Raw genomic sequence first — 113,760 nt, forward strand, 5'->3', positions numbered from 1 at the left:
ATGGTGTCTTCAAGAGACCGCATTCGTCAGCGTCATTTGGTGAACCTAAAGTCCACCGCCAGAGCGCCGCCGCCTGCGTTTCTCTTTCCAAATCAACAATGTCAAAGACCCGAAACCCCTCCAGAAGCTCCGGAGGCCGTTCCGTCCGGCGGAGATGTCCGCGGCGGAGGCGGCTATTTAGACGACCCCTGAGATTAGTCAAACGCAATTTTCGGGGCCGGACGATTTTTCTCGAATTTTCTTCCCGGAAGGCAGCCGCCGCTAGCCCGTAAGGCCTTGGCGGGGCGCGCGTTCGGCGGCGTTTGCGCTGTTGGCCAGGAAGATCGCCAGGACCGTGGCCGCCTGCGCCAGGTCGCCTGGCGAGAGGCGCTCCAGCGTATCGAGGTTCGTGTGGTGCGCTCGGCTGTCGTAGTCGAGCGGGTCCTGCAGGAACGAGATCCCCGGCAGACCGATCTCGGTGAAGGTCGACTGGTCGGCAGGCCAGTGCGGACCATCATAGACCGCCAGCACGCCGAGATCCTTCAGCGGCGCGATCCAGTCGCGATAGAGCGCCGCCAGGACCGGATTGCCGCCGGTGAACACGCCCCGGATCCGACCCGAGCCGCCATCCAGGTTGAAGGCCGCCGAGAAGTCCTCGTACTCGAGCCCCTTGCGCAGCGGGCCGGCCTTGGCGCGACGCCCCTCGACCGGAAGGGCCAGCTGCTCGGGCGCGGTCGAGCGCGGGATATGGCCGAGGCGCTGGCGGGCATAGGCCTCGGAGCCGTACAGCCCCTGCTCCTCGCCGCCATAGAGCACGATGCGGATCGTGCGGCGGGGCGTAAAGTTCAGCGCGCGGAGGATGCGGACCGCTTCCAGCGTCGCGGCGACGCCGGCGCCGTTGTCGGCGGCGCCCGCACCGGCCGCCCAGCTGTCCAGATGGGCGCCGGCCAGCACGACCTGGGCCTTCAATCTCGGATCGGTCCCCGGGATCTCGGCCACGACGTTGTAGCCAGGCTCGGCGGGGTCGCCCTCTTCGGTGACGATCTCCATCTGCAGGCGGACGGCGCCGGCCTGAGACTGACGCCAGCAGCGGGCATAGCCCTCGCCCGACAGGTACAGCACCGGAAAGGCCGGACGCTCGGTCGCTAGCCAGGGCCGGCCGCCCAGTTCGCCGCCGTCGACGGTCATGACGCCGGGATGGGCGCCGCCGGAGACCACCGCCGCCAGCGCGCCCTCGGCGGCCAGGAACGCGTTGCGGCGCGCCTTGAACAGCCCTTCCCGCCCCTGGCGAACGCGGCGCTCGGCGACGGTGCGATAGTAGGCGCGCACCGCCTCGGCGGCGTCGCCCCGGATGACCTCTTCATCGGTGTAGCGGACGACGGCGCGCCCATCCGCGCCGGGGGCCGGCGGCGGGCCGAGCAGAACCACCTTGCCGGCCAGCTTGCCCTGGGCGCGTTGGAGATCCTCGTCGGTCGCCAACGGCAGGGCGATCACGTCGCCTTCGATCACCCCGTTCGTCGCCACCGACCAGGGGGCGGCCTGGACGACGAACGGGGCTCCGTCCGGCGCGGTCGTTCGAGCCCAAGCTCGGATCTGTCGCCAGGACAGTCCGAACGGGCCGATCGGCTCGAGCCTGGGGTCGCTCAACCCCAGTTCGCGCAACCGCGCCAGCGACCAGTCATAGGCCCGCCGCATGCCCGGCGAGCCCATCAGTCGAGATCCCACGCCATCGACGAGGCCGGCGGCGTAGGTCATCGCCTGGCCGCGCTTCAGTCCCTCGTCTCGGATGGCCTCATACAGCGCCAGGTCGGGTCCTGACCGCGCCCAGGCTGGACGGGCCAGCGCCAGAGCGCCGAGGCCGGCGAGCGCCTGTCGCCGCGCGAGCCTCATTCCGCCCCGACGCGGATCACGCCGACGTCGCCCTCGATGTCGATGCGCGTTCCGAACTGGACCGAGGCCGCCTGGATGCGCTTCAGCACGCGCTGCGCCTCCTCATGAGTCGGCGCGCGCGGCGTCCCGAGCAGGCGATCATCTTCAAGGTTCTGGACGAAGGGGTGGATGCGGATCGTCGCCGCCCGGCCGTCCCTGTACTCGCTGACCGCCACGGCCCCGTCGTACCAGGCCTCCGGCAGGGTGAAGCCGCGGAACTGGCGGTTCTTGTCGCCGACCTGGAACATCAGGCTGCCCATGCCGTAGAAGATCGGCCGGCCCCTGTAGATCTCGACGCCCAGCAGGGCGTGCGGCCCGTGGCGGACGATGGCGTCGGCGCCGGCGTCGATCAGTTCGTGGAACAGCGGCTGCATGTAGTCGGCAGGACGCACGTCCTCGGGATCGGACGAGGCCGTCTCGTGGGCGTGGATCGAGAACATCACCAGATCGGCCTTGCCGCGCGCCTCCTTGACGCTGGCCAGGGCCGCAGCGCGATCGGCGGCGTCGAGGTCGTAGGCGAGGCCCGCTTGCTTCGCGACACGGAAGGTCGTCTTGCCGATGGTCAGCTCTTCGCCCGTCCTGGCGGCGCTGAACACTTCAGGGTTCTTTGCAGCGTCGGGCGTCTCGGAACGGGCGGCGATGGCGCGCAGGGTCTGCATCTGCTCGGGCGTGACCCGTTGCAGCTCGCGGGAGCGGAGCGGAGCCAGGCCCGGCCGGGCGCGAAAGCCGCGGCCAGGATTGGCGTCGGCGGCGATCGAGAGGTCGGTATAGGTGCCGGCGAACGAAACCAGGCCCACCACGCCCTTCGCCGTGGCGGCATAGGCCGGCGCCTGCGCCGCGGTCAGGCTGTCGCCCGTCCCCGCATGGGCGATCCCGGCGGCGTTCAGCGATTTCTGGGTCTCGACCAAACCTTCGACGCCGAAGTCGGTGGCGTGGTTGTTGGCCAGGGACATCAATTTGAAGCCCATGGCCCTCAGGTCGAAGGCGACGACCGCGTCATTGATCGGCGTACCGCCGCCGTTCTGAGCCGCGGGCCAGCCGTCGAACTTGTCGAGGTCGAAGATCGAACCTTCCTGGTTGCCGAACGCGACGTCCGCGCCCGACAGCAGCGTCCGGATCCGCTGGGTTCCCGCATCGCCAAGGCCGGTGATCGGCTTCTCGGGGCCGATCAGGTCGCCGGTCACGGCCAGGGTGAAGCCGTTCCCGACGCGGGCCGGCGCCTGGGCGGCGGCGGAGGCGGCGACCGAGGTCGCCAGCAGGGCGGCGATCAGTAGACGCATTTCAGGCGCTCCGTCCCCGGCTTGCGCGCCCATTGATAGACCGAGGTCGCCTCGCCGCGCGGCAGGTAGGTCAGCGGGAAGGTCTTGCCATCGCGCGTCACCTTCAGAGTCAGGGTCTGGTCCGGATCGCCCTGCACGGCGTCCATCGCGACGGCGTAGGTGACGATATCGCCGTCCTTGAGACCGGCCTTGGCGGCTTCGGAGTCAACCATCAGCCCACGGATCGTCTTGGTCGTGCCGACCAGCGACTTGGGCTCGAAGCCCAGCTCGAAGCGGCGAACCTGGGCGGTCGTGCGGGTGAAGCAGGGCCCGAAATCGTCGGACTCGGGCAACATCAGCGCGCCGGCCATCATGCCTGCGTGCAGCTTGCGGCCATCCTCGCCAAGCTCGCGCACGACCAGCGCGATCCAGGCGGCGTCATCGGCCTTCTGGCCGGCGGCGAAGCGCTGATTCATCTCCAGCACCAGGTCGTCGACCGAGCGCTTGCCGCCCGTGGCCTTGCGGATGCGGCCGTCCAGAACCGCGAAATACAGGCCGCCACGGTCGTAGGGCAGCACGCGGATGCGGGTGTCTTCCCAGAAGCGCGGCGCGATCTCCGCGTCGGGCGTGTCGTTAAGGGGGTTGGCGTAGTAGCGGCGCGCCGTCTCGTTCAGGTCGTCCAGGAATTCCTGCGGCGACAGCAGGCCGGCGCGGAACGGCAGCAGGCCCTGATAGTGGACCGCCACGCCCTCGCCGTACCATTGGCCGGCGTCGGAGTCGGTCCAGGTATGGATCATCTCGTGGGCCAGGGTGCCCTTCAGGCTCTCGCCCTTGGTGTCGGCGCCGTACGTGGTGAGGAACGAGCGGGTCAGGGCCGTGCCGCCGCCAGCGTTGATCGGGTTATAGCGCAGGAAGACCCGATAGGGCGGGACGGTCTTGTCCTGGAAGAAGCCGCTCATCCAGCCGTGCAACCGGTTGGTCCAGGCCATCAGGGGGGCGGGATCGAACGGCGGCGTTCCCATCCAGGCCGACGAGAAGCCGGTCTCGGACACCAGGGCCGGTTCGCGCTTCATCGGTCCGGCCATGAACACGGTGGACGCCAGCTGGCTGGCCGGTCCGTCCGGCAGGGCGACGTCGCCCTCGCCGAAGCTGGAGGTAGCGGTCGAGCCCTTTGGCAAGTCGCGAAGATCCCAGCGCAGGGTGATCTTCCGTGCGGTCGTCTCGACCGGTTGCAGGACGAAGGTGTTGCCGACGCCGGAGACGCCGCCGCCCTCGGTGCGCAGGGCGTAGGGCGGGCCCGAGCCGCGCGTGGGCGGGGTGTTGTCGACCGGGGCCAGATAGCGGACCACGACCGGCCCCTGCGTCGCGCGACCAGCCAGCCAATGGCGCGACCAGACCAGGCCCGTGGCCGGATCGTCCTTGACCGTCAACGGGATCGGGCCTGCGTCGTCGGTGGCCGTCAGATCCGTCAGGGTGGAGGCCACCGTGGCGGTGTTGGCGATGACCATCGGCAAGGTCAGCAGCGGCGCCCCGGCGCTCGCGGGCAGCTCGGAGAAGCGCAGCTCGACCGCCAGGGCGCCCTGCCCCCTGGCCTCGTCCATGCGGCCGGGCTTGAGCGCCACCGCCAGAGATGGCTCGGCCAGGGCGGCCGCGCCTGGCGCGGTCAGGACGAACGCGACCGCCAGGCCGCCGAGGATCATGGGAAGGGTCATCGCAACTGCTCGTAGAGATAGGCCGCCGCCGCCAAGTCCTGCACGGCGTGGCCGATCGATTTGTACACGGTGATGTCGGAAGTCGCCTGCCGTCCAGGCCGGGTCCCGGCGAAAACCTCGCCGATCTCGGTAATGGCGTCATCGGGGTCGACAAGGCCGTCGGCGATGGCGCGCAGGAACTCGCCGGCGCCGGTTCGGGCCGACTCCCGGCTCTCGACGACGTAGCGGCCGACCGCAACGATCGCCGCGTCCGCTTCGGCGGCCGAAGCGAGGCTGGCGCCGACGAGGTTGACGTGCGCCCCCGGCGACAGCCAGTCGGCGAACAGCACCGGCTCGACCGCGCCCGTGAGCGTGCAGACGATCTGGGCGCTGGCCACCGCTTCCTGCGGATCGGCGACGGCCGTGACGGAGAGCCCCGCCTTCCGACTCATCATCGCGCCGAAGGCCTGGGCCCGCTCGAACGAACGCCCCCATACCCGAACCTCTCGCAGCGGCCGGACACGCGCCAGCGCCTCGATATGGGCGCCGGCCTGATGACCATAGCCGAGGATCGTCAGCCGTTCGGCGTCGGGCGCAGCCAGAACGTCGGTCGCCGCCGCGGTGGCGGCGGCGGTGCGGATCAGGGTGATGGCGCTGGCGTCCGCGACGCAGATCACCTGGCCGTCGCCGGCGTCGAACAGCACGACGACGCCCAGGTGAGCGCTGCGGCCAGGCTGGTCTGCGTCATCGAAGACACTGACCAGCTTGGCGCCGAAGTAGCCGTCCTGCAGCAGCGCGCCGGGCATCTGGCCGAACAGACGTCCCGCGCCGATCGGGATGATCGAGCGCGGGAGCTGCCTCGTCTCGCCGGCGGACAGGGCGATCATCGCCCGCCGCACCGCAGTCCTGCAGCCGTCCAGATCAAGACGTTGCAGAACCGCGGCTTCGTCGAGAACCACCATGCCTAGAAGCTGCGGGTCACATTGACGCCCATGGTGCGCGGCTGCAGGAAGATGGCCTGCGGCGCGCTGGTGGCGCCCCGGGTGGTGGCCTCCACGACGCCGCGCTTGTCGCCCACGTTCTTGATGTAGGCGGAGAAACGCCAGTCGTCGCTGTAGATCCCGGCCCGCAGGTCGACGGTCGTGTACGACGGCATCTTCAGACGGACGCCATAGGCCTTGTTGGCCACCGGGTCGGCGATCGGCAGGAGGTTGGAGAATTCGGCGTAGCGATTGCCGACATAGGCCAGACTGCTGCCGACATAGGCCGAATAGGTCTCGCCGATCGCCCAATTGTACTCGGCCGACAGGCTGCCCGACAGCTTGGCCGAGCCCGGCAGGCGGTCGCCCTTGGAACCGTAGATCCGCGCCGCGCCGACCGGCGGGTTCAGGCCGTCCGTCAGCTTGGCGTCCAGATAGGTCCCGGCCGCTTCGAGGGCCAGCCCCCGCACCGGCGCCCAGCGGGTCGACAGCTCGACGCCGCGGCTGCGAGCGGTCGAGCCGTTGGTGTAGTAGGTCAGTTGCGAGGTGGTGTCGGTGGTCAGCAGCTGGATATCGTCCCAGTCGATCTGGAACACCGCCGCTTCATAGGTCGCCTTCAGACCCGGCAGCGCGCCCTTCAGGCCGGCCTCGTAGCTGGTCACCGTATCGGACTTGAACGACAGCGGAATGCTGCCCAGGCCCGCGCTGTTGGGACCGCCCGGGCGATAGCCGGTGGCGATCCGCAGATAGGCCATGGTGTCGGGCGAGATCTTGTAGCGCGGGGTGACCAGCCAGGTGAAGGCATTGTCCGACGACTTGGTCAGCGGCTCCGACGACGGGGGGAACGCGAACCGGATCGGCTGGACCGACGTGGTCACGGCGCTGCTTTCCTGGTCGTTCGACGAGTAGCGCGCGCCGACCTGCACGTCGAACTGCGGCGTGAAGTGGTAGGTGGCGTCGGCGAAGATCGCCTTTTCCTCGAACTTGGCCGGCGCCAGGGAGGTGTAGGCCTCCAGCGAGGCCGGACGCAGGATCAGCCTCTGGTCCACCGAGATCGTCTCGCGGGTGTAGAAGCCGCCGACCAGCCATTCCAGCGCGCCGTCCGACTTGGAGGCCAGACGGACTTCCTGGCTGAATTTCTCGGTCTTGTCGGCGTTGATCAGCGAGATGGTGCTGCCCGCCGGAGCCGCGAGGGCCGAGAGCGCGAAGCCGAAGGTGTTGGTCTGGTCGAGGTCGGACGCGGACTCCACCTCATTCCAGGCGCTGACCGAGGTCAGGTCGGCGAAGCCCAGGTCCAGATTGACCCGGCCCTGATAGAGCTTGAAGTCCACCTCGCGCTTGCTGGGCGCGATGCTCAGCTTCAAGTCGCCGAAGAATGGCGTGAAGTTTGTCTCGCCCTGGAACGCGCCCGTGCCGCACGATTGGCAGATGCGGATCTGCGGGCTGCCGTAGAAGTTCGACTTCTGCCGCATGGCCGACAGGTCAATGCTGAGCGCGTCGATCGGCGTGATCAGCAGCGCGGCGCGGCCGCCCTTGACGCGGTTCTTGTTGACGTCGCCCCGCTCGGCGCCCGTCCGGATGTTGTCCAGGTAAGCCGGATCGCGGCGCTTGAAGCCGCTGACGCGCAGGGCGACCTTGTCGCGGAAGATCGGCACATTGACTGCACCGCGCACAGAATAGCCTTCGCCGCCCTCGGCGACGGTATTGCCGCCTACGTCGATGCGACCGCTGAAGTTGCGGGCGTCGGGCGCGACGGTCACGTACTTGACCAGGCCGCCCAGGCTGGACGCGCCGTACAACGTGCCCTGCGGGCCGCGCAGCACTTCGACGCGCTGCAGATCGGACGGATCGATGTCGATCAGCGGCGACTGGGCCGAGGAAGCGCCAGAGGTCAACGGCGTGTCGTCCAGAGTGAAGGCCACGGTTGCGGCGGTGCCGCCGCCAGTCGTGACGCCCCGAATGGCCACGCCGTTGGCGCGCTGCTCGGTGCCGCCGCCGCTGATCGAGACGCCGGGTACGCGGTTATAGAAATCGCGGAACTGGACCAGATTCTGCTGCACCAGGCTCTCGCTGGACACCGCGGCGACCGAGACCGGCACGTCCAGCAGCCGCTCGGACTTCTTCTGGGCGGTGACCACGATCTCGCTCATCACCGCGCCGTCGGCCTCTTGAGCGTGGACGACCGAGCCAGCCAGGAGGCATGCGCCGCCCGACCCCGCCAGCAGGAAAGCCTTCAAACCGTTACGCATCACAAACCCCCTGGGCGCGGCGGCGGCTTTTGCCGCTCACCGAGATCAATGTTCGCCGGAGCTTTGCTACAGATTGAAGACGACTTCAACAGTCTGTTGAAATTCGCAATGAAATGTTGAGATGCTTGAATTTTCGCATGAAATTCTGGCTCTTGCTGTCCAAATGGCGGGCAACTCACCCCGTGAGCGCTTGACAGCGAGACCGTATTTACCGCCGCCCATAGCCGCGATATCAACGTCTTGTTGAATTTTCTTCCGCTGAAAGACCGAACGCCCGTGCAAGACGAACAGGCCCTGCTGGGCGTCCTCCAGGCCGTGGCTAAGGCTCTGGAATGCACCGTCAACCAGCACACCGAGGTGGTGGTCCACGATCTGCGGCAGCCGGAGTCCTCGATCATCGAGATCGTCAACGGCCACGTCAGCGGCCGTCATGTCGGCTCGGCGATCATCGCCGGCCCCGCCGAGGACAAGGCCTTCGACACCCTGGTCGCCAGCAAGGCCGCCGCCGAGCCGAACGAGGTGCGCGTCGTGGCCAACTACACCTCCAAGGCCAGCGACGGTCGCGCGCTGCGCTCCTCCTCGGTGGTGCTGTTCGACGCCGAGGGGACGCCAGCCGCGGCGCTGTGCATGAACGTCGACATGGGCGCGATCGACCGCATTCAGCGCGAGATCCAGAGCGCCCTGATCCCGATGGCCTTGCCGCCCCTGCCCGCGCCGCGCGCCGAGACCAATATCGAGGACCTGATCGAGGAGATCATCGCTTCGGCCCTCGAGGGCGCCGGCGTGCCGGTCGAGCGCATGTCCAAGGCCGAGAAGAAGGACGCCGTCTCGATCATGCACGAGCGCGGCCTGTTCGTGATCCGCGGCTCGGTCGAGCGCGTCGCCGCCCGCCTGGGCGTGACCAAGTTCACGATCTACAACTATCTCGACGAGATCGGCGCCAAACGCTCTTAGGGCGACCGATCAGCCCTCGCCTTCGACCTCGGTCGCTTCCTGGATCAGCTCCATGACGTCGGCGATCAGCTCGCGCATCGTCGCCGCGGCGGTGACGTCGTCGCGGGCGATGATGGCGTCCATCACCGCCTTGTGCGCCGGCAAGCTGGCGCTGCGGCCGCGATAGCGGTTGGTGAACTGGATCGAGGTCTGCAGGGCCGTGGCCACCACGTCGCGGAACTGGGCGTAGAACGGATTGCCCGACGCCTCCAGGATCGAGACGTGGAAGGCGATGTCCGAGGTCAGCGGGTTGTCGGCGCCGGCCTCGGCGGCCTCCATCCGCGCGAAGCCGCGCTGGATCAGGGCGATGCCGGCCGGGCTGGCGGCTTGAGCGGCGAGCGCCGCGGCGCCGGGCTCGATGCTCAGGCGCAGCTCGGTGAACTGGCGCAGCAGGCTCAGCGAGAACTTGCGTTCCAGCAGCCAGCGCAGCACGTCGGTGTCGAACCAGTTCCAGGCCGACGGCGGAGTGATGATCGTGCCCTGGCGCGGACGCGCGGTCAGCAGGCCCTTGGCGGCCAACATCTTGACCGCCTCGCGCGTCACCGAACGGCTGACCGCGTGTTCCTTGGAAAGCTCGGCCTCGATTGGGAACGGCTTGTCGTCATAAGCGCCCGTGACGATCATGCGGCCCAGCACGTCCAGCAGCCCGAAGGTCAGGTTGCGTCCCAGCGCCGAACGGGAATCCAACGGATCGGTGGCTCTCATGAGTCACTGCTGTCAAATTTGCCTGCTGCCCGCAACAGATAGTTACTTCCGGCCAAGGACTTGCCCCATCAAGACCGATTTGCCGCGAACAGGCGCAGCCCCGCCAGGACGCAAGCCTCCCCGCTCAGGGTTTCGCTGACCACCGAGCCCGCGGCCAAGGCGGGCGAATAGCGCGCCGCCAGCGCGGCCGCGCCGATGACGGTCACAGCGCGCGTGTCGGCGCCGCGCAGGGCCTCGGCGACTTCCGATCCGATCAGCAGACCGGACAGATAGCCCTGCGCCCAGGCGCCGGAACGGCCCGCGCGAAGCTGGGCGCTGCGCGCCTCGAACAGCGCGGCGATCGGATGGCCCTCCTGAGCGCGCGCCAAGCCCTGATCGAAGCCGGCGGCGCTCTCGTCGGCGTTCTCGGCGCGATCCGCCCCCATCAGCAGGCTGGAGCGCTCGGTCAGCAGGGCGAAGAGCTCGCCGGTCAGGAAGGTCTGGAAGCCCAGCACCCGGCCGTCACGGACCCGGGCCCACTTGCTGTGGGTGCCGGGCAGGACGAACCAGCGCTCGCCTTGCGCCAAGTCGGGCCGCAGCGCCATAGCGCCGAAGATCTGGGCTTCCTCGCCGCGCATGACGTCGGGCGCGCCGTTTGCAGCCGTTCCCGCCAGGCCAGGCGCGACGCGGATGTCCAGACCATCCAGCGCCAGCTCGGCCGCCTGGACGAGCCAGGCCGCAGCGTCGGCGGGACATTCCGCATACGGCGCTTCGATCACGCCGCTGCGCGAGCCGGCCATGCCGCAAAGGATCACGCGCTTCAGATCGTGCTCGGCGCGCCACGGCGCCAGGGCCTGCAGCAGGGTCTCGGCGGGCGAGGCCGTCAGGGCGCCAATGCCCGGGCCGTCGGTCTCGGCCAGCTTGGCGTCGCCGTCGAACAGCGAGAGGCGCAAACGGCTGGTGCCCCAATCGCCGAAGACGATGAGATCGCCCATCAGGTCGAGGCCTTCCACGCCGCGACGAAGGCCTCGGCGGCTACGCCGACCTGGGCTGCGGTCTGGCCGGGCTTGTAGAGCGCCGAGCCCAGGCCGAAGCCGTTGGCCCCGGCCGCGCGCCAGGCCGCCAGGTTGCGCGGATCCACGCCGCCGACAGGAAACACCGGCACGGCGGGCGGCAGCACGGCCTTGATCGCCTTCAGCGTCGCAGGACCGGCGGTCTCGGCGGGGAACAGCTTCAGGGCGTCAGCCCCGGCGTCGATGGCCGCGAAGGCCTCGGTCGGCGTGAAGAAGGCCGGGAACGAGATCAGGCCGGCGGCCTTGGTCGCGGCGATCACGTCGGGATTGCTGTTGGGCGAGATGATGATCTGACCGCCGGCGTCGGCGACCTCCTGGACGGCGCGCGGCGACAGCACCGTGCCGGCCCCGACGATGGCGCGGTCGCCCAGGGCGTCGCGCAGGCGGCGAATGCTGTCCAGCGGCTGGGGCGAGTTCAGCGGCACCTCCAGGCAGCGGAAGCCGGCGGCGACCAGGGCTTCGCCGACCTCGACCGCCTCATCAGGCTTGAGGCCGCGCAGGATCGCCACCAGCGGCAGGGTCTCGAGCACCGAGGTCCAGGTCGTCATGGCGTCTTAAGTCTCCGAGTGGCGCGTTCGCCGCAAACTAACGTCGCTCGCGACCTTCTGTCCATATTGACCTATTAATATGATAAAAAGTTTGACGATGTCGCGCCTCCCGGCATAGCTAGGTCTGACGTCCGGCGCAGACCGGGCACAGCTATGATCGGGAGTTTTTCGATGCGGTTTCGTCCCCGCTGCGCCAGCAATTCGGCGGTTCGTCCATGACGGGGGCGCGTTTCGGAGACCTCGACGTCGGCGCCGGCCCGACCCGTATCGCCAAGATCGAGACCTTCCGGGTCCCGCCGCGCTGGCTGTTCGTCCGCGTCGAGACCCATGACGGCGCCATTGGCTGGGGCGAAGCCAGCCTGGAAGGCCATGCCGAGGCCGTGGACGGGGCGTTCGCCTCGCTGCGCGAACGCTTCATCGGCGCCGACGCCAACAATATCGAGGACGTCTGGCAGGTCGCCTATCGCGCCGGCTTCTACCGCGGCGGTCCGGTGCTGATGTCGGCCCTGTCGGGCCTGGACCAGGCGCTGTGGGACCTGAAGGGCAAGCGGCTGGGCGTGCCGGTCTGGCAACTGCTGGGCGGCCAGGTTCGCGACCGCGTGCCGGTCTATGCCTGGATCGGCGGCGACCGTCCCGACGAAGTGGGCGAGGCCGCCAAGGCGCGCCTGGCCCAGGGCTTCAAGGCCGTGAAGATGAACGCCACCAGCGACGTCTGCCGCCTGGAAGGCGCGCAGGTCTTCGCCGAGGCGCTGGAGCGGGTCGAGACGGTCAAGGCCCAGGGCCTGGACGTCGGCGTCGACTTCCACGGCCGCCTGCACAAGCCGATGGCCAAGCAACTGATCGCCGCCCTGGAGCCGCTGAACCCGCTGTTCATCGAGGAGCCGCTGCTCTCGGAACATGTCGAGGCCATCGTCCAGATCTCCAAGCTGACCCACCTGCCGATCGCCTTGGGCGAGCGCCTCTACAGCCGCTGGGACTTCAAGCCGTTCCTGGAAGCGGCCGCGGTCGACATCATCCAGCCGGACCTGTCACACGCGGGCGGCCTGTCGGAATGCCGGCGCATCGCCGCCATGGCCGAGGCCTATGACGTGGGCGTCGCACCGCACTGCCCGCTGGGTCCGATGGCCCTGGCGGCCTGCTTCCAGCTGGCCGTCTCGACGCCCAACTTCGTGATCCAGGAGATGTCGCTGGGCATCCACTACAACGTGGGTCACGACCTGCTGAGCTACATGACCAATCCGGAAGTCTTCGACGTGAAGGACGGCATGGTCGCGGCGCTGCAAGGCCCCGGCCTGGGCGTCGAGATCGACGAGGCCATGGTCCGTGAGGCCGCCAAGGATGCGCCGACCTGGCGCAATCCGGTCTGGCGCGGCCAGGACGGCAGCGTGCGCGAATGGTAGCGCCTGAGTTCAAGGATCGCGGCGTCGTCATCACCGGCGCCCTGGGGGGCATCGGCTTGGCGACGGCCCGCCGCTTCGCCGCCCAAGGCGCGCGCCTGACCCTGATCGACCTGCGCGAAGACGACGGGACGGTGCGGGACGAACTGCTGGCCCTCGGGGCCGGCGGCGTGCTGTCACTGGCCTGCGACATCGGCGACGAAGCCGCCGTCGACGCGGCGGTCGAGGCGTCGATGGCCGCGCACGGCGACCTGCGGGTGGTGGTCAACGTCGCCGGCATGATGATCTTCAAGCCGATCGCCGCGTTCACCGGCGCGGAGTGGCGGCGGCTGCTGGACGTCAATCTGCTGGGCGCGGCGTTCTTCACCGCTCAGGCGCTGCGGCGGATGGGGCCGGGCGGGGCGATCGTCAACATCGCCTCGATCCACGCCCGCCAGACCAGCCCCGACATCGCCCCCTATGCGGCGGCCAAGGCGGCCCTGCTCAGCCTGACCCGCACGACCTCGATCGAGGGCCGCGAGAAGGGGATCCGCGCCAACGCCATCCTGCCCGGCGCGATCAACACCCCGATGCTGTGGGACAGCCCCAACATCAAGTCTGGCGCCGAAGTGCTGTCTCCCGGCGACGTTGGTCAGCCCGATGACATCGCAGGCCCGGTGCTGTTCCTGGCCTCGAACGACGCCCGCTTTGTCAGCGGCGCGGCGCTTGAGGTCGACGGTGGGCGGCTCGCGAAGCTGTAACTCTTAATCCGAGCTTCCCCGCGAAGGCGGGGATCCAAACTGAATCCCAGGTCTGTCGAGGGCCGTAGATCCTCCCCAAACGCCGCTTGGATCCCCGCCTTCGCGGGGAAACTCGGGTTTTTGGGGTGGAGGGCCTAAACCTCCGCCATCGAGATCACCGCGGCCACGGCCCGGCGCCAACCCTGGATGCGGGTGGGGCCGATGGCGGCGTCGGGTTGGCGGGTGAAGGCGCGGTCGCGGCGCCAGAAGTCGTCGCCGGCCTCGCCGGTCAGTCCGCGCCGCGCCAGCCAGGCCGCGCCAAGCGCAGTGGCCTCACGCACTTCCGGACGATCGATGGTCTTGTCCAGCGTGTCGGCCAGGGTCTGCAGCATCCAGTCCGAGGCGCTCATGCCGCCGTCGACGCGCAGCTTGATCGACCACTCGGCGTCGGCGTCCTCGGCCGACATCGCCTCGATCAGGTCGCGGGTCTGGAAGCACACGCTCTCCAGCGCCGCCCGGACCAGCTCGTTGGGGCCGGTGGCGCGGGTCAGGCCGAAGATCGCCCCGCGCGCATCCGGCCGCCAGTCGGGCGCGGCCAGGCCCACGAAGGCCGGCACCATATAGAGCCCGGGGTCGGCCGCCGCCGCGCGCGCCATGGCGTCGGCGTTCTCGGCCCTGGCCAGCACCCCCAGCCCGTCGCGCAGCCATTGCAGGGCCGCCCCGGCGATGAAGATCGAGCCCTCCAGCGCGTAGGTCCGCTTTCCGTCCAGTTGATAGGCGACCGTGGTCAGCAGGCGATGACGCGAGGCCACCGGCTTGTCGCCGGTATTAAGCAGCACGAAGCAGCCGGTGCCGTAGGTGGCCTTGGCCATGCCGGGCGCGAAACAGGCCTGCCCCACCAAGGCCGCCTGCTGGTCGCCGGCCACCCCGCGGATCGGGATGATAGCGCCCAGCGCCTCGGGCGCGGTCTCGCCGAAGTCGCCCGCGCTGTCGCGAACGTCCGGCAGCAGGGCGGCGGGGACACCGAACAGGTCCAGCAGGGTCTCGTCCCACTGGCCGGTATGGATGTTCAGCAGCTGGGTGCGCGAGGCGTTGGTGGCGTCGGTCGCGTGGACCTTGCCGCCGGTCAGCCGCCACAGCAGGAAGCTGTCGACCGTGCCGCAAGCCAGCTCGCCGGCCTTGGCGCGGGCTCGCGCGCCGGGGACGTTGTCGAGGATCCAGGCGATCTTGGTGGCCGAGAAATAGGGGTCGATCAGCAGGCCGGTGCGCTCGGCGATCAGCGGCTCGTGGCCGGCTGCGCGCAGGCGGTCGCAGATGTCGGTCGTGCGGCGGTCCTGCCAGACGATGGCGTTGTGGATCGCCTTGCCCGTGGCGCGGTCCCAGACCACCACCGTCTCGCGCTGGTTGGCGACGCCGATAGCGGCCACGGCGTCAGGCGCGGTTCCAGTCTTGGCCAGCACCTCGCGGGCGACGTCCAGCGCCGAGGACCACAGGTCTTCGGGATCATGCTCGACCCAGCCGGAGGCGGGGAAGTGCTGGGGGAACTCGCGCTGAGCCACGCCCAGGATCTGCAGGTCCGGCGAGAACAGGATGGCGCGCGACGAAGTCGTGCCCTGGTCGATGACGAGGATCGGCTGGGTCATCGGCTCAAGCGGCCCGCATGAACTGGTCGAGGGCGGCGACCTGGGCGTCGTCCAGTCGCAAGCCCAGCTTGCTGCGCCGCCACAGCACGTCGTCGGCGGTCCGCGCCCATTCGACGGCCATCAGGTAGCGCACTTCGGCTTCGTAGAGGCCTGCGCCGAAGTGCTGGCCCCAATCCCCGTCCAGCACCCGGTCGATGCGGCTGCCATAGGCCTTGGCCAGGCGCCGCAAGGTCGCCGGGTCCAGAGCCGGATAGCGCGCGGACAGACCCGCGATGAAGGCGTCCAGGCCGCTCGGCAGGTCACCGCCCGGCAGGGTCGAGGCGTGGGTCCAGGCCGGGCTCAGAGAAACGCCCATATGCGGGCCGATCTCGTCCAGCGCCGCGGCGGCCAGCTTGCGATAGGTGGTGATCTTGCCGCCGAATACGCTGAGGCCCGGCGCGGCGCCGTGAGGCGCATCCAGGCTCAGCACGTAGTCGCGGGTCGCCTCCTGGGCGTCGGAGGCGCCGTCGTCCAGCAGCGGCCGCACGCCGGCATAGCGCCAGACGACCTCGGCCGGCGTCACCGGCTTGGCCAGGTATTCGCTGACGGCCTCGCAGAGGTAAGCGACCTCCTCGTCAGTGGCCGTGACCTGGCCGGGATCGCCATGGTGGTCGGCGTCGGTGGTGCCGATCAGGGTGAAATCGTCCTGATACGGAATGGCGAAGATGATCCGCCCATCGCCGTTCTGGAAGATGTAGGCGCGATCGTGGTCGAACAGCTTGCGCACGACGATGTGGCTGCCCCGCACCAGGCGGATGCCGGCGGGGGCCTTCAGGCCGGTGAGGCCGGTCAGCTTGTCGACCCAGGGGCCGGCGGCGTTGATCAGAGACCGGGCGCGGGTGACGACGGTTTCGCCCGTCTCGGCGGTCGCGGTGATCCGCCAGTGGTCAGCCAGGCGCTCGACGGCGGTGACCTTGGTGCGGACGTGGATGGCCGCCCCGCGCTCGGCCGCGTCCAGGGCGTTCAGCGCCACCAGGCGAGCGTCGTCCACGCGGCAGTCGGAATATTCGAAGGCCTTGGTGAAGCGCGGATCCAGCGGCGCACCGGCCGGATCGCGGCGCAGGTCCAGGCTCTTGGTCAGCGGCAGCTGATGGCGGCCGCCCAGGTGGTCGTAGAGGAAGAGGCCGATCCGCAGCATCCAGCGCGGCCGCAGGCCCTGGTGATGCGGCAGCACGAAGCGCAGCGGCTGCACCAGGTGAGGGGCCAAGGCCCACAGCACCTCGCGCTCCATCAGCGCCTCGCGGACCAGCCGGAACTCGTAGTGCTCCAGATAGCGCAGGCCGCCATGGATCAGCTTGGTCGAGGCCGACGACGTCGCGCCGGCCAGGTCACCCTGTTCGAACAGCACCACCGACGCGCCCCGTCCCACGGCGTCACGCGCGATGCCGCAACCGTTGACGCCGCCGCCGACGACGGCGAGGTCATGGAGGATGTCGGTGGTCATTCTACTCGTACTCTAGCTTCGGCCCCTTGGAACGCGCTTGCGTCCCAAAGGCTCAGACGGCGGCGACCTTGCGGGGCAGGATGAACTCGGCCTGCTTGCCGAAGACCCAGCGGTTCAGCAGCAGCGCGAACGCCACCGTCGTCCAGAGGGTGATGAACATCATGTGGATATAGTGCAGCGGCGCCCAGACGAAGCTGAAGACCGCATACAGCGCCACCCCGAACACCAGGCCGGCGATGGCCGCCCGAGCGTCGACATTGCGGAACAGCAGGCCGACGATGAACACCGAAAGCACCGGCATGCTGGTCAGGCCGTTCAGCTTCTGCACCAGGTTGATGATGCTCTCGGCCCCGTCATAGACCGGCACCAGCAACAGCGAGAGGACCACGAAAGCGATGCTGACCAGCATGCTCAGGCGCGGCACGTTCGGCTTGGGGTTCACGTACTTCTCGTGCAGGTCACAGACATAGAGAGCGGCCGACGAGTTCAGCACGCTGGCGAAGTGGGCCAGCACGGCCGAGGCGATGGCGGCGGCGAAGATGCCCGACATCCAGTTGGGCAGCACGTGCCAGACGATCTTGCCATAGGCTTGGTCGCCCAGGTGTCCGAACAGCTTGTAGGAGACGATGCCGGGGATCACGACCATCGGCGGCACGATCAGCAGGCGCACGACGGTGGCGGCGAAGACGCCCTTCTGGGCTTCCTTCAGATTGGGCGCAGCCATGGCCCGCTGGGTGATGGTCTGGTTGGTCGACCAGTAGAACATCTGGATGAAGATCATACCGGTCAGCAGCACGTGCCAGGGCAGCGGCGAGTCGTTGCCGCCGATCATGGTCAGGCGCTCGGGCGGAATGCCGCTGAAGTCGAAGCCGATCGCCTGCAGCGACAGGAACACCACCAGCATGCACATGCCCAGCAGCAGGATGCCGCTGTAGGTGTCGGTGACGGCGACGGCGCGCAGGCCCCCGAAGATCGCGTAGAGCGAGCCGGCGACGGCGAAGGCCAGGGCCAGCACCATGATCGGGATGTCCAGGCCAAACATCGACTTCATCATCAGCGCGCCGGTGTACAGCATGATCGGCTGGTAGATGACGACGTTGCCGATCAGGAAGATGGTGCCGATCGTCGAGCGCACCCCGACGTGCCCGTACTTCTTCTCCAGAAGCTCGGTCACCGTGGTGCAGTTGTGCTTGTAGTAGATCGGCAGGAACACCCAGGCCAGGATCGACAGGCCCACCACGCCCGACAGCTCCCACCAGGCCAGCAAGGCCATCTGGTTGCCGTTCATGCCGACCAGCTGGTCGGTGCTGAGATTGGTGATGGTGATCGAGCCGGCCACGAACATCCAGGACAGGCCGCCGCCCGCCAGGAAGAACTCCTTGTTGCCGCCCTCGGCCCCGCGGCCTTGCCCCCGGCACTTGAGGTAGGTGATCAGGCCGATCAGGGCGGTGAGGCCCAGCGCGATCCAGGCTTGCGTGGTCTGCAGATGCATGGCGTGGGCGTTTCCGGTGGTTCTTATTGGTTTTGGGTAGAAGCGGTGTCGTGGCGCAGTTGCAGGCCCAGGGCCCAGCGGCGCTGGAAGCCCGGCCAGTAGCCGGCGGTCGTCTTGTCGTCGGGACCCGCGAACTGACCGCCGACCGACGCGCCCTGGGCCAGCGGCCAGGCGCCGTCCGAGGCCTTCTGCGTGGGCGCGGCCAGATAGGCGCCGTGCGCCGCGTCGCCCTTCAGCTTGGCGTCGAGGAAGGCCGTCAGGAAGTGGCTGTTGATCGCCAGGATGCGGTCGCGCCGCCAGACCGGCTCTTCGTGGCGCTCGATGGCCTGGAAGTCATTGGCCTGCTCGGGCGTCACGCCGTTCAGCGCGATGTTGTGGCGGGCGTTCTCGTAGGTCAGCAGGTAGCGGTCGGCGCGGGTCAGGCCGGCATAGAGCCAGGAGACGCCCTGGTCGTAGCCGCTGACATCGTCCTGATCGCCGACGATCAGCAGGGACGGCGTGGTCACCGCCGCCAGGCCTTGCGCGCTCCAGGCCCGCAACGGCGGCGAGCCGCCCCACGGGGCGAAGGCGACCAGCGCCTTGACGCCCTTGGGCGCGCCGGCCGCGAAACTCGGATCCAGCGTGGTGAAGGGCTTGAGCAAGGCGTGCGGGACCAGGCCATACAGCGGGCCTTGCGGGTCCAGCCCCGCGCCCATCGTCGTCAGCGCGCCGAAGCCGCCCATCGAATAGCCGACCAGAGCCGCGTTGGCGGGATCGTAGACGTCCTTCAGCGGACCTTCGCCGGCCTGCTTTTGCAGCGCGTCGAGGACGAAGCGCTGGTCGGCGACGCGCGTGATCAGCACCGTGGCGAACGACAGCTGCGGGACCGGCAAGGCCGAGGGCTCCAGGTCGCGGTGCTCGATCGAGGCCACGACATAGCCCTTCGAGGCGAGGTTCTCCGCCAGGTCGCTGAAGCTGGTCGCCCAGTTGCGATAGCCATGAGACAGCACCACCAGCGGGAAATGCTGGCCGCGCACCGGCTTGGCGTCGGCATAGGCGGCGCCGGTCTTGTAGGGGACGTCGGGCGCGGCCGGCGTCGGGCCGGGGCGCCTGTATTCAGCCTTGGCCGCGTCGGCGGCGGGCTTGGCCGCCGGGTACCAGACCGTCACCGGCAGCACGCGATCGCGGCGAGCGATGGTTCCAGCCATAAGGTCGCTGGCCATCAGGTCGGGTTGACCCGGGTTCGTCAGGGTCAGGACCCGTACGCCGACGGGATAATCGCCTGCCCGCGATAGCAACGGCCCGTCGGCCAGAACCTCCCCGGCCTGGGCGGCGGACGCCAGCAGGGCGAGGCTCAGAGCCAGGGCGACGAGGCGGGTCACGCGGCGCTGGTCCAGACGGCCAGGTCACGCGGGGCGATGGTCTCGCCGCCGATCACGAACTTGGCGCCCTGCGGGGCCGGCGCGGCGACCGGCTCGGCCCCGTAGTTGAAAGCGAAGGTCAGGCCGCCGCGACGGCGGATCCGCACATCGGCCGCCAGCCGCTGGGTGGCGACGCCGGCCTCGGCGCACAGGCCTTCCAGAAAGTCGGTCAGGAAGCGGCGGTCGCTAAGGCTGGCGACATAGAGCGCCTTGCCGGCGCGCACGACGGCGGGATCACCCTCGTCGAAGCGGGCGATGACCTGGGCGTCGCCGGCGACTTCGATCTCCTCGCGCCAGGTCTTGCCGGGATAGACCTGACCGTTCCAGGCGAAGGCGGCCGGGCAGTCGGGACGCAGGGTCTCGACCGACAGCACGCGGATCGGCAGCAGTTCGCGCAGAGGTCCAGGCGGGAGGCCCTCGGGCAGGGTGACGTCATGGGTCTTGGCCCCCGAGCGCGGACCGAACACGACGATGGCCGACGAGGCCTTCAGGCGGGCGAGCGTCTCGGGCTGCGGGTTCATCAGGGCCGGCACGACGACCAGGGCGTAATCCGACACGTCGCCGTTCGGATCGACGAAGTCGACGTCCACGCCCAGGGCCCGCAAGGCGCGATAGTGGTCCAGCAGCACCTGGGTATAGTCGTAGCTCAGCGCCTGGCGTTCGATCTCGCCCAACCACTGGGCCTGGACGTCGACCATCAGGGCGACCTTGGCGCGGGCGGTCGGGTTCTGATCCAGATCCAGACCAGCCAGTTCGCGCACCACCGCCTCGACCTCGGGCCAGGCGGCCGCGTGCGTGCTGTCGGGACGCAGCAGGCCCGCGTGCATCTGCTCCTGGGCGAACGGGGCCTGGCGCCAGCGGAAGTAGCTGACGACGCCGGCGCCGTGGGCGAAGGCCTCCAGGGTCCACAGCCGCACCATGCCGGGCAGCGGGCGCGGATTGTGGTTGGCCCAGTTCACCGGACCCGGCTGCTGCTCCATGATCCAGAACGCGCCCGGAGCCAGGCCGCGGGTCTGGTCGAAGAAGAAGGTCCCGAAGTCCGGATGGCCGGTGCGCATGTAGGGCGCGAACACCTCGGCCGGCTCGTGCGCCATCAAGAGGTCGGTGCGGCCCAGCGGGTAGTTGTCGTAGGCGGCGAAATCGAGATCGGCAGCCACGGCGTAGTTGTCGACGCCCGTCTCGTTCATCGGGATGAAGTTGTGAGTCACGAAGCGGCCCGGCGAATGGGCGCGCAGGATCTTCACCTGGGCGTCGTGGAAGGCTGCCACCTGGTCCGACGAGAACCGGCGATAGGCCATGCGATGGGCCGGGCTGGTCTCGGTGACCGCGCCGACTGGCAGCTCGATCTCGTCGAAGCTGCGATACTCCATCGACCAGAAGACATTGCCCCAGGCCGTGTTCAGCGCCTGGATGTTCTCGTACTGCTTGGCGCACCAGGCCTGGAACGCCGTGCGGGCGGCCGGCGAGGCGCTGAGCGTTGTCTCGTGGCAGCTGAGCTCGTTGTCGGTCTGCCAGCCGACGACGCCGGGGTGCTGGCCATAGCGCTCGGCAAGGGCCAGGACGATGCGCTCGCTCTCGCGCAGATAGGTCTCGCTGGAGAAGTCGTAGTGGCGGCGCGAGCCGAAGCCGCGCGTACGGCCGGTGTCGGGATCAACCGGCAGGATCTCGGGATGAAGGTCGATCAGCCACTTGGGCGGCGTCGCCGTCGGCGTGCCGATGACCACCTTCAGGCCAGCCTCGGTCAGGATGTCGATGATCTGGTCGAACCAGGCGAAGTCGTAGGTCCCGGGCTGCGGCTCGAAGCGCGACCAAGCGAATTCGCCGATCCGGACATAGGTCAGGCCCAGGGCCTTCATCCGGCGCGCATCCTCGCGCCAGAGGCTGGTCGGCCATTGTTCCGGGTAGTAGCAAACGCCCAGCATGTCTCACTCCCGGCGCCTTTAAATGAGCGCCTTTTCTTCAGTCTTATTTATCCTATAAAAAGCGAGCGTCAACCTTCGCCACGTCGCTGACGCCCCCTCCCCATCTCTGCCTCGCAGGTCCGCCATGTCCAGTTCTCCGTCCTTCGTCCGGCTCGATGGCAAGGCCTCGACCCTGATCGTCGACTGCCGCGATGGCGCGCCAGCCATCCTGCACTGGGGGCCGAAACTGGCGGCTGATCTGGACCCGCTGTCGCTGGCGCTGATGGCCGCGCGTGAGGAAGCCCCCTGCTCGCCCGCCGTGGCCGCGCCGCTGTCGCTGACGCCGCTGGCGGGCCAGGGCTTTCCGGGCACGCCGGGGCTGCGGGCGCACCGCGACGGCCAGGGCTGGGCGACCTGGACCCGCATCGAGCGCGTGGACCCCATCGACGCCGCCACGGTCGAGATCGTGTCGCGCGACAACACGACCGGCGTCGTCCTGACCCACCGGCTGGAACTGCGTCCCGACCAGGACGTGCTGGTCGCCTCGACCCGGATCGCCAACGCCGGCGACACGGTCCTGACCGTGGACGCCTGCGCCGCCCCGACCATCCCCCTGCCCGCCAGCGCCAGCCACCTGATCAATTTCGACGGCCGCTGGGCCGGAGAGTTCCAGCTGCGCCGCACGCCGCTGGGCCAGGGCGCCACGGTGCGTGAGAACCGCCGCGGTCGCACCTCGCACGACGCCTTCCCAGGCCTGATCGTCGAATGCGCGCCCTGCGGAGAAGCCGCCGGCGAGGTCTATGGCTTCCACCTGGCCGCCAGCGGCAACCACCGCATCGTCGCCGAGACCCTGTCGGACGCCCGCGCTTTCGTGCAGATGGGCGAGCTGTTCATGCCCGGCGAACTGCGCCTGGCCCCCGGCGCCGAGTACGCCTCCCCGACGCTCTATGCAGCCTATTCGGACACCGGCCTCAGCGGCACGTCCCAGGCCTATCACGCCTGGGTGCGCGCCCGCCCGCAACACCAGCGCCTGCGGGCCAAGCCGCGTCCTGTGCACTACAACACCTGGGAAGCGGTCTATTTCGACCACGACCAGGAGCGCCTGGCGCAGCTGGTCGACGCCGCCGCCGCGATCGGGGCCGAGCGCTTCGTGCTGGACGACGGCTGGTTCAAGGGCCGCCGCAGCGACAACGCCGGCCTGGGCGACTGGACCGTCGACGAGGGCGTCTATCCGCAGGGCCTCAAGCCCCTGACCGATCGCGTGCTGGCCGCCGGCATGGAGTTTGGCCTGTGGGTCGAGCCGGAGATGGTCAATCCCGACAGCGACCTCTTCCGCGCCCATCCCGAGTGGGTGCTGGGCTGCCCGCCCGCGCCGCAACTGTCGTTCCGCAACCAGCTGGTGCTGGACTTCGGCCGGTCCGAGGTGCGCGAGCATCTCTATGGCCGCCTGGACGCGCTGCTGACCGAGCACCCGATCGCCTACCTCAAGTGGGACATGAACCGCGACATCAGCCACCAGGGCGGCGCGGACGGGGCCGGCGGCGTCCACGCCCACATCGCGGGCCTGTATGAGGTGCTGGATCGCCTGCGCGCCGCCCATCCCGCCGTCGAGATCGAGAGCTGCGCCTCGGGCGGCGGGCGCGCCGACTTCGCCATCCTGGAGCGCACCGACCGAGTCTGGACCTCGGACAGCAACGACGCGCTGGACCGCCTGTCGATCCAGAAGGGCCTGTCGATGTTCCTGCCCGCCGAGCTGATGGGCGCTCACGTCGGTCCGACCGACTGCCACATCACCGGGCGGCGGGTGTCGATGGCCACCCGCGTGCAGACGGCCCTGTTCGGCCACTTCGGCATCGAAGCCAACCTGCTGATCCTGACGCCGGAAGAGCGCGCCGAGCTGGCCAAGGGCGTGGCGCTGCACAAGCTGTTCCGCGAGCTGATCCACACCGGCGCGCTGCACCGCCTGGATCGTCCGGAGAACGAGAACGCCTTCGGCATCGTCGCTCAGGACGGCTCGGAAGCCCTGTTCGCCTACACGCTGATCCGCGAGCAGGACGCCTATTTCGCCGGCCGACTGAAGCTGACGGGCCTGGACCCGTCCGCAACTTACGTCGTGACCCTGGTCTGGCCGAAGGCCCCGCCGCTGCGTTCGCCCCTGATCGAGGCCCTGGTCGACGGCGTCGTGCTGGATGGCCGCGCGCTGATGGCCGTGGGCCTGCAACTGCCGCGCCTGCACCCGCAGTCGGGCTTCATCCTGCACCTGTCGCGTCAGGGCTGAGGTCCTTAACCCGAGTTTCCCCGCGAAGGCGGGGATCCAAGCCGCGTTTCAAGGTGATCCACCGCCTCGCCACACCCCGATCTTCAGCTTGGACCCCCGCCTTCGCGGGGGACTCGGGGAGGGGGGCGGGGTGAGATGTTCGCCCCACGGCAGAAGACAAAAAGAAGGGCGGTTCCGGGGAGGAGCCGCCCTTTTCGCAGGTAGTTGGGGAAGAAACGCGCGCCCGAAAGCGCGCTCTCGAGGTCGGCCGGGAGCGCGGGGCCCCCGGCCGGTCGATCAGAACTGAGCGCGCAGGCCGACCGCGTAGCGCGGGCCGGTGTCCACCAGGCTCAGGAATTGGTTCTCGTAGTTGCCGACGGTCCGGGTCTCGGCGCCGTTGAGGTTGGTGCCCTCCACGAAGACCGAGAAGTTGTCCGAGAAGGCGTAGCGGGCCTGGGCGTCGATCTGGCCTTGGGTCTTGGTGAAGATCGGCTCGCCGCCCGTGCCGTTGGCCGCGGTGCTGATGAAGCCGTCGCGGCGGTTATAGGCCACGCGCACCTCGATCGGACCCTTGGCGTAGAAGCCGACCAGGTTCTGGCTGTCGCCCAGGCCTTCCAGCGCGAAGGTCGAGGCGGCGGCGGTCAGGTTGGCCTTGCTGTCGACGATCGTGGCGTTGGCCGTGATCCCCAGGCCGTCGAACGGCGCGGGCAGGTAGCTGAAGGTGTGCTGGAAGCCCACTTCCAGGCCGTAGACGTCGGCGCTCTGGGCGTTGCGCGGACGCAGCACGTTGAACGTCGCCGAGCCGCCCGGGAAGTTGCCCGCCGAATTGGCGACGGTGAAGGTCTCCGCGCCCAGCGAGCTGACGATGAAGTCGTCGATGCGCTTGTAGAACACGCCCGCCGTCAGATAGCCGGCCTCCTGGTAGTACCACTCGGCCGAGGCGTCGAAGTTGGTCGACTTGAAGGGCTTCAGCTGCGGATTGCCGCCGCTGGCCGCCAGGTTGCCCGGACGCAGGCTGGTGAAGGTGATGCGCGGGGCCACGTCCGTCAGGTTGGCGCGCGACAGGGTCTTGGTCGCGGCCAGGCGAACCACGACGTCCGGCGTGACGTCGACCTTGACGTTCAGCGACGGCAGGAAGTCGTCATAGGACGTGCTCTGCGACACCGGCGCCGAGGTGGCGGCGAACACGGCCGTGTAGGCGGTGCTGTCGCCGAGGATCGGCAGCAGGTCCAGCAGGGTCTGCTGGGTGCCGTTCGAGGTCAGCTGGGTGTGGACGTAGCGCAGGCCGGCCGTGGCGCTCCAGGGCAGGCCGCCGATGGTGGCTTCGAAGTCGGCCTGGACATAGCCGCCGGCGATCTTCTCGCGGACGTCGTAGGCCGAGGGCTGGCGAGTGGCGGCATAGCCGTTCTTCGACGCGACGAAGGCGGCCGTGGCGCCGGCCGGGCGACCGGCGGCGACGTCCTGGGCGTTGCCGGCCGCGGCCGACTCCAGGAATTTGAAGTAGTCCTCGGCGTTGAACGACAGCCACTGGCGCGGGAACGTGCCGCTCTCGCCGCTCAGGAACGAGCCCGGATCGAACGGCTTCAACAGGCCGGCCGGCACCGGGATGCCATAGCCGCAATAGGCGCAGCCGACGTCGTTGTCCGAGCGGACCAGGGCGTTCTGCTTCTTGCGATCGGTGAAGATGCCGCCGAAGCGCAGCTTCTTGAACACGTCGTAGTCGGTGCGGAATTCGGTATCCAGGCGGGTCTCGTAGACCGACTCAGCCACATTGACGCCTTCGCGCGTGGCGAAGTGGGCGCGGCCGACGGCGGGGTTGGTGATGCTGCTGCCGGTCGTCAGGCTGGGCGCGTTGGAGCCGTTGCCGGTGAAGGTGGCCGGGTTGGTGAAACCGATGACCGCGAAGATCTCGTTGCCGCCGTTGTTGGACTCGGCCTTCGAGTAGGCGGTGTCGAACTTGACGGTGATCTGCTCGGTCGGGTTCCAGTCGGCGTTGAAGCCAACGGCCCGCAGCTTGGTCGGCCGGTTGAACGTACGGCTGACATAGTCGGTGTGCGAGTTGGTGTTCTGCGAGAACTTGGTGACCGTGCGGTTGGCGTCCAGCGTGATGGCGCTGGCGTCGGCCGGCGAGAAGAAGTGACCCACGCTGTTGGCCGTCGAGGCGACGGTGAACTTGTTGTACAGCGCGTCCACCGACAGGGTCAGGGTGTCCGTGGCCCGGAACTGGGCGGTGCCGGTCACGCCGATGCGCTCGCGGTCCTGCAGGTCCGAGATCTGGTCGTAGTTCGACGGGAACAGCACGTTGGTCAGGGCGCCGGCGCCCGAACCCGCCGTGGTGCGGAAGTAGCCGTTGGTGGCGGCCGTATCGACCCGCGCCTTGCGCTTCTGGTACGAGACCGAGCCCAGCAGGCCGATGCGATCGTCGGCCAGGCGCGTCGAGAACAGGCCGAACACTTCCGGCGCGGCCTTGCCCGACAGGTCCTCGTAATTGGCCTTGGCGCTGAGGATGCCCTTGGTGCCGCGGGTGTCGAACGGGCGCGCCGTCTTGACGTTGATGGTCGAGCCGATGCCGCCCTCTTGCAGGGTGGCGTTGTTGCTCTTGTAGACATCGGCGCCCGAGATCAGCTCGGCGGCCAGAAGGTCGAAGCTGAACTGGCGGCCGGCGTTTTCGGTGGCCAGGGTGCGGCCGTTGACCAGCACGTTGTTGAACGAGGGGCCAAAGCCGCGGACCGTCACGAAGCGGCCTTCGCCGCCGCTGCGGTCGATCGAGACGCCGGTGATGCGCTGCAGCGATTCGGCGACGTTGCTGTCGGGGAACTTGCCCAGGTCTTCCGAGGCGATCGAGTCGACGATGACCGATGAGTTGCGCTTGACGTCGATGGCGCGCGTCAGGCTGGCGCGCAGGCCGGTGACGACGATTTCGTCGACCGCATCCGGCTCCACGGCTTGAGCCCAGGCCGCCGTCGGCAGGATCGCCAGGCCCAGGACGCCCAGGCTGGCGCCGATCATCAGCTTATTGAGAGCCCGGCTCCGACCGCCGTCGCTGCTGCAAGTCATAGTTCCCTCCGAATGCAAGGGGTCGCCTCGGCGCGGCCGAGCGACCTCATTTTGTCGAAACGTCGTTGCGTCTCATTAAAATGATAAATCAGAATAATACGAGATCGTCAAACGCCGTCGTGCGCCATCGCGCCGTGCGCGGCGTTTTCGGGGAACCGCCGAAGGGCTGGGATCAGTCCCCGCGCAGGACCGGCGCGGGACGTTGGGACAGCGCCAGGGCCGCAGCGATCAAGCCGCCCAGGGTCGCCAGCGAGGTCGCGCCGCCCAGCAGGACCAGCACGCCGCCCCAGTCGACGCTCCAGCTGGCCTTGAACACCTTGACCACCACCGGCCAGGCGGCCGCGAAGCCGAACAGCACCCCGGCCGCGCCGGCGATCAGCCCCACCGCGCCATATTCTATGACGTAGGCCAGCAGGATCTGGCCGCGGGTGGCGCCCAGCACCTTCAGGGTCGCAGCCTCGCGGGCCCGGGCTCGCGCCCCGGCGGCGATGGCTCCGGCCAGCACCAGAAGACCGGCCAGGGCGGCGACGGCGGCCGCGCCGCGGACAGCCAGCGCCAGGCGGTCGAACAGCGCCGCCGCCGACTCCAGCTGCTCGCGGACGCTGATCACGTTCACGCCGGGAAAGGTCTGGCCCAGCACGCGAGTCAGGGCCGCCTCGTGGCCGCGGCTCAGGCGGGCGATGGCGACGCTGCGCAGCTCCGCCCCCTCCAGCATCGACGGGTTGAAGATCAGGGCGAAGTTGGGCCCGAAGCCGCCGAAGTCGACCTTCCGCAGCGCGGCGATCTTCGCCTCGATCTCACGGCCCAGCACCAGGACGGTGATGCTGTCGCCGACCTTCAGGCCGGCGGCTTCGGCGATCTCGATGTTCATCGCCACCTGCGGCGGACCAGCATAGTCCGCGCCCCACCAGCGCCCCTCCACCACGCCGGCGTTGTTCGGCTCTGTGGCGAACAGGGATAGGCTGATGTCGTTGTCGAACGCCCAGCGCTCGGACGGCTTGATGGCCTGAACGTCGACCGGCTTGCCCTTCAGGGCGACGATCCGGCCGGTGGCGAACGGCATGCGCAGATAGGCGTCGGGCTTCAGCGGGCCGGTCACGCCGGCGACCGTGGCGTCGAAGACGGTCGCGCGATCGCCGGGGATCTCGGTGAACACCATGGCCGGCGCCGTGCGAGGGGCCACGTCGCTGACCTGGGCCAGCAGGGCCGACTGGATCAGAACCACACAGGCCAGCAGCGCCACGCCCAGGCCGATGGCCGGGGTCGCCGTCCGCGCCGCCGAGCGCGGTCCGGCCAGATTGGCCAGGCCCAGCTTGGCCGGCCCACGGGTCAAGGCGCGCCCCTTGCCAGCGCCCCAGGCCGCGAGGCGTCCCAGCGCCGACAGCAGGCCGAAGGCGACCACGACGCCGGCGATCATGATCCCGGCCGCCATCGGCGTCGGGGCGGTGACCACGGCCAGGGCCGCCAGCCCGACGCCGGCGACGACCGCCGCGATGGTCTCCAGCCCGAAGGTCAGGCGCGCGCGGGGGGCGCGACGGAACAGGGCCGACGGCGGGGTGCTGCGCGCCCGGGCCAGCGGGATCAGCGAGAAGGCCGCCGCCGCCAGGATCCCAAACAGCCCGGCCTTGGCCAGCGGCCAGGGATAGACCTTGAACAGGGCCGGGATCGGCAGGTTGGAGCCGGCCAGCTGGCCAAGAATCAGGGGTGCGGCGGCGCCGATCGCCAAGCCGATCGTCACGCCCAGCAGGGCCAGGACGCCGATCTGGATCAGATGCAGGTCGCGGATCAGGCCGCTGCGCGCGCCGAGCGCCTTCAGGACCGCGATGGCCGGCTCGCGGGTCGACAGATAGGCCGAGACCGCGCCCGCCACGCCCAGGCCGCCGGCCACCAGCGACGCCAGGCCGATGAAGCCCAGGAAGTACTCCAGCTGGTCGATCAGCCGCCGCGCGCCCGGCGCGCTGTCCAGGCGGTCGCGCACCCGCAGATGCGCATCCGGGAACGCTGCCTGCACGGCCTTGCCCGCTGCCCGCGGGTCCTGGTCGGCAGGCATGGCGACCCGCACCGCGCGGTTCGAGAGACCGCCCGGCGCCAGCAGGCCCGAGCGCTCCAGAACGGCCTCGCGCACCAGCACGCGCGGCGCGATCGAGAAGCCCCGCGACAGGCCGTCGGGCTCGCTGATCAGCCGCGCCCGCACGACCAGGGTCAGCGACCCGGCTTCGAAGCGGTCGCCGATCTTCAGGTTCAGGCGGTCCAGCAGGGCCGGCTCGACCACCGCCCCGGGCAGGCCATCCCGGTCGGCGAGCGCCACGGCCAGGCTCGGCGCGCCCTCCAGCTGCACGGTTCCCGCCAGGGGGAAGCGGCCATCGACGCCGCGCAGGCTGACCAGGCGGCGCTCGCCGCCGGGAGCCTGGGCCATGGCCCGCGCGCCGGCGGCGTAGGTGGTCACGCCCAGCTTGTCGAAGGCCGCCCGCTCCTGAGCAGTGAAGTCGCGGTTCTCGACCGAGAACGACAGGTCCCCGCCCAGGATCTCGCGCGCCTGACTGGCCAGGCCGTGGCGGAAGGCGTCAGCCGTCGAGCCGGCGGCGGCGATGGCGGCGACGCCCAGCGCCAGACAGGCCAGGAAGATGCGAAAGCCCCGGACGCCGGAGCGCAGTTCACGGGCGGCCAGGCGGAAAGCGAGCGGGGCCTTGGAAAAGAAGAGGCTCACGCGACGATGCGCCCATCGGCCATGCGCACGATGCGGTCGGCGCGCGCAGCCAGGGCCGGATCGTGGGTGACCATGACCAGGGCCGCGCCCACCTCGGCGACGAGGTTGAACATCAGATCGGCCACCGAGACGGCGGTCGCGCCATCCAGATTGCCGGTCGGCTCGTCGGCGAACAGCAGGGCCGGACGCGCGGCCAGGGCGCGGGCCAGGGCGACGCGCTGCTGCTCGCCGCCCGACAGCTGGTGCGGATAGTGGGTCAGGCGTCCGGCCAGGCCGACACGGGCCAGCCAGTCGCGGGCGGTCGGCAGGGCGTCGCGGGCGCCGGCGATCTCCAGCGGCGTGGCGACGTTCTCCTCGGCCGTCATGTTCGGCAGCAGATGGAAGGACTGGAACACCAGCGCCGCACGGCCGCGCCGCAACCTCGCCCGTCCGTCCTCGTCCAGCTTGGCCAGGTCCTGGCCGAACAGCCGCACCGTCCCGGCGGTCGGCTCCTCCAGTCCGGCCCCGACCGCGATCATCGACGACTTGCCCGAGCCCGACGGGCCGATCACGGCGACGCGCTCGCCGGAATTCACGACCAGGTCGACGCCGCGCAGGATGTTCACGGGACCCGCCGCGGACGGCAGGGTCAGGGCGACGGCGTCGAGAACCAGGGGCTCGGTCATGGGCGTTCCTGCAAGACCGGTCCTTGTTCCGCCGGCAGCTGACCTACATAGGAAGGCATGAGCCCGACCGCACAGCGTTTTCCCAGCCGCCGCCATTTTTTGCTGGGCCTTGGCCTGCTGACGCAGATCGCCGCCGCGCCCAAGGCGCCGGTCGTCACCGTGCTGGGCGATTCCATCACCGCGGGCCTGGGCCTGCCGGCCAAGGACGCCATGCCGGCCCAACTGCAAGCGGCCTTGGCGCGCCTCGGCGCCTCGGCGCTCGTCCGGGCGGCCGGCGTCTCGGGCGACACCAGCGGCGGCGGCCTGGCGCGGGTCGGCTTCAGCGTCGCCAATGACACCAAGGTCTGCGTGGTGGCTCTGGGCGGCAACGATCTGCTGCAAGGCGTCGAGCCCAGCCAGACCAGGGCCAATCTGCGCGGCATCCTGCAGAAGCTGAAAGCTCGGGGCGTCAAGGTGGTGCTGGTCGGGGTCGGCGCGCCGCCGAGCATCGGCGCGACCTACGCCCGCGAGTTCAACACCGTCTATTCCAGCCTGGCCAAGGAGTTCGGCGTGCCGCTGTACGCCAACATCCTGGCGGGAGTGCGCGGCGACCGCGCCCTGATGCAGCGCGACGGCATCCACCCGAACGCCATGGGGGCCAGACGGATCGGCGAGGCCCTCGCTCCGATCGTGGCGCGCGCCCTCAAGTCCTGATGGCGATCGCTCTCTGAGGCTTCTGCACCGGCAGGATCAGGGCCAGGATGCTGCCCTGGCCGGACGGCTCCCAGCGGATGACGCCGCCGATCGCCTCGGCGCGGCGACGCTGGTTGGCCAGGCCGCGGCCGCCCGACGAGCGCGCCGGATCGAACCCGCGGCCGTCGTCCTGCACCCGCACCACCACCTGATCGCCCTCGACCCGCACCGCGACCGCGATCTCGCGCGCGCCGGCGTGCTTGAGGATGTTGGCGAAGGCCTCCTGCAGGATGCGCAGGATGTGCAGGGCGTGGCGCTGGTCCAGCCACTCCAGCGGCGGCGCCTCGCCCACGCTCCACAGCAGCTTGACGCCGGCCGCCTCCAGACGCGGCTGCAGCCGGAAGCGCAGGGTGGCCAGCAGCAGAAGCAGGTCGGTCTCGACCGGCTCCATCGAGTCGATCGTCAGCTTCAGATCGTCGATGCAGCCGCGCAGGATGTCGACCGCGTCCAGATTGGTGGCGCGGTCGTTCTCGAAGGCCCGCAGGGCGGTGACCAGGGTCGAGCCCAGGCCGTCGTGCATGTCCTGCATCAGCCGCTGACGCTCCTGGTGCAGCAGCTCGCGGTTCTCGATCTCGCGCAGGCGGGCGTGGCTGGCGGTCAGTTCGGCCTCGCGCTGGACCAGGCGCTGGGCGAGGTCCGCCTTCGCCTCCGTCGCCGTCGCCAGCGCCTCAATGTAGCGGCTGAGCATGATGTACCAGAACAGCAGCGTGAACCCGACGCCGGTAAAGTTGGTCAGATACACGCTCTCGATATCGACCATGTTCTGCTGCAGGGCCAGATCGTAGACACCGGCCACCACGGTGACGAGGCACCAGGTCGACAGCAGCAGCGCGAAGTGCGAACCGGCCCGCAGCGACTGGCGAATGCCGTTGAATGTCGCGCCCAGACCCAGGACCAGCATGTTCACGTAGATCGGCGCCGCGATCATCGTCGGATCCAGCAGGTTCGGCAGGGTGGCGATGCTCCAGCCGCCGCCGATGACCAGGATCACGCCCGTCAGCCGCGGCTGACGCACGCGATGCAGCTCGGCCACGAACAGATGCAGCGCCAGGATCATCCAGAACGTCGAGTTGACGGTCAGCCAACCGAACCAGGCGTCGGACACGATCAGCGGCTCGGTGCCGACGAAGGTGTGCAGCATCCTCAGGAAGCAGACCACCGAGGTCAGGAAGTACAGCAGGTAGATCCGCTCGGCGCGGCGGCTGAACCAGACGAACAGGGCGAAGACGCCGGTGGCCAGGAACGCCACCGTCGAGAAGGCCGGCAACCGCACCTGGAAGATGTCGCGCACGGAATAGCGCGGGGCCAGCTGCCGATAGTCGCCGATCCACACCGAAGAGAAGGCGCCGCCGATGCCACGCACGTGCTGCAATCGGATGTCCAGTGTGGTAGGCGGATGCGAGGTCGCCGTGCGCGGCAGGGCGATCCACAGCGGCTGGTTGGAGCCGTTCCATTGCAGGTTGGCGTGCGACTGGCGGATCAGCTTTCCGTCGGCGTAGATCGCCAGCACGCCGTCCGACTTCCAGCGCGGGATGTAGAGATAGAGCTGCTGACCACGGTTTGGCAGCGGCGGGACTTGCAGCGAGTACCAGGTGATCTGGGTGTCGAGAGCCTCGGGCGCGGCATGCGCGCGGGGCGCCCATAGCGGCGTCGGAGCGTGAGGCAGATGAACGTGCGCGCCGCCCTGCGGTCGCCCGGCGCTCGTCGCCGGCGGCGGCTGGTAGCCGACCGTGGCGACCGCCGTCATTTGCGCGTCCGTGATCCGTTCGCCGCCGCGCCCCTGGATCGCAAGCATACCGCCAAAGGCGACGATCGCGATGACGGCCCAGGCCGCCCAGGCGATCCAGCGCCGTCTAGACGAGGCCATAGGCCCGGGCTTCGAACACCGCCTCGGTCTTCGAGCGGACCTCCAGCTTGGCGTAGATGCGGCGCACGAAGGTCAGCACGGTGTTGCGCGACACGCCCATGAGCTCGGCGATCTCGTCGAACGAGAAGCCGCGGGTGATCAGTTGCAGGGTTTCCTTCTCGCGATCCGAAAGGCTGGGCGCGGACTTCCCTTCGGTCTCGCCCCCTTCCGCAGGCCGCTCGTCGGGGCGAAAACGCATCAGCACCTGGCGAGCGATGCGGGGGCTGATCGGACTGCCGCCGCCGTGCAGCACGCGAATGTCCTGCGCGATGGTCGGCAGCGGACTGTCTTTCAGCAGATAGCCGCTCGCCCCGGCCTCGATGGAGGCGATGACGTGGCGCTCGTCGGCGAAGGTGGTGGCGACCATGATCGCGCAGCCGGGCCAGCGCGTCGTGGCCTCGCCGATGATTTCGATGCCGGATCCATCGGGAAGGCCCAGGTCGACGACCAGCACGTCGGCGGGCGGCGCGCTCAGCATCACGCGCGCCTCGGCCGCCGTCGCGGCGACACCGATCATCGCCAGATCGGGCGCGCCGGCCAGGGCGGTTCGGAACGCCTCCTGGAAGGCGGTGTCATCCTCGACCAGGGCGACTTTCAGTGGTGTCGACGATGCGGCGTGGCTGCTCATTCCGCTTCCTCCGTCTCGCGACGAAACCCTTGCTCCGAAAGCCATCGCAGAACTCTGCGTCCGTCGGCGTCATCACATCTTGCGACAGAGCGGACATTGCTCCGTCAGCCCGCGCGCGGCAACTAGACAGCGTCAACGGCCGCCGTGAGCAGCGGTCAGCGAAGGGCTCGCGCAGGTGGGGCGCAAAGGAGAGGGGCATCGCGCACCAGGGCGAGCCCCTCTCAGCTCGAAGCAAGCTAGCCGCGTGGCAGGTCGGCCTTGGCGAAGACGATCCTCGACACGCCCTCGCTGGCGATGACCGCGCCCGCCGAGAAGTCCAGGCGCGTGGCCTTTCTGGCGCCAGAAGGCTTCTCGAAGACCAGGGCGTTCGTGCCGCTGCCCTCGACATAGGCGCGGGTCTCTCCGCTCTCGAAAGCCAGCTTCGGCGCGCCCTTTACGGTCACCAGGCGGTCGAAGGTCAGGCGCACGGTCTGGCCCTGCTGCGACACCCCGATGACGCGCGGACCATCGGTGCGGGCCGGGTCCCAGGTCCCCTTGAAGGTCCAGGCCGCGTCGACCTTGGCGGCCGTCGGCTTGCCCGCCGCGGTCGAGAGATTGTCGGCCATCCAGGCGTAGTCGCCGCCGTCGCGGTGGCTGTTGTGGAAGTAGTTGCGGTCGCCCCACAGGGTGTCGGCGGCCACCACCTTGTTGCGCTCGACATCGGCCGGGGTCGGCGGGCCGCCGTTCAGCGGGTACGAGACGGTGTAGGGGGCCTTGTCGCGCGTGCGCGCCGAGAAGCTGCAGTCGATGAAGTAGAACTGGGCGTCGCGGTGATGACGGCCCAGGAAGTAGTTCTCCGGGCCATCAAACCGGCAGTCCTTCATGACGAACTTCTTGTCCGGATCGCCCTTGCCGTCGTGCCAGATGGCGGCCTCGGCGCGAGGGTAGACCTGGACGATCTCGCTGTCCTCCATGAAGCACCAGCCGCGCGGGCAGACGAAGTCGACCGAGCCGATCACCCGCAGGCCGCTGTGATAGTAGCGCCCGCCATCCGCCGTCAGCGGCGTCGCGCCAGGTCCCTCGGACAGGCCGTTCTCGGCCGCGGTCTTGGCGGTGCGCCACAGCGACAGGGTGTCGGCGCCGAGGCTGAGGACGTCGGCGTCCTGGACGATCGTGCGGTCGGCGCGGCCCAGCACCGCGAAGGCGTGGGGACCCGCCTTAGTGACGGTGTTGTGCACCGTCATGGTCTCCAGCACGAAGTCGTGGGCCGTCGGGGCGATGTTTAGCACGCCCTGGCCAACGTCGCCGCTGATCCCCTCGGCCGGACGGTTGGATTGCAGCCGCACGCCCAGCCGGCTCTCGCCGCGCAGGGTCACGTAGGGCGCGTCGACCCGCACCACCTCGTCATAGAAGCCGTTGCGGACGAAGATCACCTTGCGCTCGCGATTGCTGGCCGGGATCGATTTCAGCGCTGCCTGGATCGAGTCGAACTGGCCCGAGCCGTCCTTGGCCACCACGATGTCGGGGACCAGGGCGTAGCGCGGCTCGGCGGCCTTGGGCGCGGCCATGGCCATGCCGGGAAGCGCCGAGATGCCGGCCAGCGCCGCGCGGCGCGTCATCGCGAAAGTCGTCATGCCTTTTGGGTCCGTAGATAGGCGATCAGGCGCGCCATGTTGTTGATGTAGGCGCCCGTCGAGATGCCCATCGGGCCTCGGGGCAAGGTGAAGGGCGAGGTATCCCACGAGTCGCCGACCTGGCCGGGATCGACGAAGCCCGCCGGCGGCTGGGCGGGGCCCGGGCCCGCGTAGGGATGGCTGGTCGTGCGCAGCTCCACGGGCCAATAGCCCTCGGCATTGAGGCTGGCGACCAGCTCGGCCACGGCGGCGGTCTTCTTGTCGTCGTAGACGGTGACGTTGAGATCCGAGCCGCCTACGTGGCTGACCACATAGGGCGGCAGCAGCGAGGGGCCGCGGCCCAGCAGCGCGGAGTCCTTGGTCGCCTGCTCGGGGCTCATGGCCGCCACGCGCTGGTAGCGGGCGCGCAGGGCGGCGACGTTGATGGACTTGGCCGGCGTCGCGTCGTCCTTGGCATACGCCGACCAGAAGCGGCCGTTCTGACTGTTGGAGCCGCTGCGGTGGCCGGTCAGCAGCTGCCCGGTTCCCGGCTCGTAGTCGCGATAGAAGTTGCGGCCGTCCGCGCCGCGCTTCTCGGCCGGGATCTCGACACTGGCGATCCAGTCGATCGCCTCGCCCACCCGAGCCAGGTACTTATCCTCGCCGGTCAGCTGGTAGTAGTCGAGCATCTGTCCCACCGCCGCGGCCGTGCCGTGCGGGGTGATCGAGGCCGGCTCATAGGTGCGGCCAGTCGCGGGCTTGAGGTCCATCGTGTACTGCATCGCCCAGCCCGGCGTCGGCTTGGGCTGCTGCAGGTCGACCATCAGCGACATGGCCCGCATCAGGGGCTCACGCACCCGCTCGTCCTTCAGCTGCTGCAAAACGAGCAGCAGGAAGTCGATGTTCTCCTGGGCGACCTCGTCGTTCAGGGTGATGAAGCCGGTGTAGTCGGGCCGTCCCTGCTTGGAGAACTCGCCCATCCGCGGCCAACGCTGGGGCCAGCCGCCGTTCGGATACTGGCTGTTGAGCACGAAGTCGACGCAACGGTCGACAGCCGCGCGGGACTTCGGATCGCCCTTCTCCAGGTGCAGACGCAGCAGGAAGCGACCGCACTCGATCGTGGCGTGATCGTCGAAGGTGGCGTTGCCGTAATAGTGCTGGAATTCCTCCAGCCGCCAGCCATTGGCGCCGATGGTCTCGTACCAGCGCTTCAGCGACGCCTCGCCGGCGAAATCGATGATGTAGTTCCAGCCGCCGGCCGGATGCTGGCCGGCGATCAGGGCCGAGGCCACCTGCTCGGCGGCGGCGTAATACTGAGCATCCCCGGTGGCCCGATAGGCGTCGAGGAAGATCTGGCCCACCTCCGGCGTCCCCGGCGCCTGGGTCCAGATCATGGTCGGATAGGCCTCCATCTCGCCCCAGCGGCGCGAGAAGTCGGAGAGGTAGGACCAGACATAGCCGCCCTTCACCGCCACCTTGTCGGTCATGAAGCGCGTGGCCCGAGCCATCGTCGCCTTAATTTCGGTAGCGGTAACATTTTTGGACAAAGCGGGACCCGCCCAGAGCGAGAGTCCGGCGGCCGAGACGAGCAGCTTGCGTCGCGAGAACATGTTTCCTCCCCCGTATTTCAACGGATTGGCCGCCAGACCACCGCGAAACCACTGGTATGACAAGCGCTATTTTCGGCTGAGCCGGACTTCCCGCACAACGTCCAGGAACGCCCGCAGGGCCGGCGGCACAGCGCGGTGGCCGGGATAGTAGAGGGCCAACCCTTCCGCGCCTTGCGTCCAGGGCGCCAGCACCTCGCGCAGCTGACCAGCGGCCAGCGCGGCCTCGGCTGCGGGGGCGACGACATAGGCGATCCCCAGCCCCCGGACGGCGGCGTCGACCATCAGCTCCTCGTCGTCCAGCACCACCGCGCCCGTCGTCTCGACCGTGGTCGCCTGCCCCGCCCGCTCGAACTCCCAGCGATAGAGCTTGCCGCCCGGCAGGCGGTGACCGATGCAGCGATGGCGCTTGAGGTCCTCAGGCGTCTCGGGCGCGCCGGCCCGATCCAGATAGGCCGGCGAGGCCACGCACTGGAACCGCACGCCATCGACCAGCGGCGCGGCGACCATGTCCCGAGGGATCGAGCCGACCAGGCGCACGCCGGCGTCGAAGCCCCCGGCCACGATGTCGACCAGCTGCCCCTCGACGACGATGTCGACCGTGACGTCCGGATAGCGCTCGGCCATCACCGGCAGGACGTCGCGCACCAGCATCGCGGCCGGGATCCGCGGGGTGTTGATGCGGACCGATCCGGCCACCCGACCCTGGGCGGCCATAGCCCCTTCCAGCGCTTCATCCAGCAGGCTCAACGCCGGCTGCAGGCGGTCCAGCAGCTGGAAGCCGGCCTCGGTGGGCGAGACGCTGCGGGTCGTGCGATTCAGCAGCCGCACGCCCAGCCGTTCCTCCAGTCCGCGCACCGCATGGCTGACGGTCGAGGGCGCCGCGCCCAGCTCGTCGGCGGCGCGCCGGAAACTGCGATGGGTGGCGACGGCCAGGAAGGCGGACAGGTCATTGAGGGACGGGCGGGACATTGCTGGTGATTTCACACTAGTTCATGCCGATTTCAAAGCCTAGTGCGCAGATCAAGCCGCCCATAGGTCATGCCGGTCAACCCCTGAGGAGACCCCCATGACCCACCGCCAAGCCGTCTTCCCCGCCGACCGCCACGCCCTCTACGACCTGCACCGGTATTCGGCGGCGATCCGCTCGGGCGACCTGCTGTTCGTTTCCGGCCAGGTCGGCAGCCGCGCGGACGGCTCCGCTGAACCGGTGTTCGAGGACCAGGTCCGCCGCGCCTTCGCCAATCTGCGCGCCGTGCTGGCCGCCGCCGGCTGCGGCCTGGAGGATGTCGTCGACGTCACCACCTTCCATACCGATCCGCAGAACCAGCTGGAGGCCGTGATGAAGGTCCGCGCCGAAGAGATCGGCCCGGCGCCCTACCCCAACTGGACGGCCGTGGGCGTGACCTGGCTGGCGGGCTTCGACTTCGAGATCAAGGTCGTGGCCCGCATCCCGACATCCTAGGCCGGCGTCTTGAGGTCGTGACCCGGTCGCGCGGACGCATTAGGAACGGGCGCGAACAGTTGGGAGCCTAAGCATGACCACCATCGCCCTGATCGGACCCGGCGCCATCGGCGGCACGCTCGCCACGTGGCTGGCCCAGCGCGCGGACATCGACCTGACCGTCTGCGTGCGCACGCCGTTCGAGACCCTGTCGGTCGAGACGCCGGAAGCGACGATCACGGCGACGCCCCGGATCGTGACCTCGCCAGAAGGCTTGACCCCCGTCGACTGGGTGCTTGTGGCGACCAAGACCTATGACGATGCAGCGGCTGCGGCCTGGCTGAAGCCGCTGCTGGGTCCTGACACCAAGGTGGCGGTGATCCGCAACGGCGTGGAGCATCGCGAAGCCTTTGCCGGTCGCGTGGCGGATGACAATCTCGTGCCGGTGATCGTCGACTTCCCGGCCGAACGTCCGGCGCCGGGCGTGTTCCGCCAGCGCCGCTTTGGCTGGATCCGGGTTCCGCAAGGCGATGCGGGCGAAGCCTTCGCCGCGCTGTTCGCCCACACCCCGATCGATGTCGCCACGACTGACGACTTCGTCTCGGTGGCCTGGCGCAAGCTGGCGCTGAACGCCGCCGGGGCGGTCAACGCCGCGACGCTGAGGCCCTCGGGCGTCTCCCACGACGACGGCGCGGCGGCGGTGATGAAGTCGCTGATCGCCGAGTGCGTAGCGGTGGGCCGGGCCGAGGGCGCGACCCTGGCCGACGATCTGGGCGACCAGGTCGTGAACGGCTATCGCGGCGGTCCGGCCGACCTGGTCAATTCGCTGCTGGCCGATCGTCAGGCCGGCCGGCCGATGGAGCTGGACGCCCGCAACGGCGTCATCGTCCGCAAGGGCGCGGCGCACGGCGTCCCCACGCCAGCCAACGCGATGATCGTGGCCCTGATCAACGCGGCGGCTGGCGCGTAGCGGGCCTTAAGGCTGGTACTTCTTCGGGATCGCCTTGATCTGCTCGGGCGTCAGCTTGGTGATGGTCTTGGCGCGGATCGGCATGGCGAAACCCATGCCGTCCGAGACCCGCAGATCCAGGTCCAGCGGCGAGCAGACGCTGTCGGTCCCGCGCACCACCGACACCAGGTGGTTGCCCGGCCAGGTCAGCTGGTTGGAGCCGTAGGCCAGGTCGACGCGGTAGACGTCACGGCCGCGCACCTTGAGATACAGGGTGTTCTTGTCCGGCGCGGTCCAGCCACGCCAGTCGGACAGATAGAAGCATTGGCGCGGCGGCTTGGCGGGCTTGGCCGCCGCCGCGGCGTCCTGGCTGGCGAAGGCCGCCGGAGCGCCCATGCCGGTGATGGCCAGGCTGATCAGCGCCGTACGCGCGATGTGAGCGATCCTGCTCATGACATTCGTCCTAAAAAATCCCTCTGAACAAGAGATTGGGCCTCGGGTGAGCGGAGTCAAGTTTTTACTGTACATTTGAAACTGTACACGAAAAAGCCCGCCGCTCCCCGAGCGCGTAGGCGCGCTCCGATCCTAATGGAAAAGAGCCAGTCAGGGGACCTGACTGGCTCTTGGAGGCGGCGGGCTTGTCGAGATCCGGTCTGGCGAAGCGCCTAGACCGTAGCGGCTTCGGCCTCGGGGTCGGGGTCGTCCAGCTCGCCCTCCCACTTGGCGACCACGGCGGCGGCGACGCTGTTGCCGACGACGTTGGTGGCGCTGCGGCCCATGTCCAGCAGGTGGTCGACGCCGAGCACCAGCGCGATCCAGGCGTCGGGCATGCCGAAGTGGGTCAGGGTGGCCATGATGACGACGAGCGAGGCGCGCGGAATGCCGGCGATGCCCTTGGAGGTCACCATCAGCAGGGCCAGCATGAAGATCTGCTGCTGGATCGACAGGTGCACGCCGTGCGCCTGCAGGATGAACATGGTGGCGAACGTGCAGTACAGCATCGAGCCGTCGAGATTGAACGAGTAGCCCAGCGGCAACACGAACGAGACGATGCGGCGGCGCACGCCGATCTTGGGCAGGCCGTCCAGGATGCGCGGATAGGCGGCTTCCGACGAGGCGGTCGAGAAGGCCAGCAGGGCCGGGTCGCGGATCACGCCGAACAGCGCGATGGCGCGCTTGCCCAGCACCGCGAAGGCGGCGGCGAACAGAAGCGCCCAGAGGACGCCCATGGTGGCGTAGAAGCCCAGCACGAACTTGCCGTAGACCACCAGCATCGAGATGCCCTGGGTGGCGATGGCTGAAGCCAGGGCGCAGAAGATGGCCAGCGGGGCCAGCTTCATCACGAAGCCGGTGACCTTCAGCATGATCTGCGCGCCCTGCTCGGCCAGCTCCATGATCTGCGGAGCCTTGTTGTCCAGCGAGGCCACGGCCGTGCCGACGAACAGCGAGAAGACGACGATCTGCAGGATCTCGTTCTTAGCCATGGCGTCGAAGATCGAGGTCGGCACCAGGTGGACGATGAAGGTCTGCAGGGTGAAGCCTTCGGTCGAGGCGGCGGGCGGCGCAGCGCCGCCGGTGACGGCGTCATTCAGCACCAGGCCCGCGCCCGGCTGCAGCAGGTGGACCATCAGCAGGCCCAGCAGCAGCGACACGGCCGAGGCGCTGATGAACCAGCCCATGGTCTTGACGCCGATGCGGCCGACCGAGGCGGCGTCTTCCATGTGGGCGATGCCGGCCACCAGGGTGGTGAAGACCAGCGGGGCGATGATCATCTTGATCAGGCGCAGGAAGAGATCGGTGCCCAGCTTGAACCACTTGGCGGCTTCGGCGGCCTGTTCGGGGCTGAGGAACTGGTTGCAGCCCCAGCCCACGGCGACGCCCAGCACCATGGATGCGATGATCAGGAAAGCGAAACGCTTGTTCATGAAGTCCCCTCGAGCGCCGACGGCGCGGACGTCCTTGTGTCGACGCGAGATGCCTATGACACGCCCCGATGCTTGGATGACGTACGAGACCCGGCTCGCCTCACCTGCAGCGTGGCATTTTTTGCTTCTTGTGGCCGACGAATGCGGGTTCGTCCATGCCCCATGACGTGAGCACGGGGTGCGTCTCGCCAATGTCGTGAAACATCGCTATAAGGCGCCATGTCAAACCAAGAAAAAGCAATCGCCGTCGTCGAACGGCTCAATGACGAATACGAGCGCGCCGTCGGCGCCCTTCGCGACGCCCTCCGGGCCTATCTGGACAATGGAACACGGCCCGACCCGCAGACGCGGTTCGACGGCACGTTCGCCTATCCCGAGCTGCGCCTGACCTACGATCCCGAGGCGCTGCCGCCCAAGCTGGCCCGCTCCTACGCCCGCGTCAGTCGCCCCGGCGTCTATGCCACCACGGTGACCAAGCCGGCCCAGTTCAAGGACTATCTGGTCGAGCAGCTGACTCTCTTGATGGACGACTTCGACGTCGAGATCGAGATCGACCGCTCGCGCCAGGAGATCCCCTATCCCTACGTGCTGGACGCCACGATCGACCTGAACCAGGCCGATGTCCGCAGCGAGGACATCGCCCGCTTCTTCCCGACCACGGACCTGGCCTTCATCGGCGACGAGATCGCCGACGGCGTCTGGGACCCGGCGCTGGAGGACAGCCGGCCGCTGTCGCTGTTCGACGGCCTGCGCACCGACTTCTCGCTGGCGCGCCTGAAGCACTACACCGGCGCCCCGTCCGAGGACGTGCAGCAGTTCATCCTGTTCACGAACTACAACCGCTATGTCGACGAGTTCGTGCGTTGGGGCATCGAGCAGCTGCAGCAGCCTGACAGCCCCTACACGGCCCTGTCGTGCGCCGGCGGCCTGACGATCACCGCCAATACCGCCAATCCCGAACTGGCGGTGGCCGAGTCGACCTGGCGCAAGCACCAGATGCCGGCCTACCACCTGATGGCCCCGGGCGGCGCGGGCGTGACCCTGGTCAATATCGGCGTCGGCCCGTCCAACGCCAAGACCATCTGCGACCACCTGGCCGTGCTGCGTCCCCAGGCCTGGCTGATGATCGGCCACTGCGGCGGCCTGCGCGACACCCAGACCATCGGCGACTACGTGCTGGCCCACGCCTATCTGCGCGACGACCACGTGCTGGACGCCGTGCTGCCGCCCGAGATCCCCGTGCCGTCGATCGCCGAGGTGCAGCGCGCCCTCTACGACGCCTCCAAGGCGATCAGCGGTGATTCCGGCGACCAGTTGAAGAAGCGCCTGCGCACCGGCACGGTCGTCACCACCGACGACCGCAACTGGGAACTGCGCCACAGCCTCTCGGCCCTGCGCTTCAACCAGAGCCGCGCCGTGGCCATCGACATGGAGTCGGCGACGATCTCGGCCCAGGGCTATCGCTTCCGGGTGCCGTACGGGACGCTGCTGTGCGTGTCGGACAAGCCGCTGCACGGCGAGATCAAGCTGCCGGGCCAGGCCAACGCCTTCTACGAGCGGGCGATCAGCCAGCACCTGCAGATCGGCATCCTGGCCTGCAAGCTGCTGCACGCCGAGGGCCCGAACCTGCATTCGCGCAAGCTGCGCGCGTTCGACGAGCCGCCGTTCCGTTAAGTCTGGCCGCTGATCGGCATTGGGGGCCGCCGCGAGATGAGAACCTACCTTCTGACCGCGGCGGCCCTGACCGTCGCCCTGACTGCGAGTACAACCATGGCCCAGAATAAAGCCCCCTGGGACGAAGCCTTCCTGCCGCCAGCCCCGCAGTGGCAGGGCGCCAGCCAGGCGCTGATCCGCGACAGGACCGATCCGTGGGTGACGGCGTTCGAAGCCGATCCGGCCCACGACTTCTCGCCGACCTATGTCGACACCCGCGCCTGGTTCGACCGCCTGGACAAGGCCAGCAAGCTGATCCGGGTCGAGGACTTCGGCGTCTCGCCGCAGGGCCGCGCCATCTTCGCGGTGATCGCTTCGAAGGACGGCGACAAGCTGGATCCGAAGAAGCCGCTGCTGCTGATCCAGGCCGGCATCCATCCCGGCGAGATCGACGGCAAGGACGCCGGCATGATGCTGCTGCGCGACATGGCGTTCCACGGAAAGGATGGCCTGCTGGACAAGGTCAACCTGGTCCTGATCCCGATCCTGTCGGTCGATGGTCACGAGCGTTCGGGCCCCTATTCGCGGCCTAACCAGCGCGGGCCGCGCATCCAGGGCTGGCGCAACACCGCGACCAACCAGAACCTGAACCGCGACTTCATGAAGCTGGATCAGCCGGAGATGCAGGCCCTCAAGCGTCTGCAGGCCAAGTACCGAGCCGATCTCTATGTCGACGTCCACGTGACCGACGGCATGGACTACCAATACGACGTCACCTACGGCTTCAACGGCGAGAATGGGGTCTGGAACCGTTCGCCGGCCATCGCCCAGTGGCTGGATGGCGTCCTGAAGCCGACGATGAACCAGAGCCTGGAGGCGCAGGGCCACATCCCGGGCGAGCTGGTGTTCGGGATCGACGAGCACAACCCCAAGGCCGGCTTCTCGGACGGCGGCCTAGGCGAGCGCTACTCGAACGGCTGGGGGGCTGCGGCCCACGTCCCGACCATCCTGATCGAAAACCATAGCCTGAAACCCCACGCCCAGCGCGTGCTGGGCACCTATGTCTTCATCGAGACGGCCCTGAAGCTGCTGGCCGACAAGGGCGCAGACCTGCGCACCGCCATCGCCGCCGATAGCGCCCTGCGCCCGGCGCAGATCCCGGCCAACTTCGTGTCCGATCCCAAGCCGGCCTATATGCGGGCCTTCAAGGGCATCAAATACGAGTACTATGACAGCCCCGCCTCCGGCCGGAAGGAAGTGCGCTGGCTGGGCGTCGCCGATCCGGAAATCTGGCAGACGCCATTCTACGGCTCCAAGCCGGGCCTGACCCTGAAGCGCCCGACCGCCTACTACGTGCCCAGCTACCGCGCCGACCTGATCGCGCGCCTGAAGCTGCATGGCGTGGCGCTGGAGACCCTGCCGGCCGACAAGACGGTCAAGGTCGAGATGATCCGCCTGACCGATCCGAAGCTGGCCCCGCGCGCCAACGAGGGTCACGTCCAGATCAGTGTCGACACCGTGACCACGGAGACCCGCGACTGGATGTTCCCCAAGGGCTCGGTGCGCGTGCCGACCGATCAGGTGCTGGGCGACCTGGTCGTGCTGCTGCTGGAGCCGCAATCGAGCGAGAGCTTCTTCGCCTGGGGCATGGTCCCCGAGGTGCTGAGCCGCGTGGAATATATCGAGGCCTACGCCATCGCCCCGCTGGCCGAGAAGATGCTGGCGGCCGATCCGGCCCTGAAGGCGGAGTTCGAGGCCAAGCTGGTCGCCGAGCCCAAGTTCGCCGCCGATCCCGACGCGCGCCTGGCCTGGTTCTACAAGCGCACGCCCTTCTACGACGACCACCACCTGCTCTACCCGATCGCCCGGGAGAACTAAGCGCTCCAGGGCGGGGCGGCGGCGTATCGCTCGACCAGGGCGTCGATCGCCGCCCTCAGCCGGGCGCTGGGCCAGGGCGTGCGCGACCAGACCAGATTGACCGGCAACGGCCGATCGAAGACGCCCTCCAGCACCGCCTCCAGCCGGCCGGCGGCGAGATCGTCGGCGACCAGCCAGCGCGGAACCATGGCCAGGCCCGCGCCGGCCCGAGCGGCCTCGGCCAGGCCCTGGGCGTCGCCGATCCGCACCCGGCCATCGACGGGCAGGGTTCGCGCAGCGCCGGTCTCGTCGACATAAGGCCAGGGCGTCGCCCGCCCGTCGCGCGCCTCGACCACGCAGTCGTGACCCGCCAGATCCTCCACGTGGAGCGGCCGTCCGCGCGCCTCCAGATAGGCCGGCGCGGCGCAGATCACGCGACGCTGGGCGCCCAGCGGCCGGGCCACGAGGCCGGCGCGGTCATCCAGGGCTCCGATCCGCACGGCCAGGTCGACGCCCTCGGCCGTCAGGTCGGCGGTCCTCACCTCGAACGACACCTCCAACCGCAACGCCGGCCAGCGGCGCGCCAGGTCCAGCAGCACCGGCATGACGAAGGCCCGGCCCAGCAGCGGCGGCAGGGCCACGCGCAGCAGGCCCGCCGGCTCGCCCTGCCCTTGCCGTAGCTCCGCCTCGGCCTCGGCCAGGCCGGCCAGGGCCTGGACGCAGCGAGTGTGGAAACGGCGACCGTCCTCGGTCAGGGCCACGGCGCGGGTCGTCCGCTGCAGCAGGCGCACGCCCAGCCGGGCCTCCAGCCGCTGCACCGCCTTGCCCACCGCCGAAGGCGAAAGGCCCAGCGATGGCGCGGCGGCGGCGAAGCCGCCGTGCTCGGCCACGGCGACGAAGGCGCGGATGCCGCCATAGCGGTCGGGAGACGGAAACGAGGTCATTACGGAATGAAATTCGGGAATGATCGGAATTCAAGTCGTTTCCGATTGCCCCCTTCGACAGCCTACCGTCAGGCTATGCGATACGATGACAAGACCCTGGTGGTGGTGGGCGGAAGCTCGGGACTGGGCCTGGCGACGGCGCGCGCCTTCACAGCCGGCGGCGGACGCGTGGTGATCGGCGGCCGATCGGTCGAACGGTTGGAGCAGGCGCGGGAGGTTCTGGGCGACGCGGCCAGGACCGCCGTGATCGACACCGGCGATACGGCCTCCGTGACCCGCTTCTTCGAAGCGATCGAGCCCATCGACTACCTGTTCACGCCCGCCGCTTCCTACACGATCGCCCCGTTCGATCACCCGGACGAGGCCGCTCTGGCCTCGCCGTTCGACGGCAAGTTCTGGGGTCAGGTGCGCTGCGTGCGGGCCGCCGCGCCGAAGCTGGCGCGAGACGGCGCGGTCGTGCTGATGTCCGGCGCCGCCAGCGCCCGGCCGCCCAAGGGCGCGGCGCTTTACGCCGCCGCCAACGGCGCGGTCGAAGCCTTCGGGCGCGGCCTGGCGGTCGATCTGGCGCCGGTGCGGGTCAATGTGATCGCCCCCGGCACGATCGACGGCGACCTGTGGCGCCGCCGCCCCGCGCAGGTCCGGGCCGCCGCCTTCGCCGGTCAGGCCGCCGGCTCGCTGGTCGGCCGCCCCGGCTCCGAGGACGAGATCGCGCAAGCGGTGCTGTTTCTGCTGACCAACGGTTTCACCACCGGCGCCACCCTGTTCGCGGATGGCGGCTACAGCCTGCGCTGACCCCACGCTTAAGGTTAGCGGTTGCCTTCTCCGTCGAAGACAGGCCCATATGCGGCCCCGCTTTCTCGAGTGACGAAGGGTCCGCGCGCATGGACGTTATCGCTTCAGGCCACGCGGCCGCCCTTTGGGCCGGCCTGCACCTGTTCCTGCTGCTGACCCTGTCGCTGCTGGTCGTGCGCCTGCGGCAAAAGCACAAGGTCGCGCTGGGCGACGAAGGCATTCCGGAACTGGCCCGCGCGATCCGCGCCTTCGGCAACGCCACCGAATATGTCCCGACCGGCATCGCCGCCATCGCCGTGCTGGCCGTGGCGGGCGCCGCGCCGCTGGCCATCCACGTGGTGGGCTTCGTGCTGCTGGCCGGCCGGATCATCCACGCTGTCGGCCTGTCCAACAGCGGCGGCGCTTCGATCCCGCGCGCGGTCGGCATGGTCGCCACCTGGCTGGCCTACATCTTCGCCGGCGTCGCCCTGCTGCTGTCGGCCATCGGCTAAAGCTTGCTCCCCCCGGGGGGCCTCGTCCATAAGACCGCATGGACGATAATCTGCTGCATGACGTGATCGCCGCCGCGCGCAAGGCCGGGGCCGACGCGGCCGAAGCCGTTTTCGCCGAGCGCCAATCCCTCTCCGTATCCGTTCGCCTGGGCGAGCTGGAAGAGGTCGAGCGCGAGGAGGCCCGAGACCTGGGCCTGCGCGTGTTCATCGGCAATCGCAGCGCCACCGTTTCCGGCTCGGACGTCTCGGCCGAGGCCCGCGCCAAGCTGGTCGAGCGCGCCGTGGCCATGGCCCGCCTGGCCCCGGAAGATCCCTATGCCAGCCTCGCGCCCAGCGACCGCCTGGCCAAGGGCCCGTTCCCCGACCTTGATTTGATCGACGCCTACGAGCCCACGGCCGAGACCCTGGAGACCCAGGCCCGCATCGCCGAGGCCCACGCCCGCGAGGTCAAGGGCGTGACCAATTCCGACGGCGGCTCGGGCAGCTGGTCGTCGTCGCGCTGGGCGCTGGTCACCAGCGACGGCTTCCACGGGACCCACGCGGCCACCGGCCACTCGGTGTCGGCCTCGGCCATCGCCGGCGAGGGCGCGGGCATGGAACGCGGCGGCGAAGGCCGCTCGACCCGCCACTTCGGCGATCTGCCGGCCGCCGGCGACATCGGCATGGAGGCCGGCCGCCAGGCGGTGGCCCGCCTGAACCCGCGCAAGATCGCCTCGACCACCGCCCCGGTGATCTTCGAGAACCGCCTGGCCATGAGCCTGATCGGCCCGCTGCTGGGCGCGATCTCCGGCCCGTCGATCGCCCGCGGCACCTCGTTCCTGAAGGACAAGCTGGGCCAGCAGATCTTCGCCCAGGGCGTCCGGCTGTCGGAGGATCCCCACCGCGTGCGCGGTCTGGGGTCGGCCCCCTTCGACGATGAAGGTGTGGCGACGCAGGTCCGCGACCTGATCGACGACGGCGTGCTGACCACCTGGCTGCTGAACACCTCGTCGGCCAGGCAGCTGGGCCTGACGACCACCGGCCACGCCTCGCGCGGCCTAGCGGGGCCCTCGGGCGTCTCGACCCACAACCTGACGCTCCAGCCGGGCGCCCAGGACCTGGCGGGGCTGATGAAGGACGCCGGAACGGGCCTGCTGGTCACCTCGATGTTCGGCCCCTCGCTGAACGGCAATACCGGCGACTGGTCGGTGGGCTGCTCGGGCGTCTGGTTCGAGAACGGCGAAAGCACCGGCCCGGTCACTGAGATCACCGTGGCCGGCAACCTGATCGACATCTACGCCCGCCTGGTTCCCGGCTCGGACCTGGAGTTCCGGGGCTCCAGCAACAGTCCGTCGATCCTGGTCGACGCCCTGGCGATCGCGGGCAAATGAACGACCTGGATCTGATCCTCGCCGCCGCCAAGGAAGCCGGAGAGCTGGCGCTCTCGGCGCGCGAAGGCGGCCTGAAGATCTGGTCCAAGGACGGCGGGTCACCCGTCACCGACGCCGACCTGGCCGTCGATGCGCTGCTGAAGACCGAACTGATGGCCGCCCGCCCCGACTATGGCTGGCTGTCGGAAGAGACGGCTGACGCCCCCGCGCGCCTGACGACCCGCCGGCAGTTCGTGGTCGATCCGATCGACGGCACGGTGGCCTTCATGAAGGGCAAGCCCTGGTTCGCGGTGTCGATCGCCGTGGTCGAGGACGGCCAGCCGATCGCCGGCGTCGTCCACGCCCCGGCCTTGGACGAGACCTATTCGGCCACCCTCGAGGGCCCGCCGCTGTTGAACGGACAGCCGATCGTTCCCAGCGTCACCGCCGACCTGCTGGACTGCGCCATGCTGGGCGACGCCAAGATGTTCGTGCATCCGGCCTGGCGCGAGCCCTGGCCGGCGATGCGGGTCGAGGCTCGCAACTCGATCGCCTACCGCATGTGCCTGGTGGCTTCCGGCGCCTTCGACGCGGCCATCGCCCTGTCGCCCAAGAGCGAATGGGACCTGGCCGCCGCCGACCTCATCTGCCGCCGGGCGGGCGCGGTCGCCGTCGATCACAAAGGCCGCGATTTCGTCTATAATCAGCCCGTTCCGACGGTTCCGAGCCTGGTTTGCGCCAATAAGGCGCTCGCGCCATTGATCCTGTCACGCGTCGGGCATATCGAACTGCCATAAAAACATTCCACGCAGGAACATGCTTCAAATGGCCGATAAACAGCTTCTCCATATCGTCGTTGGCGGCGAACTGAAGGATGTCGCGAACATCGAATTCCGCGACCTGAGCCAGGTCGAGTTCGTCGGCGCCTATCCCAGCTACGAAGAGGCCCACAAGGCCTGGAAGGCCAAGGCCCAGGCGACCGTGGACAACGCCCACGCGCGGTATTTCATCATCCATGCGCACAAGCTGCTGGATCCGAGCAGCGAGGGCTGAGGCCGCACTAGCCCCCACCTGACCTCGCTACGCGAGGTCTGTCCGCCCCCAGCCGGGGGCGGAGAGCGTCTATCCTCCCCCTTTGGGGGAGGGGGAACCGCCGAAGGCGGTGGAGGGGCCTACTCCCGCCGCAGGATCTTGTCGGTCAGCACCTTCCCCAGCATCCCCGCCCGGAAGGTCTTCTTCATCGCGACCGGGTCGTAGTCGTCGCTCTCGACCCACTCGCTGAAGGTCAGCCCCTTGGGCTCCCCCACCGCCAGGTACTGCTCGAAGGTGTAGTCCAGCACCCCGGTGTTGCCGTGCTTGATGTGCAGGTAGCGCGGCGACAGTTGCTCCATCGCCTCGCGGATCGGCTGGCCCAGGCGGTAGTGGGCGTAGAACACGCTCATGATCCCCGCCCGGTCCGCGCCCGACTTGCAATGGATCAGGGCCGGGTACTCGATCGTCTCGAACAGGACCTTCGCGCCCCGCACTCGCTCGCGGATCGGCACCTCGCGCGACGTGATGGTGAAGTCGACGAAGTTCAGGCCCAGGCGCTGGCAAGCGTCCTTCTCCAGCGCATAGAAGCTGCCGTCGAAGCCGCCACGCAGATTGACGATCGTCTTGATGCCGCGCTTCTTCCACCAGGCCAGCTGGAACGGCCAGGGCTGGTTGGCGCGGACCAGCTCGGGGCTGATCCAGTGGGCGTTGGAAAAGCCCAGCCGCAGATAGGCGTGGTCGTTCCACAGGAAGTCGAGATAGGCCTTGAACCGGCCCCAGGCGGTGGTCAGGTCGAACTTGGCCAAGCGGGTGCGATCCTTCGGAAATTCGCGGACTAAGTAGGGGCATCGCCGTCGAAAGGCAAAATCGCGTTGACAGCCACGCCTCGAAATCCGACCCCTCGCCCATGACGACCTCGGAACCCGCGCAGCTCTCCAACCGTGTCCTGATGGGCCGGATGTGGCGCGAGTTCCTGCAGGCGCGCTGGCGGGGCCTGGCCGTGTCGATGGTCAGCGCCGCGATCGTGGCCTTCCTGTCGGTGCAACTGGCCCGGATCATCGAGCCGGCCATCGACCAGCTGATCACCCATCCCAAGCCGAACGCGATCTGGCTGATCCCGCTCTCCATCGCCGGCCTAGCCCTGGCGCGGGGCGTGTTCCAGGTCATCCAGGCCAATGTCATCAACCGCATCGGCAACGGCGTGGTCGGCGACATGCAGGTGCGCCTTTTCGGACGCCTGGTGCGCTCGGACCTGGCCCGGCTGCGCGGCGCCCACTCCGGCTCCTATGTCGCCTCGGTGCTGTACGACGCCGGCCTGATCCGCGAGGCGGCGACCACCGGCGTGGTCAACTATGTCCGCGAGTTCCTGACCGTGATCGGCGCCCTGGTCGCCATGTTCACGCTGGACCCGATCCTGGCCGCCGGCGTGCTGGTCGTCGCCCCCATCGCCAGCCTGATCATGCGCGGCTTCTCCAAGAAGACCACCAAGGCCGCCAAGGGGGCCATGGGCGAGACCTCCAACCTCTCGACCGCGATCATGGAAAGCCTGGACGGGATCAAGATCGTCAAGATGGAGAACCGCGAGGCCCACGAGGAGGCCCGCGTCGGGGCCGTGGTCGAGCGCCGCCAACGCCACCTGATCAAGGGCAGCAACGCCCGCGCCATGGCCGCTCCGGCCACCGAGACCTTCACCACCATCCTGGTGGCCCTGGTCTTCGTCTATGCCGGCTGGCGAGCGACCAGCGGCGTGCTGAACCTGGGCCCCTTCACCCTGGCCCCGATCACTGCCGGGATGTTCTTCGCTTTCCTGACCAGCCTCTTGATGGCCGCCCAGTCGCTGCGCCAGGTGGCCAATCTGCAGACGGTGTTCAGCGAGGGCTTCACCGCCGCCCGCCGCCTGTTCGCCGCCCTGGACGTGGCGCCCACCATCGTCGACCCGGCCGACGCCCGCGCCCTGCCGGCCGGCGAGAGCGCCATCGCCCTGAAGTCCGTCCGCTTCGCCTATGGCGAGGGCGCGCCAGCCCTGTCGGACGTGTCGCTGGAGGCCCGGCGCGGCGAGACCGTGGCCCTGGTCGGCCCGTCGGGCGGCGGCAAGAGCTCGATCCTGAACCTGATCCCGCGCTTCTACGACGTCACCGGCGGGTCGGTGGCGATCGACGGGCACGACGTGCGCTCTGTGACCCTGGCGTCCTTGCGCGACCGCATCGCTCTGGTCACCCAGGAGCCGTTCCTGTTCGACGACAGCATCCGCGCCAACATCGCCTATGCCCGCCCCGGCGCCAGCCAGCTGGAGATCGAAGCCGCCGCGCGCCAGGCCGCCGCCCACGACTTCATTCTCGCCTTGCCCGAGGGCTACGACACCGCCGTCGGCGAGGCCGGGGCGCGGCTGTCAGGCGGCCAGCGCCAGCGGATCGCCATCGCGCGGGCCTTCCTGAAGGACGCCCCGATCCTGCTGCTGGACGAGGCCACCAGCGCGCTCGACACCGAGAGCGAGGCCCAGGTCCAGGCGGCGCTGGAGCGGCTGATGACCGGCCGCACCACGATCCTGATCGCCCACCGCCTGTCGACCGTGAAGAACGCCAGCCGCATCTATGTCATCGACAAGGGCGCGGTCGTCGAGACCGGAACTCACGCCCAGCTCGTCCAGGCTGGCGGCCTTTATGCGCGCCTGGCCAAGGCCCAGGATCTCGACCACCTTCCCGGAGCAGACGCTTGAGGCCCCTGCGTTCGCCGTTCGTGATCTGGCTCTTGTCCTCGATCTTCGCCGGCTATTCCAAGCTTGTCTTCCGCACCCTGCGCATGACCGTCGAAGGCGCCGAGCAGGCGCAGGCCGTCTGGGCGCAGGGCCGCGAGACGGGCGCAGGGGCGATCCTGTGCTTCTGGCATTCGCGCATCCCGATGTCGCCGCTCAGCTGGCCGCAGGCGCCCGGCCGCCAGGACATGCGCGCCCTGATCTCGCGCTCCAACGACGGCGAGTTCATCGCCCGCACGGTCGAGAAGCTGGGCTTCCCCGCGATCCGAGGCTCATCGGCCAAGAAGACGGATCTGGCCAAGAACAAGCACGGCGAGCAGGCCTTCCGCGACATGGTCAAGTGGGTCAAGGACGGCGGCGGCATCGCCATCACGCCCGACGGCCCGCGTGGTCCGGCCGAGCACATGGAGAAGGGCACCCCGTCCCTGGCCCGTGTCACCGGCGCGCCGGTGATCTTCGTCGGCCTGGCCGCCAAGCCCTGTATCCGCCTGGGGTCGTGGGACGCCACCATGATCCCCCTGCCCTTCGCCAAGGCCGCCATGGTTTGGGACGGTCCGACCGGCGCGGGGCGCGGCGACGATGTCGACGCCCTCATCGATCAGTGGGCCGCACGCCTGTCGGCCGTCACCCGCCGCGCGGAAGCTCTGGTCGAAGATTGATCCCGCGGGTCCTTGGTGGGATGTAGGGCCATGCCGCACGATCACTCCGGACACGCGCACGACCATCATGGCCATGATCACCACGATCACGGACATGGGCATGATCACGGGCATGGCCATCACCACGGGCACGGTCACCACGGCCACAGCCACGCGCCCAAGGACTTCGGCCGCGCCTTCGCGATCGGCACGGCGCTGAACCTGGGCTTCGTGCTGGTCGAGGCGGGCGCAGGCCTGATCACCGGCTCGCTGGCCCTGCTGGCCGACGCCGGCCACAATCTGTCGGACGTGCTGGGCCTGTTGTTGGCCTGGGGCGCGGCGGTGCTGGCCAAGCGCGCGCCCAGCGCTCGCCGCACCTATGGCCTGCGCAAGGGCACCATCCTGGCCTCGCTGGGCAACGCCGCCCTGCTGCTGGTCGCGGTCGGGGCCATCGCCTGGGAAGCTATCCGCCGCTTCGCCGATCCGCACCCGATCGAGACCGGCCCGGTGATGATCGTCGCCGCCGTCGGCATCGTCATCAACACCGCCACGGCCCTGATGTTCATGAAGGGCGCCAAGGACGACCTGAACATCCGCGGGGCCTTCCTGCACATGGCCGCCGACGCCGGCGTCTCGGCCGGCGTCGTGGTCGCGGCCCTGGCCATGGGCCTGACCGGCTGGCTCTGGCTGGACCCGGTGGTCAGCCTGGCCATCGTCGCGGTGATCGTGCTGGGCACCTGGGGCCTGCTGCGCGACTCGCTGGACATGGCCCTGGACGCCGCCCCGCGCGGCATCGACCCGACCAAGGTCCGCGAATGGCTGGCCGCCCGCCCCGGCGTCAGCGAGGTCCACGACCTGCACATCTGGGCGATGAGCACGACGGAGACGGCGATGACCGCCCACGTCGTCCGCCCGCTGGACGGGGACCACGACCAGTTCCTGCACGACGCCTGCGCCGAGCTGGCCAGCCGCTTCAAGATCGGTCACGTGACCATCCAGGTCGAGAGCAGCCACAGCGGCCACGCCTGCGCCCTGGCGCCTGAAGGCGTCGTGTGATCCGGCCGTCCGCCCTCAAGCTCTACCGGGCCGCCACCGGCCTGCTCGAACCGCTCGCCCCCGGCCTGCTGGCCGGCCGCGCCCGCAAGGGCAAGGAGGACCCCGCGCGCCTGGCCGAGCGCCTGGGCCGCACGCCGACCCTTCGCCCGGACGGCCCGCTGATCTGGCTGCACGGCGCCAGCGTGGGCGAGAGCCTGTCGATCCTGCCGCTGGTCGAACGCCTGCGGGCCGAGCGTCCCGAGGTCACGGTCCTGGTCACCTCCGGCACGACCACCTCGGCCGCCCTGCTGGCCAAGCGCCTGCCGGCCGGGGCGATCCACCAATATGTCCCCGTCGACGCCCCCGCCGCGGCGCGGCGGTTCATCGCCCGCTGGAATCCGTCCCTGGCGGTGTTCGTCGAGAGCGAGCTGTGGCCCAACCTGCTGCTGGAGGCCAAGGCCGCCGGGACGCGCCTGGCCCTGGTCTCGGCCAAGCTGTCGGATCGGAGCTACGCCGGCTGGCAAAGACGGCCGGACGCTGCGCGGCAGCTGCTGTCGGGCTTCGACCTGATCTTGGCCCAGGACGCCCGCGCCCACGAACGTTTCGAGGCCCTGGGGGGCAAGGTCGCCGGCGAGGCCGACCTGAAATTCGGCGCTGCGCCGCTGCCGGCCGTGGCCGTGGACATCCGGTTTGACCGCCCGCCCTTGCTGATCGCCAGCACCCATCCGGGCGAGGACGAGATCGCGCTCGACGCCATCATCACCCTGCCTGATCGCCCGCCTGTGATCCTCGCTCCACGCCACATCGAACGCGGCCCGGCGATCGTCGAACTCGCCAAGGCCCGAGGCCTCTCAGCCAGCCTGCGCAGCCAGTCGCGTGAGCCCGCCGACATCCTGGTCGCCGATACCCTGGGCGAGATGGGCCTGTGGTTCCGCCTGGCAGGAACCTCGGTCATCGCCGGCAGCCTGGTCGAGGGTATCGGCGGCCACAATCCGTTGGAGGCCGCGCGCCTGGACTGCCCGGCGATCAGCGGTCCGTTCGTCGAGAACTGGGCCTCGGCCTTTGCGGGGCTGGAAGCCGCCGACGGCGTGGTCATGATCACATCGGAAGGCCTCCGCGACACCATCGCCGCCGACCTCGCAGACCCCGCCGCCGCACGAGCCCGCGCCGCCCGCGCCCGTGCCTTCGTCGACACCCGCGACTATGAGGCCCGCGCCGGCCTGTCCCGTATCCTTGAGCTCGTCCCATGAAACTCGGCACGCCCCGCTGGTGGTACGTGAAGTCGGGCGGTCCCGCCCCGCTGACCCGCGCCCTGCTGACCCCGCTGTCGTGGATCTGGTCCGACGCCACCCGCCGGCGCATCGCCCGCACCCGTCCGGCCCTTGTCGGCGCGCCGGTGATCTGCGTCGGCAATGTCACTATGGGCGGGGCCGGCAAGACCCCGATCGTCCGCGAACTGCTGCTGATCCTGACCCGCCGGGGCGTCGCCGCCCATGGCCTGTCACGCGGCTATGGCGGCAAGCTGAAGGGGCCGGTCCAGGTCGATCCGTCCCGCCATACGGCCAAGGACGTCGGCGACGAGCCGCTGATGCTGGCCCAGGACTTTCCAATGTGGGTCGCGGTCGATCGCGTGGCCGGCGCCAAGGCCGCGACCGGCGCGGGCGCGCAAGCCATCGTCATGGACGACGGCCACCAGAACCCGACCGTCAAGAAGGCCCTGTCCCTGGTCGTGGTCGACGGCGAGACCCGGGGCGGCGAGTGGCCGTTCGGCGATGGCCGGGTGTTTCCCGCCGGCCCGATGCGCGAGCCGCTGAATGTGGGGCTGTCGCGCGCCGACGCGGTGATCGTGCTGCTGCCGGTCGATGTCGCCCAGCCCGATTTCGATCTGCTCGTGACCTTCGGCGACATGCCCGTGCTGGTCGCCCGCCTGGAGGCCGCCGCGCCTGTGCCGAAGGGTCCGCAGGTCGGCTTCGCCGGGATCGGCAAGCCGTGGAAGGTCGAGAAGGCCCTGACCGCCGCCGGCTGCCAACTGGTCGACTTCGCGCCCTTCCCCGATCACGGCGAATATGACGAGGCGACCCTGAAGCTGCTGGCCGATCGTGCGCGGGTCTATGACGCCGGCCTGGTCACGACGGAAAAGGACTGGGTGCGGTTGCCGGCCAAGTGGCGCGAACGCGTGACGCCCTGGCCGGTGCGGGCCAGGTTCGACGACGAGGCGGCGGTGGAGGCGCTGTTGGCGACGGTGGGGCTGTAACCGTCTTCCCCCTACGGGGGAGGAGCGCGAAGCGCGGAGGGGGCCAGTCCGTGAGACATCACCTTACTCGCCCCCACCTGACCGCGCGTCGCGCGGTCGTCCGCCCCCGGAGGGGGCAGACAGGTCACTTATAAACCACCCCGCCCTTCACGACCGACGTCACGCGTTGCAGCTCCGTGACGTCCTTCAGCGGATCGCCCTTGACCGCGATCAGGTCCGCCGACTTGCCGGGCGCCAGGCTCCCGATCTCCCCAGACAGCGAGAAGTGGGCCGCGGCGTTGACCGTCGCCGTCTGGATCGCTTCCAGCGGCGTCAGGCCCGCCTTGACCAGCAGCGCGAACTCGCCGGCGTTGTCGCCATGGGCGCTGACGCCGGTGTCGGTGCCGAACGCGATCTTCACCCCGCCGGCATGGGCGCGGCGGGCCATCTCCAGCATCTTCGGACCGGCGTCCAAAGCCTTCGCCGTTTGAGCCGGGGTCATGAAGTTGTTCGGACCCGAGGCGATCCGATAGACGAAGTCGCCGGCCATCAGGGTCGGGACCAGATAGGCGCCGTTCTTCTTGAAGGCGACGATGCTTTCGGGGTCCAGATAGGTGCCGTGCTCGATCGAGTCGCCGCCCGCCTTCAGGAAGCTGTTGATGCCGTCGACGCCGTGGGCGTGGGCGGTGACCTTGCGGCCCATGCGATGGGCGGTCTCGACGATGGCGGCCAGCTCAGCGTCCGAGAACTGCTGGTTCAGGCCCGCGGCGGTATTGGAGAGGACCCCGCCCGTGGCGGTGATCTTGATGATGTCGGCGCCCAGCCAGACCTGTTCGCGCACGGCGCGGCGGCAGTCGTCGGGGCCTGAACACACCGAGGTCGGCCGCAGCACGTGCATGACCTCCTCGCTGTAGCCGTTGACGTCGCCGTGGCCGCCATGGACCGACACGGCCGAGCCGGCGGCCAGCACGCGCGGACCCGGCACGTCGCCGCGCTTGATGCCGTCGCGCAGGGCGAAGATCGCCTTGTTGTCGGCCCCCAGGTCCGCGACCGTGGTGAAGCCGGCCATCAGCGTCTTGCGCGCGAAGCCGGCCCCGACCAGAGCGTCGTCAGCGGCCGAGCGGGTCACCGCCTGCAGTCGGCCGTTGGGGTTCTGCTCGCCGGTCAGGTGGACGTGGCTGTCGATCAGGCCAGGCAGCACGAAGCTGTCCTTGAGGTCGACCACCGTCCCGCCGGGCTCGGCGACATAGCCGTCGACGATGCGCGCGACCTTGCCGTTTTCCAGCACCAGGGTCTTGGCGGTCTCGACCTTGCCGGTGGCCGGGTCAGCCAGAAGGCGGCCCGCCTGGACGAAGACCGTTTGGGCGCATGCGGCGCTGCTCAGCGCCCCAGCCAGAACCAGAGCGCTGGCGCCCGCCAGATACGTCTTCATGAAACCCCTAAGCCCCCGCTTTTTGCGCGAACGCCCAGGCTCCTCTGGCCAGGATCGGCACGCGCGCCTCCATGGTCTGCGCGTGAGCGCTGGCGGCCGTGCCGTCCCGGACGCGGCCGACGATCCCCTGGCAGATGCCGGCCAGTCTGAAGAGGTTGTAGCTGAAATACCAGTCCAGCTCGGGCAGGCCGTCGCGGCCCGTGGCCTTGCAGTAGCGCTCGACCGCCTGGGGAATGGTCGGGACGCCATAGGCCTCCAGGTCCGCGATCTCCGATAGGCCGCCGCGCTGGTCGGACGGCATCACCCAGTTCATCAGGAAATAGCTGAAGTCAGCCAGCGGATTGCCCAGGGTCGACAGCTCCCAGTCCAGCACCGCCACCACGCGGGGCTCGGTCGCGTGCAGGATCATGTTGTCCAAGCGATAGTCGCCGTGGACGATCGAGGTCTTGTCGTCGACCGGGCAGCTCTTGGGCAGCCACGCGATCAGCTTGTCCATCTCGGCGATGGTCGTGGTCTCTGACGCCTTGTACTGCTTGGTCCAGCGGTCGATCTGGCGGGCGAAATAGTTGCCGGGCTTGCCGTAGTCGGCCAGGCCCACGGCGGCGTAGTCGACATTGTGCAGGGCCGCCAGGGTGTCGATCTCGGCCTCGTAGATCGCCCGGCGCTCGGCCGGCGCGTAGTCGGGCAGCGTCCCGTCCCACAGGATCCGGCCTTCGACATTGTCCATGACGTAGAAGATCGTGCCGATGACCTCCTCGTCCATGCACAGAGCATAGGCCTTGGCGACGGGGAAGTTCGCCTTGTTCAGGCCCGAGATCACCTTGAACTCGCGGTCGACGGCGTGGGCGGATGGCAGCAGCTTGCCCGGCGGCTTGCGGCGCAGGACGTACTTCTTGGCCGGCGTGACCAGCTGATAGGTCGGGTTGGACTGGCCGCCCTTGAACTGGCGCACCTCCAGCGGGCCGGCATAGCCCTCGACATTGGCTTCCAGCCAGGCGGCCAGCTTGGCCTCGTCGATCGCGTGGCGCGGGTCGACAGGCTTGGTGCCCGAGTTCAGGTCCTGGGCGGACTGTTCGGCGGCTTCGGCCATGCGCGTCTACTCCCCAACGCTTGTTTGAACGGGAGTTTAGAGGGTGGGGCGCGTGTGGCAAGCGCGTTGCGTCCTTCGAGGCGCGCTCAGGAGCGCGCACCTCAGGATGAGGAAGTCTCTAAATCCCTCATCCTGAGGTGTGAGGCGAAGCCGAGCCTCGAAGGACGCAGGGCTTATCCGCCCTTCAGCGCCCGCCAGCCGATATCGCTGCGGTAGAAGCCGCCTTCCAGCGAGATCGTGCCCAGCGCCGCATAGGCCACGTCACGGGCCTCGTGCAGGGTCGCGCCCAGGGCGCAGACATTCAGCACCCGGCCGCCCGAAGCGCGCAGCGCGCCCTCGGCGTCGCGGGTCGTGCCGGCGTGGAAGACCACGGCCTCGGCGCCGAAATCGGCCTCGGCGTCCTGGATCAGACCGCCGGTCTTGGGAGCGTCGGGATAGCCCTCGGCCGCCAGAACCACGCAGATCGCCGCTTCCTCGCGCCATTTGGGGGGCTCGGCCGAGGCAAGCTCCCCCTTGGCCGCGGCCAGCAGGATCGGGACGATATCGCTCTCGAGCCGCAGCATCAGGGTCTGGCACTCGGGATCGCCGAAGCGGGCGTTGTATTCCACGAGCTTCGGACCAGTCGGCGTCAGCATCAGGCCGGCATAGAGCACGCCGACATACGGGTTTCCTTCGGCAGCCATGCCCTCGACGGTCGGGACGATCAGCTCGCGCCAGGCCTGGTCGATGAGGTCCTGAGTCAGGACGGGCGGCGGCGAATAGGTGCCCATGCCGCCGGTGTTGGGGCCTTCGTCGCCGTCATAGGCGCGCTTGTGGTCCTGGGCTGCGCCGAACAGCACGGCGGTCTTGCCGTCCGAGAGGGCGAACAGCGAGGCCTCCTCGCCGTGCATGAACTCCTCGATCACCACCCGCGCGCCGGCCGAGCCGAAGCGGCCGCCCAGCATGTCGAGCACGGCTGCGTCGGCCTCGGCGCGGTCGGGCGCGATGACCACGCCCTTGCCGGCGGCCAGGCCGTCGGCCTTGATCACGAACGGCGCTTGCAGCGTGTCGAGGAAGGCGCCGGCCGAGGCGGCGTCCGTGAACACGCCATAGGCCGCAGTCGGCAGGCCGTGACGCTGGCAGAAGTCCTTGGTGAAGGCCTTGGAGGTTTCCAGCTGCGCGGCGCGCTGGCTGCCGCCGAAGCAGGGAATGCCGACCGTGGCCAGCTTGTCGGCCAGGCCGACCTCCAGCGCCGATTCCGGACCGACCACCACGAGGTCCGCGCCGATCTCCTGAGCCAGGGCCACCAGGCCGTCGGCGTCGGTGACCTTGATGCTGCGCAGCTCGGCGACAGCGGCGACGCCCGGATTGCCCGGGGCGGCGACGAGGCGGCCGCACAGCGGCGACTGGGCGATCTTCCAGGCCAGGGCGTGCTCGCGCCCGCCGGACCCGACGAGGAGGATGGTCAGCTTTTCCATGAGGCGGGGATGTCGCGCGCGCCGCGCGGCGGGTCAAGGCGGATCAGGCGATCTCGGCAGCCTTGGCCGCCTGGATCGCGGCGTCGATCGCCGCGCGGGCCTGGGGGCTGTTCTTCCAGCAGGTCGAGCCGACCAGGGTCGCGGCCGCCGCGCAGATCGCCCCGGCGTCCTGCTTCGCCAAGGTCGACAGGTCGTCGAAGCCCATCTGCTCCAGGCGCTGCAGGACGGTTGGCCCCACGCCCTTCACCGCCAGCAGCACCTGTCGATCTCGATCACTGAACGCCATGCCGCAACCTCGTCCGGGTAGCGGCCAAGGTCAATCGCCCCTGGCCGCCGCGCCTGGCCCCTGCCAGCTGGAAACGCTCGCCGCCTCGGCGCTGATGGCCGGCATGGACAAGCTGATCTTTTCCCCCGCCCTCACGGCTCACGTCGCCTGCGGCTTCGCCCTGGTCGCCGCCGGCCTCGCGCCAATCCTGACCCGCAAGGGCTCGCGCCTGCACCGCCTGTCTGGCCGCATCTTCGTCGGACTGATGACCGTGTTGCTGGCCGCAGCCTGGGTGATGACGGCGCTGCATTTCAGCGCCTACTTCGCCGCCCTCACCGCCACCGCCACCCTGACGACCTTCTCCGGCGTGCGGGTGCTGCGCCGCAAACGCCCCGACATCGACCCGGACCAGCGCGCCACCGCCGTCGACTGGGGCGTCACCCTGGCCGTGCTGGCGATCGGCGTCTGGGTGATGGCTCTGGTCATCCAGGGCCGGACGGGAAACAAGGCGGCGGTCAGCGCCGCCCTGGTCTATGCCTGCTTCACCTACGGCGGCTGGGACCTCTGGCGGTTTCTTCGCCCGACCGACTGGCCTTTCTCGCCGAACCTCTGGACCTATGAGCACCTGGTGAAGATGCTGAGCGCCTATGGCGCGGTGATCAGCGCCTTCTCAGGCAATTACCTGACCTTCCTGCCAACCCCATGGAGCCAGCTCTGGCCAACCCTCCTGTTCCAACCGATGGCCGTGATCTGGATTCTGGTCCTGCTGTGGCGACGGCGTCGCCAGCCTGGGAGCCTGTCGGCAGCCGCCTGAGCCGGATCCCGACCGCCGCCTGGGTCTGGGCCTTCACCGCCTACGCCTGGGCGATGACCACGGTCTGCGCGGCCTGGTTCGCCCGGCGGATGGCGGAGGATCGGGGCCCGTCACTGTCGGTGCTGGAGTCGCTGACCTGGCAGGGCGGCGTCTATGCCGCTTGGCTGCCGGCGGCCGGCGCGGTGTGGCTGCTGCTGCGCCGGTTCGGCTCGGGCGCGATCGGCATGCTGGCGCTCTATCAGGCCGGCGCGCTGATCGTGCCGTTGGAGGCCCTGATCTCGGCGGCCATCGACGCCCAATATGTTCCGGGTCCGGAGATCGCGGCGCGGACGTTCGGCCGCCTGCCGGTTAGCCTGCTGCTGTACACCGCCATGATCGCCATCGGCCTGGCCGCCGCCAACCATCAGCGCGCCGCCGACGAGAAGAAGCGCGCGCGCGTACTGGAAACCGCCCTGACCGAGGCGCGTGACGCCCTGACCCAAGCCGCGCCGGCGCAGCTGCCCTCGCCCGACCGCCTCATCGTGATGAGCGGCGCGCGGCGGGTGCCCGTCGACATCGCCGAGGTCGAGTGGTTCGGCGCCGCCGACAACTATGTCGTCGTCCACTGGGCCGATCGCGAGGGCCTGCTGCGCAGCACCCTGCAGGCCCTGGAAGCGCGCCTGGACACCCGCATCTTCGCCCGCTGCCACCGCTCGACCCTGGTCAACCTGGCGCGCGTGCGCAGCGCCGCCCCCTTGTCGGACGGCTCCTGGCGACTGACCCTGGAGAGCGGCGCGGAGGTCGTGACCAGCCGCACCTATCGCGACGAACTTCTGAAGCGGCTGGGGCTCTAGGAGCCCTTAAGCCGCGTCCAGATCCAGCGAGTAGCCGGCCGACCGCACGGTGCGGATCGGGTCGCCGTCGGTGTCGCCGTTCAGCGCCTTGCGCAGGCGGCCGATGTGGACGTCGACGGTGCGGGCCTCGACATAGACGTCCGAGCCCCAGACGGCGTCCAGCAGCTGCTCGCGGCTGAACACCCGGCCCGGGTGCTGCATCAGGTAGTCGAGCAGGCGGAACTCGGTCGGACCGAGGTGGATCTCCTTGCCGCCGCGCTTCACGCGGTGAGCGACCCGGTCGATGATGATGTCGCCGACCGTGATGCGGTCGTCGGCCAGGCCCGGGCGGATGCGACGCAGCACCGCGCGGACGCGGGCGGTCAGCTCGACCATCGAGAACGGCTTGACCACATAGTCGTCGGCGCCGGTGTCCAGGCCGCGGATGCGATCGCTTTCCTCGCCGCGCGCGGTCAGCATGATGATCGGCACGTTGCGGGTTTCGGCCCGGCCGCGCAGGCGGCGGCAGACCTCGATGCCCGAGACCTTCGGCAGCATCCAGTCGAGGATGACCAGATCGGGGGCCCGCTCGTTGGCCATGATCAGCGCTTCCTCGCCATCGCCGGCCACGCCGACGCGATAGCCTTCCTTGTCGAGGTTGTAGTGGAGCAGCGTGGCCAGAGCGTCTTCGTCTTCGACCACCAGAACGTATGGAGTCACTTCAGCCGCCTCTTTCGATTATTGCGACACGACGTCCAGCTTCGGACGCTGGGACACCAGCTCCTCGCCGGTCAGTTCGAAATGGATGATCTCGGCGATGTTCGTGGCGTGATCGCCGATGCGCTCGAGGTTCTTGGCGACGAACAGCAGGTGCGCGCACGCATTGATCGTGCGCGGGTCGCCCATCATGTAGGTCAGCAGTTCGCGGAAGATCGAGTTGTAGTGCTCGTCGACTTCTTCGTCGCGGCTCCACACGCCGATCGCGCGTTGCAGGTCCGAGGTGGTGTAGGCGTCTAGCACATCCTTCAGGCGGCCCTGCACCAGGCGGCCCATGCGCTCGATCGAGCGGGTCAGGGCGGTCATCGGGTCGGCTTCGGTCAGGATCAGGGCGCGCTTGCCGATGTTCTTGGCCATGTCGCCGCAGCGTTCCAGGCTCATCGAGATCTTCAGGGCGGCGACGGCGTGGCGCAGGTCCACGGCCATCGGCTGGCGCAGGGCGATCAGGCGGAAGGCCTTTCGCTCGATCTCGCCCTGCAGCGAGTCCAGGCGCTCGTCGCCGGCGACCACGGCCTGGGCCAGCGGCGCGTCGCGGCGGGCGATGGCGCCGATGCTGTCGGCCACCTGGGCCTCGGCCAGGCCGCCCATGCGGGTGACCTCGGCCGTGAGGTGGGCCAGCTCTTCGCCGTAGGATTTGACGGTATGTTCGGTCATCTCGGTTCTTTCCCGCCCCTTAGCCGAAGCGGCCGGTGATGTAGTCCTGCGTGCGGCTGTCGCGAGGATTGGTGAACATCTCCTCGGTCGGACCGCTCTCGACCAGCTTGCCCAGGTGGAAGAAGGCCGTGCGCTGCGAGACGCGGGCGGCCTGGGCCATCGAGTGGGTGACGATGACGATGCAGAACTGCGTCCGCAGCTCGTCGATCAGCTCCTCGATGCGGGCGGTGGCGATCGGGTCCAGAGCCGAGCAGGGTTCGTCCATCAGGATGACTTCCGGCGACACGGCGATGGCGCGGGCGATCACGAGGCGCTGCTGCTGGCCGCCCGACAGGCCCGTACCAGGTTGGTGCAGGCGATCGGCGACTTCCGCCCAGAGGCCGGCCTTCTTCAGGCTGCTCTCGACGACGGCTTCCAGCTCGTCCTTGCGCGTGGCCAGGCCGTGGATGCGCGGGCCGTAGGCGACGTTCTCGAAGATGGTCTTGGGGAAGGGGTTGGGCTTCTGGAACACCATGCCGACCCGCGAGCGCAGCACCACCGGGTCGACGCTCTTGAGGTTGACGTCATTGCCGTCGATCAGGATCGAACCCTCGACGCGAGCCGTCGGGATCGTGTCGTTCATGCGGTTGATGCAGCGCAGGAAGGTCGACTTGCCGCAACCCGACGGGCCGATGAAGGCGGTGACCGACTTGGCCGGGATGTCCAGGCTGACGTCGAACAGCGCCTGCTTCTCGCCGTAGAACACCTTGACGTCGCGGGCCTTGATCTTGGGCTCGCCGACCGCGGCGCCGGCATGGGCGTGCGGAACCGAGGTGTGGATCGCCGGCGTGCGGGCGGTGTCGTCGGGGCTCTGGGTGGTCATGGCGTGTCCCTGGACGAGGGGCGAAGCGAGGGGGTTCAGGATCCGGGTCATGCTCTACCAGCGGCGCTCGAAGCGGCGGCGCAGGATGACGGCCGCGGCGTTCATGAGGATCATGAAGACGAGAAGGACGATAATGGCGGCGGCGGTGCGCTCATGGAAGGCCGCCTCCGAGGCGTTCTCCCAGATGAACACCTGTACCGGCAGGACGGTGGCCGCGCCGGTCAGGCCCTCGGGCACGCCGGGCACGAACGAGACCATGCCGATCATCAGCAGCGGCGCCGTCTCGCCCAGGGCGTGGGCCAGCGACAGGATGGCGCCAGTCATCACGCCGGGCATGGCCAGCGGCAGCACGTGGTGGAAGACCGTCTGGGTCTTGGACGCGCCGACGCCCAGGGCGGCTTCGCGGATCGACGGCGGCACGGCCTTCAGGGCCGAACGGGTGGCGATGATCACAGTCGGCAGGGCCATCAGGGCCAGGACCAGACCGCCGACCAGCGGCGAGCCGCGCGGCACGTTCAGCCAGTTGATGAAGAGCGCCAGGCCCAGCAGGCCGTAGACGATCGACGGCACGGCCGCCAGGTTGTTGATGTTGACCTCGATGATGTCGGTCCAGCGGTTCTTCGGGGCGAACTCTTCCAGATAGACGGCGGCCAGCACGCCGACCGGCACCGCGATCAGGGCGGTGATCAGCAGCATCATGGCCGAGCCGATCACCGCGCCCAGCACGCCGGCCTGTTCAGGCTCGGTCGAGTCGGAATTGGTGAAGAAGGCGGTGTTGAAGCCCGAGGTGACCATGCCTGCGCTCTGCAGCCGATCCAGCCAGTCCAGCTGGACATTGGTCAGCTTGCGGTCGCCTTCCGGCGTCGAGCGCTTCATCTGGCCCTTGAAATAGAGATCGGCGTCGGCCTTCAGCGGGCCGGTGATCTCGATGGTCTTGCCGATCACGCTCTGGTCGGCCTTGACCTTGTCCAGCAGCTGGAAGCCCAGATCGGTCGAGACCAGCTCCATGACTTCGCTCGACACGGTGCCGTAGTCGTCGTCCTGGACGCCCAGCTTCTTCATCACCGCCTCGGCGACGATGTAGTCGTAGTTGACGCCGGTCAGGTCGGTGCGGTCGATCCGCTCCGGGTTCATGTAGACCGGCAGGCTGATCGTGTGGGTCTGGAACGTCGTGTAGCCCTGGCCGACGATGCGGCCCACCAGCACGACCAGGAAGATCATGGCGATGACGATCGCCGCGATCCCCTGCGCCTTGAACAGGCGCTCGGACCGGTGACGCTTCTTCAGACGGGCTTCGGCGGCCGACTGGCCGGGGCGCGCGGCCGCGCCGAGGGTCGCGTCAGTCATATTGTTCCCGGTACTTCTGGACGATGCGCAGGGCGATGATGTTCAGCGCCAGGGTGACCACGAACAGGGTCAGGCCCAGGCCGAAGGCCGACAGGGTCTTGGGGCTGTCGAACTCCTGGTCGCCGGTGAGCAGGGTCACGATCTGGACGGTCACGGTGGTGACGGTGTCGAGCGGGTTGGCGGTCAGCTTGGCCTGCAGGCCGGCGGCCATGGTCACAATCATGGTCTCGCCGACGGCGCGGGAGACGGCCAGCAGCATGGCGGCCATGATGCCCGGCAGGGCGGCCGGCAGGACGACCTTCTTGACCGTCTCGGACTTGGTGGCGCCCATGGCGTAGCTGCCGTCGCGCAGCGACTGCGGCACCGCGTTGATGATGTCGTCCGACAGCGACGAGACGAACGGGATCAGCATGATCCCCATCACCACGCCGGCCACCAGGGCCATCTGGTTCTGGACTTCCATCAGGTACTGGCCGACGCCGTCCAGCGGGCCGCCGATCAGCATCGCGCCAATGGCGTTGAAGCCGGCGCGGAACAGCGGGCCCACGGTCAGGGCAGCGAAGAAGCCGTAGACGACGGTCGGCACCCCGGCCAGGACCTCGAGCAGCGGCTTGACCAGGCCGCGTACCGGGCGGCTGGCGTATTCCGACAGATAGATCGCCGAATAGAGGCCGACGGGCGCGGCCACCAGCATGGCGATGAACATGATCAGGAAGGTGCCGGCGAACAGCGGCACGGCCCCGAAGGCGCCCTCGGCCGCAACCTGGTCGGCCCGCATGGCCATCTGCGGGCTCCACTCGGTGCCCAGCAGGAATGAGATCGGATTGACGCTCTGGAAGAAGCGCCAGCTTTCCCAGACCAGCGACAGCACGATGCCCAGGGTGGTCAGGACGGCGGCGACCGAGCAGGCGATCAGCAGCGCGCCGATCCAGCCCTCGACCCGGTTGCGGGCGCGGAATTCAGCCGAGATGCGCGGCACGGCCAGCAGGAACCCGGCCAGGGCCAGCACGCCGGCGGCGGCCAGCATGCCGATGTTCAGCATCATCTCGATGCGCTTGGCCTCGGCGACCTTGGCGTCCAGGGCGACCTTGATATCGCCTTCGTAGAGCACTTCGCTGGGCGTCTGGCCCGCCGCGATGGCGTGGGCGTCGCTGTAGAAGACGTCTTGGCGGCTGGGCTCCAGCGCCTGGACGGCGGCGGGACGCTCGGACTGCAGGACCGCGTCCTCGATGCGGCCGCCGAACGCCGCCCCCAGCAGCAGCAACAGGGCGGCGGGCGCGCCGGCCCAAAGGGCGGCATAGGTCCCGTAGTAGTTGGGCAGCGAATGCAGGGCGCTGGCGCGACCGCCGGCGGTCGCCACGGCGCGACGACGGCCGGCCAGGAAGGCCGCCGTGGAGAACAGCGCCAGGACGAGAAGCGAAAGCCAGGTCAGCATGCGTGAGGCTAATCTTGCGCGAAGGTGTTGAAGGCCCCGCACCAGCGCGCGCCTTCCCGAGCCGATCTATGCCGGCCCGCGGCTGTGCTTATGCGACGCTTTCATGACAGTTTGACGACATAGCCCAGGCGCACGCCCCTATCCAGAGCGCCTTGGAACAGGGTTCGCTGTCATTATGCCGCACCCAAAACGAGGGCCTGCGACATTCTGGTCAAAGTGCGCGGTTTTCCATTGCGTATCAGCGGTTTGCGAATGGCCTGCGGCAAAAGATCGCCTCAAATTCAATCGCGCACGGCAGATTGTTCCTGCTCTCTTCAGCACTTGTTGACTGAGCCATGGCTTCTCTCCCGCCTTACGACAACCGCCCTCTCTCCAGGAGCGCCGAAGCGATGATGTTCCAGCGTTCGCATGCCCAAGCCGTAGAGACCCTTGCCGCCCTGGATCGCTCCCTGGCGACGATCGAGTTCGATCCGACCGGCAAGATCCTCTCGGCCAACGCCAATTTCTGCGGCGCCATGGGCTACAAGCTCGACGAGATCGTCGGCCAGCACCATCGCATGTTCGTCGAGCCCGCCTTTGCGGCTGGCGCCGAATATCGCGCCTTCTGGGACAAGCTGGGCCGCGGCGAGTTCGACGCCCGTGAATATCTGCGCGTCGGCAAGGGCGGCGCCGAGGTCTGGATCCAGGCTTCCTACAACCCGATCCGCAACAATCGCGGCGTCGTCACCCGCATCGTCAAGATCGCCACGGTGATCACCGACCAGAAGCAGAAGACCGCCGAACAGCAAGGCAAGATGGAAGCCATCAGCCGCGCTCAGGCCGTCATCGAGTTCACGCCCGAGGGCCAGATCCTCTGCGCCAACGAGAACTTCCTCGAGGCGATGGGTTACGCCCTAGACGAGATCAAGGGCCGCCATCACCGGATGTTCGTCGAGACGGCCTACGCCAACTCGGCCGAATATGGTGAGTTCTGGCGGCGCCTGAACTCCGGCGAGTTCGTCGCCGCCGAGTTCAAGCGCGTGGGCAAAGGCGGCCGCGAAGTCTGGATCCAGGCCTCGTACAACCCGATCTTCGACCACAAGCGCCGCATCGCCAAGGTCGTGAAGTTCGCCACCGTCGTCACCGGCCGCGTGCATGCGGTCAACGAGATCGCCACCGGTCTGGAACACCTTGCCAGCAACGACCTGACCTATCGCATCGACACGCCCGTCGACCCGCAGTTCGACAAGGTCCGCAGCGACTTCAACACCGCCATGGCCTCGCTGGACGACGCCATGGGCGTGGTCTCTCACGCCACGCGCGGCGTCGGAGCCGGGGCGCACGAGATCTCGGTCGCTTCGGACGACCTGTCGCGCCGCACCGAGCAGCAGGCCGCCAGCCTGGAAGAGACCGCCGCCGCCCTCGACGAGATCACCGCCACGGTCAACCGCAGCGCCGAGGGCGCCAAGCAGGCCTCGGCGACCGCCACCGGCGCGCGCGCCGACGCCGCCCGCTCGGGCGAGATCGTCGCCGACGCCGTCGCGGCCATGAGCGAGATCGAAGGCAGCTCGACCAAGATCACCAGCATCATCGGCGTGATCGACGAGATCGCCTTCCAGACCAACCTGCTGGCGCTGAACGCCGGCGTCGAGGCCGCCCGTGCGGGTGAGGCCGGCCGCGGCTTCGCCGTCGTCGCTTCGGAAGTCCGGGCCCTGGCCCAGCGCTCGGCCGAGGCCGCCAAGGAAATCAAGACGCTGATCGCCAACTCGACCGCCCAGGTCGATCGCGGCGTGAAGCTTGTCGGCGAGACGGGCGTGGCCCTGTCGGCCATCGTCGAGAAGGTCGGAACGATCGACGGCCTGATCTCCGAGATCGCCCAGTCCTCGCGCGAGCAGGCCACTGGCCTTTCGGAGGTCAATACGGCGGTCAACCGCATGGACCAGGTCACTCAGCAGAACGCCGCCATGGTCGAGGAAGCCAACGCCGCCTCCACCAGCCTGCGCAGCGAAGCCGAGGAGCTGGCCCACCTGGTCGCCCGCTTCACGGTCAGCGCCGGCGAGGAAAAGCCGGCCTACATCCAGCGCCCGGCCCGCGCGCCTGCCGCCATCGTGCAACGTCAGGCCCCAGCGCGTCCCGCCCGCCGTCCCGGCAGCGCCCAACTGGCGGTCCGCAACGACGAGTGGACCGAGTTCTAAGAGGCCCTCAGGACTCCGCGGCCACCGGCGACGGCGGGGCGGCGCGCTCGACCGCCCCCTTAGCCATCGGCAGATAGATGCCGAAGGTCGCGCCTTCGCCCTGCACGCTTTCCACGGTCATGCCGCCCCGGTGGCGGTTCATGATGTGCTTGACGATGGCTAGGCCCAGGCCGGTGCCGGAGCGCTCGCCGCTCTTCTGGCCCTCGACTCTATAGAAGCGCTCGGTCAGGCGCGGCAGGTGCTCGCGCGCCAGGCCCGGCCCGCGGTCGGTCACCCGCAGCACCGCATAGCGCTCGCCCGCGTCGTGGTCGGGCGTCAGCAGCGACAGGCGCGAAGCCGACGAGTCGCGCGCCGCCGCCGCGGCCTCCGCGCCCAGGCCCGGAAAGATCTCGATCCGCACCACGCCGCCTTCGGGCGTGTACTTGATGGCGTTGTCGATCAGGTTCTGGATCACCTGGATGATCTGGTCGCGATCGCCGTCGACCACCGCCCCGCCGCGCGGCGGCAGGACGGGATCGAAGGTCACCACCTTCTCGCGCGCCTGCGGGGCCAGGGCGTCGATCACGTCGATGGCCGCCATGGCCAGATCCACCCGTCCCAGCGGCGCGATGTGCTCGTTCAGCTCGATGCGCGACAGGCTCATCAGGTCGTCGATCAGCCGCGACATCCGCTCGGCCTGGGCCAGCATGATGGCCAGGAACTTGTCGCGCGCGCCCGGATCGTCCTTGGCGTGGCCGCGCAGGGTCTCGATAAAGCCCGAGAGCGACGCCAGCGGCGTGCGCAGCTCATGGCTGGCGTTGGCCAGGAAGTCGGCGCGGGTGCGCTCGCTGCGGCGGGCGTCGGTCTCGTCGCGCAGGGCCAGCAGCGCCAGTCGCGAACGGCCGGTCGTCTCCTTCAAGGGGCGGGCATGGGCCAGCCAGGCGCGGCCCTGCGCGCCGCCGGTCTCGAACTCGACCACGCCCTCCACGCCGCCGAACAAGGCCTCGTCGACGGCCTCCAGCACACGCGGATTGCGCACTGCCGTGACCAGCAGCGCGCCCTGGTGCTGAATCTTGAAGAGTTCGCGGGCGGAGGCGTTGGCGAACAGGAAGCGGCGGCCGGTCAGGTCATCGGCCTCCTCGGCGGCGATGACCATCAGCGGATCGGGCAGGCGATCCAGGATCGAGGCGAACGGCGGAACTTCCTCGGCCGCGGCCGTCGGGGTCAGGGCGGCGCCAGCCGTGGGCCGGGCGTCCGTCGCCCGGGTCCGCTGCGACAGCCAATAGACGCTGCCGCCGACCGCGATCGCCGACAGGATCGCCGGCACAGGCTGGGCCTGGCCGGTGACCGCCAATCCCAGCAGCACGCCGGGTCCGATCATATGCGGCCAGAACGCCCGCGGGCGGCGGCCTTGCTGTCCGTCGTGAAGCGGGTTCGCCAGCGGCATGGGGAGGCTCACAGTTTCAAGCCAGAAGCGATTCGACGAACCAGATATGGCGCCCCGCCAAGCCATGCGATAGACGGTTGGCGCCTTAGTACGTGTCGCGAGCGGGACTCACCGCATTTTCGCCGCATCGTGACCCGAATTAGGTGCGCGGATTTTATCGAGGTGTCGTTCGTAATGCAGCGCAAGGTCCTGGTCGCGACGGTCGCGGCCGCTCCTCTTCTGGCCCTGGGTCTGGCCGCCTCGGCGGAGACCTCGGTCACCACCGCACGTACGACGCCGATCGCCACCAGCACGGCCACCGGCACGGCGGCCGACGACGTCCGCATCGCCGCGGAAGGCTCGATCAAGACGACCACCGCGGGCGCGATCGTCACGCTGGACAGCAACAACAAGGTCACCAACCTGGGGACCCTGTCGACGACGGGCGTCAACGACAGCGTCGGCGTGCTGGTGATCGGCGGCAAGACCGGCTCGGTGACCAACTCGGCGACCATCTCGCTGCTCGAGGACTACACCCCGACCGACAGCGACTCGGACGGCGACCTCGACGGTCCGTTCGCCCAAGGCGCCAACCGCTTCGGCATTCGCCTGACCAACGCCGGGACCTTCACCGGCGACATCACCAACGCCTCGGGCGGGGTGATCAGCATCGAAGGCAACAACTCGGCCGGCATGCTGCTGGAAGGCCCGGTGGTCGGCAACATCGCCAACCACGGCACGGTCAGCGTCGTCGGCGACAACGCCTATGGCGTGCGCGTCGCCGGCCCGGTCACCGGTGCCGTGACGCTGGGCGGCGCGGTCAACGTCCAGGGCGCGAACGCAGTCGCCCAGGCAGTTGACGGCAATGTCAGCGGCCCGCTGGTGCTGCAAGGCACGGCCAGCGCCACCGGCTATCGCTACACCACCCGCCCGTCGACTCTGGACGCGCTGAACAAGCTCGACGCCGACGACCTGCTGCAGGGCGGCCCGGCCGTGCGCGTCGCGGGCGATGTCGGCGGCGGCGTGCTGCTGCAGGGCGCCAACTACTCGACCAAGGTCAATACCGACGGCACCACCACCGTGACGACGACCACGTCGGGCACGACCGGCACGTCCAGCATCAGCGTCTTCGGCGGCGCGCCCGCCCTGCTGATCGGTTCGGACAGCAAGAACGTCACGCTGGGCGCCGTCGGCGCGGGCGACAACGCCTACGGCCTGGTGGCCAAGGGCACGATCACCGCGGCCGGCGTCTATAACAAGGTCAGCGCCACCGGCGTGCAGATCGGCGCAGGAACCGGCGGAACCACCACCACCCTGGTCGGCGGCCTTCGCAATGACGGCCAGATCGGCGCGACGGCGTTCGAGGCCGACACCACCGGCGTGCAGCTGAACGCCGGCGCCAATGTCGCCACCCTCCTCAACCGCGGCGCCATCACCTCGGCGTCGTCGTCGTTCGCCTCTTCGGGCGTGACGGCCACCGCCCGCGGCGTGGTGCTGGGGGCCGGCTCGACCACCACCGCCCTCAACAACGCCGGCGCGATCACCGCCACCCGCACCGGCGAGACCGGCGACGCGGTCGCCGTGCTCGACCAGGCCGGCACGCTGAAGACCATCACCAATACCGGCACGATCCGCGCCGCGGTGGCCGCCCCGGCCTACAAGAGCGACGGGACGCTGCCCACGACCACCGCCACGGCGACCGGCAAGGCGATCGCCCTGGACCTGCGCGCCAACAATTCGGGCGTGACCTACACCCAGTCGGGTCCGGCCGCGTTCACCTCGACCAGCACCTATCCCAGCACCGACACGGTCACCAGCGCCGACACGTCGACGACGACGACCTCCCCGACCACCATCGGCGACGTGATGTTCGGCGGCGGCAACGACACGCTGAACCTGTGGAGCGGCACGCTGGTGGGCGCCATGTCGTTCGGCGCCGGCCAGGACCGCCTGTCGATCGACGGCGGCGCCGCGGCGCTGGGCACGCTGAACAGCGGCGACGGCCGCCTGGACATCGCCATCGCCAACGGCAGCCTGGGCATCCTGAACAGCGACACCATCAATATCAGCAGCCTGAGCCTGGGCTCGACCAGCAAGCTGCTGTTCTCCGCCGATCCGACGGCCGGCACGAACACCAAGCTGGTGGTCTCGGGCGCGACCAACATCGCCAGCGGCGCCGAGATGGGCATTCGCCTGGCCCACCTGATCACCCAGCCCACCAGCTTCACGGTGATCCAGGGCTCGAACATCAATGTCGGCACGTTCGGCAACGGCCTGACTGCCCAGTCGCCCTACATGTACGTCGCCACGACCCGCGCCGACACGAACAACGTCTATATCGACGTGCGCCGCCGCACGGCCGGCGAGCTCGGCTTCAACCAGGCCGAAACCTCGGCCTATGACGCGGTCTATGGCGCGCTGGGGACGAATACCAACCTGGCATCGACCTTCCTGAACCAGAGCACCCGCGACGGCTTCCGCGATCTCTACGACCAGATGCTGCCCGACCAGGGCCAGGGCCTGTTCACCGCCCTGCAGTCGGTCAATCAGCAGATCTCGGCCGCCACCATGATGCGTCCCGACCCGGGCGACCGCTACGGCCCCGACAGCATCTGGGTTCTGGAAGTCAATTCGCTGACCCGCCGCGACACCGACCAGACCCTGGGCTCGGACACCGAGGCCTTCGGCTTCGTGGCCGGCTATGAGGCCATGGGCGACGCCGGCGGCGCGCTGGGCGTGACCCTGGCCTATCTGAGCCTGGACGAGCACGACAACGTCGCCAAGGTCGGCGAGCAGACCACCGCTTCGTTCGTACAGGCCGGCGCCTACTGGCGTCGTTCGGTCGGCGGCTGGCGCTTCAACGCCGGCGGCGGCGTCGGCTACGGCTTCTTCGATGGCGACCGCGCCTTCATCGCCCCCGATTCCGACGGCGACGGCGTCGCCGACCTCGTGCTGCGCAACAACGCCAGCTGGAACGGTCTGTCGGCCAACGCCTATGCCGGCACGGCCTACGAGCAGAAGTTCGGCCGCTTCTTCGCCCGTCCGGAAGCGCGCCTCGACTACATCATGCTGCGCGAAGGCAAGCGCACCGAGGCCGGCGGCGGCGATGGCTTCGACCTGGTCGTCGCCAAGCGCAAGTCGACCAACCTCAGCGGCGAACTGGGCGTCGTCCTGGGCGCCGACTTCGGTCAGGCCGTCTGGTGGCGTCCGGAAGTGCGCGTCGGCTATCGCAAGTCGCTGGCCGGCTCGATGGGCGACACCGTCGCCAACTTCAAGGGCGGCAACCCGTTCAACCTGGCGGCGCTGAACGACAAGGACGGCGCGGTCACCGCCGGCTTCGCCCTGCGGGCCGGCACGCCGATGTCGTACCTCGCTGTCGAAGGCGGCGTCGAAGCCACCAAGAAGCAGAAGCGCTACAACCTGCGCTTCGCCGGCCGGGCGATGTTCTAAGCACGCCCAGCCCTCTTAACGAACGCGATGCGGCGGCCCTCTCACGAGCGCCGCCGTTTTGCTGTCTGGCCCTCTGCAGAAAAACTCACGGCCGACCGTCTCAAATCTCGATTTCGCCGCTGGGAATAATTGTCTTCCCTAGCGCCGCCATGGGGATATCGATGACCAGCCTGAAGACCCGGACCCTGTCCCGCCGCAGCCTCGTCGCGTCGGGGATCGCAACGGCGGCTGTCAGCGGCGTCGCCAGCGCTGCGCCACGTCCCCTGACGCTGCTGAACGTCAGCTATGACCCGACCCGCGAGCTCTACAAGGACGTCAACGCCGCCTACGCCAAATACTGGACGTCGCGCGTCGGCCAGGCCCTGACGATCAACCAAAGCCACGGCGGCTCGGGCAAGCAGGCCCGCTCGGTGATCGATGGCCTGCAGGCCGACGTCGTCACCTTGGCCCTGGCCGACGATATCGACCAGATCGCCAAGCGCGGCCTGATCGCCCCCGACTGGCAAAAGCGCTTGCCGCACAACAGCGCCCCCTACACCTCGACGATCGTGTTCCTGGTCCGCAAGGGCAATCCCAAGCGCATCAAGGACTGGGGCGACCTGATCAAGCCCGGCGTGGCGATCATCACCCCCAATCCCAAGACCGGCGGCGCGCCTCGCTGGGCCTATCTGGCGGCCTGGGCCTATGCCCTGAAGCGTCCCGGCGGTTCGGAAGCCAGCGCCCGCGACTTCGTCCGGCGGCTCTATGCCCAGGTCCCGGTGCTGGACAGCGGCGCGCGCGGCTCGATGACCACCTTCGCCCAGCGAGGCGTCGGCGACGTGCTGCTGACCTGGGAGAACGAGGCCCATCTGGCGCGCGAGGAGTTCGGGGCCGACACGTTCCAGATCGTCTATCCGTCGATCTCGATCCTGGCCGAGCCCTCGGTCGCGGTCGTCGACAAGGTGGTCGCGCGGCGCGGAACGCGCACCGTCGCCGAGGGTTACCTGAACTTCCTGTACAGCCCCCTGGCCCAGACCCTGATCGGCAAGCATCACTACCGTCCCCGCGATCCGGCCGCGGCCAGGAAGTACGCGGCCAAGTTCCCCAGCCTCGCCCTGGTGACGATCGACGACCCGTTCGGCGGCTGGGCCAAGGCCCAGGCCAAGCACTTCGCGGACGGCGGCGTCTTCGACCAGATCTACAAACCGGCTAGAACCTGATGACCCTCTGGCGGCCGAAAGCAGAGCTTCCCATGACGCAAGACGCACAACAGCCCTCCCGCCGCGGCCTGCTGGCCGGCGCCGGAGCCATCGCCGCAACGAGTCTGGCCGGGACCGCTCAAGCCCAAGCCAAGACGGTCACCCTGCTGAACGTCAGCTACGACCCGACACGCGAGCTCTACAAGGACGTCAACGCCGCCTACGCCAAGTACTGGAAGGAGCGGGTCGGCCAGACCCTGGTGGTCAACCAAAGCCACGGCGGTTCGGGCAAGCAGGCCCGCTCGGTGATCGACGGCCTGCAGGCCGACGTCGTCACCCTGGCCCTGGCCTACGACATCGACGAGATCGCCCTGCGCTCGCGCCTGCTGCCGGCCAACTGGCAATCGCGCCTGCCGCAGAATTCGACGCCCTACACTTCGACGATCGTGTTCCTGGTCCGCAAGGGCAACCCGAAGAAGGTCAAGGACTGGCCGGACCTGATCCGCCCCGGCGTGCAGGTCATCACCCCCAATCCCAAGACCTCGGGCGGAGCCCGCTGGAATTATCTGGCCGCTTGGGCTTGGGCCCTGAAACAGCCGGGCGGCGATCCGGCCAAGGCCGAGGCCTATGTGAAGAGCGTCTTCGAGCACGTGCCCGTGCTGGACACCGGCGCGCGCGGGGCCACCACCAGCTTCACCCAGCGCGGCCTGGGCGACGTGCTGCTGGCCTGGGAGAACGAAGCGTTCCTGGCCCAGGAGGAGCTGCCGGGGAAGTTCGACATCGTCTATCCGTCGCTGTCGATCCTGGCCGAGCCGCCGGTCGCCCTGGTCGACAGAAACGTCGACCGCCACAAGACCCGCACGGTCGCCGAGGGCTATCTGAACTTCCTCTACAGCCCCCTGGCCCAGGGCCTGATCGCCAAGCACCACTTCCGGCCACGCAACGCCCAGGTGGCGGCCAAGTACGCCGCGAAGTTCAAGCCGCTGACCCTGGTCACCATCGACGACACCTTCGGCGGCTGGAAGAAGGCCCAGGCTGACCACTTCACCGACGGCGGCGTGTTCGACCGCATCTATCGCCCGCGGTAATCGATCGTCTTCTGGCGCCGTCCGAGCGGTTCATGCGTTCCGGGAAGTCCGCATGGATCGTCTATGGCGATCGGGCGGCGGGAGCTCAAATCGAGCTCCCGCCACACCGCCAAACCGTGCTGTGTTGGGAACCCGACATGATCGGGTACGTTGAGCGCACACGGGGTGGTGGGAGCAGGCATGGACGACTATTCGGAATCGAAGCGCGCCCGCGACCGCCAGGACGAACTGGAACAGCTGGTCGAGGACCGCACGCGGGAGCTGACCCAGGCCCTCGAACAGAAGACCGCCCTGCTCCACGAGGTGGACCACCGGGTGAAGAACAATCTGCAGCTCATCTCCAGCCTGCTGCTGCTGCAGAACCGCCGCGTATCCGATCCCAACCTGAAGGCCTCGCTGAAGGGGATGCTGGGCCGGGTCAACGCCATCGCCACCGTCCACCGCCGCCTGTTCCAGAGCGAGGACGTGCAGCGCTTCGACGTCTCGGCCTTCATCCGCGACATGGTCGCCGATCTGGTCGGCTCGTCGGCGCGGGACGACATCGAGATTCAGCTGGATCTAGAACGCGTCGACATCCCCGCCGCCAAGGCCGCGCCGTTCGCCTTGGTGGTCAATGAACTGCTGACCAACGCCCTGAGGCACGGCTTCCCGGAGGGCCGCGGCGGCCGGATCTTTATCGGGGTCAATCGCCTGAACGGGGATTTCCGGATCGAAATCACCGATACCGGCGTTGGATTGGACAGAGACAACACGGCGTCGGGCTTCGGCCTCACCATCGTTCAGCTGCTGTGCCAGCAATTGAAGGCGAAGGTCGAGACCACCGACGCGGAACCAGGAACCCGGGTGGTCGTTCTGCTGCCCGTGGATACAACGCACTGAAAGGTGATGTGAGGTTTTGGCAGGGCGTTCGCGTAGGCTCGAGGTTCTGATCGTCGAGGATGAGATGCTCCTGGCGATCGAGCTCGAACACTTGGTTGAAGAGGTGGGCTGCCACTCGCTCGGCTGCGCGATGAGTTCGGATGAAGCCGTGGATCTCGCCGAACGGCTGCACCCCGATCTGGCCCTGGTTGACGTCCACCTCAGCGACGGCCCCACCGGCGTCGAGGTGGCCCGCACGATTTCGCGCGACTGCGGCGGGGTGGCGCTGTTCATGACCGCCAACGTCAAGCGTCTGCCCGACGATTTCGCCGGCGCGTGCGGCGTGATCGGCAAGCCCTATTCCGAGCATGGCGTGAAGACCGCTCTGTCCTTTCTGACGTTCTGTCTCCAGGAAGGCCATGTTCCCGGCCCCGTTCCGATCGGCCTGACCCTGGCCCCGGCCTATGCCGAGCTGTGGGGCCTCATCGACGCGATCCCGCAGAGCGCATGAGCGCCTGATGGCGATCCACCCGGCCGCCGCCTTTGTTGGAACCGCCGCGGCCCTGCTGTCGATCACCAGCTTCGCCCCGCAGATCGTCAAGATCTGGAAAGAGAAGGACGCCTCGTCCGTCTCGCTGCGCACCTACATCGTCACCGTCACGGGCTTTGCCTGCTGGATCGGCTACGGTCTGATGATCAAGGCCTGGCCGGTGATCGCCTCCAACACCGCCTGCCTGTTGATGTCCGGCGCGGTCTTGGCGATGAAGTGGCGGTTCGACCGCGCCGCCTGACCTGCCCTTTGTGATGACAGGGGGGGCGGGGTCCGCTATCGAGGCGCCGATATTTATCCCTTCCCGTTCACTTGAGGGACCGCCGCCTTGAACGAAGCCGCCGAGGAAGCCGGCTGGGCCACCGCCAAGACCCTGGCCGAAGCCCTGCCCTACATCCAGATCTACGACCGCGAGACGGTCGTGATCAAATACGGCGGCCACGCCATGGGCCAGGAAGACGTGGCCAAGGTCTTCGCCGCCGACGCCGTGCTGCTGAAGCTGCTGGGCGTCCATCCCGTCGTGGTGCACGGCGGCGGCCCGCAGATCAGCCGCATGCTCGACAAGGCCGGCGTCAAGTCGACCTTCATCGACGGCCTGCGCGTCACGGACGAAGCGACCATGGAAGTGGCCGAGATGGTCCTGTCGGGCGCGATCAACAAGGAGATCGCCAACTGGATCACCTTGGCCGGCGCCGAGGCCGACGTGCGCGGCGTGGGCCTGTCGGGCAAGGACGCTCGCCTGATCACCGCCGAAAAGGTGACCCGGACCCGCAAGGATCCGGACAGCATGATCGAGGAGGTCGTCGACCTGGGCTTCGTGGGCGAGCCGACCAAGGTCGACCCGCACCTGATCCAGGCTCTCCTGACCTCCGAGACCGACTACATCCCGGTGATCGCCCCGATCGGCGTCTCCACCGAGGGCGAGACCTTCAACATCAACGCCGACACCGTCGCCGGCGCCCTGGCGGGGGCGCTGAAGGCCAAGCGGATGCTGATGCTGACCGACATCAAGGGGGTGCTCGACGGCAACGGCGAGCTGATCCGCGAGATGACCGTCGATCAGGCGCGCGAGCTGATCACCACCGGTGTCGCCACCGGCGGCATGATCCCCAAGCTGGAAAACGCCATCCACGCCATCGAAGCCGGCGTCGAAGCCGTGGTCATCCTGGACGGCCGCCGCCCGCACGCCATGCTGGTCGAGCTGTTCAGCGAACACGGCGCAGGCACGCTGATCTCGCGCTGATGTCGGCTGATCTCTCGCACGTCGACACCTGGCTGTTCGACCTCGACAACACGGTCTACCCGATCGAAACCCAGTTCATGGGCCGCATCGAGGTCAAGATGACCGACTTCGTCGCGCGCATGACCGGGCTTCCTCGCGAGGAGGCCCGGGCCCTGCAGCACCAGTACTTCACCGAGCACGGCACCACCCTGTCGGGGTTGATGATCAACCACGGCCTGGAGCCCAAGGTGTTCCTGGACGAGGTGCACGACGTCTCGATGGACTGCCTGACGCCCGATCCGGCGCTGCGCGCGGCGATCGCGGCCCTGCCCGGCCGGCGGCTGATCTTTACCAACGGTTCGGTCGGCCACGCCGAACGGGTGCTGACGCACCTTGAGCTGCGCGATCTGTTCTCGGAGATCTTCGCGATCGAGACGGCGGATTACATCCCCAAGCCCTCGCTGAGCACCTTCGACAAGATCACCAAGCTGCATGCGATCGATCCGCCGAAGAGCGCCTTCTTCGAGGACAGCGAGAAGAACCTCGTGCCCGCCGCGCGGCTGGGCATGACCACCATCCTGGTCGGGCCGTACGCCAAGGACTCGACCTCTGAACACGTCCATTTCCGCACCAACGACCTCGCCGAGTTCCTCAGCTCGGCCCGCCTGCAAGGAAGCCCCGCATGACCACCGTCAGCCTTTCGGACCTCCAGACCGAGATCGAAGCCGCCTGGGAAGCCCGCGCCGACGTCTCGGCCGCCACCACCGGTCCGGTCCGCACCGCCGTCGACGAAGCCCTGCTGCTGCTCGACAGCGGCAAGGCCCGCGTCTCGGAGAAGGTCGACGGCGAGTGGGTCACCCACCAGTGGCTGAAGAAGGCCGTGCTGCTGTCGTTCCGCCTCAACCCCAACACCGTCATGCGCGCCGGCACGCTGGGCGGCGGCGTCGGTCCGTGGTGGGACAAGGTGGCCAACAAGTTCGACGGCTGGGACGCCCCGCAGTTCGAGGCCGGCGGCTTCCGCGCGGTTCCGGGCGCCATCGTCCGCCGCGGCGCTCACATCGGCAAGAACGTCATCCTGATGCCGTCGTTCGTCAACATCGGGGGCTTCGTCGATGAAGGCACCATGGTCGACACGTGGGTGACCGTCGGCTCGTGCGCCCAGATCGGCAAGAACGTCCACCTGTCGGGCGGCGTCGGCATCGGCGGCGTGCTGGAACCCCTGCAGGCCAACCCGACCATCATCGAAGACAACTGCTTCATCGGCGCCCGCTCGGAAGTCGTCGAAGGCGTGGTGGTGGGTGAAGGCTCGGTCCTGTCGATGGGCGTGTTCATCAGCGCCTCGACCAAGATCGTCGATCGCAAGACCGGCCAGATCCACATCGGCAAGGTCCCGCCCTACAGCGTCGTGGTCCCGGGCAACCTGCCCGACCCGAACGGCGGCCCGGGCCTGTACTGCGCCGTGATCGTCAAGACGGTCGACGCCCAGACGCGCTCGAAGACCAGCATCAACGACCTGCTGCGCGACTAAGTCCTGCAGATCCTCCCCCGCGATGCGGGGGAGGATCTACGCGAACGCTACCGCGTCGCCTCGTGGACCTGCTTCTTGGTGTCCTGGGCGCCTTCCTTGACGTCCTGCTTCAGCTCGCGGCCGGCTTCGCGGGTTTCCTGGCCAGCCTTCGCGCCCAGTTCCTGGGCCTTGTCGGTGGCGTCACCCGCCGCGGCCTTCAACTCGGCGGCGGTCTCGCGCGAGGCTTCCTTGATCGCCGTGCCGGCTTCCTTGACGTCGGGATCGTTGGCGATGTTGTGAGCCGCGTCCTTGACGTCGGCGGCGGCGGCTTTGGCGCCGTCCTTGACCTTGTCGGCATGTTCCTGCGAGCAGGCGCCGAGAGTGAGCGCCACGGCGCAGCCGGCGATGAAGAGAATGGAACGCATGGGTCGTGCTCCGTGATGAGTCGGGTTCTTAACGAAGCCCCACGGCTCAGGTTCCGCCCGCGCCTTTCCTCCGAGGCCCGAGGGGGCTAAACCCCCGCCATGCGCATCGCTTTCCTCGGCACGCCCGATTTCGCCGTCACCTGCCTGGCCGAACTGGTCGCCTCGGGCCACGAGATCGTCGCCGTCTATTCCCAGCCGCCGGCCCCGCGCGGGCGCGGCCAGGACCTGAAGCCCTCGCCGGTCCACGCCTTCGCCGAGGGCCTGGGCCTGCCGGTCCGCACGCCGGTCTCGATGAAGACGCCCGAGGAAATCGAGGCCTTCCAGGCGCTGGACCTGGACGCCGCCGTCGTGGTCGCCTTCGGGCAGATCCTGGTCAAGGCCGTGCTCGACGCCCCGCAGTACGGCTGCTTCAACCTGCACGCCTCGCTGCTGCCTCGCTGGCGCGGCGCGGCCCCGATCCAGCGGGCCATCATGGCCGGCGACCCGGTGACCGGCGTCCAGGTCATGCGGATGAGCGAAGGGCTGGACGAGGGCGCGATCCTGATGTCCGAACAGGTGGTCATCGCCGACGACGACACGGTCGCCACCCTGCACGACAAGCTGGCCGCCACGGGCGCCCGCATCCTGCCCGTGGCCCTGGCCGCCATCGAACGCGGCGGCGCCCGCGAGACGCCGCAGGCCTTGGAGGGCGTGACCTACGCCAAGAAGATCAAGTCGGCCGAGGCCCGCATCGACTGGAACCGTCCCGCCGCCGAGATCGACCGCCACATCCGCGGCCTGTCGCCTTTCCCCGGCGCCTGGTTCGAAGCGCCGTCGGAAAAAGGCCCCGTCCGCGTGAAGGCCCTGCTGTCGCGCGTCGAAGCGGCTTCAGGCGCGCCCGGGACGGCGCTCGACGACAGCCTGCTGATCGCCTGCGGGGAAGGCTCGGTGCGCCTGCTCAAGGCCCAGCGCGAGGGCAAGGGCGTCCAGGACGCCGAGACCTTCACGCGCGGCTTCCCGGTCCCCGCCGGAACGACCCTGGCCTGATGCCCCGCTACCGCCTCCTCGTCGAGTATGACGGCCGGCCCTACAACGGCTTCCAGGCTCAGGCCGTGCTGCCGTCGGTGCAGGGCGCGATCGAGACGGCGGTGAAGGCCTTCAGCGGCCAGGACGTGCGCATCGCCGCCGCCGGCCGCACCGACACCGGCGTGCACGCCACCGGCCAGGTCGTGCATGTCGACCTCGAGCGCGACTGGCCGGCCCAGACGGTGCTGAACGCCCTCAACGCCCACCTGATGCGCGAAGCGGTGTCGATCCTGTCGGCCGAGGTCGCCGAAGGCGACTGGCACGCCCGCTTCTCGGCCAATGAGCGGCGCTATCTCTACCGCATCCTCAACCGCCGCGCCCCGCCGGCCCTGGACAAGGGCAAGGTCTGGCACGTGAAGAAGGATCTCGACGCCGACGCCATGCACGCCGCCGCCCAGCATCTGGTGGGCCTGCACGACTTCACCACCTTCCGCGACATGCACTGCCAGGCCAAGAGCCCGATCAAGACCCTGGACGCCGCCCGCGTGCGGCGTGTGGGGGAAGAGATCCACCTGGACTTCGAGGCGCGATCGTTTCTGCACCGGCAGGTGCGGTCGATGACGGGGACGCTGGTCGAGGTCGGCGCGGGGCGCTGGACGCCGGACGACGTGAAGGCCGCGCTGGAGGCCAAGGATCGACGGGCCTGCGGTCCTGTCGGGCCGGCGGATGGGCTTTATCTTGTGGGCGTGGGGTACGGGGACTGACTTGCCCCCTCCGCGCTGCGCGCTCCTCCCCCGAAGGGGGAAGACGGGTGACTGCGCACCGTCTGCCCCCTACCGGGAGCGGACGACCTGCGAAGCAGGTCAGGTGGGGGCGAGTGACCGCGCCTAAAGCACCGAGCAATTGGTGATCTGGCTGAACGCCTCCAGCGCCGCCGTGCCGACCACGCTGGTGCCGAACCGGTCCAGCTCCGGCGACCACACGGCCACCGTCGCCTTGCCGGGGATCACCGCGACGATGCCGCCGCCGACGCCGCTCTTGGACGGCAGGCCGACGCGGTAGGCGAAGTTGCCGACGCTGTCATAGATCCCGCAGGTCAGCAGCAGGGCGTTCAGTCTCCGCGTCAGACGCTCGTGGAAGATCGTCTCCTGGGCGACGGGCGAGAAGCCGCCGGCCGCCAGCGGCAGGAAGGCCCGGGCCAGTTGGCGGCAGCTCATGGTCAGGGCGCATTGCCGACAATAAGCGGCGACCACGGCCTCGGGTTCGTGGGTGATGGTGCCCTGCCCTCGCATCAGGCTGGCGATGGCGCGATTCTGCCAGGCATTGGCCAGTTCCGAAGCCGCCACCGTCGCATCGATTTCGACCGGCTCGTCGGCCAGGAAGCCGGCAAAGTCACGCACAAGCCCAGCCGGGTCTGGGCTGACGTCCAGCAGCACGTCGGTGATCGCCAGAGCCCCGGCATTGATGAACGGATTGCGCGGCACGCCCTTCTCGGCTTCCAGCAGCGACAGGTGGTTGAACGGCGTGCCCGAGGGCTCCTTGCCCACCCGCGTCCAGACCTCGTCGCCGATGCGGTTCAAGGCCAGGCCCAGCGCAAAGACCTTGGTGATGCTCTGGACCGAAAAGCCCTCGTCGGCGTCGCCGATCACGTGCTCCTCGCCGGCCACCGTGCGCACGGCCATGCCGAACTTGGTCCCCGGCACCGAGGCCAGCGACGGGATGTAGTCGGCGGTCCGACCCTTGCCGAAGTGCGGCTTCACCAGCACCGCGACCTCGGCCAGCACCTCGGCGATCGAAAGCTCCTTCATCGCCGAGCGTTCCTCTTAGGCGAAGGCCGCGAAGTAGCGGTTGATCAGCGCCTCGTAGGCGCCGGCCAGCTGGCGCACTTCCTCGACCGGCACGCGCTCGTCGACCTGGTGCATGGTCGAGCCGACCAGGCCGAACTCGACGACCGGGCACAGGGCGCGGATGAAACGGGCGTCGCTGGTGCCGCCCGTGGTCGACAGCTCCGGAACGCGGCCGGTGGCGTCGCCCACGGCGGCCACGATCACGTCGGTGAAGTCGCCTGGCAGGGTCAGGAAGGCCTCGCCGCTGATCTTGCTCAGCACCTCGACCTTGCCGTCGAAGCCTTCACCTGCGGCGCGACACACCTCTTCGAACCAGGCGGCCAGCTGTGCGCCCGTGTGGCCGGGGTTGAAGCGGATGTTGACCCGAGCCTTGGCGGTGGCGGGGATAACGTTGGTGGCGGTGTTGCCGACGTCGACCGTGGTCACCTCCAGGTTCGACGGCTGGAAGCCGGTATAGCCATCGTCCAGCACGCGACTTTGAAGGCGCGAGAGGATGTCGACCAGCACCGGGATCGGATTGGCCGCCCGGTGCGGATAGGCCACGTGACCCTGGCGGCCCTCGACCGTGATCCAGGCGTTGATGCTGCCGCGCCGGCCGATCTTGACCATGTCGCCCAGCACGCCCGCGCTGGTCGGCTCGCCGACGATGCAGTGGTCGATGATCTCGCCCTCGGCGGCCAGGGCCTCGACGACCTTGACGGTGCCGTCCTCGGCCACGCCCTCCTCGTCGCCGGTGATCAGGAAGCTGATCGAGCCAGCATGCTCGGGGATCTTCGACACGGCGGCGACGAAGGCGGCGATGGCCGACTTCATGTCGACCGCGCCGCGGCCGTACAGCACCCCGTCCTTGATCTCGGCCTCGAACGGGCCAGCGGTCCAGGCCGCGTCGTCGCCGACCGGCACCACGTCGGTGTGGCCCGCAAAGCAGAGGTTCGGTCGCGCCGTCCCGCGTCGGGCGTAGAGGTTCTCGATCTCGCCGAACTTCATCCGGCGACAGTTGAAGCCAAGCGCCTCCAGCTGGCGTTGCAGCGTATCCATCGCGCCTTCATCGGCCGGTGTCACGGAGGGCCGACGGATCAGGGCTTGGGCGAGGCTTACCGGGTCGATACTGGCAGCGTCGATGCTGACGGAAACGGGCGTGGGGCTGGTCATGGTGCAGGCTTTAGGCTTCCCTCCGGCGCGACGCAAACCCGGCAAGCCTGTTCCAAGGTCGACCATGCCCAAGATCGATATCGCCTCGGCGCCGACGCGGATCGGCACGGCCTATCCCGCGCCGTTCAACCAGCCGTGCCTTCTCCGCCACCGCACCAAGCTGGGCGATGCGGTCGGCCTCGACCAGTTCGGGGTCAACCTGCTGCGCCTGCCGCCCGGCCAGTGGTCCAGCCAGCGCCACTGGCACACGGCGGAGGACGAGTTCACCTGGGTGGTCGAGGGCGAAGTGGTGCTGGTCGATAACCACGGCGAGACGGTGCTGCGGGCCGGCGAGTGCGCGGGCTTCAAGGCCGGGGTAGAAAACGGCCATCACTTTCAGAACCGCTCGGACCGCGACGTCCTGCTGCTGGAGATCGGCGCACGACGGCCGGCCGAGGACGGCTGCGACTATCCCGACATCGACCTGGTGCTGCACGACGGTGAAAGCCTCTACCGCCATCGCGACGGCGCGCCCTACGACGCCCCGGAAGGGCGCAAACGCTAGCGCAGCGCCTTCAGCGGCACGCGCGTCACCTGGACGTCCTCCTTGTTGGCCGCGTAGCCGACATAGAGGTAGCCGTTCCACACCACGCTCTTGGGATAGTGATAGCCGGGACGCTTGTACTGGCCTTCGAAGCGCAGGGGCTGCAGGTCGCCCTTCCCGCGCAGCCGCCAACTGCGGTCGAAGACCCGGCCGTCGGGGCTTGTGGTCACGGCCAGCGGGATGCGCGGACGGTCGGCGTTGGGGGCGTTGACCAGATAGACGCCGCCGCCGGGCAGGTTGCCGGCGCTCTGCTTGGCGCGGGCGTCGGGCATGGCGGTCAGGGCCGGGGTCGTCCAGGTCGCGCCGCGATCGCAGCTTTCCGAGGCCAACTGGCGGAAGCTCAGTTCCTCGTCGCGGAACACCATGACGATGCAGCCGTCGACGCGGCGAAACAGGCTGGGTTCGATCTCGCGGCTGAGCTTCTTCTCGTGGGCGGCGGCCGCGCTCGACGTATCGCGCGGCAGGTTCTCCATCCGCCCTTGCGTCCAGCCTGTCACGCCCAGCGGATCGTCGGTGAAGAACGGCTTGGCGATCATGCCCGGGCGCAGGTGGAAGGCGGTCAGCACGCGGCCATCGATCACGTGCGGATCCTGCTCGATCACGCCCTCGACCGGCTTGCCGTCCGCGCCCGTCACGCGCTGGGGCGCGCTCCAGGTCTGGCCATCTGCGCTTGTCCGATATTCCGTGTAGCCACCGGCCCCGGACTGGAAGCCCTCGGGCCAGACATTGGCGTAGGCGATCAGGGTCTTGCCGTCGGTGTGCCAACCGCCGCTCGAGCGCATCAGGCCGTTCTCGCCGGCCGGAGCCAGCTTGCGCGGCGGGCTCCAGGTCCTGCCGTCCGCGCTGACGCTGTAGGCGACCCAGGTGTCGGCGGAATCCTCGTCGCGAGCCGAGCTCTGCCATTAGGCGTAGAGCTTGCCCTTGAAGCCGATCAGCACGACGCCGTTGCTGAAGCGGTCAGTCACCTCCGTCGGCGCGAAGACGGTGAAGGTCTCGGTTCCGGGCGCGGCGGTCAGGCCCAGGTCCGGCTGGGCGGGCTGGAACAGGTTCGGAGCGACCGTGTAGGGGGCGGTGCTCAGAGCCAGAGCGGCCAGGATGCTGATCATCTACGCTTACTCCCACCATCGCTCATCCCCGCGAAAGCGGGGACCCAAGCTGGCGTTGAGGTTTCTGGGCGGTCTGCGAGTATCCTCCGACTCGGCTTGGCTCCCCGCTTTCGCGGGGATGAGAGCTTATAACTAAATATCTGTAAAAATTCAACTATCTTTGCTATACTGTCCTTCACAGGCTCTGCACAGGTACGGCAAATCAAGGACTTAGCGCCGCCCCCTGCACAGAACCTGCACAACGCGAGGGGGCACGCATGGCATTCGTCATAGACAAGCAGGAGCTGAAGCCGGGTCTGATCATTTTCCGGCGCAGCGACGTCCAGCATCGCAACTGGTACTGCCGCGTGAAGCTGCCGAAGGCAGACCGCTACAAAACCTATTCCCTAAAGACGGCAGACATAAACGTCGCGCGCGATCAGGCGTTCGACCGGGACGCCGACGTGCGCTTCCGCCTCAAGCACGATGTGCCGGTGTTCAACCGTCCGTTCCGGGACGTGGCGCAGGAATACATCGCCGTGCAGGAGGAGCGGGCCAAGCGGCACGAGATCAGCGCGGACCGAGTCAAGAAGCTCAAATCCGTCATCGGCGGAGCCCTCGAAGCCTATATCGGCTCAACCCAAGTCCACCTCGTCGGACAAGAAAGCTGGGACGGCTACCCGACTTGGCGGCGCGAGAACGGCGAAGGCCGCAACGCTCGCAACGGTGCGCGCGAAGTGTCAGAGGAATTGTCGAAGAAGCTGGCCGTCCAAGAGGCGGCCATGCGCGACAAGTCCATGGCCACGCGCGGCCTGCGGACCAAGCCGCGCCAGCTCCGGGCGGATGCTGGTGAAAAGCGCATGGTGTCCTTCGTCAGCGACAGCACCATCCGGTTCGAGATGTCGATCTTCGGCGCTGTGATGGGTCACGCGATCAAGAAGCGCTACGCGCCGATGACCCAGCGCTTCGAAGAGCGGCCCAAGCTCAAGATCATGCGCCGCGACGAGTTCACGCGCGAGGAGTACCGAGCCCTGCACACCTTCGCCCGCGACAAATGGGTGAAGGCCGCCACGCGCGAGACCAGCCGCTGGTATCGGACCGTCGCCTACAACTTCGTCCTGATCATGTGCAACACGGGCATGCGCCCGAGCGAGGCGAAAAACCTACGCTGGCGAGACATCATGCCGGCGACGGACAAGGACGGCCGCGAGATCGTCGTCTTGTTCGTCCAGGGCAAAGGCAAGTCCCGCCAGCTTGTCGCCCCGAAAAGCGTTGGCGACTATCTCGACCGCATCCGGGAGATTTCGGCGGCGACCGGGGCCGACGATCGTGTCTTCACCACCATCGACGGCAACCCGGCGAAGTCCCTCTATCAAGCCCTGATCGAAGATCTCCTGACCGAGGCCAAGCTCCGCAATGGCGCGAGCGGCCTGCCTCGTTCCACCTATTGCTTCCGCCACACCTACGCGACGTTCCGCTTGAGCGAAGGCGTGGACGTCTATTTCCTGGCCGAGCAGATGGGGACGTCGGTCAAGATGATCGAGGACCACTACGGCCACGTGAACACCATCAAGTATGCGGACCGGGTGTTGCAGGGCATGAGCACCTGGAACCCCGCCGATGATCCCAATGGCGGCGACGCCGCCGCCGGGGCCGCGAAGGCCGCCGCCTCTCGGCAAAGGCCGCGCGGAAAGAAGCACTGACCAATCCTCTCCAGCCGGATCGGATTTGAAGCATCGAGTTCGATGCGCCGATTGGCGTCACCTCGTGAATCTTGCCGAGGGTGAGCGGCGACGTGTTCACCGTCGAGACCGCGCATAACGAAGTCCACGTTTTCGCAGGAGGCTAGGCCCTGCTCAGGCCGCCAACGAGGGTGACCTAAGCAGGTGGATAACTTTACGTGCGCCAATGCAGAACGAGCGCGACTCTGGTAGAAATCTATGTGGCTCTCGGGACCGAAAAGGCCTGTGCAGGAGAAAATATCCTACACAGTTCCTGCGCAGCCGATTTTCAGGTAATTTTTCCCTTAAAAATCATAGCCTTATGATTGGCTTGGTATTTCGCGGGGATGAGCGGATAGGGTGGGGCTGATCCCGAAAGAGTCTTAAGCCGCGCGGCGGGCCTTCTTCACCTTGGCCATGGCGCGGTCGCGGCGCAGGCGCGAGAGGTGGTCGATGAACAGCACGCCTTCCAGGTGGTCCATCTCGTGCTGGATGCACACGGCAAACAGGCCCTCGGCCTCCTCGACGACGGTCTCGCCCTGGTAGTTCATGTAGCGCAGGGTGACCTTCGACGGGCGCTCGACCTCGTCGAAATATTCCGGCACCGACAGGCAGCCTTCCTCGTAGCCGAGCACGTCTTCCGAGCTCGACAGGATCTCGGGATTGACGAAGTAGCGCGGGGCCGGCTCCTCGCCCTCGCGGGCCAGGTCCATGGTGATCACGCGCACCGGCTCGCCGATCTGCACGGCGGCCAGGCCGATGCCCGGGGCGTCGTACATGGTCTCCAGCATGTCATCCATCAGCGCGCGCAGGTCGTCGGTGACGGCCTCCACCGGCGTGGAGATCTTCTTCAGCGTCGCCAGGTCGGCGGCGTTATCGACGGTGAGGATGCGACGGATAGCCATGATCCCACTCAGGTAGTGGGGTCATTTCCGAGCGTCAAGGTGGGAGATTGTCCCGCCTCGGCTTGACCCGCCAGCTTGGAGCCCAGTTTCGTTAGGGGCCGAACGCCCTGATCGATGGCCGCCGGCTCGTCGATCTTCTTGCCCTCATGGTCGACCGACAGCTCCTCGAAGCGGCGCGCCTGGGTCAGGACCTGACTCTCCAGCGAGCCGACGAACTGGTTGTACTTGCCCACCGCGCTCTCCAGCGCCTTGCCCATGGCCCCGGCGTGGGCGCCCATCACCGAGACGCGCTTGTAGAGTTCACGGCCGACCTCGACGATGCGCGCGGCGTTCTTGGCCTGGTCCTCGGCCCGCCAGCCGTAGGCGACCGCCTTACATAGCGCGAACAGGGTCGTGGGCGTGACCAGCACCACCTTGCGCTCCATCGCCTCGGCCATCAGGTCGGGTAGGCGGTCCAGCGCCGCAGCCAGGAAGCCGTCGCCGGGCACGAACATGGCCACGAAGTCGGGCGAGCCGACGCTCGAGAACTGATCCCAATAGGCCTTCGACGACAGCCCCTGCATGTGGCTGCGCACGCTGGCGGCGTGGCGGACCATGGCGGCCTCGCGCAACGCGTCGTCGGTCGCTTCCTGGGCTTCGAGGAAGGCGTTCAGCGAGCACTTGGCGTCGATCACGAACACCCCGCCGCCCGGCAGGGTGACCTTGACGTCGGGCCGACGGCGGCCCTCCTCGGTGTCGACGCTGAACTGCTCCTGGAAATCGAAGCGGCTGTTGAGACCAGCCGCTTCCAGCACGTTGCGGAGCGTCTGCTCGCCCCAACGGCCTTGCACGCCGGCCCCGCGCCGCAGGGCGGCCGACAGCTTGCGAGCTTCGGCCTGGGTCGCGGTCGAGGCCTCCATCAGAGCGGCGATCTGGGCCTTGAGGCCGCCGGTCTCTTCCGCGCGGGCCTTCTCGACGGCGGTGACCTGGGCCTCGAACTTGGCCAGGGTCTCGGCCACCGGCTTCAGTTGGGCCTCGAGGCGCGCCTGGGCCAGGTTGTCCCGGCTCTTGGCGTTCTCGTCGGCGCGCTTGATCAGCTGCTCGGCGATGGCGTTGGCGCTTTGGGCGGCCTGGGCCTTGATCAGCTCGATCTGGGTGGCGCTCTGGTCTTCCAGCAGGCGATGGCGCTCCTCGGCCTGAACGACCTTCTCGTTCAGCATCCAGGCTTGGGCTTCAGCCTTGGCGGCCCGCCTCTGAGCAGAAACCGCCCAAAGGGCGCAGGCCAGCGCGGCCAGGGCGAAGACGATGGCTAGGATCAGAAAAGGATCGGAGAAGTTCATGCTCCGTTCCTAGCCGGAATCGCTTCCCGGCGAAAGGCGGCCGAGCGCATCCGCCCGGCCGCTGCGTCCGGATCAGTCGTCGCCGTCCGCGAGGTCGGCGATCATGCCGTTGATCGGCTCGCCGGCGAAACCGGTGACGTTATGACCCTTGTCGACGACGCCCACCTTGGCGACGTGCGGCGCTTCGATCTCGGCCTCGGGAGCCTTGTCTTCGGACGTGCTCATGGAACTCAAGTCCCTTCAACGCGCGGCGACCATCGCCAAGCGCGACTGTGCGAAGCTGCCATGGCTTGGCCGATCGGTCAGGCGGAAAACCGTCGTTTTCCGAAAAATCAGCTAGGCCGGCCGCCGGGCGCGCAGGGCCTGGGCGATGGTGCCGTCGTCGAGCCAGTCGAGATCGCCGCCGACGGGGACGCCGCGGGCCAGCATGGTCACCGGGACGTTGGTGCGGGCCAGGCGGTCGGCGATGTAGTGGGCGGTCGTCTGGCCGTCTACGGTGGCCGGCAGGGCCAGGATCACCTCGGCCACTTCGCCGTCCGCCACCCGGGCGACCAGCTCGCCGATGCGAAGGTTCTCGGGCCCCACGCCGTCCAGCGCCGACAGCAGACCGCCCAGCACGTGGTAGCGGCCCTTGAACGAGCCGCCGCGCTCCATGGCCCAGACCGAGCCGACCTCCTCGACCACGCACAGCAGGCGCACGTCGCGCGTGGCGTCGGCGCAGACGGCGCAAGGGTCGGTGACGTCGAGCGAGCCGCAGGTCGAGCAGGTGCGGACCTTCGCCTGGGCCTCGGCCATGGCCAGGGCCAAGGGCGCCAGCAGCGTGTCGCGCTTCTTCAGCAGGGCCAGCGCCGCCCGCCGGCCCGAACGCGGTCCCAGCCCCGGCAGCTTGGACAGCAGGGCGATCAGGCGCTCGATTTCAGGTCCGGCGGAAGCGGCCATTCTTTTCCTTGATCCCTTTCCACCGGAAAGGGCGGGGTCTCTAGAACTTCATCCCGGGCATGCCGCCCATCAGGCCCGCCATCGGACCGGCGGCGTCCTGCATCATCTGGGCCTGCTTGGCGTCCAGCTTCTTCTTGGCGTCGGCGTGGGCGGCGACGATCAGGTCGGCGATGACCTCGCCCTCGCCCGGCTCGATCAGGCTCTCGTCCAGCACGACCTTGGCCAGTTCGCCCGTGCCCTTGAGCGTGACGGTGACCATGCCGCCGCCCGAGGTCCCCTCGACGGTGCTTTCGGCCAGGCGCGCCTGAGCGTCCTGCAGCTTCTGTTGCATGGCCTGAGCCTGCTTCATCAGACCGCCGATGTCTTTCATGTCAGGTACTCCAAAGTCTCAAAACAGCGGGCCGATCAGCCCTCTTCCTCGTCCGGCTCCAGCGGAGGCGTCTCGGGGGTGAGCAGCTTGCGGATCTCGACGATCTCGGCGCCCGGGAAGGTCGACAGCACCGAGGATACGAAGGGATCCTTCTTGATCTCCTCCAGCGCCTCGCGGTCCTCGCGCTTCTGGCGCTCCATCAGGCTCTCGGCCCCGCCGCCGCCCTCGGCCGCGACCAGCCAGGGCTGGCCGGTGGCCTCCTTCAGGAAGCGGACCAGACGGCCGGCCAGATTGCCAGGCGCGCCGGGCGCGGCCTCGAAAGTGATGGCCCCAGGGCGGAAGCTGATCGGACGGATATATTGCTCGGCGTCCAGGCGCAGACCGATGTCGCGCTTGGCGGCGATCAGGGCCATGACGTCGTCGAACGAGGCCACCACCGGCATGGCCGGGGCCGCCGGCGCGGCCATGGTCATCGGCGCGTGGGCCGAGACGGCGCCGCCGCCTCCGCCCCCACCGATCGCAACGCCGCCGCCGGGACTGCCGCCACCGATGGGCGCGCCGTCGCGCAGGGCCTTCAGGGCCTCCTCCGGACCGGGCAGGTCGGCGGCATAGCACAGTCGGATCAGGGCCATCTCGGCCGCAGCCATGGCGTCGGGCGCGCGGCGCACTTCCTCGTGAGCCTTCAACAGCATCTGCCAGAGCCGCGACAGCGTGCCGGCCGAGGTGTGCGCCCCGATCGCGGCCAGGCGCGCGGCCTGCTCCTTGGGCATCGACAGAGCGTCGGGGCCGAGCGCCTTGGACACCGCCGAGCCGTGGCAATGGTCCAGCACGTCCAGCATGACCACGGCCGGGTCGGCGCCGAAGCCCCACAGCGCGCGGAAGCCCTCCAGCGCGTCCTTGGTCTTGCCGGCCATGACGTTTTCAAAGAGCGCGATGGTCTGGCCGCGATCGGCCAGGCCCAGCATGTCGCGGACGACGCTGGCGGTGACCGTCGCGCCGCGGTCGGTCTGGACGATGGCCTGGTCCAGCAGCGAGAGGCCGTCGCGCACCGAACCCTCGGCCGCGCGGGCGATCAGGGACAGCGCGTCCATCTCGATCCGCGCGCCTTCCTTGGCCGAGATCTTGTCGAAGTGCTTGACCAGAACGTCCGGCTCGACCCGGCGCAGGTCGAAGCGCTGGGTGCGTGACAGGATCGTCACCGGCACCTTGCGGATCTCGGTGGTGGCGAAGATGAACTTGGCGTGCGGCGGCGGCTCTTCCAGCGTTTTCAGCAGCGCGTTGAACGCCGCCGTCGACAGCATGTGCACTTCGTCGATGATGTAGACCTTGTAGCGCGCCTCGACCGGGGCGTAGCGCACCCCGTCCAGCAGCTCGCGCATCTCGTCGACCTTGGTGCGGCTGGCGGCGTCGAGCTCCAGCACGTCCATGTGCCGGCCCTCGATGATGGCGCGGCAGTGGTAGCCTTCGGTGGTCAGGTCGACCGAGGGCCCCTTGACGGTGTCGGTCTCGTAGTTGAGCGCCCGGGCCAGCAGGCGGGCGGTCGTGGTCTTGCCGACCCCACGGACGCCGGTGAGCATGAAGGCGTGGGCGATACGGCCCGTGGAGAAGGCGTTGGCCAGCGTGCGGACCATGGCCTCCTGGCCGATCAGGTCCTCGAAGGTGCGCGGGCGATATTTCCGCGCCAGCACGGTATAGGCGTCGCCGGTTTCGGGCGGCGGATCCTGAACGACCGGGCGCCCCTCTTCCGCGGCGGCGACCGGCGTCGCCGCGGGCGCGCCGCCGAAGATGTCGACGGTGTTCTCGTCGCGCTCAGCGGGCGCTTCGTCCCACGGCGGCGCGGAATCGGAAAGGTCGTCGTGATCGGCCATGGCGCTGAGTGTAGTGGGGCGAAGAGCGCGGCAAAAGACCCAGGCCGGGTCGACCGGCCATCTGCTGACAGATTTCGCGCTTTTAGGGGCCGCGAGGGATGTAGGGGAAGGTGGAGACCGGACAGCGACCCAGAAGTGATCTCGTTGTGGCTGCTGCCTCTCGGCCCTGACCAGGTTGGCGAGGCTTCCGTCCGCGCCGATCTCCGAGGCCTATATCGCGACTCCGGACGAAGGATGCAAGACGCATGACGTTGATGCGACGTCGTGACGAGCGATCAGAGCCGCGCTAGAGGTTCCATCATGCCTCTGTCGATCATCACCAACACCTTCGCCGGCAACCCGCTGAACCGCGCCAGCGAGCGCCGCGGCGACGAGTCCTGGCTGGCCGAAAAGCTGGCCGACGCCGAATCCCTGGCCGTGGCGCTGTGGAACGGCAAGCCGCTGGTCGAGGACCTGCCCGGCGAGGACGGCCAGCCTGGCGGCGTCCAGATCGCCTATCTCCGCGCCGACATGGCCCAGGACCTGGCTGGGGGCGCCGAGCGCCTGCTGTTCCTGGGGCTGTGGAAGGACATCGCCGTCTTCGCCGTCGACATCGACACGACCGGCGATCCGGCCGAGGGTCCGCTGCAGGGCTTGGGCCGCTTCGAGGAACTGCGCGGCGCGGCGGCTGCCATGCCCGCGGCCGACGCTGGCATCCTGGCCACCGCCAAGTCGATGTTCGAATGGCGTCGCCGCCACCGCTGGTGCAGCGCCTGCGGCCAGCAGACCAACGTTTCCGACGGCGGCTGGAAGCGCATCTGCCCCTCCTGCGACGCCGAGCACTTCCCGCGCACCGACCCGGTGGCGATCATGCTGGCCCTGCACGACGGCAAGTGCCTGCTGGGCCGCCAGGCCGCCTGGCCGGAAGGCATGTACTCGGCCCTGGCCGGCTTCATCGAGCCCGGCGAGACCATCGAGGAGGCTTGCGCCCGTGAGCTGAAGGAAGAGGCGGGCCTGACGGCCACCGCCGTCCGCTACCACTCCAGCCAGCCCTGGCCGTGGCCGGGCTCGCTGATGATGGGGCTGATCGCCGATGTCGACAGCGCCGACGCCGCGCCGGACCAGACCGAGCTGGAAGCCGTGCGCTGGTTCAGCAAGGAAGAGGCCGCGCTGCTGATCAAGGGCGAGCTGGAAGGGGTGTTCGCCCCCCCGCCCCTGGCCATTGCGCACCAGCTGATCAAGGCCTGGGCCGAGGAGGCTTAGGCCTCCTCGCTCCGGTTCAGGACTTCTTCCAGATCGGCGCCCCGTCGCCGGGCAAGCCCAGGCGCGACCACTTCTCGCTGACCGCGTCGATCACGCCCTGGTCCATGCGGATCTCTTCGCCCCATTCGCGCTTGGTTTCAGGCGGCCACTTGTCGGTGGCGTCGAGGCCAATCTTGGAGCCCAGGCCGCTCTCGGGGCTGGCGAAGTCGAGATAGTCGATCGGGGTGTGCTCGATCACCGTGATGTCCCGCGCGGGATCCATCTTGGTGCTGATCGCCCACATGACGTCTTTCCAGTCGCGGGCGTTGATGTCGTCGTCCACGACGATCACCCACTTGGTGTACATGAACTGGCGCAGATAGCTCCAGACGCCCAGCATCACGCGCTTGGCGTGGCCGGGATACGCCTTCTTCATCGACACCACGGCGATGCGATAGCTGCAGCCCTCGGGCGGCAGCCAGAAGTCGACGATCTCGGGGAACTGCTGGCGGATCAGCGGGATGAACACCTCGTTCAGCGCCTCGCCCAGCACCGAGGGCTCGTCCGGCGGCCGGCCGGTGAAGGTGGTCAGATAGATCGGGTCCTTGCGCATGGTGATCGCCGTCACCTGGAAGACCGGGAACTTCTCGACGCTGTTGTAGTAGCCGGTGTGGTCGCCGTAGGGACCCTCGTCCTCGAACTCGTCGAGCAGGACATGGCCCTCGATGACGATCTCGGCGTGGGCCGGCACCATCAGCGGCACGGTCTTGGCCGGCACGAGGTCGACCTTGGCCCCGCGCAGCAGGCCGGCGAACTGGTATTCCGACAGCGTGTCGGGCACCGGCGTCACGGCGGCCAGGATCGTGCCGGGATCGGCGCCCAGCACGGCGCAGGCGGGCAGCGGCTCCTTGTTGCCGGCCTTCTTGTGGCGGGCGTAGTGCTGCGCTCCGCCGCGATGAGCCAGCCAGCGCATGATGCACTTGTCCTTGGAGAGGACCTGCATGCGGTAGATGCCGAGGTTGAAGTCATCCTCGCGGTCCTTGCCGGGACCCTTGGTGACGACCAGCGGCCAGGTGATCAGCGGCGCCGGCTCGCCCGGCCAGCAGGTCTGGACCGGCAGCTTGGAGAGGTCGATCTGGTCGCCGGTCAGGACGACCTCCTGCACGGGGGCCTTCTTCACCGTCCCGGGGCGCATGCTCATGACCGTCTTGGCCAGGGGCAGCATGTCGAGGGCGTCCTTCAGACCCTTCGGCGGCTGGGGCTGACGCAGGAAGGCCAGCAGCTCGCCGACCTCGCGCAGCTCACCCGCCGTCTCGCGCGGTTCGCCGCCCAGGGTGACGCCCATGGCGACACGCTTGACCGTGCCGAACAGGTTGGCCAGGGCCGGCATCGAAGAGCGGGTGCCATCGGGCAGCAGCACGTGCTCGAACAGCACGGCCGGACCGCCGGTGGCCAGCAGACGCGTCTGGATCTCGGTCATTTCCAGCACGCTGGAGACCGGTTCACTGACCCGGACGAGTTCGCCCTTGGCCTCGAGAACGTCGATGAACTCACGGAGGGAACGGTAGGCCATGGTACTCGTGCCTCAGTTCGCGACGGCCAGGTCGTCGGCGTGGATCATCGGGCCTTCGGTAAAGCCCAGCTCGGCCTCGATGGCGTCGGAGCGCAGGCCGGCGATGCGCTGAGCGTCGGCGCTGTCGTAGCGGACGATGCCGCGGGCGACCTCAGCACCGGTCTCGTCGCGCACGCGCACGGCGTCGCCCTTCTCGAACGGCCCCTCGATGGCGCGCACGCCGGCCGACAGCAGGCTCTTGCCCGAGGTCAGGGCCTTCGCCGCGCCGGCGTCGATCGTCACCCAGCCTTGAGGGGCCAGCGAGCCGGCGATCCAGGCCTTGTAGGCGGCGGCGGGCGAGGCGGCGGCCTCGATCAGGGTGGCCTTCTCGCCGGCGGCGATGGCGGCCAGCGGATGCGGGCGCGAGCCTAGGGTGATCAGGGTCGCACAGCCGGCGGCGCGGGCGATACGGGCGGCGGCGATCTTGGTGGCCATGCCGCCGGTGCCGACGCCGGCGGCGGCGTTGGCGCCCTCGGCCATGCCGGCGATCTCGGCCGTGATCTCGGTCACCAGCGGGATGTGGGCGGCGCTCGGGTTCTTGCGCGGATCGGCGGTGTAGAGGCCGTCGATGTCCGACAGCAGCACCAGGAGGTCGGCGCCGGCCATCTGGGCCACGCGGGCGGCCAGGCGGTCATTGTCGCCGTAGCGGATTTCCTCGGTGACGACGGTGTCGTTCTCGTTGACCACGGGGACCACGCCCAGGCCCATCAGGGTCTCGGTGGTGGCGCGGGCGTTCAGCCAGCGGCGGCGCATCTCGGTGTCGTCGCGGGTCAGCAGGATTTGGGCGACGCTGGTCCCGTGCGGCTCGAACGCCTCTTCCCAGGCGCGCATCAGCAGGCTCTGGCCCGCCGCCGCGGCGGCCTGCTTCTCCGGCAAGGTCGTCTTGCGGCCGGTCAGACCCAGGCGACGGCGGCCCAGGGCCACAGCGCCTGACGAGACCACCAGCACCTGCTTGCCGGCCGCGCGCAGGGCCGCGGCGTCGGCGCAGAACGCCTCCAGCCACGCCCGGTTGGCCGCGCCGGTTTCAGCGTCGACCAGCAGGGCCGAGCCGACCTTGAAGACGATCCGCCGAGCCTTGTCGAAGACGTGCGCCCCCCCGTGGCTCACGGCGTCCAGCCCCCGGGGGTCTCCTCGATGTGATCTTCGTCTTCGTCGATCTCGGCCTCGAGATCGCCCTTGCGGATGCGCACCTGACGATAGGCCGCGCGCAGCAGCTCGGTGACGCCCTGCCCCGAAACACCCGACACCAGGAACGGCTTGGTCCCGGAAATCTCTTCAAGTTCGGCGATCTTCTCGGCGAGGGTCTCCTCGTCGAGGGCGTCGATCTTGTTCAGGGCCAGGATTTCGGCCTTGTCGGCCAGGTCCTCGCCATAGGCTTCCAGCTCGCCGCGGATCGTCTCGTACGCGCCGGCGATGTCGTCCTGCGTGCCGTCGATCAGGTGGATCAGCGTGGCCGAGCGTTCGACGTGGCCCAGGAAGCGGGTGCCCAGGCCGGCGCCTTCCGACGCGCCCTCGATCAGGCCGGGAATGTCGGCGATCACGAAGCGCTCGCTGGTCGACAGGTCCACGACGCCCAGGTTCGGGGTCAGGGTCGTGAACGGATAGTCGGCGATCTTCGGCTTGGCGGCGCTGGCGGCGGCCAGGAAGGTCGACTTGCCGGCGTTGGGCAGGCCGACCAGGCCGACGTCGGCGATCAGCTTCAGCCGCATCCAGATCCAGCGTTCCTCGCCCTCCTGGCCGGGGTTCGCATATTTGGGCGCCTGGTTGACTGGTCCCTTGAAGTGCAGGTTGCCCCAGCCGCCGTTGCCGCCCTTGGCCAACAGCAGGCGCGCGCCCACGTGGTCGAGGTCGGCGATCAGGGTTTCCTTGTCCTCTTCGAGGATCTCGGTGCCCACCGGCACTTTCAGCAGCACGTCGTCGCCGGCGGCGCCGTGGCGCGCGCGACCCATGCCGTGAATGCCGGTGCCGGCCTTGAAGTGCTGCTGGTAGCGGTAGTCGATCAGGGTGTTGAGGCCTTCGACGGCCTCGATCCACACGTCGCCGCCGCGACCGCCGTCGCCGCCGTCCGGGCCGCCGTACTCGATGTACTTCTCGCGGCGGAACGACACCGACCCACCGCCACCGTTACCGGAGCGGATATAGATCTTGCATTGGTCCAGGAATTTCATGGGCTCCTTTTGTCCCAAGGCGTCTCGCGCGTCGAGCCAAAACACCCCGAAGGGGCCTCTCGCGCCCGCCCACTGTGACGCTTGGTCACGTGGTTACGTACCCGGAAAGGATGACCGACGTTCTTTCTCGTGACGAAATGTTAAATCTACTGGTGCGACAAAGAGTCCTGGCGGGACCCCAGAGGTCCGATCTCCAGCCGACGGGAGGCTGACCTTTGACGAGCGAAGTAGAGGCCAACCCGATTCTGACCAAGGATCTGCGGGATCTGTCGACGGCCGAGCTGCACCGCAAGTACAGCACCGAAGCGTCTGTTCACCGCAACATCCTGATCGCTCGCGGCACGGGCCTCGCTCCGCAATGGCGCGAGTTCAAGACCTTCCTCGGCGAGATCGGCACGCGTCCGACCGGCGACCACACGCTGGTCCTTCTGAACCGCTTCGAGCACACCTATGGTCCGGGCAGGGCCAGGTGGATGACCGACGACGAGCGGGCCGCCCACGAGATCGAATTCGACCGCCTGCGCGCCGAGCAGCAGCGCGAGGAGCAGCTGACGCTGCACAAGACCGCCGCCACCAAGCGCGCCAGCACCCCCGGCGCGCCGTCGTTCGGCCAATGGACGCCGATGGCCGGCAAGCAGGTGGCCTATACCGAGGTCGCCAAGCGACTGGCCATTCCCGTCGGCGCCCTGTCGCGGACCATGCCGGCCGGCACGACCGCCGACGACCTGGTCAAGCGCTCGAGCGTGGTCAGCGACCTGATCAATGAAAGCGCCTCGTGGCTGCCGCCGGATCCGGCCCGCAAGGTCGGCTTCTTCGAGGCCTACCGCATCTGGCACCTGCAGGTGCAGCCGCAGTTCGGCCGCGCCGCCACCCCGACGTTCCTGTTCCTCTACATCGCCCTGCCGGTGATGAAGCAGTGCCGCGACGAGCTGATGGACCAGAACCTGTGGAATCCGCTGGGCCAGCGGGCCATGGCCGCTCGCGACAACCACGTGTCCTGGAAAAAGTACACGGAGTTCATGCCCCGGGCGCAGGTGGCGCTGATGGAGATCCCGATCTACGCGACCTATTCGCTGCTCAGCGACCTGGACGCCCTGTGCGAGCGGATCATCACCGCCGAAAAGCGCTTCCGCGAAGGTCCGCAGAAGGTGATCCACACGCACCGGGCGGCCTAGAAGATGCTCCCCCGTAGTACGGGGGAGCTGTCACCCCCGGGTCGCGCGAAGCGCGCGCCCGAGGATAAACTCCGTGACTGAGGGGGCTATTGCGGCTTGGGCCGAGCTTGTCCCCTTCCGGCCCTCTGGGCCACCTCCCCCGCGCGCGGGGGAGGATCTTAGACTCTAAGCCAGCCAGACCATCATCCGCGTCGCGGCCAAGGCCCCGCGGGCGATCGACGGCTTGTGCTCGACGACGCCCGTATAGAGGAAGCCGGCCTTGACCAGGACCCGGCCCGAGGCGTCGTTGTCGGCGAAGTGGCCGGCGACGACATAGCGCTTGCGCCAGGCCGCCCGGGCCCAGTCCAGCGCCGCCCTGGTCGCCTCGCTGGCATAGCCGCGCCCCCAGTAGGGACGGCCGATCCAGTAGCCCAGCTCGACGCTGTCCTCCGCCGTCGTGAACATGCCGATCACGCCGATCAGGCCTTCCTCGGCCAACTCGATGGCGAAGGTGTTGTCCCGCGCGCGATCCTGCGCGCCGCAACGGGCGACGAAGTCCTCGGCGTGGGCGCGGGTATAGGGCGAGGGCATGCGCGTGGTCATGCGCGCGACGTCATGATCGGTGCAGAAGGCCGCCACGCGCTCGACATCGGCCTTGGCCGGGGCGCGCAGCGTCAACCGCTGGGTTTCGATGACGGGTCTTTCTTCGATGACGCACATCGGCGCCTCCCAGAGTTCTTCCGACCCTTCCTTGATCGAGGGTCGTGACGCCGCCATGGCCAATTTGTTGCAGGGCGGCGAGACAAACAAAAGCGGGGAGTCCGGCGTTCCGGACTCCCCGCTAGAGATCGTCTGTCCGGATCGTCTTCAGAGATGAAGCACGATCCGAAAAACTCTGGTTCGTGCTTACTCGGCCGGTTGAGCAGCCGGGGTGACCGTCACGTAGGTGCGGTCATGCTTCTTGGTCACGAAACCCACGGCGCCCTGAACGAGCGCAAACAGGGTGTGGTCCTTGCCGATGCCGACGCCGGCGCCCGGATAGAACTTCGTGCCGCGTTGACGCACGAGGATGTTGCCAGCGAGAACCTTCTCGCCGCCGTACTTCTTCACGCCAAGGCGCTTCGATTCTGAGTCGCGACCGTTGCTCGACGAGCCGCCAGATTTTTTGTGAGCCATTGTGCTCTCCTAACTTTAGAAGGCGTCGCCCTTAGGCTTCGCCTTCCTCCGTGGTGGCGGCGGCCTTCTTAGGGGCGGCCTTCTTCTTCGGGGCGGCTTCAGCGGCCGGCTCGGCGGCGGCGTCAGCAGCCTTCGGAGCCTTGGCGGCCTTCTTCGGAGCCGGAGCGGCTTCGGTCGAGGCGGCCGGGATGCTGAACGGCACGGCGGCGTCGCCGAGGCCGCGAGCGCGGGCGTTCAGGATGACCTTCGGGGTCAGGTCGATCGAACCTTCCCACTTGGCTTCCAGGCCAGCGCCGACGACCGACGTGACGCGCACGACGGATTCGGTCTGACGATGGCCGCGGGTGCGGCGATAGCCCTGGCGACGGATCTTCTTGAAGATCTTCACCTTCTCACCCTTGCGGGTTTCGATGAGCGTGCCCGAGACGACAGCGCCGTCCACGAGAGGGGCGCCGACCGTCACGGCCTCGCCTTCGCCAAGCATCAGGACTTCACCAAAGGCCACGGCAGCGCCGGGTTCACCTTCGAGCTTTTCGACAACCAGCAGGTCGCCGGCTTGAACCCGGTACTGCTTGCCGCCGGTTTTGATCACCGCGTACATAGGTTAGCGCCTTAAAAACGTGCGTTCGCAAAATAGGGAACGCCCGCTAGGAAACCCGGCGGGCGAAGAGGGGCGGACTTATACAGCCCAAGACCCGAGAGTCAACGCCGGGGCGGAGGATTCCGCCGATCGCCTTACGCCAATCTTTTGAAGCAAACCGATCGCAGGAGTCTCCTGGCTCGTTATCTTGTAACACGCTATAGGAACAGGCGTGAACTCGACCTTCTTCGCCTCTATCGCCGCCACCGGCTTTGCCGTGGCCTTTCTGCACGCGGCCCTGCCTACGCATTGGCTGCCGTTCGTGCTGGTCGGGCGGGCGCAGAAATGGTCCACCGGCCGCACCCTGGGCGTAACCCTGCTGGCGGGCCTGGGCCACGTGGCCCTGACCATTGCGCTTGGCCTGGCCCTGGTGCTGGCGGGCCTGGCCCTGCAGCCGGCGCTCGGCGGCCTGTTCCATCTGATCGTCGGCGCGCTGATGGTCGCCGTCGGCGGCTATTATGTGTTTCGCGGCCGCCACAACCACACCCTGCCCGACGCCGGTCGCCGGACCTACGCCTCGGACCGCGCCGCGATCGTGGCCCTGGTCACGCTCCTGACCCTGTCGCCGTGCGAGGCCTTCCTTCCCTATTATCTGGCGGGCATGGAGCACGGCTGGCAGGCCTTCGTGCTGCTCAGCGGCGTGCTGATGGCCGCCACGGCCGCCGGCATGCTGATCTTCACCAGCCTGTCCCTGGCCGGCTTCAAGCGCCTGGGCCTGCACTGGGTCGAGCGCTATGAGGAGACCATCCTGGGCGGCGCGCTGATCCTGGTCGGCCTGGCCGTGGCTTTCCTGAAGACCTGAGTCGGCTTGACGCTTCCGCTGGGACGCTTAGGCTCCTAAATAGCGGCCATGACCCAAGCTGCTCCCGCCACTTCTGGCAAGATCCCCGTCACCGTGCTGACCGGCTATCTCGGCGCCGGCAAGACCACGCTCCTCAACCGCATCCTCACCGAGGAGCACGGCAAGCGCTACGCCGTGATCGTCAACGAGTTCGGTGAGGTCGGCATCGACAACGACTTGGTGGTCGGGGCCGACGAGGAAGTGTTCGAGATGAACAACGGCTGCGTCTGCTGCACGGTGCGCGGCGACCTGATCCGCGTTCTCCAGGGCCTGATGAAGCGCAAAGGCGGATTCGACGCCATCATCGTCGAGACCACGGGCCTGGCCGATCCCGGCCCGGTGGCCCAGACCTTCTTCGTCGACGACGACGTCAAGGCCCGCACGGCGCTGGACTCGGTCACCGCCGTGGTCGACGCCAAGCACATCATGCTGCGCCTGGGCGACAGCAAGGAAGCGGTCGAACAAATCGCCTTCGCCGACCAGATCGTGCTGAACAAGACGGATCTCGTCTCGGAAGACGACCTGCGCCACGTCGAGGCTCGCATCCGCCGCATCAACCCGCTGGCCCCGATCCACCGCGCCCAGCGCTCGAACGTTCCGCTGGACGCCATCCTGGGCAAGCACAGCTTCGACCTGGACCGCATCACCGAGCTGGAGCCGTCGTTCCTGAACCCGGCCCACGGCGAGGCCGGTCACGTCCACGACGAACACTGCGGCCACGATCATCATCATCACGACCATGGGCATGACCACGTGCACGACGAGCACTGCGGTCACGACCATCACGGCCACGATCATGGACACAGCCATAAGAGCGACGTCCACGACGACGGCGTGAAGGGTATCTCCCTGACGCTGGACAAGCCGGTCGACGGCCAGAAGATCACCGTCTGGCTCAACGAGCTGCTGGCCAAGCGCGGCCCCGACATCCTGCGCGCCAAGGGCATCATCGACGTGAAGGGCGAGAACAAGCGCCTCGTCTTCCAGGCCGTGCACATGATCCTGGAAGGCGACTTCCAGCGCGAGTGGACCGACAAGGACAAGCGCTACAGCCGCATGGTGTTCATCGGCCGCGACCTGGATGAAGCCGAGCTGCGCGCCGGCTTCGAAGCGACGGCGGCCTAAGCCGCCTCGCCCTAGAGCCCTGGAGCATTTCACCGATCCGTTCGGATCGGAAAATGCTCTAGGCGGCGGCCGCGTCCAGGCCGCCGAGGATCTGAGCCATCAGGCGCGTCGACAGCGTCTGGGTCATGTCCATCAGCGTAGGCTCGGCGGACGGCTTCGGACGCGCACCGCCCAGGTCACGAGCCTGGGACGGCGTCGTGTCGCCCTGCATCCGCACCGTCTCCCAGGGCCCCTGGGCCGGAGACGGCGCGGCGGCGGTTTCTGCCCGGCCGATCTTGCCGTCCTGTTCGGCGTTCAGCGCCTCGAAGATCTTGGCGAAGTCGCTGGCCGAGCGCGCGCCGGCGTCGACCGTGCGGGCGGGCGCAGCGCCCACCGCGCCCAAGGGCTTCTGCTGCGCCTGCTGGATAAGCGCGCTGCTGCTGATCGTCGTCATTCGCCTGGCCTCCGCCGTGAAGGGACGGTCAGGACCAAGCAAGAATCACGCCACGCCAGAGCGGGTCGCGACAAACAAAAAGCCCCGGAGCTTTCGCTCCGGGGCTTTCGTGTTTTTGGCGTGTTCTTGGCTGTCGCCGAGGACGATCCTTAGTGGATGTCTTCGTTGATCAGACCAACCTTGAACCAGCCCGTGGTCTGCAGTTGGTTCAGCACGCCCATGAAGTCGGCGTAAGGCACGTCGGCGTCGGCGCGGATCATGACGCGCTGATCGTCCTTCGGGCCGGCTTGGCCGGTCGCGGCGAACTTGGCGTTCAGATCGGCTTCCAGACCGTCGAGGCTGGTTTGCTTTTCAGCGATGAAGATCGCGCCCGACTTTTGAATCGAGATGAAGACCGGTTCTTTCGGCTTCGTCGTTTGCGGCACGGCCGAGGCCGGCGGCAGGTCGATCTTGATCGAGGTCACGGCCATCGGAACCGCGACCATGAAGATGATCAGCAGAACCAGCAGAATGTCCACGAAGGGCGTGACGTTGATTTCGGAATTCTGGCCCAGCGAATAACGGCCACCGCCGCCGCCAGCAAGTTTAGCCGCCATAGCCTGACTGTCTCCCAGAAGGTCGCACCGCTTGGGGCGCGCCTGAAATGTCGTTACCTACGCCACGTCTGGCGTAGACGGGCGCGGAAGTAAAGCCCGACGACGCGTTGCAATGGCAACCCCTTTTCGAGTCTTTTTTGCCGAACGCCGTTCGAAGGGGCAGCTTGCGCCGTCTTCGTTCGCCCACGACGCGAAACTGGCCGTTCGATGGGCCTTTCGGAAAGAGTCTGGCCGGAAAGGGCTCGGCGCCTTATCTCGCGCGCATGATCTTTTCTTTCGACGCCTTCGTCACCAACGCCCTGTTCGACCGCTCCGGCCGCGCGGCCTTCGCGCTGGGCGACGGCACCGTCCGCTTCCAGACCGAGGACGGATTCGTCACGGTCGAGGCTCATGGCGGCCCCATGGGCGGCGCTGTTCTGTCGGCCGCGGTCCATCCCAGCGGCCTCGGGATCGTCACCGGCGGCGACGACGGCAAGGTCGTCTGGTCGCGAATCGAGGGTGGTGACGTCGTCGCCACGGTGATCGCCGAATTGAAGAACAAGTGGATCGAGCATGTGGCGACCAGCGCCGCCTCGGGCCTGATCGCGTTCACCGCCGGCAAGGACGTCCATGTCCGCGACGTCGCCGACGCGAAGTTCGAGCGCGTCTTCCCCCACGAGCGCACGGTCTCGGGCCTGGCCTTCGAGCCCAAGGGCCGCCGCCTGGCCACGGCCGCCTATGGCGGGGCCTATCTGTGGTACGCGCGGATCGCCGACCAGAAGCCCACGGCGCTGAAGTGGGCCGGCAGCCACATCGGCGTGACCTTCAGCCCCGACGGCAAGTTCCTGATCTCGTCGATGCAGGACAACCAGCTGCACGGTTGGCGCCTGTCGGACAGCAAGGACATGCGGATGGGCGGCTACCCGTCCAAGATCAAGAGCGTGGCCTTCTTCGACAAGGGCAATCTCTTGACCACGGCCGGCGCCAGCGGCGCGGTCATCTGGCCGTTCGCCGGCGCCAACGGTCCGATGGGCAAGGAAGCCGCCGAGATCGGCTTCAACCGTGATTCGATGATCGTGCGCGTAGCGGGCATCGATCAGCACCCGGTGTGCGTCTCGGCCCAGGACAACGGCCGCATCTGGATCGCCCACCTGCGCAACGGCCGCATCGAGACCCTGAAGACCGAACGCGGCGCGCCGATCAGCGCCCTGGCGACCAGCGCCGACGGCAAGTGGATGGCCTGGGGCGACGAGAGCGGCGAGGCCGGGGTCATCGAAATCCCCGACATCAGCGGTCCGCGCGAGTTCGCGGGTTAGGATCGAACCGCCCCGTCATCCCGCGCTTTATGCGCGGGACCCATGGTTCAGTTTCCACGTGAGCGCGTGAGCTTGCACTGCACCTGCGGCTGACAAATGGGTCCCGCGAACAAGTCGCGGGATGACGATGACGGGCGTTGGGGGATCAAAACCCCTTCAGCTCCGCCCACTCCTCGAACGGAGCGCGGCGGGAGCGGAAGGTGTTCACCGGAGCGTCGGCGTCGCGATAGCCCAGGGCCATGCCGGAGAACAGCATGTGCCCCTCGGGCAGGCCGACATGGCTGTCGACCAGCTTGTGGTAGTGCGACCAGAACTCCTGCGGGCAGGTGTCCAGCCCGCGCTCGACCGCCAGCAGCATGAAGGTCTGCATCAGCATGCCGACATCGCTCCACTGCGGCGGGCCGCAGCGGCGGTCGATCGAGAAGAACAGCTGCACCGGCGCGCCGAAGCCCTGACCATTGGTCGAGAACCACTGCAGGCGCTGCAGCTTGTCTTCGCGCGGGATGCCCAGCGCGCCGTACATGTCCTCGCCGACCTGGAAGCGGCGGCTGCGCAGCGGCTCCCACAGGTTGGCGGGATAGACGTCGTAGGCCGGCTCGTCGGGCGAGGCGACGCGCTTGAGCATGTCGGCCTTCAGGGCGTCCAGCGGCGCGCCGGCCACGGCCTGCACCCGCCAGGGCTGGAGATTGCCGCCCGACGGCGCACGCGAGGCGGCTTCCAGCAGTTCGCGCACCACGGCGCCATCGACCGGATCAGGCTTGAAGGCGCGCACCGACAGGCGGCGGTTGACGGCGTCGATCACGTCCATCTCGGGTTCCTCAAACCTATCCGCGACAGCAGCGGTCCGACTGGGTAGCATCCGTCCGCAGCGTCAAGACAAGAGGACTTCGGGGGCGTTCAGTGCGGCGGCTTTTGCGTAACATCTTCTTAGGCCTGTTCATCGTGCTGGTGGCCGGACCGATCCTGGCGGTGCTGGTCTTCCGCTTCGTGCCGCCGCCGGTGACGCCGCTGATGGTGATCCGGGCGGTCGAGGGCAAAGGGCTGGACCATCGCTGGCGGAGCATCGACGACGTCGCGCCCGCCCTGCCCCGCGCGCTGATCGCCGCCGAGGACGCCCGGTTCTGCGAGCACCACGGCTTCGACTTCGGCGCCCTGCAGAAGGCCTATGCCAACAACGAGGCCGGCAAGAAGATCCGCGGCGGCTCGACCATCAGCCAGCAGACCGCCAAGAACGTCTTCCTGTGGCCGGGCCGCTCCTACGTCCGCAAGGGGCTGGAGGCCTGGTTCACGGTGCTGATCGAGATCGGCTGGGGCAAGAAGCGGATCATGGAGGTCTATCTGAACTCCATCGAGTTCGGCCCCGGCATCTACGGGGCCGAGACGGCCGCCCAGCGCTATTTCGGGGTCGGGGCCGACAAGCTGACCCAGGCCCAGGCCTCGCGCCTGGCGGCCATCCTGCCCAGTCCGCTGAAGTGGAAGGTGATCAAGCCCGGCAAGTACGTGGCCGGACGCTCCAAGAAGATCGGCCGCGCCTCGGGCACAGTGCGCCGCGAAGGCATGGCGGGGTGCGTGGCCTAGAGCGCTCCACAATCTTGAGTTACAACACGCTCAAGAACAAGGATCAGGGAGCGCGTGATGGCGATCGCACCGGGACCGACCCTGGAGACCGCGCGGCTGATCCTGCGCCCGCCGATCCAGCCCGACCTGGACGGCTGGGCCGAGCTGATGGCCGATCCGGTCGCGGCCCGCTTCATCGGCGGCCAACAGCCGCGCTCCATCGCCTGGCGAATGATGGCGACCATAGCCGGCTCCTGGGCGCTGAAGGGCTTTGGCATGTTCTCGGTGCTCGACAAGGCCAGCGGCCGCTGGCTGGGCCGCATCGGCCCGTGGGTTCCGGAAGGCTGGCCGGGAACGGAGGTCGCGTGGGGCCTGCTGCCGAACGCCCAGGGCAAGGGCTACGCGGCGGAAGCCGCCACGGCGACCATCGACTGGGCCTTCGACCACCTGGGCTGGACCGAGGTGATCCACTGCATCGATCCGGAAAACACGCCGTCGGAGAAGGCCGCCGCACGCCTGGGCGCGACCAATCGCGGACCGGGCAAGCTGCCCGCGCCGTATGAGGAAACGCGGATCAACATCTGGGGCCAGACGGCGGCCGAATGGCGGAACCGCCCGCGCCCCTGACCCGCACCGGACCGGGCCTGATTCTTTTCCGGCGATCGTGTCCCAGCCGCCCTTTCGCCGACACGATGATCAACGCTTATATGAGCGGAACGAACCAGGCGTTCGGACGTACTTGCATCGATTGGGCGGGGCCATGACGACGACCACCACCACCGAGATCACCACGACTCCGGATGTCGCGACGCACTACCCCACGCCGGGGGCCAAGTGCGCCGACCTGATCGTGCACCTGGCCGGCCTGGCCTGCGCCCTGCTGGGCGGCGGCATCCTGCTGGGCCTGGCGTTCGGCATGGGCGACCTGCAGCAGGTCGCGGCCGTCAGCGTCTACACCGTGGGCCTGATCCTGATGCTGTCGCTTTCGACCGCCTACAACTTCGCCAAGGCCCGCTGGCGGCCGCTGCTACGCCGCTTCGACCACGCCGGCATCTTCGTGATGATCGCCGCCTCCTACACCCCGTTCACCACCCAGAACCTGCACGGCTGGTGGGCCATCGGCATGACCTCGGCAGTGTGGACCGTGGCGGTGATCGGCGTGCTGGCCAAGCTGTTCCTGCCGGGCCTGGACAAGCGCTTCTGGGTCGGCCTCTACCTGGCCCTGGGCTGGCTGGTCCTGGTGGCCATCAAGCCGATGATCGACGGCCTGTCGTGGGTCGCCCTGCTGCTGCTGGCCATCGGCGGCCTCGTCTATTCGACCGGAACCATCTTCTACCTGATGCGTCGCCTGAAGTTCCGCCGCGCCATCTGGCACGGCCACGTGATCGGCGGCGCGGGCCTGCACTATGCGGCCGTCCTGGTGGGCGTGGTGCTGGCCAGCTCGCACTGACGCTCGGAGATCGCGCTTGGACAGAGACCCTCCCAGTAAAGACTCTTCTGGCCGAGATTCTTCTGGCAGGCCAAATTTCCAAGGCCTCTTCCGCGACTGGATGCACGCCGACCCGCTGAAGGGAAAGCGGCTGACCGCCCCGCCCTCGGATCGTCACGTCGAGGCCGCCGGCTTTCCCGGCGTGCGCCTCTCGGTCGACCAGGCCGACGACGCCCTGAAGCAGGCCGCCGACCGTCTGGCCCCGCTGCGCTCGCTGATCGGCCGCGACGAGTTCAACATCCTGGCCCTGTCGGGCGGCGCCGTGGGCGGCTGCTATGGCGCCGGCGTTCTGGTGGGCCTGACCCAGGCCGGCCGTCGTCCCGACTTCGCCATCGTCACCGGCGTCTCCACCGGCGCCCTGATCGCGCCCCTGGCCTTCCTGGGATCGGCCTGGGACGAGCGCCTGACCGACGCCTATGTCGGCGGCCACGCCAACGAGCTGCTCAGCCTGCGCCGCCTGGGCTCGGCCCTGGGCCCCAGCATCTTCAAGGGCGACTCGCTGGACGCCCTGGTCGAGACCTTCGTCGATCAGGAGATGGTCGAGGCCGTCGCCCTCGAACACGCCAAGGGCAGACGCCTGCTGATCGCCACCACCAACCTCGACAGCCAGCGGGCCGTGGTCTGGGACATGGGCGAGATCGCCACCCGCGGCGGCGACGAGGCGCTGAAGCTGTTCCGCACCCTGCTGGTGGCCTCCTCCTCGGTGCCGGGGATCTTCCCGCCCAAGCTGATCGACGTCGAGGTCGACGGCCAGCCGCACCAGGAGATGCACGTCGACGGCGGGGTGGCCGCGCCGCTGTTCCTGATGCCCGACGCCTTGCTGCACTGGCGCAACCTGGGCCCCCGCTTCCGCCGTGGCCGGGTGCACGTGATCATGAACACCGTGCTGGACCCGACGCCCCAGTCGACCCCGCCGGGCGTCGCCTCGATCATGACCCGCAGCTTCGACACCATGCTGCGGTTCTCGTACCGTCAGGCCCTGAGCCTGGCCGCCGGCTTCTGCTCGCGCCACAACCTGCCGCTCAGCGTGGCCTCGATCCCCAACACCTTCGAGGGCATGAACCTCCTGAAGTTCGAGACCGACCTGATGCGCCGCATCTATGACGCCGGCTTCCAGCAAGCCATCGACGGCGCGGTCTGGACCAGCGCTGTCGAGGAACAGAGCCTGTGGCGCGGTCTGTTCAAGAAGCCCCTGGCGCTGTCGCCCACGGTCGGGACCGGGGTCATCATCCGCGACGAGCCGCCGCCGATCAGCGCCGAGGCGCCCGCGGAGCCGTAAGGCGCCTCAGCCGCCCAGAATGTCGCGCAGCCGCGTGGCCAGGGCTTCGACGGCGAACGGCTTGGTCATCATGTCCATGCCCTCGTCCAGGAAGCCGGCGCGCACCGCCGCGTTCTGGGCGTAGCCGGTGATGAACAGCACCTTCAGCTCGGGCCGGGACTGACGCGCGATCTCGGCCAGCTGCCGCCCGTTCAGGCCAGGCAGGCCGACGTCGGTGACCAGAAGATCGATCCGCTGGCCCGACTGCAGGACCGGGATGGCGCGATTGGCGTCGACGGCCTCGATCGCGCCGTAGCCGAGCTCTTCCAGGACCTCGGTCACGATCAGGCGCACGGACGGATCGTCCTCGACGACCATCACGGTTTCCCCCGAACCGCGCGGCGCCGCCGCCATCGGCTCGGTCCGAGCGTCCATCTCGCCATGCGAGCGCGGGACGAACAGCTTGACCGTCGTGCCCTGGCCCAGCTCGCTGTAGATGCGGACGTGGCCGCCGGACTGGCGCGCGAAGCCATAGATCATCGACAGACCAAGGCCCGTCCCCTGCCCCACCGGCTTGGTGGTGAAGAACGGCTCGAACACCTTTTCGATCGTCGACGCCGACATGCCGGCCCCGGTGTCGGTCACGCTCAGAACGACATAGTCGCCCGACTCCAGCTCGGGATATTCGCGCGTATAGCGCTCGTCCAGTTCGGTGTTGCTGGTCTCCACCACCAGCTTGCCGCCATGGGGCATGGCGTCGCGCGCGTTGATGCAGAGATTGAGCAGGGCGCTCTCGAACTGGTTGGTATCGGTCGACGCCGCCCACAGGTCGGCGGCCAGATGGGTCTCCAGCGCGATCTGCTCGCCCAGGGTGCGATGCAGCAGCTCCTCCATCCCGCCGACCAGGGCGTTGAGGTCGGTCGCCTTCAGATCCAGCGACTGCCGCCGGCCGAAGGCGAGAAGACGGGAGGTCAGCGCGGCCGCGCGCTGCGCCGAGGAGCAGGCCGCGTCCATGTAGCGCTCGACGCGGTCCATCTTGCCCGACGCGAGGTTGCGCTTGATCAGATCGAGGCTGCCGATCACCCCGGTCAGCATGTTGTTGAAGTCGTGGGCGATGCCGCCGGTCAGCTGGCCGACCGCCTCCATCTTCTGGCTCTGGCGCAGAGCTTCGCGCGCCGCGTCCAGCTCGGCCTCGCGCGCCTTGGCGCCGCTGAGGTCACGTCCGACCGCGACGAAATTGACCCCGTCGGGCTCGGGGGCCACCGTCCATTCGATATGCTTCCAGTCGCCGTCCTTGGTGGCGATGCGGTTTTCGAAGCGCGTCGGCTGGCGCGTCTCGGCCATCCGCGCGATCGCCTCCAGCGTCGGCGGCATGTCCTCGGGATGCATGAAGGTGGCGTAGCCGCGCGTCAGCAGCTCGTTCTCGCTCCAGCCCAGGACCTGGGTCCAGGCCGGGCTGACGGCCGACATCATGCCGCTGTAGTCGGCGCGGGCCAGCATGTCCTGCGACAGGTCCCACAGCCGGTCGCGTTCGGCGCGCGCCCGCTCGACCGCGACCTTGACCCGCTCGCCGACCTCCTGGACCAGCGCCTCTTCGTCTTGCGTCCAGACGCGCGGGGTGGCGTTCTGCACCGCCAGCAGCCCCACCCATTGGGCTTCTTCGAACAGGACGACGTCGACGAAGGCGCCGACCTGGCGAGAGGTCAGCCCCGCCCGCGCTTCCGGGCCGAGCCGGTCGTCGCCGCTGACATCGCGCATCACGACCGGTGTGCCGACCTTGTAGGCCGCCAGCAGGTCCGGGCCGAAGGCCTCCAGCGAGTGTTCGCCGACGATCGAGCCCACGCCCCGGGCGAAGTCGCGGTCGACGGTCATCCGGCCGCTGGCGATCTCGGCATAGAACACCCGGCTGGCGTCCAGCCGCTCGCCCAGCCGGTCGGCGGTCAGGCTCATGATGTCGGCCGGGGTGCGAAGCCCCTGCAGGTCTTCCGACAAGGTATGCAGGAACGTCTTGCGCCGCTCGGCGGCCACGCGCTCGGTAGTCTCGGCCAGGAAGCAGATGACCCCCGCCGGTTCGCCGGCCTCATCCAGCACCGGCGAGTAGTCGAGATCCATCCAGACCGGCTCGGGCGCGCCGTTGCGATGCAGCGTCAGCTCCTGATCGCGATAGTGCAGCGTACCCCCGGCCAGCCCCACGCGCATGACGTTGTCGTTGAAGTCGGCGACCTCGCGCCAGCCCTCGCGGACGTTGGATCCCAGGAGTTCAGGGTGCCGGCCGCCCGCGAAGCCGGAATAGGCGTCGTTGTAGAGCATGACCCCCTCCACGCCCCACAGCATGACGATGGGCACGCGCGAGCGCAGGAGGATCGAGACGGCGTTAGTCAGGCACGGCGCCCAGTCCTCGATCGGGCCCAGGGGCGTCGTCGACCAGTCCTTGGCGGCGACGAGGTCGGCGCAAGCGCCCCCGCCATTCAGGAACTTGGGTCGAGCCGACCCGAGAGGCTGATCCAGCGCCGGTGCGGTAGGCATTCTTCAGCCAGCCTCTGAGAACGTTGTCGAGCAGCGGGGCGCCAAGATCGCGCGGCCTGGCTGGAGCTTAGTCTAGTCGCCGGGCCGCCGAACACAATCGCACCGCTCGACGCTGGCGCTGCGCGCGCCTTAAGCCTTCTTCAGATGCCGGGCGCGCAGCTTGGCGAGGTTCGGCGGGTCGGCGCGGAAGTCCGAGGCCAAACCCAGGCGGGCGTTGCACGAGGGGCATCGCACCGACTCTTCGTCAGGCAGGTCGACCGGCGGGTCGAAGCGCGTGCCGCAGGGTTTGCACTTCCAGTCGCCGACGACCGGAGCCGGCGGCGGGGGCGGCGGAGCCGCAGCCGCCGAGGGCGCGATGAACACGGTGCGGCCGGCCGGCTTGACCATGCGCTCGAGCGGCGGCGGGCCGCCAGGGGCAGCAACCGGGCTCTTGAGGCTCAGGGTCTTGCGGCGCGGGGGCTCGCTCTCGCTCATGTCATCGCTGGGCTTAGGAAAGGGACCGGCGCTTGCTGCATGAAAGCGGCCGGAAACACAAGCTTAATAGCCCGAAAGCCCTTTACCACTGCGGCTTCAGGCTGAACGACAGGGCCACGACATCGTCCTTCTGCCTGGCCAGGCCCATGATGCCCTCCTTGGCGCGGATCTCGCGGTGGATATAGCCCAGCGAGGCCTGCATCGGACCCTTGCGCCAGGCCACGCCGGCCTGACTGTCGCCGATCAGGCGGCTGGTCGTGTCCTGGGTGAGGCCCGCGCGGCTCCAGTCGCCGTTCTGGCCGCGCAGCATGTTCAGGCCCACGGCCCGGCCGCTGGCGGCGGCGAAGATGTACCAGCGCCCGCGATCGCCGAAGGCTTCGTCGCCCTGCCGCACGCCCAGGGCGTCGGTCACCTGGTCGCCCATGTTCTTCTTCTTGCCCAGACGAACGGTCGCCCCGGCCTCGGCCGAGCCGCCGGCCCCGCCGAAGCCCAGACCGGCGTGGGGGGTGACGTCCAGGGCGTAGCGACGGCCGGCCAGGGCCACGGCCGAGGGCCAGCCGCGCACCACGGTGACGTCGACCTCACGCACCTCGTAGGCCTCGGGACGCTGCAGGGACAGGGGCGCCATGGCGGCGGTCGGGACCGACCCGGCCAGCGAGACCCGCACGGAATCGATCGGGCCGCCGGCCTGGGCCTGGCGCGAGAAGGCGTTGGAACGCCAGGTCACTGGACCCGCGCTGGCATAGTAGCGATCGGCGCCCAGCAGGGCCGCATCGCCCGCCACGGCGGCCGGCGACAGGGCAAAGCCGCCCGTCAGCTCGGCTTCGGGACCGTCGAGGTCAGGGGCGGAAAAACCGGTGGAACTGGTCGAGAGATCGAGCGGCGCCGAGGCCTCGGGCTTCACGCGGAAGGACATCGTGGCCTTTTCGGCCCC

Annotated in this window: 100 protein-coding genes, 1 other RNA gene and 3 pseudogenes (1 of these 104 only partly in view); 44 read left to right on the plus strand and 60 right to left on the minus strand. The window is 68.6% G+C overall.

Annotated features, from left to right (window positions below; genetic code table 11):
- Positions 1-261 precede the first annotated feature (261 nt).
- Genes E1H18_RS07730 through E1H18_RS07750 form a run of 5 tightly spaced genes read right to left on the minus strand, consistent with a single transcriptional unit; the run spans position 262 to position 8,087 of the window.
- Complete coding sequence (locus E1H18_RS07730) at positions 262-1,869, minus strand: M20/M25/M40 family metallo-hydrolase (RefSeq protein ID WP_172265774.1); 1,608 nt, start codon at positions 1,867-1,869, stop codon at positions 262-264.
- The gene (locus tag E1H18_RS07735; protein WP_172265777.1) at positions 1,866-3,188 is read right to left on the minus strand and encodes a CapA family protein; all 1,323 of its coding nucleotides are present in this window, start codon (positions 3,186-3,188) and stop codon (positions 1,866-1,868) included. Before E1H18_RS07735 ends, E1H18_RS07730 begins: the two co-directional genes overlap by 4 nt.
- Positions 3,176-4,879, minus strand: a complete 1,704-nt coding sequence (locus tag E1H18_RS07740; RefSeq protein ID WP_172265780.1) for a peptidase M61 — start codon at positions 4,877-4,879, stop codon at positions 3,176-3,178. The genes E1H18_RS07735 and E1H18_RS07740 overlap by 13 nt, the downstream gene beginning before the upstream one ends.
- Positions 4,876-5,820 (minus strand): ornithine cyclodeaminase family protein, encoded by a 945-nt coding sequence (locus E1H18_RS07745; RefSeq protein WP_172265783.1) that lies wholly within the window; start codon positions 5,818-5,820, stop codon positions 4,876-4,878. The genes E1H18_RS07740 and E1H18_RS07745 overlap by 4 nt, the downstream gene beginning before the upstream one ends.
- A 2-nt stretch (positions 5,821-5,822) precedes the next feature.
- A complete protein-coding gene (locus tag E1H18_RS07750; protein WP_172265786.1) occupies positions 5,823-8,087 on the minus strand; it encodes a TonB-dependent receptor in 2,265 nt (754 codons plus the stop codon).
- Positions 8,088-8,363: 276 nt separating this feature from the next.
- Between E1H18_RS07750 and E1H18_RS07755 the strand changes: the two genes are divergently transcribed.
- Positions 8,364-9,041, plus strand: a complete 678-nt coding sequence (locus E1H18_RS07755) for a PAS domain-containing protein (RefSeq protein ID WP_172265789.1) — start codon at positions 8,364-8,366, stop codon at positions 9,039-9,041.
- A gap of 9 nt (positions 9,042-9,050) precedes the next feature.
- On the opposite strand, the gene E1H18_RS07760 is transcribed toward E1H18_RS07755, so the two are convergent.
- The 3 genes from E1H18_RS07760 to E1H18_RS07770 form a co-directional block, all read right to left on the minus strand.
- Positions 9,051-9,767 carry a FadR/GntR family transcriptional regulator gene (locus E1H18_RS07760; protein ID WP_370526455.1) on the minus strand — a complete coding sequence of 239 codons (717 nt, stop codon included), beginning with the start codon at positions 9,765-9,767 and terminating at the stop codon, positions 9,051-9,053.
- 86 nt (positions 9,768-9,853) lie between these two features.
- Complete coding sequence (locus E1H18_RS07765; protein WP_172265795.1) at positions 9,854-10,759, minus strand: 2-dehydro-3-deoxygalactonokinase; 906 nt, start codon at positions 10,757-10,759, stop codon at positions 9,854-9,856.
- A complete protein-coding gene (locus E1H18_RS07770) occupies positions 10,759-11,385 on the minus strand; it encodes a 2-dehydro-3-deoxy-6-phosphogalactonate aldolase (RefSeq protein WP_172265799.1) in 627 nt (208 codons plus the stop codon). The genes E1H18_RS07765 and E1H18_RS07770 overlap by 1 nt, the downstream gene beginning before the upstream one ends.
- 215 nt (positions 11,386-11,600) lie before the next feature.
- Between E1H18_RS07770 and dgoD the strand changes: the two genes are divergently transcribed.
- On the plus strand, positions 11,601-12,785 hold the full coding sequence (dgoD, locus tag E1H18_RS07775; RefSeq protein ID WP_172265802.1) for a galactonate dehydratase: 1,185 nt from the start codon (positions 11,601-11,603) through the stop codon (positions 12,783-12,785).
- The gene (locus tag E1H18_RS07780; RefSeq protein ID WP_172265805.1) at positions 12,779-13,522 is read left to right on the plus strand and encodes an SDR family NAD(P)-dependent oxidoreductase; all 744 of its coding nucleotides are present in this window, start codon (positions 12,779-12,781) and stop codon (positions 13,520-13,522) included. Before dgoD ends, E1H18_RS07780 begins: the two co-directional genes overlap by 7 nt.
- A gap of 134 nt (positions 13,523-13,656) precedes the next feature.
- On the opposite strand, the gene glpK is transcribed toward E1H18_RS07780, so the two are convergent.
- From glpK to E1H18_RS07805, 5 genes are read right to left on the minus strand one after another with little or no spacing between them, the layout of a single operon-like run.
- Positions 13,657-15,144, minus strand: a complete 1,488-nt coding sequence (gene glpK, locus E1H18_RS07785) for a glycerol kinase GlpK (RefSeq protein ID WP_172265808.1) — start codon at positions 15,142-15,144, stop codon at positions 13,657-13,659.
- Between the two features lie 4 nt (positions 15,145-15,148).
- Positions 15,149-16,627 carry a glycerol-3-phosphate dehydrogenase gene (glpD, locus tag E1H18_RS07790; RefSeq protein ID WP_172265811.1) on the minus strand — a complete coding sequence of 493 codons (1,479 nt, stop codon included), beginning with the start codon at positions 16,625-16,627 and terminating at the stop codon, positions 15,149-15,151.
- Between the two features lie 52 nt (positions 16,628-16,679).
- Positions 16,680-18,119: an SLC5 family protein gene (locus E1H18_RS07795; RefSeq protein ID WP_172265814.1), complete on the minus strand. Its 1,440-nt coding sequence runs from the start codon at positions 18,117-18,119 to the stop codon at positions 16,680-16,682.
- 23 nt (positions 18,120-18,142) lie between these two features.
- On the minus strand, positions 18,143-19,480 hold the full coding sequence (locus E1H18_RS07800; protein ID WP_172265817.1) for a dienelactone hydrolase: 1,338 nt from the start codon (positions 19,478-19,480) through the stop codon (positions 18,143-18,145).
- The gene (locus tag E1H18_RS07805; protein WP_172265820.1) at positions 19,477-21,441 is read right to left on the minus strand and encodes a beta-galactosidase; all 1,965 of its coding nucleotides are present in this window, start codon (positions 21,439-21,441) and stop codon (positions 19,477-19,479) included. Before E1H18_RS07805 ends, E1H18_RS07800 begins: the two co-directional genes overlap by 4 nt.
- A 124-nt stretch (positions 21,442-21,565) precedes the next feature.
- Here E1H18_RS07805 and E1H18_RS07810 point away from each other — a divergent pair, with 124 nt between their 5' ends.
- Positions 21,566-23,698, plus strand: coding sequence for an alpha-galactosidase (locus E1H18_RS07810; RefSeq protein ID WP_172265823.1), 2,133 nt, complete (start codon positions 21,566-21,568; stop codon positions 23,696-23,698).
- A gap of 276 nt (positions 23,699-23,974) precedes the next feature.
- On the opposite strand, the gene E1H18_RS07815 is transcribed toward E1H18_RS07810, so the two are convergent.
- From E1H18_RS07815 to E1H18_RS07825, 3 genes are all read right to left on the minus strand, one after another.
- Positions 23,975-26,734, minus strand: coding sequence for a TonB-dependent receptor (locus E1H18_RS07815; protein ID WP_172265826.1), 2,760 nt, complete (start codon positions 26,732-26,734; stop codon positions 23,975-23,977).
- 172 nt (positions 26,735-26,906) lie between these two features.
- Positions 26,907-29,441: an FtsX-like permease family protein gene (locus tag E1H18_RS07820; RefSeq protein ID WP_172265829.1), complete on the minus strand. Its 2,535-nt coding sequence runs from the start codon at positions 29,439-29,441 to the stop codon at positions 26,907-26,909.
- On the minus strand, positions 29,438-30,106 hold the full coding sequence (locus tag E1H18_RS07825; protein ID WP_172265832.1) for an ABC transporter ATP-binding protein: 669 nt from the start codon (positions 30,104-30,106) through the stop codon (positions 29,438-29,440). The genes E1H18_RS07820 and E1H18_RS07825 overlap by 4 nt, the downstream gene beginning before the upstream one ends.
- Positions 30,107-30,163: 57 nt before the next feature.
- Here E1H18_RS07825 and E1H18_RS07830 point away from each other — a divergent pair, with 57 nt between their 5' ends.
- Positions 30,164-30,799 (plus strand): arylesterase, encoded by a 636-nt coding sequence (locus E1H18_RS07830; protein WP_172265835.1) that lies wholly within the window; start codon positions 30,164-30,166, stop codon positions 30,797-30,799.
- On the opposite strand, the gene E1H18_RS07835 is transcribed toward E1H18_RS07830, so the two are convergent.
- The 5 genes from E1H18_RS07835 to E1H18_RS07855 all read right to left on the minus strand — a co-directional run bounded on the left by E1H18_RS07835 (position 30,789) and on the right by E1H18_RS07855 (position 37,543).
- The gene (locus E1H18_RS07835) at positions 30,789-32,705 is read right to left on the minus strand and encodes an ATP-binding protein (RefSeq protein WP_172265837.1); all 1,917 of its coding nucleotides are present in this window, start codon (positions 32,703-32,705) and stop codon (positions 30,789-30,791) included. The genes E1H18_RS07830 and E1H18_RS07835 overlap by 11 nt on opposite strands.
- Positions 32,692-33,372, minus strand: coding sequence for a response regulator transcription factor (locus E1H18_RS07840; protein ID WP_172265840.1), 681 nt, complete (start codon positions 33,370-33,372; stop codon positions 32,692-32,694). The genes E1H18_RS07835 and E1H18_RS07840 overlap by 14 nt, the downstream gene beginning before the upstream one ends.
- Before the next feature lie 236 nt (positions 33,373-33,608).
- The gene (locus E1H18_RS07845) at positions 33,609-34,985 is read right to left on the minus strand and encodes a pectinesterase family protein (RefSeq protein ID WP_172265843.1); all 1,377 of its coding nucleotides are present in this window, start codon (positions 34,983-34,985) and stop codon (positions 33,609-33,611) included.
- Entirely contained in the window at positions 34,982-36,472 is a 1,491-nt protein-coding gene (locus E1H18_RS07850; RefSeq protein WP_241735955.1) for a pectate lyase, read from the minus strand. Before E1H18_RS07850 ends, E1H18_RS07845 begins: the two co-directional genes overlap by 4 nt.
- A 168-nt stretch (positions 36,473-36,640) precedes the next feature.
- Positions 36,641-37,543 carry a LysR family transcriptional regulator gene (locus E1H18_RS07855; protein ID WP_172265849.1) on the minus strand — a complete coding sequence of 301 codons (903 nt, stop codon included), beginning with the start codon at positions 37,541-37,543 and terminating at the stop codon, positions 36,641-36,643.
- A gap of 97 nt (positions 37,544-37,640) precedes the next feature.
- Here E1H18_RS07855 and E1H18_RS07860 point away from each other — a divergent pair, with 97 nt between their 5' ends.
- Entirely contained in the window at positions 37,641-38,036 is a 396-nt protein-coding gene (locus E1H18_RS07860; RefSeq protein ID WP_172265852.1) for a RidA family protein, read from the plus strand.
- Between the two features lie 73 nt (positions 38,037-38,109).
- Complete coding sequence (locus E1H18_RS07865; RefSeq protein WP_172265855.1) at positions 38,110-38,985, plus strand: 2-dehydropantoate 2-reductase; 876 nt, start codon at positions 38,110-38,112, stop codon at positions 38,983-38,985.
- A gap of 6 nt (positions 38,986-38,991) precedes the next feature.
- Here E1H18_RS07865 and E1H18_RS07870 read toward each other — a convergent pair whose 3' ends face one another.
- A complete protein-coding gene (locus E1H18_RS07870) occupies positions 38,992-39,417 on the minus strand; it encodes a DUF6491 family protein (protein WP_172265858.1) in 426 nt (141 codons plus the stop codon).
- 212 nt (positions 39,418-39,629) lie between these two features.
- Positions 39,630-40,889, minus strand: a complete 1,260-nt coding sequence (locus E1H18_RS07875) for a dicarboxylate/amino acid:cation symporter (protein ID WP_172265860.1) — start codon at positions 40,887-40,889, stop codon at positions 39,630-39,632.
- Positions 40,890-41,108: 219 nt separating this feature from the next.
- Here E1H18_RS07875 and E1H18_RS07880 point away from each other — a divergent pair, with 219 nt between their 5' ends.
- A complete protein-coding gene (locus E1H18_RS07880) occupies positions 41,109-42,563 on the plus strand; it encodes an AMP nucleosidase (RefSeq protein WP_172265862.1) in 1,455 nt (484 codons plus the stop codon).
- Positions 42,564-42,599: 36 nt separating this feature from the next.
- Positions 42,600-44,420 carry a M14 family metallopeptidase gene (locus tag E1H18_RS07885; protein ID WP_172265865.1) on the plus strand — a complete coding sequence of 607 codons (1,821 nt, stop codon included), beginning with the start codon at positions 42,600-42,602 and terminating at the stop codon, positions 44,418-44,420.
- On the opposite strand, the gene E1H18_RS07890 is transcribed toward E1H18_RS07885, so the two are convergent.
- Positions 44,417-45,343: a LysR family transcriptional regulator gene (locus tag E1H18_RS07890; RefSeq protein ID WP_172265868.1), complete on the minus strand. Its 927-nt coding sequence runs from the start codon at positions 45,341-45,343 to the stop codon at positions 44,417-44,419. The genes E1H18_RS07885 and E1H18_RS07890 overlap by 4 nt on opposite strands.
- A 75-nt stretch (positions 45,344-45,418) precedes the next feature.
- Between E1H18_RS07890 and E1H18_RS07895 the strand changes: the two genes are divergently transcribed.
- The 5 genes from E1H18_RS07895 (at position 45,419) to E1H18_RS07915 (ending at position 49,028) form a co-directional block, all read left to right on the plus strand.
- Positions 45,419-46,135: an SDR family oxidoreductase gene (locus E1H18_RS07895; protein WP_172265871.1), complete on the plus strand. Its 717-nt coding sequence runs from the start codon at positions 45,419-45,421 to the stop codon at positions 46,133-46,135.
- A gap of 89 nt (positions 46,136-46,224) precedes the next feature.
- Positions 46,225-46,626: an MAPEG family protein gene (locus tag E1H18_RS07900; RefSeq protein ID WP_172265874.1), complete on the plus strand. Its 402-nt coding sequence runs from the start codon at positions 46,225-46,227 to the stop codon at positions 46,624-46,626.
- 38 nt (positions 46,627-46,664) lie between these two features.
- Entirely contained in the window at positions 46,665-47,996 is a 1,332-nt protein-coding gene (locus tag E1H18_RS07905) for a TldD/PmbA family protein (RefSeq protein WP_172265877.1), read from the plus strand.
- Positions 47,993-48,772, plus strand: a complete 780-nt coding sequence (locus E1H18_RS07910) for a 3'(2'),5'-bisphosphate nucleotidase CysQ (protein WP_172265880.1) — start codon at positions 47,993-47,995, stop codon at positions 48,770-48,772. The genes E1H18_RS07905 and E1H18_RS07910 overlap by 4 nt, the downstream gene beginning before the upstream one ends.
- Before the next feature lie 19 nt (positions 48,773-48,791).
- Positions 48,792-49,028, plus strand: a complete 237-nt coding sequence (locus E1H18_RS07915; RefSeq protein ID WP_172265883.1) for a DUF4170 domain-containing protein — start codon at positions 48,792-48,794, stop codon at positions 49,026-49,028.
- Between the two features lie 119 nt (positions 49,029-49,147).
- Here the strand turns inward: E1H18_RS07915 and E1H18_RS07920 are convergent, their stop codons facing one another.
- Positions 49,148-49,813: a tyrosine-protein phosphatase gene (locus tag E1H18_RS07920; protein WP_172265886.1), complete on the minus strand. Its 666-nt coding sequence runs from the start codon at positions 49,811-49,813 to the stop codon at positions 49,148-49,150.
- Positions 49,814-49,914: 101 nt separating this feature from the next.
- On the opposite strand from E1H18_RS07920, the gene E1H18_RS07925 reads away from it, so the two are divergent.
- From E1H18_RS07925 to lpxK, 5 genes are read left to right on the plus strand one after another with little or no spacing between them, the layout of a single operon-like run.
- Positions 49,915-51,723, plus strand: coding sequence for an ABC transporter ATP-binding protein (locus E1H18_RS07925; RefSeq protein WP_172265889.1), 1,809 nt, complete (start codon positions 49,915-49,917; stop codon positions 51,721-51,723).
- On the plus strand, positions 51,720-52,418 hold the full coding sequence (locus E1H18_RS07930; protein ID WP_172265892.1) for a lysophospholipid acyltransferase family protein: 699 nt from the start codon (positions 51,720-51,722) through the stop codon (positions 52,416-52,418). Before E1H18_RS07925 ends, E1H18_RS07930 begins: the two co-directional genes overlap by 4 nt.
- A 30-nt stretch (positions 52,419-52,448) precedes the next feature.
- Positions 52,449-53,453, plus strand: a complete 1,005-nt coding sequence (locus tag E1H18_RS07935; protein ID WP_172265895.1) for a cation diffusion facilitator family transporter — start codon at positions 52,449-52,451, stop codon at positions 53,451-53,453.
- Complete coding sequence (locus tag E1H18_RS07940; RefSeq protein WP_172265898.1) at positions 53,450-54,682, plus strand: 3-deoxy-D-manno-octulosonic acid transferase; 1,233 nt, start codon at positions 53,450-53,452, stop codon at positions 54,680-54,682. Before E1H18_RS07935 ends, E1H18_RS07940 begins: the two co-directional genes overlap by 4 nt.
- Positions 54,679-55,686, plus strand: coding sequence for a tetraacyldisaccharide 4'-kinase (gene lpxK / locus E1H18_RS07945; protein ID WP_172265901.1), 1,008 nt, complete (start codon positions 54,679-54,681; stop codon positions 55,684-55,686). Before E1H18_RS07940 ends, lpxK begins: the two co-directional genes overlap by 4 nt.
- A gap of 124 nt (positions 55,687-55,810) precedes the next feature.
- Here the strand turns inward: lpxK and E1H18_RS07950 are convergent, their stop codons facing one another.
- From E1H18_RS07950 to E1H18_RS07970, 5 genes and pseudogenes are all read right to left on the minus strand, one after another.
- The gene (locus E1H18_RS07950; protein ID WP_172265904.1) at positions 55,811-57,097 is read right to left on the minus strand and encodes an amidohydrolase family protein; all 1,287 of its coding nucleotides are present in this window, start codon (positions 57,095-57,097) and stop codon (positions 55,811-55,813) included.
- 7 nt (positions 57,098-57,104) lie between these two features.
- Positions 57,105-58,187 carry a phosphotransferase family protein gene (locus E1H18_RS07955; RefSeq protein WP_172265906.1) on the minus strand — a complete coding sequence of 361 codons (1,083 nt, stop codon included), beginning with the start codon at positions 58,185-58,187 and terminating at the stop codon, positions 57,105-57,107.
- Positions 58,188-58,242: 55 nt separating this feature from the next.
- Positions 58,243-58,364 (minus strand): annotated as a pseudogene (locus E1H18_RS07960) (hypothetical protein); the annotation flags it as partial.
- On the minus strand, positions 58,361-59,644 hold the full coding sequence (gene purD, locus E1H18_RS07965) for a phosphoribosylamine--glycine ligase (protein ID WP_172265909.1): 1,284 nt from the start codon (positions 59,642-59,644) through the stop codon (positions 58,361-58,363). The pseudogene E1H18_RS07960 and the gene purD, both read right to left, overlap by 4 nt.
- Positions 59,645-59,687: 43 nt before the next feature.
- Positions 59,688-59,930, minus strand: a complete 243-nt coding sequence (locus E1H18_RS07970) for a helix-hairpin-helix domain-containing protein (protein ID WP_172265912.1) — start codon at positions 59,928-59,930, stop codon at positions 59,688-59,690.
- Here E1H18_RS07970 and E1H18_RS07975 point away from each other — a divergent pair.
- Together E1H18_RS07975 and E1H18_RS07980 are read left to right on the plus strand one after the other, a co-directional pair.
- The gene (locus E1H18_RS07975; protein ID WP_241735956.1) at positions 59,929-60,723 is read left to right on the plus strand and encodes a hypothetical protein; all 795 of its coding nucleotides are present in this window, start codon (positions 59,929-59,931) and stop codon (positions 60,721-60,723) included. The genes E1H18_RS07970 and E1H18_RS07975 overlap by 2 nt on opposite strands.
- Positions 60,678-61,556: a LytTR family DNA-binding domain-containing protein gene (locus tag E1H18_RS07980; protein ID WP_370526456.1), complete on the plus strand. Its 879-nt coding sequence runs from the start codon at positions 60,678-60,680 to the stop codon at positions 61,554-61,556. The genes E1H18_RS07975 and E1H18_RS07980 overlap by 46 nt, the downstream gene beginning before the upstream one ends.
- Positions 61,557-61,562: 6 nt before the next feature.
- Here E1H18_RS07980 and phoB read toward each other — a convergent pair whose 3' ends face one another.
- Genes phoB through pstC form a run of 5 tightly spaced genes read right to left on the minus strand, consistent with a single transcriptional unit; the run spans position 61,563 to position 66,610 of the window.
- Complete coding sequence (phoB, locus tag E1H18_RS07985) at positions 61,563-62,255, minus strand: phosphate regulon transcriptional regulator PhoB (protein WP_172265915.1); 693 nt, start codon at positions 62,253-62,255, stop codon at positions 61,563-61,565.
- Positions 62,256-62,273: 18 nt separating this feature from the next.
- Entirely contained in the window at positions 62,274-62,966 is a 693-nt protein-coding gene (gene phoU, locus E1H18_RS07990) for a phosphate signaling complex protein PhoU (RefSeq protein ID WP_172265918.1), read from the minus strand.
- Between the two features lie 19 nt (positions 62,967-62,985).
- Entirely contained in the window at positions 62,986-63,828 is an 843-nt protein-coding gene (gene pstB / locus E1H18_RS07995) for a phosphate ABC transporter ATP-binding protein PstB (protein WP_172265921.1), read from the minus strand.
- Positions 63,829-63,882: 54 nt separating this feature from the next.
- Positions 63,883-65,175, minus strand: a complete 1,293-nt coding sequence (pstA, locus tag E1H18_RS08000) for a phosphate ABC transporter permease PstA (protein WP_172265924.1) — start codon at positions 65,173-65,175, stop codon at positions 63,883-63,885.
- The gene (pstC, locus tag E1H18_RS08005; RefSeq protein ID WP_172265927.1) at positions 65,168-66,610 is read right to left on the minus strand and encodes a phosphate ABC transporter permease subunit PstC; all 1,443 of its coding nucleotides are present in this window, start codon (positions 66,608-66,610) and stop codon (positions 65,168-65,170) included. The genes pstA and pstC overlap by 8 nt, the downstream gene beginning before the upstream one ends.
- A 389-nt stretch (positions 66,611-66,999) precedes the next feature.
- On the opposite strand from pstC, the gene E1H18_RS08010 reads away from it, so the two are divergent.
- A complete protein-coding gene (locus tag E1H18_RS08010) occupies positions 67,000-68,784 on the plus strand; it encodes a PAS domain-containing methyl-accepting chemotaxis protein (protein ID WP_172265930.1) in 1,785 nt (594 codons plus the stop codon).
- Between the two features lie 7 nt (positions 68,785-68,791).
- Here E1H18_RS08010 and E1H18_RS08015 read toward each other — a convergent pair whose 3' ends face one another.
- Positions 68,792-70,210, minus strand: a complete 1,419-nt coding sequence (locus tag E1H18_RS08015) for an ATP-binding protein (RefSeq protein ID WP_172265933.1) — start codon at positions 70,208-70,210, stop codon at positions 68,792-68,794.
- A 162-nt stretch (positions 70,211-70,372) separates the two neighbouring features.
- On the opposite strand from E1H18_RS08015, the gene E1H18_RS08020 reads away from it, so the two are divergent.
- The 9 genes and pseudogenes from E1H18_RS08020 (at position 70,373) to dapD (ending at position 80,063) form a co-directional block, all read left to right on the plus strand.
- A complete protein-coding gene (locus tag E1H18_RS08020) occupies positions 70,373-73,639 on the plus strand; it encodes an autotransporter outer membrane beta-barrel domain-containing protein (protein WP_172265936.1) in 3,267 nt (1,088 codons plus the stop codon).
- A 161-nt stretch (positions 73,640-73,800) separates the two neighbouring features.
- Positions 73,801-74,838, plus strand: a complete 1,038-nt coding sequence (locus E1H18_RS08025; protein WP_172265939.1) for a sulfate ABC transporter substrate-binding protein — start codon at positions 73,801-73,803, stop codon at positions 74,836-74,838.
- A 32-nt stretch (positions 74,839-74,870) separates the two neighbouring features.
- On the plus strand, positions 74,871-75,905 hold the full coding sequence (locus tag E1H18_RS08030; protein WP_172265942.1) for a sulfate ABC transporter substrate-binding protein: 1,035 nt from the start codon (positions 74,871-74,873) through the stop codon (positions 75,903-75,905).
- Between the two features lie 204 nt (positions 75,906-76,109).
- Positions 76,110-76,784 (plus strand): annotated as a pseudogene (locus E1H18_RS08035) (sensor histidine kinase); the annotation flags it as partial.
- 16 nt (positions 76,785-76,800) lie between these two features.
- Entirely contained in the window at positions 76,801-77,274 is a 474-nt protein-coding gene (locus tag E1H18_RS08040; protein WP_172265945.1) for a response regulator, read from the plus strand.
- A gap of 7 nt (positions 77,275-77,281) precedes the next feature.
- On the plus strand, positions 77,282-77,554 hold the full coding sequence (locus tag E1H18_RS08045) for a SemiSWEET family sugar transporter (protein ID WP_172265948.1): 273 nt from the start codon (positions 77,282-77,284) through the stop codon (positions 77,552-77,554).
- A gap of 87 nt (positions 77,555-77,641) precedes the next feature.
- Entirely contained in the window at positions 77,642-78,556 is a 915-nt protein-coding gene (argB, locus tag E1H18_RS08050) for an acetylglutamate kinase (protein ID WP_172265951.1), read from the plus strand.
- Positions 78,556-79,221: a pyrimidine 5'-nucleotidase gene (locus E1H18_RS08055; RefSeq protein WP_172265954.1), complete on the plus strand. Its 666-nt coding sequence runs from the start codon at positions 78,556-78,558 to the stop codon at positions 79,219-79,221. Before argB ends, E1H18_RS08055 begins: the two co-directional genes overlap by 1 nt.
- The gene (gene dapD / locus E1H18_RS08060) at positions 79,218-80,063 is read left to right on the plus strand and encodes a 2,3,4,5-tetrahydropyridine-2,6-dicarboxylate N-succinyltransferase (RefSeq protein ID WP_172265956.1); all 846 of its coding nucleotides are present in this window, start codon (positions 79,218-79,220) and stop codon (positions 80,061-80,063) included. The genes E1H18_RS08055 and dapD overlap by 4 nt, the downstream gene beginning before the upstream one ends.
- Before the next feature lie 47 nt (positions 80,064-80,110).
- Here the strand turns inward: dapD and E1H18_RS08065 are convergent, their stop codons facing one another.
- A complete protein-coding gene (locus E1H18_RS08065; protein WP_172265958.1) occupies positions 80,111-80,467 on the minus strand; it encodes a cell surface protein in 357 nt (118 codons plus the stop codon).
- 99 nt (positions 80,468-80,566) lie between these two features.
- Here E1H18_RS08065 and fmt point away from each other — a divergent pair, with 99 nt between their 5' ends.
- Both fmt and truA read left to right on the plus strand, forming a co-directional pair.
- Positions 80,567-81,493 carry a methionyl-tRNA formyltransferase gene (gene fmt / locus E1H18_RS08070; RefSeq protein ID WP_172265960.1) on the plus strand — a complete coding sequence of 309 codons (927 nt, stop codon included), beginning with the start codon at positions 80,567-80,569 and terminating at the stop codon, positions 81,491-81,493.
- Positions 81,493-82,236: a tRNA pseudouridine(38-40) synthase TruA gene (truA, locus tag E1H18_RS08075; protein ID WP_172265962.1), complete on the plus strand. Its 744-nt coding sequence runs from the start codon at positions 81,493-81,495 to the stop codon at positions 82,234-82,236. Before fmt ends, truA begins: the two co-directional genes overlap by 1 nt.
- Positions 82,237-82,359: 123 nt before the next feature.
- Here truA and E1H18_RS08080 read toward each other — a convergent pair whose 3' ends face one another.
- Entirely contained in the window at positions 82,360-83,280 is a 921-nt protein-coding gene (locus E1H18_RS08080) for a glutaminase (RefSeq protein WP_172265964.1), read from the minus strand.
- Between the two features lie 15 nt (positions 83,281-83,295).
- Positions 83,296-84,471: a succinyl-diaminopimelate desuccinylase gene (dapE, locus tag E1H18_RS08085; protein WP_172265966.1), complete on the minus strand. Its 1,176-nt coding sequence runs from the start codon at positions 84,469-84,471 to the stop codon at positions 83,296-83,298.
- 64 nt (positions 84,472-84,535) lie between these two features.
- Here dapE and E1H18_RS08090 point away from each other — a divergent pair, with 64 nt between their 5' ends.
- The gene (locus tag E1H18_RS08090; protein WP_172265968.1) at positions 84,536-85,015 is read left to right on the plus strand and encodes a cupin domain-containing protein; all 480 of its coding nucleotides are present in this window, start codon (positions 84,536-84,538) and stop codon (positions 85,013-85,015) included.
- Here E1H18_RS08090 and E1H18_RS08095 read toward each other — a convergent pair.
- Together E1H18_RS08095 and E1H18_RS26485 are read right to left on the minus strand one after the other, a co-directional pair.
- Positions 85,012-85,944 (minus strand): annotated as a pseudogene (locus tag E1H18_RS08095) (sialidase family protein); the annotation flags it as partial. The gene E1H18_RS08090 and the pseudogene E1H18_RS08095 sit on opposite strands and share 4 nt — an antisense overlap.
- A 12-nt stretch (positions 85,945-85,956) precedes the next feature.
- Positions 85,957-86,160 carry a hypothetical protein gene (locus E1H18_RS26485; protein ID WP_206679047.1) on the minus strand — a complete coding sequence of 68 codons (204 nt, stop codon included), beginning with the start codon at positions 86,158-86,160 and terminating at the stop codon, positions 85,957-85,959.
- A gap of 257 nt (positions 86,161-86,417) precedes the next feature.
- Between E1H18_RS26485 and E1H18_RS08100 the strand changes: the two genes are divergently transcribed.
- A complete protein-coding gene (locus E1H18_RS08100) occupies positions 86,418-87,842 on the plus strand; it encodes a site-specific integrase (RefSeq protein ID WP_172265970.1) in 1,425 nt (474 codons plus the stop codon).
- 401 nt (positions 87,843-88,243) lie between these two features.
- On the opposite strand, the gene def is transcribed toward E1H18_RS08100, so the two are convergent.
- The 7 genes from def to ffs form a co-directional block, all read right to left on the minus strand.
- Complete coding sequence (gene def, locus E1H18_RS08105) at positions 88,244-88,765, minus strand: peptide deformylase (protein ID WP_172265973.1); 522 nt, start codon at positions 88,763-88,765, stop codon at positions 88,244-88,246.
- Positions 88,766-88,773: 8 nt separating this feature from the next.
- The gene (gene rmuC / locus E1H18_RS08110) at positions 88,774-90,084 is read right to left on the minus strand and encodes a DNA recombination protein RmuC (RefSeq protein ID WP_172265976.1); all 1,311 of its coding nucleotides are present in this window, start codon (positions 90,082-90,084) and stop codon (positions 88,774-88,776) included.
- A 72-nt stretch (positions 90,085-90,156) separates the two neighbouring features.
- Positions 90,157-90,309: a hypothetical protein gene (locus tag E1H18_RS08115; RefSeq protein ID WP_172265979.1), complete on the minus strand. Its 153-nt coding sequence runs from the start codon at positions 90,307-90,309 to the stop codon at positions 90,157-90,159.
- Between the two features lie 111 nt (positions 90,310-90,420).
- Complete coding sequence (gene recR / locus E1H18_RS08120) at positions 90,421-91,023, minus strand: recombination mediator RecR (protein WP_172265982.1); 603 nt, start codon at positions 91,021-91,023, stop codon at positions 90,421-90,423.
- 40 nt (positions 91,024-91,063) lie between these two features.
- Positions 91,064-91,393 carry a YbaB/EbfC family nucleoid-associated protein gene (locus E1H18_RS08125; protein ID WP_172265985.1) on the minus strand — a complete coding sequence of 110 codons (330 nt, stop codon included), beginning with the start codon at positions 91,391-91,393 and terminating at the stop codon, positions 91,064-91,066.
- Positions 91,394-91,428: 35 nt separating this feature from the next.
- The gene (locus E1H18_RS08130) at positions 91,429-93,261 is read right to left on the minus strand and encodes a DNA polymerase III subunit gamma/tau (RefSeq protein ID WP_172265988.1); all 1,833 of its coding nucleotides are present in this window, start codon (positions 93,259-93,261) and stop codon (positions 91,429-91,431) included.
- A 108-nt stretch (positions 93,262-93,369) separates the two neighbouring features.
- Positions 93,370-93,467, minus strand: an RNA gene (ffs, locus tag E1H18_RS08135) — signal recognition particle sRNA small type.
- A 94-nt stretch (positions 93,468-93,561) separates the two neighbouring features.
- Between ffs and nudC the strand changes: the two genes are divergently transcribed.
- Complete coding sequence (gene nudC, locus E1H18_RS08140; protein ID WP_172265991.1) at positions 93,562-94,503, plus strand: NAD(+) diphosphatase; 942 nt, start codon at positions 93,562-93,564, stop codon at positions 94,501-94,503.
- Positions 94,504-94,519: 16 nt separating this feature from the next.
- Here nudC and E1H18_RS08145 read toward each other — a convergent pair whose 3' ends face one another.
- The 3 genes from E1H18_RS08145 to obgE are packed head-to-tail and all read right to left on the minus strand — an operon-like array spanning position 94,520 to position 98,262.
- Positions 94,520-96,055, minus strand: a complete 1,536-nt coding sequence (locus E1H18_RS08145; protein ID WP_172265994.1) for a UbiD family decarboxylase — start codon at positions 96,053-96,055, stop codon at positions 94,520-94,522.
- A gap of 12 nt (positions 96,056-96,067) precedes the next feature.
- A complete protein-coding gene (gene proB, locus E1H18_RS08150; RefSeq protein WP_172265997.1) occupies positions 96,068-97,201 on the minus strand; it encodes a glutamate 5-kinase in 1,134 nt (377 codons plus the stop codon).
- Positions 97,198-98,262 carry a GTPase ObgE gene (gene obgE / locus E1H18_RS08155; RefSeq protein WP_172266000.1) on the minus strand — a complete coding sequence of 355 codons (1,065 nt, stop codon included), beginning with the start codon at positions 98,260-98,262 and terminating at the stop codon, positions 97,198-97,200. The genes proB and obgE overlap by 4 nt, the downstream gene beginning before the upstream one ends.
- A 215-nt stretch (positions 98,263-98,477) precedes the next feature.
- Here obgE and E1H18_RS08160 point away from each other — a divergent pair, with 215 nt between their 5' ends.
- Positions 98,478-99,437: a hypothetical protein gene (locus E1H18_RS08160; protein WP_172266003.1), complete on the plus strand. Its 960-nt coding sequence runs from the start codon at positions 98,478-98,480 to the stop codon at positions 99,435-99,437.
- Positions 99,438-99,602: 165 nt separating this feature from the next.
- Here the strand turns inward: E1H18_RS08160 and E1H18_RS08165 are convergent, their stop codons facing one another.
- The 3 genes from E1H18_RS08165 to rplU form a co-directional block, all read right to left on the minus strand.
- Positions 99,603-100,136, minus strand: a complete 534-nt coding sequence (locus E1H18_RS08165; protein ID WP_172266006.1) for a GNAT family N-acetyltransferase — start codon at positions 100,134-100,136, stop codon at positions 99,603-99,605.
- Between the two features lie 186 nt (positions 100,137-100,322).
- A complete protein-coding gene (rpmA, locus tag E1H18_RS08170; protein WP_172266009.1) occupies positions 100,323-100,592 on the minus strand; it encodes a 50S ribosomal protein L27 in 270 nt (89 codons plus the stop codon).
- A gap of 31 nt (positions 100,593-100,623) precedes the next feature.
- Positions 100,624-101,193, minus strand: a complete 570-nt coding sequence (gene rplU / locus E1H18_RS08175; protein ID WP_172266012.1) for a 50S ribosomal protein L21 — start codon at positions 101,191-101,193, stop codon at positions 100,624-100,626.
- Positions 101,194-101,404: 211 nt separating this feature from the next.
- Between rplU and E1H18_RS08180 the strand changes: the two genes are divergently transcribed.
- Complete coding sequence (locus E1H18_RS08180) at positions 101,405-102,034, plus strand: hypothetical protein (protein ID WP_172266015.1); 630 nt, start codon at positions 101,405-101,407, stop codon at positions 102,032-102,034.
- 48 nt (positions 102,035-102,082) lie between these two features.
- Positions 102,083-103,198, plus strand: coding sequence for a GTP-binding protein (locus E1H18_RS08185; protein ID WP_172266018.1), 1,116 nt, complete (start codon positions 102,083-102,085; stop codon positions 103,196-103,198).
- 58 nt (positions 103,199-103,256) lie between these two features.
- On the opposite strand, the gene E1H18_RS08190 is transcribed toward E1H18_RS08185, so the two are convergent.
- Positions 103,257-103,631, minus strand: a complete 375-nt coding sequence (locus E1H18_RS08190; RefSeq protein WP_172266022.1) for a hypothetical protein — start codon at positions 103,629-103,631, stop codon at positions 103,257-103,259.
- A 149-nt stretch (positions 103,632-103,780) separates the two neighbouring features.
- The gene (locus E1H18_RS08195; RefSeq protein ID WP_172266025.1) at positions 103,781-104,227 is read right to left on the minus strand and encodes a biopolymer transporter ExbD; all 447 of its coding nucleotides are present in this window, start codon (positions 104,225-104,227) and stop codon (positions 103,781-103,783) included.
- 263 nt (positions 104,228-104,490) lie between these two features.
- Between E1H18_RS08195 and E1H18_RS08200 the strand changes: the two genes are divergently transcribed.
- Complete coding sequence (locus E1H18_RS08200; RefSeq protein WP_172266028.1) at positions 104,491-105,522, plus strand: WD40 repeat domain-containing protein; 1,032 nt, start codon at positions 104,491-104,493, stop codon at positions 105,520-105,522.
- Between the two features lie 145 nt (positions 105,523-105,667).
- Here E1H18_RS08200 and E1H18_RS08205 read toward each other — a convergent pair whose 3' ends face one another.
- Positions 105,668-106,330 carry a nitroreductase gene (locus E1H18_RS08205; RefSeq protein WP_172266031.1) on the minus strand — a complete coding sequence of 221 codons (663 nt, stop codon included), beginning with the start codon at positions 106,328-106,330 and terminating at the stop codon, positions 105,668-105,670.
- Positions 106,331-106,422: 92 nt separating this feature from the next.
- Here E1H18_RS08205 and mtgA point away from each other — a divergent pair, with 92 nt between their 5' ends.
- From mtgA to E1H18_RS08225, 4 genes are all read left to right on the plus strand, one after another.
- Positions 106,423-107,100, plus strand: a complete 678-nt coding sequence (gene mtgA / locus E1H18_RS08210; protein ID WP_172266034.1) for a monofunctional biosynthetic peptidoglycan transglycosylase — start codon at positions 106,423-106,425, stop codon at positions 107,098-107,100.
- 57 nt (positions 107,101-107,157) lie between these two features.
- Positions 107,158-107,706, plus strand: coding sequence for a GNAT family N-acetyltransferase (locus E1H18_RS08215; RefSeq protein ID WP_172266037.1), 549 nt, complete (start codon positions 107,158-107,160; stop codon positions 107,704-107,706).
- A 133-nt stretch (positions 107,707-107,839) separates the two neighbouring features.
- Positions 107,840-108,529, plus strand: coding sequence for a hemolysin III family protein (locus E1H18_RS08220; protein WP_172266040.1), 690 nt, complete (start codon positions 107,840-107,842; stop codon positions 108,527-108,529).
- A gap of 100 nt (positions 108,530-108,629) precedes the next feature.
- A complete protein-coding gene (locus E1H18_RS08225; protein ID WP_241735959.1) occupies positions 108,630-109,847 on the plus strand; it encodes a patatin-like phospholipase family protein in 1,218 nt (405 codons plus the stop codon).
- A 6-nt stretch (positions 109,848-109,853) separates the two neighbouring features.
- On the opposite strand, the gene E1H18_RS08230 is transcribed toward E1H18_RS08225, so the two are convergent.
- The 3 genes from E1H18_RS08230 to E1H18_RS08240 all read right to left on the minus strand — a co-directional run.
- A complete protein-coding gene (locus tag E1H18_RS08230) occupies positions 109,854-112,352 on the minus strand; it encodes a PAS domain S-box protein (protein WP_172266045.1) in 2,499 nt (832 codons plus the stop codon).
- A gap of 129 nt (positions 112,353-112,481) precedes the next feature.
- On the minus strand, positions 112,482-112,826 hold the full coding sequence (locus tag E1H18_RS08235) for a hypothetical protein (protein WP_172266048.1): 345 nt from the start codon (positions 112,824-112,826) through the stop codon (positions 112,482-112,484).
- Between the two features lie 82 nt (positions 112,827-112,908).
- Positions 112,909-113,760, minus strand: partial view of a lipid A-modifier LpxR family protein gene (locus E1H18_RS08240; protein ID WP_172266051.1) — the 3' portion only. The gene runs 117 nt beyond the window's last position; 852 of the gene's 969 nt are visible here — the last part of the coding sequence; its start codon lies off the right edge, out of view — the gene reads right to left on this strand; it ends in the stop codon at positions 112,909-112,911.

The sequence above is a fragment of the Caulobacter sp. RHG1 genome, from assembly GCF_013181195.1.
Classification (GTDB): Bacteria; Pseudomonadota; Alphaproteobacteria; order Caulobacterales; family Caulobacteraceae; genus Caulobacter.

Coding starts and splice junctions, on each gene's coding strand:
- E1H18_RS08190 (WP_172266022.1), bottom strand. CDS start 103,631: ATGACGACGATCAGCAGCAGCGCGCTTATCCAGCAGGCGCAGCAGAAG.
- E1H18_RS07795 (WP_172265814.1), bottom strand. CDS start 18,119: ATGCATCTGCAGACCACGCAAGCCTGGATCGCGCTGGGCCTCACCGCC.
- purD (WP_172265909.1), bottom strand. CDS start 59,644: ATGGAAAAGCTGACCATCCTCCTCGTCGGGTCCGGCGGGCGCGAGCAC.
- E1H18_RS08145 (WP_172265994.1), bottom strand. CDS start 96,055: ATGGCCTACCGTTCCCTCCGTGAGTTCATCGACGTTCTCGAGGCCAAG.
- E1H18_RS07875 (WP_172265860.1), bottom strand. CDS start 40,889: ATGAACAAGCGTTTCGCTTTCCTGATCATCGCATCCATGGTGCTGGGC.
- E1H18_RS07780 (WP_172265805.1), top strand. CDS start 12,779: ATGGTAGCGCCTGAGTTCAAGGATCGCGGCGTCGTCATCACCGGCGCC.
- E1H18_RS07900 (WP_172265874.1), top strand. CDS start 46,225: ATGGACGTTATCGCTTCAGGCCACGCGGCCGCCCTTTGGGCCGGCCTG.
- E1H18_RS08010 (WP_172265930.1), top strand. CDS start 67,000: ATGATGTTCCAGCGTTCGCATGCCCAAGCCGTAGAGACCCTTGCCGCC.
- E1H18_RS07740 (WP_172265780.1), bottom strand. CDS start 4,879: ATGACCCTTCCCATGATCCTCGGCGGCCTGGCGGTCGCGTTCGTCCTG.
- E1H18_RS08025 (WP_172265939.1), top strand. CDS start 73,801: ATGACCAGCCTGAAGACCCGGACCCTGTCCCGCCGCAGCCTCGTCGCG.
- E1H18_RS07835 (WP_172265837.1), bottom strand. CDS start 32,705: ATGGCCTCGTCTAGACGGCGCTGGATCGCCTGGGCGGCCTGGGCCGTC.
- glpD (WP_172265811.1), bottom strand. CDS start 16,627: ATGACCACCGACATCCTCCATGACCTCGCCGTCGTCGGCGGCGGCGTC.
- E1H18_RS07865 (WP_172265855.1), top strand. CDS start 38,110: ATGACCACCATCGCCCTGATCGGACCCGGCGCCATCGGCGGCACGCTC.
- E1H18_RS07925 (WP_172265889.1), top strand. CDS start 49,915: ATGACGACCTCGGAACCCGCGCAGCTCTCCAACCGTGTCCTGATGGGC.
- E1H18_RS08125 (WP_172265985.1), bottom strand. CDS start 91,393: ATGAAAGACATCGGCGGTCTGATGAAGCAGGCTCAGGCCATGCAACAG.
- E1H18_RS07750 (WP_172265786.1), bottom strand. CDS start 8,087: ATGCGTAACGGTTTGAAGGCTTTCCTGCTGGCGGGGTCGGGCGGCGCA.
- E1H18_RS26485 (WP_206679047.1), bottom strand. CDS start 86,160: ATGATCAGCATCCTGGCCGCTCTGGCTCTGAGCACCGCCCCCTACACG.
- dgoD (WP_172265802.1), top strand. CDS start 11,601: ATGACGGGGGCGCGTTTCGGAGACCTCGACGTCGGCGCCGGCCCGACC.
- E1H18_RS08165 (WP_172266006.1), bottom strand. CDS start 100,136: ATGTGCGTCATCGAAGAAAGACCCGTCATCGAAACCCAGCGGTTGACG.
- E1H18_RS08030 (WP_172265942.1), top strand. CDS start 74,871: ATGACGCAAGACGCACAACAGCCCTCCCGCCGCGGCCTGCTGGCCGGC.
- rplU (WP_172266012.1), bottom strand. CDS start 101,193: ATGTACGCGGTGATCAAAACCGGCGGCAAGCAGTACCGGGTTCAAGCC.
- E1H18_RS08195 (WP_172266025.1), bottom strand. CDS start 104,227: ATGGCGGCTAAACTTGCTGGCGGCGGCGGTGGCCGTTATTCGCTGGGC.
- E1H18_RS07735 (WP_172265777.1), bottom strand. CDS start 3,188: ATGCGTCTACTGATCGCCGCCCTGCTGGCGACCTCGGTCGCCGCCTCC.
- pstB (WP_172265921.1), bottom strand. CDS start 63,828: ATGACCACCCAGAGCCCCGACGACACCGCCCGCACGCCGGCGATCCAC.
- pstA (WP_172265924.1), bottom strand. CDS start 65,175: ATGACTGACGCGACCCTCGGCGCGGCCGCGCGCCCCGGCCAGTCGGCC.
- E1H18_RS08065 (WP_172265958.1), bottom strand. CDS start 80,467: ATGCGTTCCATTCTCTTCATCGCCGGCTGCGCCGTGGCGCTCACTCTC.
- phoU (WP_172265918.1), bottom strand. CDS start 62,966: ATGACCGAACATACCGTCAAATCCTACGGCGAAGAGCTGGCCCACCTC.
- E1H18_RS07915 (WP_172265883.1), top strand. CDS start 48,792: ATGCTTCAAATGGCCGATAAACAGCTTCTCCATATCGTCGTTGGCGGC.
- E1H18_RS08130 (WP_172265988.1), bottom strand. CDS start 93,261: ATGGCCGATCACGACGACCTTTCCGATTCCGCGCCGCCGTGGGACGAA.
- E1H18_RS07955 (WP_172265906.1), bottom strand. CDS start 58,187: ATGGCCGAAGCCGCCGAACAGTCCGCCCAGGACCTGAACTCGGGCACC.
- E1H18_RS08220 (WP_172266040.1), top strand. CDS start 107,840: ATGACGACGACCACCACCACCGAGATCACCACGACTCCGGATGTCGCG.
- E1H18_RS07765 (WP_172265795.1), bottom strand. CDS start 10,759: ATGGGCGATCTCATCGTCTTCGGCGATTGGGGCACCAGCCGTTTGCGC.
- E1H18_RS07950 (WP_172265904.1), bottom strand. CDS start 57,097: ATGAAGACGTATCTGGCGGGCGCCAGCGCTCTGGTTCTGGCTGGGGCG.
- E1H18_RS08090 (WP_172265968.1), top strand. CDS start 84,536: ATGCCCAAGATCGATATCGCCTCGGCGCCGACGCGGATCGGCACGGCC.
- E1H18_RS07810 (WP_172265823.1), top strand. CDS start 21,566: ATGTCCAGTTCTCCGTCCTTCGTCCGGCTCGATGGCAAGGCCTCGACC.
- dapD (WP_172265956.1), top strand. CDS start 79,218: ATGACCACCGTCAGCCTTTCGGACCTCCAGACCGAGATCGAAGCCGCC.
- E1H18_RS07890 (WP_172265868.1), bottom strand. CDS start 45,343: ATGACCTCGTTTCCGTCTCCCGACCGCTATGGCGGCATCCGCGCCTTC.
- E1H18_RS07830 (WP_172265835.1), top strand. CDS start 30,164: ATGAGCCCGACCGCACAGCGTTTTCCCAGCCGCCGCCATTTTTTGCTG.
- E1H18_RS07870 (WP_172265858.1), bottom strand. CDS start 39,417: ATGAGCAGGATCGCTCACATCGCGCGTACGGCGCTGATCAGCCTGGCC.
- E1H18_RS07825 (WP_172265832.1), bottom strand. CDS start 30,106: ATGACCGAGCCCCTGGTTCTCGACGCCGTCGCCCTGACCCTGCCGTCC.
- fmt (WP_172265960.1), top strand. CDS start 80,567: ATGCGCATCGCTTTCCTCGGCACGCCCGATTTCGCCGTCACCTGCCTG.
- E1H18_RS07770 (WP_172265799.1), bottom strand. CDS start 11,385: ATGACGACCTGGACCTCGGTGCTCGAGACCCTGCCGCTGGTGGCGATC.
- rpmA (WP_172266009.1), bottom strand. CDS start 100,592: ATGGCTCACAAAAAATCTGGCGGCTCGTCGAGCAACGGTCGCGACTCA.
- E1H18_RS08115 (WP_172265979.1), bottom strand. CDS start 90,309: ATGAGCACGTCCGAAGACAAGGCTCCCGAGGCCGAGATCGAAGCGCCG.
- E1H18_RS08015 (WP_172265933.1), bottom strand. CDS start 70,210: ATGCCGCTGGCGAACCCGCTTCACGACGGACAGCAAGGCCGCCGCCCG.
- E1H18_RS08200 (WP_172266028.1), top strand. CDS start 104,491: ATGATCTTTTCTTTCGACGCCTTCGTCACCAACGCCCTGTTCGACCGC.
- E1H18_RS07850 (WP_241735955.1), bottom strand. CDS start 36,472: ATGGCTCGGGCCACGCGCTTCATGACCGACAAGGTGGCGGTGAAGGGC.
- obgE (WP_172266000.1), bottom strand. CDS start 98,262: ATGAAATTCCTGGACCAATGCAAGATCTATATCCGCTCCGGTAACGGT.
- E1H18_RS08205 (WP_172266031.1), bottom strand. CDS start 106,330: ATGGACGTGATCGACGCCGTCAACCGCCGCCTGTCGGTGCGCGCCTTC.
- lpxK (WP_172265901.1), top strand. CDS start 54,679: ATGAAACTCGGCACGCCCCGCTGGTGGTACGTGAAGTCGGGCGGTCCC.
- def (WP_172265973.1), bottom strand. CDS start 88,765: ATGGCTATCCGTCGCATCCTCACCGTCGATAACGCCGCCGACCTGGCG.
- E1H18_RS07970 (WP_172265912.1), bottom strand. CDS start 59,930: ATGGCGTTCAGTGATCGAGATCGACAGGTGCTGCTGGCGGTGAAGGGC.
- dapE (WP_172265966.1), bottom strand. CDS start 84,471: ATGACCAGCCCCACGCCCGTTTCCGTCAGCATCGACGCTGCCAGTATC.
- E1H18_RS07935 (WP_172265895.1), top strand. CDS start 52,449: ATGCCGCACGATCACTCCGGACACGCGCACGACCATCATGGCCATGAT.
- E1H18_RS08045 (WP_172265948.1), top strand. CDS start 77,282: ATGGCGATCCACCCGGCCGCCGCCTTTGTTGGAACCGCCGCGGCCCTG.
- pstC (WP_172265927.1), bottom strand. CDS start 66,610: ATGCTGACCTGGCTTTCGCTTCTCGTCCTGGCGCTGTTCTCCACGGCG.
- E1H18_RS08080 (WP_172265964.1), bottom strand. CDS start 83,280: ATGAAGGAGCTTTCGATCGCCGAGGTGCTGGCCGAGGTCGCGGTGCTG.
- E1H18_RS07905 (WP_172265877.1), top strand. CDS start 46,665: ATGGACGATAATCTGCTGCATGACGTGATCGCCGCCGCGCGCAAGGCC.
- E1H18_RS07840 (WP_172265840.1), bottom strand. CDS start 33,372: ATGAGCAGCCACGCCGCATCGTCGACACCACTGAAAGTCGCCCTGGTC.
- E1H18_RS07805 (WP_172265820.1), bottom strand. CDS start 21,441: ATGCTGGGCGTTTGCTACTACCCGGAACAATGGCCGACCAGCCTCTGG.
- E1H18_RS07895 (WP_172265871.1), top strand. CDS start 45,419: ATGCGATACGATGACAAGACCCTGGTGGTGGTGGGCGGAAGCTCGGGA.
- E1H18_RS07880 (WP_172265862.1), top strand. CDS start 41,109: ATGTCAAACCAAGAAAAAGCAATCGCCGTCGTCGAACGGCTCAATGAC.
- E1H18_RS07815 (WP_172265826.1), bottom strand. CDS start 26,734: ATGACTTGCAGCAGCGACGGCGGTCGGAGCCGGGCTCTCAATAAGCTG.
- E1H18_RS08230 (WP_172266045.1), bottom strand. CDS start 112,352: ATGCCTACCGCACCGGCGCTGGATCAGCCTCTCGGGTCGGCTCGACCC.
- E1H18_RS07975 (WP_241735956.1), top strand. CDS start 59,929: ATGCCGCAACCTCGTCCGGGTAGCGGCCAAGGTCAATCGCCCCTGGCC.
- rmuC (WP_172265976.1), bottom strand. CDS start 90,084: ATGAACTTCTCCGATCCTTTTCTGATCCTAGCCATCGTCTTCGCCCTG.
- glpK (WP_172265808.1), bottom strand. CDS start 15,144: ATGACCCAGCCGATCCTCGTCATCGACCAGGGCACGACTTCGTCGCGC.
- E1H18_RS07855 (WP_172265849.1), bottom strand. CDS start 37,543: ATGTCCCGCCCGTCCCTCAATGACCTGTCCGCCTTCCTGGCCGTCGCC.
- E1H18_RS08225 (WP_241735959.1), top strand. CDS start 108,630: ATGCACGCCGACCCGCTGAAGGGAAAGCGGCTGACCGCCCCGCCCTCG.
- E1H18_RS07745 (WP_172265783.1), bottom strand. CDS start 5,820: ATGGTGGTTCTCGACGAAGCCGCGGTTCTGCAACGTCTTGATCTGGAC.
- E1H18_RS07845 (WP_172265843.1), bottom strand. CDS start 34,985: ATGACGACTTTCGCGATGACGCGCCGCGCGGCGCTGGCCGGCATCTCG.
- E1H18_RS08055 (WP_172265954.1), top strand. CDS start 78,556: ATGTCGGCTGATCTCTCGCACGTCGACACCTGGCTGTTCGACCTCGAC.
- E1H18_RS07730 (WP_172265774.1), bottom strand. CDS start 1,869: ATGAGGCTCGCGCGGCGACAGGCGCTCGCCGGCCTCGGCGCTCTGGCG.
- E1H18_RS08235 (WP_172266048.1), bottom strand. CDS start 112,826: ATGAGCGAGAGCGAGCCCCCGCGCCGCAAGACCCTGAGCCTCAAGAGC.
- E1H18_RS08100 (WP_172265970.1), top strand. CDS start 86,418: ATGGCATTCGTCATAGACAAGCAGGAGCTGAAGCCGGGTCTGATCATT.
- E1H18_RS08215 (WP_172266037.1), top strand. CDS start 107,158: ATGGCGATCGCACCGGGACCGACCCTGGAGACCGCGCGGCTGATCCTG.
- E1H18_RS07910 (WP_172265880.1), top strand. CDS start 47,993: ATGAACGACCTGGATCTGATCCTCGCCGCCGCCAAGGAAGCCGGAGAG.
- recR (WP_172265982.1), bottom strand. CDS start 91,023: ATGGCCGCTTCCGCCGGACCTGAAATCGAGCGCCTGATCGCCCTGCTG.
- E1H18_RS08185 (WP_172266018.1), top strand. CDS start 102,083: ATGACCCAAGCTGCTCCCGCCACTTCTGGCAAGATCCCCGTCACCGTG.
- truA (WP_172265962.1), top strand. CDS start 81,493: ATGCCCCGCTACCGCCTCCTCGTCGAGTATGACGGCCGGCCCTACAAC.
- E1H18_RS07860 (WP_172265852.1), top strand. CDS start 37,641: ATGACCCACCGCCAAGCCGTCTTCCCCGCCGACCGCCACGCCCTCTAC.
- nudC (WP_172265991.1), top strand. CDS start 93,562: ATGCCTCTGTCGATCATCACCAACACCTTCGCCGGCAACCCGCTGAAC.
- E1H18_RS07885 (WP_172265865.1), top strand. CDS start 42,600: ATGAGAACCTACCTTCTGACCGCGGCGGCCCTGACCGTCGCCCTGACT.